Origin of the sequence: Actinokineospora baliensis (genome assembly GCF_016907695.1) — a bacterium.
Lineage (GTDB): Bacteria > Actinomycetota > Actinomycetes > Mycobacteriales > Pseudonocardiaceae > Actinokineospora > Actinokineospora baliensis.
In genome coordinates, this window is record NZ_JAFBCK010000001.1 from 6326547 (window position 1) to 6441889 (window position 115343).

Sequence of the window (115343 nt, forward strand, 5' to 3'; positions counted from 1 at the left end):
GGGCGGCGGGTTCCGGCGCGGCGAGCACGACCGGGCTGCTGGCGACGGGTTCCGGCGCCGCGGCGAGCAACGCGTCGTCGGTCGCGGCCAACCGGTCGGTCCACAGCGAGGACTCCGGCAGCCACGCGTCCGGGCGGTCGCCGAGTTCGCGGGTGTTCCACTCCCCCACCAGACCGGCGAGGGCGACCGGGGATTCGGCCGAGCTCACGTTGACCCGCACGCAGTGCTCGTCGACCACGGTCGGTCCCGCGTTCCACCGCTTGGCGGCCTCCCGGACCGGCCGCTCGGCCGACGGGGTCACCGCGACCCGCAGCACCTCCGGTCCGGCCGGGCAGCCCTGTTCCCGCGCGGCCGCCTGGTCGATCTTGGCGCTGACCCACCCCCAGCCCGCCCACCCCAGCACCAGCAGGGAGACCAGACCGAGGGCGGCCAGCCCCAGACTCACTCTCTTGCGCCCCCGATGTCGTGACATCACGTCCTTTCCGCGCGACGGATATGCCGGTCCGTGTCCGCGCCAGGCGCAATGCACTCTATTAGGGGAACTGAATGCGTCAACCCGAGTGACTCGGGATGTTTTTCACCGTTACCCGTTGAACTGCTCGGGGTCCGGCCCGGTGCGCTGCCCGTTCTCCAGGCCCGCCAACGAGATCAGGTCGTCGCCGTCGAGCGCGAAGTCGAAGACGTCGACGTTGGCGCGGATCCGCTCCGGGGTGACCGACTTGGGGATCACCACGTTGCCCAGCTGCACGTGCCAGCGCAGGATCACCTGCGCCGGGGTCTTGCCGTGCTTGTCGGCGAGACCGGCGATCACCGGGTCCGACAGCAGCTGGCCGGAGGCGAGCGGGCTCCACGCCTCGGTCGCGATGCCGTGCTCGGCGTGGAAGGCGCGCAGCTCGGTCTGCGGCAGGTTCGGGTGCAGCTCGATCTGGTTGAGCACCGGCACCACGTCGGTCTCGTCGAAGAGCCTGCGCAGGTGCGGGACGTGGAAGTTGGACACGCCGATCGAGCGGGCCCGGCCGTCGGCGCGGATCTTCTCGAACGCCCGCCAGGTGTCGACGTAGGTGTCGCGCGAGGGCGTCGGCCAGTGGATCAGGTACAGGTCGACCTGGTCGAGGCCGAGCCGCTCGAGGCTGGCGTCGAAGGCGCGCAGCGTCGCGTCGTAGCCCTGGTCGGTGTTCCAGAGCTTCGTGGTGACGTGGATCTCCTCGCGCGGCAGACCGGACTCGGCGATCGCCCGGCCGGTGCCGGTCTCGTTGCGGTACGCGGCCGCGGTGTCGATGGCGCGGTAGCCGGCTTCCAGGGCCGTGCTGACCGCGGCGCCGACGACGTCGTCGGGCACCTGCCACACCCCGAAGCCGACCTGCGGGATGGTGGTGCCGTCGTGGAGCGCGACGGCTGGGACGTTCGGCATGGAGTTCCTACCGTTCTGGGGTTGCGGGGTGACACTTCGCCCAACACCGCGGGCGCCCGCCATCTTCCCAGGCCGCAACGGGGGTGGCCCACCGAGAAACCACTCGGCGGGCCACCCTCGACAAACCGCGCTCAGCTGCTGTAGGCGTCCAGCGGCGGGCAGGAGCAGACCAGGTTCCGGTCGCCCTTGGCGCCGTCGATGCGGCGCACCGGCGGCCAGATCTTGGGCGCGCCGTGCCCGGCCGGGAACACCGCGACCTCCCGGCTGTACGGGTGGTCCCACTCACCGGTGATCGACGCCGCGGTGTGCGGGGCGTTGGACAGCGGGTTGTCCGCCAGCGGCCACTCGCCCGCGGCGACCCGGTCGACCTCGTGCTTGATGGCGATCATCGCGGCGCAGAACCGGTCGATCTCGGCGAGGTCCTCGCTCTCGGTCGGCTCGACCATGAGCGTGCCCGCGACCGGGAAGGACATCGTCGGGGCGTGCAGGCCGTAGTCGGCGAGGCGCTTGGCCACGTCGTCGACGGTGATGCCGGTGGCCTTGGTCATCGGCCGCAGGTCCAGGATGCACTCGTGGGCGACGAAGCCGCCCGCGCCGGTGTAGAGGACCGGGAAGTGCTCGTCGAGGCGGCGGGCGATGTAGTTGGCCGAGGCGACCGCGGTCAGCGTCGCCCGGCGCAGGCCGTCGGCGCCCATCATCCGCACGTACGCCCACGAGATCGGCAGGATCGACGCGCTGCCCCACGGCGCGGCGCTGATCGGGCCGACACCGGTCGCGGGGCCCGCGGTGGGCTGCAGCGGGTGGTTGGGCAGGAACGGCGCCAGGTGCGCGCGCACGCCGATCGGGCCGACACCGGGGCCGCCGCCGCCGTGCGGGATGCAGAACGTCTTGTGCAGGTTGAGGTGCGAGACGTCCGAGCCGAACTTGCCGTAGCGGGCCAGGCCGATGAGCGCGTTGAGGTTCGCGCCGTCGACGTAGACCTGACCGCCCGCGTCGTGCACCAGGCCGCAGACCTCGCGCACGGTGTCCTCGTACACGCCGTGCGTGGACGGGTAGGTGATCATGATCGCGGCGAGGTCGGCGCTGTGCTCGGCGACCTTCTTGCGCAGGTCACCCAGGTCGATGTTGCCGTTGTCGTCGCAGGCGACGACGACCACGCGCATACCGGCCATGACGGCGCTGGCGGCGTTGGTGCCGTGCGCGCTGGACGGGATCAGGCAGATGTCGCGCTCACCGTGGCCCTGGGACCGGTGGTAGGCGCGGATCGCCAGCAGACCGGCGAACTCGCCCTGGCTGCCCGCGTTGGGCTGGAGGCTGACCGCGTCGTAGCCGGTCAGCTTCGCCAGCCAGTCCTCCAGGTCGGAGATGATGGTCAGGATGCCCTTGGCGTCCTCGACCGGCGCGAACGGGTGCAGGTCGGCGAAGGCGGGCCAGGTGATCGGCTCCATCTCCGCGGTCGCGTTGAGCTTCATCGTGCACGAGCCCAGCGGGATCATGCTGCGGTCGAGCGCGACGTCCTTGTCCGACAGGGCGCGCAGGTAGCGCAGCAGCGCGGTCTCGGAGCGGTGCGTGGAGAACACCAGGTGGGTCATGAACTCGCTGGTGCGGACCAGGTCGGCGGGCAGCGCGTCCGGGGTGTCGGCGTCGAGCGCGTCGACGTCGGCGCTGACCCCGAACGCCTTCCACACCAGGTCCAGGTGCGCGCGGGTGGTGGTCTCGTCGGCGGCGATGCCGACGGTGTCGGCGTCGGCCAGGCGCAGGTTGACCCCCAGGCCCCTGGCGGCGGAGACGATCTCGGCGGCGCGGCCGGGCACGCGGGCGGACACGGTGTCGAAGAACGCCGTCTCGACGACCTCGACGCCGCCGCGGCGCAGGCCCTCGGCCAGCACCGCGGCCAGCCGGTGGGTGCGGGTCGCGATGGCGCGCAGGCCGTCGGGGCCGTGGTAGACCCCGTACATCGAGGCGACCACGGCCAGCAGCACCTGGGCGGTGCAGATGTTGGAGGTCGCCTTCTCGCGGCGGATGTGCTGCTCGCGGGTCTGCAGCGCGAGCCGGTAGGCGGGCTGCCCGTCGGCGTCGGTGCTGACCCCGACCAGGCGGCCGGGCAGCTGGCGCTCGAGGCCCTTGCCGACGGCCATGTAGCCCGCGTGCGGCCCGCCGAAGCCCATCGGCACGCCGAACCGCTGCGTGGTGCCCACGACGACGTCGGCACCGATCTCGCCGGGCGCCTGCAGCAGGGTCAGCGCGAGCAGGTCGGCGGTGACGGCGACCTTGGCGTCGCGGCCGTGCGCGGTGCGGATGAGCTCGGCGAAGTCGCGCACCGAGCCGGAGGCGCCCGGGTAGGACAGCAGGACGCCGAAGAAGTCGTCGACCGGCAGGCCCTCGGCCAGGTCGTGCACGACGACCTCGATGCCCAGCGGCTCGGCGCGGGTCTCGATCACCGCGATGGTCTGCGGGAAGGTGTCGGCGTCGACGACGAACCGGTTGGACTTGGAGCGGCCCGCGCGGCGCAGCAGCGTCATCGCCTCGGCGGCCGCGGTGGACTCGTCGAGCATGGAGGCGTTGGCGGTGGGCAGGCCCGCCAGGTCGGCGACCATGGTCTGGAAGTTGAGCAGCGCCTCCAGGCGGCCCTGGCTGATCTCCGGCTGGTACGGGGTGTAGGCGGTGTACCAGGCGGGGCTCTCCAGCACGTTGCGCCGGATCACCGGCGGGGTGTGCGTGCCGTAGTAGCCCAGGCCGATCATCTGGGTCAGCGTCCGGTTGCTCGCGGCCAGCTCGCGCAGCTCGGCCAGCGCCTGCACCTCGGTGGCCGGTGCGGGCAGGTCAATGGCCAGGTCGCCCTCGCGGATGGACTCCGGCACGGCGTGCTCGGCGAGCTCCTCCAGCGACCCCACGCCGACGACGTCGAGGATCCTGGACAGCTCGGCGGGGCGGGGACCGACGTGGCGGTCGGCGAACGGGGTGCCGTGCTCGAGCGCGGCGAGCGGGATCCGGTCGGTCGTCAAAGTGGCTCCTCGGGCGTGCAGGGGGGTCGGGCCTGGCACGGGCGGTCCGCCCGTGTGGCCCTCCCCCTCTGTCCGTGCCCGAAGGCGCCTGAGAGCTTCACCGCGCCCCTGCCCGGGACGCGACTTGCACCTTCGGCGGGGCTCCCCGGTCGTGCCGGCTCGCCCGCTTTCCAGAGGCGTCTCACCCGCACGGTCCGTTTGCCTGAGAGGTTCCGGGGAGGATTTGCTCCTTCGGCGCCGTGCCGGTCTGGTGGACCGGACGGACTCTCCCGCACGGGTTCAGCGACGCGTTGACGAGTCTAACCCGTCCAGGGTGCGTTTCTCGTCCGGCAGGGTGCAATTCGATTGCGGACCGGGTGCGGCTACCGGTCGACTGCCCGGTATGGGCTCCACCTTGGACACCGCGGCCGTTCGCGCGGCCTACGACGCGCAGCTGCGCCGTGACCTGCCCCCTTCAGGCGGCGCGGCCACCGCCGAGCGCACCGACCAGCTGACCAGGCACCTCGGGGTGGGGCCGGACGGGTGGTCTGGCGTCGTCTGGTCCTCACTCGACGAGGCGACGGCCGACCAGGTGATCGCGGACACCGTCGCGTGGCTGCGCACGGTCGAGGGCCACGCCGAGTGGAAGCTGCACCACCACGACACCCCCGCTGACCTGGGTGCCCGGCTGACCGCGGCCGGGCTGGTCGCGGACGGGGTCGAGTCGGTGATGGTCGCCGAGGCCGCGGCGGTACCGCACTTCGAACCGCCTGCGGGGGTGCGGCTGGTCGAGGTGGCCGACGACGCGGACATCGACCGCGCGGTGCTGGTGCACGACCTCGCCTTCGGCGGCGACCACAGCGGGCTCGGCAGGCGGATGCGCGTCGGGCTGGCGGCGGGGCTCATGGACGTCGTCCTCGCCGTGGCGGGTGACGAACCGGTCAGCGCCGCCCGCACGGACTACTACCCGGGCACCGAGTTCGCGGGCCTCTGGGGCGGCGGGACCGTCGAGGCGTGGCGCGGCCGCGGGATCTACCGGGCGCTGGTGAGCCACCGGGCACGCCGCGCTGAGCAGCGAGGGGTGCGCTACCTGCAGGTGGACGCGCTGCCGACGAGCCGCCCCATCCTGGAGCGGGTCGGCTTCACCGCGATCGCGCTGACAACCCCGTACACAGTGCCCCGGGGCTAGCCCGCGTTGCGGGCCTTCCTGCGCTGGGTGAGCTCGTCGTCCACCGGCACCTCGACGCCGTCCGCGCGCTCGGCCGGGAACTCGTGGATGGTGCCGCTGATCTCCCGGATGGCGCCGCTGACGGCGATGCCGAACACGCCCTGGCCGCCCTGCAGCAGGTCGACGACCTCCTCCGGCGAGGTGCACTCGTAGACCGTGGTGCCATCGCTGAAGAGGGTGATCCTGGCCAGGTCGCGCACGCCGCGCCTGCGCAGGTGGTCGACCGCGACCCGGATGTTCTGCAGGGACACACCGGTGTCGAGCAGCCGCTTGACGACCTTGAGGACGAGCACGTCCTTGAACGAGTAGAGCCGCTGCGACCCCGAGCCCTGCGCGCTGCGCACGGTCGGCACGACCAGGCCGGTGCGGGCCCAGTAGTCGAGCTGCCGGTAGGTGATGCCCGCGATCTGGCACGCGGCGGGACCGCGGTAGCCGACGAGCTCGTCGGGCAGCGAGGCGTCCGGGAACAGTTCGCCCTGCTCGCCGCCGAAGACGGAGTCAGCCCCAGCGGGACCTTCCTCGAACACGCCTGCCTCCCCTCGTCCGGCCACCGATGTGGCCGGCGAACGAGACCGCCCGTTCCACCCTGCGGAACGCCTCGGTCGAGCGGCGCACACCCGGTCCGGCGGTGGTCGGTGCGGTGGTGCTCGCGCCCCGGCCCGGAGTGTTTCGCTCGTCTGTGACGGTAAGACGGGGGCGCGGGGAGGTCAACGCGACGCGCGGGGAGGGGATGGGAGTCGCTGGTGGGGAGGGTCTTCGCCGGGGAATCAGGCAGCGGTAAGTCGGGGATCAGGAGCAGGTTGTGCGGCGGCTCAGGTGTCGGCGCCGCGGAAGTCCTCGGGCGAGACCGAGTCGAGGAACTCGCGGAACTTCTCCACCTCGTCCTCCTGCTCGTCCGGGATGATCAACCCGGCTTCCTGCAGCACCGAGTCCTCGGCGTGGATCGGCACCCCGACGCGCAGCGCCAGCGCGACCGAGTCGCTCGGCCGCGCGGAGACCCGCACGTCGCCGTCGAAGACCAGTTCGGCGAAGAAGGTGCCCTCGCGCAGATCGGTGATCCGCACCTGTTCCAGTTCGCGGCCGAGCGCGCCGATCACGTCCTTGAGCAGGTCGTGGGTCAGCGGTCTCGCGGGCCGCACCCCCTGCTGCTCCAGGGCGATCGCCGTGGCCTCCACCGATCCGATCCAGATCGGCAGGTACCGCTCTCCCTCGGTCTCGCGCAGCAACAAGATCGGCTGGTTCGCGGGCAACTCCACCCGCACCCCCACGACGCGCATCTCGCTCATCGGGCTCGCCTCCCTCCGCTCGCTGGGGCATCGGCGTCCCGTTCCATCGAGGATCGCTCATCGCCTACTTCGACGCTACCCGCCATCTGGTCCCCACGCCCGCCTATCTCACGTCTCCCGCACAGTGATCGGTTCACCCCGCGCGCCGCCGTGCGCACCCGGCTACCGGCCGGTGACTCTGCGCAGACCGGCCCTCACCAGCAGCGAGTGCAGCGTCACCGTGAGCGCCGCGAGGTCGTCGGCCGCCTCGTCCGCGCGCGCCCGAGCCGCCGGATCACGTTGCCGGAACAGAGGAGTGAGCACCTGCTCGATCAAACCGACCTCGCGGTCGGCCGCGGCGCGGAACGCGCGCAGGTGCCGGGGTTCGATTCCGTACTCCGCCAGCGCGGCCGCGGTCGCGGCGACGGTGAGCGCGTCGCTGTCGAACGACCCGTCGGCGTTGGCGCCCAACAACCCGTACTGCTCCAGTTCGAGCAGGGTCTGCGCCGTGATCCCGCCGCGCTCGACCACTTCGTCGCGGGTGAGCGTGCCGGTCACGGCCAGGGGCAGCGTGATCGCCGGTGTCGAGCCGTCGAACGCGGGGGCGTCGAGCACCGGGACGTCGGGTACCGGGGCCAGACCGCGCGCCGGGCGGGCCACCGTCCCCGGTGGCCCGCCCGAGCGGTCGAGCTGTTGCTTGATGACCTTCAGCGGCAGGTAGTGGTCGCGCTGCGCGGCGAGCACGAAGCGCAGCCTGGCCACGTCCGCCTCGGTGAACCGCCGGTACCCCGACGGCGAGCGCTGCGGGCTGACCAGCCCCTCCGACTCGAGGAAGCGGATCTTGGAGATGGTCACGTCCGGGAAGTCCGGCCGCAGCCGCGCCAGTACGGCGCCGATGCTGGACCCGCCCCTGGGCTGCCGACCCGCGGCCGTCACGCCTCCCTAGGCCCCCGCGCCGGGGCCGGTGAGGAACACCAGGCGGAACTTGCCGATCTGCACCTCGTCGCCACCGGCGAGCACGGCCTGGTCGACCGGCTCGCGGTTGACGTAGGTGCCGTTGAGGCTGCCGACGTCGATCACCACGAACTCGCCGCCCTCGCGGCGGAACTCCGCGTGCCGCCGGGAGACGGTGACGTCGTCGAGGAAGATGTCGCTGTCGGGGTGCCTGCCCGCGCTGGTGGTGTCGCGGTCGAGCAGGAACCGCGACCCCGCGTTGGGGCCGCGCTTGACCACCAGCAGCGCCGAGCCCGCGGGCAGGGCGTCGACACCCGCGACCGCGGGTTCGGGCGCCCGGGCCGCCTGGGCCTCGGGGTCGGTGAGGAAGTCGGCCCGGAAGACCGAAGTCCGCTCCGGAGACTGCTCCGGCGGGACGCCGGGCCCGTCGTTGGTGCTCACCTGAGCTCCTCCTGCTGGTCAGTTGCGCTGAACAGTTGCCAACGTACCGTGCGCGATCAGGCGCCGGGGCAGTGGTACCCCTTCGCGGTCGGCTGGGTGCCGACCGCGGCCCGACCCGCTGGTCAAGATCGTCTCACGCCCGCTCAGGCTTCGGTGAGGGCCTGGTAGGCATCGGCGTCGAGCAGCGCCTCGAGCGCCTCGGGGTCGTCGACCCTGATCTCGATGAGCCACCCCTCGCCGTAGGGGTCGGAGTTGAGCAGGTCGGACTGCTCGGCCACCGCGTCGTTGACCGCCACGACCTCCCCGCTGAGCGGGGCGTAGAGGTCGGAGACGCTCTTGGTCGACTCGACCTCGCCGATCGAGGCGCCCGCCTCGACCCGGTCGCCGAGCTCGGGCAGCTGCACGAACACGACGTCGCCGAGCTGCTGCTGGGCGTACTCGGTGATGCCGACGCGGACCAGGTCGTCGGCCTTGGTCGCCACCCACTCGTGCTCGTCGGTGTAGCGGAGTTCTTCGGGAATCACTCGAGCCCTCTTTCGGACCTTGACCCTGATGGTGGCGCAGAGCTTAAACGGCGGCGCTCCCGGCCAACCGCAGCGCCGCTCGTGTCTGCACGAGGTACAGCAAGCCGGACCAGATGAACAAGAGCCCGCCCCAGATGACGAACGCGTAGGCGACCGGCCGGACCACCGAGGCGAGGGTGGAACCGCCTTGGGCCAACAAGAGCAACGGGAACGCGTACATCAGGTTGAACGTCGCTGCCTTACCGACGTAGGTGACCTCGGGCGGGGCGAACCCGCCCCGGCGCAGCACGAGGATGCACCCGCCGACGAGCACGTCGCGGGCGACCAGCAGCGCCGCGACCCACCACGGCACGATGTCGCGCGCGACGAAGGCGACGATCGTGACCAGCGTGTAGAGCCGGTCGGCCGCCGGGTCCAGCAGGGCGCCGAGCCTGCTGGTCTGGTCGAGCCAGCGCGCGATCTTGCCGTCCAGCCAGTCGCTGAGCCCGCTGAACAGCAGCACGACCAGCGCCCAGCCATCGGCCTTGGGCACCAGCAGCAGGTACAGGAACAGCGGCACCCCGGCCAGCCGCAGCATGCTCAGGATGTTCGGGATCGTCCACACGCGATCCGCCGAAGCGCTTTCTCCCCGCTCCGCCCTCTCTTCCCGCAGCTCAGCCATGCGGGAAGAGTAGGGCAGGCGGGAGACGACTACGCCCGGTGGTTCATCCCCTCGAAAAGACCATTCCCAGTCCCCCCAGTTTCCCCAGTCCCCAGTTGACCCCCGGCTCCGTGCCGGGCCCCGGACTAGTCCTCGCGGCGGTGCGTCCAGCCCTGCCGCTCGAGAGCGGTGGGGCTGAGCGCGGTCGGCCTGCCGAACGCGTCGAGACCGACCCAACGGGCCGCTCCCCCGGTGTACTCCAGCACGTAAGCGTGCCCCTGGCTCCAGACCACGCTGCACGGCGCGGTCGGCAGGGTCGGCCCGGATCCGGATCCGGCCTGGTGAGAGATCGTTTCGGTACTCATCGGCTTACCTCCGCTCCGGACGTCGGCAACCGAGGAGTGTGTGTTAGCTCTCTCGGCGGCCGAATCGAACTGAATCGATGCGATCCCACCCCGTGACCGCGCTAAGCCAACGGCTTGCGCTCGGGATGGGAAGGCGTCAGGTGCGGACGGTCGCGACGGTGTCGACCAGCGCGGCGCAGAAGGCGGGCAGGTCGTCGGGGTTGCGGCTGGTGATCAGCGGGGCGTTGCCGGAGTGGTCGACCACCACCTGTTCGTCGACCCAGTCCGCGCCCGCGTTGCGCAGGTCGGTGCGCAGGCTCGGCCACGACGTCAGGGTCCTGCCGCGCACGACATCGGCCTCGACCAGCGTCCACGGGCCGTGGCAGATGGCCGCGACGGGCTTGCCGGAGTCGACAAAGGACTTGGCGAACGCCACGGCCCTCGGGTCGGTCCGCAGGAAATCGGGGTTGGCGACCCCACCTGGCAGCACCAGGCCGTCGAACTCGGCGGCCTCGACCTGGTCGACGGTCTTGTCCACCGGGAAGGTGTCGGCCTTGTCCAGGTGGTGGTAGGCCTGCACCTCGCCGGACTCGGTGGAGACCAGCACGGGCTTGCCGCCCGCCTTCGCCACCGCCTGCCACGGTTCGGTGAGCTCCACCTGTTCGATGCCCTCCGGCGCCACGAGGAACGCGATCGTGCGGTCGGTGAGGGCTGCCATGGCTGATTCCTTCCGGTCGGGTGCACAGCAGGGGTGCCCATCGGGGACGATCCCAATCATGGGGACAGTGGACAGCGAGCTGGTCGACGCTCTGGTCGGGGTGGTCGGGGCTGGGCACGTGCTGACGGATCCGGAGGTGGTGGCGGGGTTCGCCACCGACTGGACGGGGCGGTTCACCGGTTCGGCGGGGGCGGTGGCGCGGCCCGCGGATCGGGACGAGGTCGCCGGGGTCTTGCGGGTGTGCCGCGAGCTGGGTGTGCCGGTTGTGCCGCAAGGGGGCAACACCGGACTCGTGGGGGGCGGGATCCCTTACGGGGGCGGGGTTGTGCTGAGCCTGACGCGGTTGGACCACCTCGGGCCCGTGGATCCGGTGACCCGCCAGGTGACCGCCGGGGCTGGGGTGACCCTTGCCGCGCTGACCGCGCACGCGGCGGCTGCCGGGCTGGACTTCGCGATCGACATCGCCTCCCGCGACAGCGCCACCGTGGGTGGGCTCCTCGCGACGAACGCGGGCGGGTTGCGGGTTCTGCGCTGGGGGTCCACACGCGACCAAGTGGCCGATGTCGAAGCGGTGTTGGCCGACGGTCAGGTGGTCGGCGGTGTTACCGGGCTGCCCAAGGACAGCACCGGGTACGACCTCGCCGGGGCTCTGGTCGGCAGCGAGGGCACGCTCGCGGTGATCACAGCGGCACGACTGCGTCTGATTCCCGCGTTCACCGAACGCGCTACGGCGACACTTGCCTTCGACCGAACTGAAGACGCGGTGGCAGCCATTGCGGCCCTTCGTGTTCTGCCGTCCCTGACTTCCGCCGAGGTCTACTACGACGACGGCCTGCGCCTGGTCTGCGCGCACAGGCGGATACCCCCGCCCTTCGCGACGACCTACCCGACGTATCTGCTCGTGGAGTGCGCCGACAACGAGGACCCCACCGAAGCCCTCGGCGCGGTCGTCGAAACGCTTGTGGGACTGAGAGATTCGGCGCTCGCGGTCGACGAGCCAGCCCGCCGTGCACTGTGGACACATCGCGAAGCGCACGCTGAAGCGATCAACGCCCTGGGGCCGCCGCTGAAGCTCGACGTCGGTGTGCCACCAGCCCAAGCGGCGGAGTTCGAACGCGAGATCCGTGCGATGGCGGCGGAAGTCGCGCCCGCGGCAACAACAGTCCTCTTCGGACACCTCGCCGAGGGCAACTTCCACGTCAACGTGGTCGGCGCGGATGAACGGGCGGACGCGCTGACCGACCGGGTGCTGCGCGCGGCGGCGGCCAGGGGCGGCACGATCTCGGCCGAGCACGGGGTCGGGGTCGCCAAGGCGGCCTGGCTGGGGTTGACCCGGTCCCCCGCCGAGCGCGCCCTCTACCGGGCCATCAAGCACGCCTGGGACCCGGACCGCGTGCTCAACCCGGACGTTCTTGTTGCCGATCCGGCAACATAGTTTGCGAGTTCGCGGTTCACCCCCGCATCATCGGAGCCATGACTCACCACCACGGGACCCACCAGCACGGGCACCAGCAGACCGAGCCGCGCGACCCCGCCGAGTTCTGGGAGGGCTTCTACGCCGAGAAGGACCAGATCTGGTCGGGCAACCCCAACGACCTGCTCGTCCGCGAGGTCACCGACCTGCCACCGGGCACCGCGCTCGACCTGGGCTGCGCCGAGGGCGGCGACGCGGTCTGGCTCGCCGAGCGGGGGTGGGCGGTGACCGGGGTGGACGTGTCGGCGACCGCGCTCGGCCGGGCACTGGAACTGGCCACGGCCCGGGGCGTCGCAGGCTCGATCACCTTCGAGCGGCACGACCTGAACGCGACCTTCCCCGAAGGCCGGTTCGACCTGGTGTGCGCCCAGTTCTTCCACTCCCCCGTCGAGCAGGAGGGCGAGCGGCAGCGGACGCTGCGCCGGGCGTCGGAGGCCGTGGCGCCCGGTGGCGTGCTGCTGATCGTCAGCCACTACGGGTGGCCCACCTGGATGACCGAGCCGCGCCACGACGTGCACTTCCCCGGCACCGACGAGGTGCTGGCGTTCCTGGAGCTCGACGACCGGTGGACCGTGGAGCTCGCCGAGGTCGTGACCCGGCCCTCGACCAGCCCGGACGGTGTCGAGGGCACGCGCTCGGACCACGTGGTCCGGGCCCGGCTAGCGGCCTAGGTCGGGGAAATCCTCCTCGGTGAACTCGCCCGCCGCGGTGGCGCCGCCGCCGTGGATCTGCTGTTCGCGACCGCGCAGTTCCACCCGGCGGATCTTGCCGGAGATCGTCTTGGGCAGTTCGGCGAACTCCAGGCGGCGGATCCGCTTGTACGGCGAGAGGTGCTCGCGCGCGAAGGCGAGGATCGAGCGGGCGGTGTCCGCGTCCGGTTCGTGCCCCGCGGCGAGCACCACGTACGCCTTGGGGACCGCGAGCCGGATCGGGTCCGGCGACGGGACCACCGCGGCTTCGGCGACCGCCGGGTGCTCGATGAGGACGCTCTCCAACTCGAAGGGGGAGATCCGGTAGTCCGAGGCCTTGAAGACGTCGTCGGCGCGGCCGACGTAGGTGATGTAGCCGTCCTCGTCGCGCGACCCGACGTCGCCGGTGTGGTAGCGGCCGTCGCGCATCGCGTCGGAGGTGCGGTCGTCGTCATCGGCATAGCCGGTCATCAGACCCACGGGCCGGTCGGCGAGCACGACGCAGATCTCGCCCTCGTCGGCGGGTTCGCCGGTGGCCGGGTCGACGAGGTCGATGGTGAAGCCGGGCAGCGGTCTGCCCATGGAGCCCGGTTTCACCCGCTGCCCGGGGGTGTTGGCGACCTGGACGCTGGTCTCGGTCTGCCCGAAGCCGTCGCGGATCGTGACACCCCAGGCGCGGGAGACCTGGTCGATCACTTCGGGGTTCAACGGCTCCCCCGCGCCGACGACCTTGGTCGGTGGGGTGGCCAGCAGGCCGAGATCGGATTGGATCAGCATCCGCCACACAGTCGGCGGGGCGCAGAAACTGGTGACACCGCAGCGGTCCATCTGCGCCATCAAGCCGACGGGGTCGAACCGCGTGTAGTTGTGGATGAACACCGTCGCCTCGGCGTTCCACGGCGCGAAGACGTTGCTCCAGGCGTGCTTGGCCCAGCCGGGCGACGAGATGTTGAGGTGGACGTCCCCCGGCTCCAGGCCGATCCAGTACATCGTCGACAGGTGCCCCACCGGGTACGACACGTGGGTGTGCTCGACGAGCTTCGGTCGCGCGGTCGTGCCGGAGGTGAAGTACAGCAACAGGGTGTCGTCGGCCTTGGTGGGGCCATCAGGGCTGTAGTCGGCGGACGCTTGGGCTGAATCCGCGTAGTTGAGCCAACCTTCGACCGGGTCCCCGACCGCGATGCGGGTGTACTCGCCTGGCACGTCGTCGAACTTGGCCGTGTCCGCGGAGCGGGCCACGACGTGTCGCGCCCGGCCGCGGTCGACGCGGTCCCGCAGATCGGCGGGGGCCAACAGGGTGGTGGCGGGGATGATCACGGCGCCGAGCTTGATCGCGGCCAGGATCGTCTCCCAGAGCTCACCCTGGTTGCCGAGCATCAGGACGAGCCGGTCGCCCCGCGCGACGCCCCGCTCGCGCAGCCAGACCGCGACCTGGCTGGACCGCCTGGACAGCTCAGCGAAGGTCCACTTCCGCTCGGACCCGTCCTCCTCCACGATCCACAACGCCAACCGGTCGGCAGTGGGCCCCTCGGCGGCGACCACGTCGAACCAGTCCAGCGCCCAGTTGAACCCGGCAGGCCTAGGCCAGGCGAACCCGTCCCGCGCGGCGTCGTAGTCCTCGCGGTGGTGCAGCAGGAAGTCCCTGGCGGCGCGGAAGTCCTGGGTCGGATCAGCCACTGCTGCTCCCCTTCTGGTCGGCGGCTCTTGGTCGGTGGCTGCCGGTCGGTGGCTGCCAGTCGGTTGCTCCTGGTCGGTGGCTCCCGGGCGGTGGCTCCCGGGCGGCGGCTCCCGGGCGGCGGCTCCCGGGCGGCGGCTCCCGGGCGGCGGCTGCCAGTCGGCGGCTCCCGGGCGGCGGCTCCCGGGCGGCGGCTCCCGGGCGGCGGCTGCCAGTCGGCGGCTCCCGGGCGGCGGCTCCCGGGCGGCGGCTCCCGGGCGGCGGCTCCCGGGCGGCGGCTGCCAGTCGGCGGCTCCTGGTCGGCGGGGGGAGCTCGATGCGGTGAACTTGTTTGCGCGGGGCCCCTGCGCCACCCGTGGCAGGACCGCAAAAGCCGGGGCCGAAAAGCATGGCCCTGCAGCGAGGCAAGGCTACGGATACCGCCACCCCACGCAAAACAAGTCCACCGCATCGAGCGCTTGGCACCGTCGTCGGCTACGGCTGCGGCCTGCGCGAGCCTGCAGCGATCCGGACGAGCCTGCACCAGGCAGCCCGGGTTGGGGCTATTGGCCGGTGAACTTCGGTGGCCTGCGCTCCAGGAACGCCTGGACGGCCTCGCCGAGGTCCTTGCTGGGCAGGAACGCCGCGTTCCAGGCCGCGACGTACCTCAGGCCGTCGGCGACCCGGCGTTCGCGCTCGTGGCCCAGTACGTCCTTGGTGCCCTGGACGACCAGCGGCGGGTTGGCGGCGATGTCCGCGGCCAACTGCCTCGCCGCGGCCAGCACGGCGGCCTGGTCGGGGTGCACGTCGTTGACGAGCCCGATGCGCAGCGCCCGTTCGGCGTCGATGTCCTTGCCGGTGAGGGCGAGCTCGCGCAGGTGCCCTTCGCCGATGACGCCGCCCAGCCGCTGCAGGCTGCCCAGGTCGGCGACGATGGCGACCTTGACCTCCCGGAGGCTGAACTTGGCGTCGGCGCTGGCGACCCTGATGTCGGCCGCGGCGATCACGTCCAGCCCGGCGCCGATGCACCACCCGCTGACTGCGGCGACCACCGGCTTGCGGCACGCGGCCACGGCGGTGACGGCGTCCTGCAGCGCCCGGATCTCGCCGAGGAACCGGGTGCGCGGCGCGGCGAGGGCTCCGTCGCCGAGCAGGTCACCCCAGGTGGGCATCATCGCGGGCAGGTCGAGCCCGTAGGAGAAGTTGGCGCCGCTACCAGTAAGGACAACGGCCCGCACCTCCGGATCCGCGTCCAAGCCGCCGAACACGACCGGCAGCTCCCGCCAGAGGTCCGGCCCCAAGGCGTTGCCCTTACCGGGCCCGAGCAGGGTTACCTCGGCCACGTGGTCGGCCACCTCGACCGCGACCGACACCAGGTTCTCCGTCATACCGGCGACATTACTAGTCGGTAACCAGATCGGACACTTCCCCCGATCGTGTGGCGTCGTGATCACCTGGGCGCGCCGGGTGCCGGGGTAGGTTCCTGGCGCAAGCCGGGTAGCGAGGAGAACTGCGGATGGCGAACCAGAGCGTGATGTCCACGCCGATCTTCGACCAGCTGTTGCGCGAGATGACCGAGGGCGCGGCGGCGGCGGAGCAGCAGCAGGACGGCGCGCAGCCGGTCGGCACCCCCGCGCCGAAGCCGAGCCAGGGCGGCAGGCGGCGGGCCCGCACCAGCTGAGCAGTGGGAACGCTCCCCCGGATGGCGCTCGGCATAGTCATTTGACACGGTCGGTCCGCATTCAGAGACTCGCTGTATGGACATGGGGGATACTCGCTCGACCCTGCACGGGATGCGCGCGCTCGCGCACCCGTTGCGGATGCGCATCCTGTCGCTGGTGACCGACCGCGCGATGAGCGCGGCCGAGGTCGCCAGGGAGCTCGGCGACAGCCAGCCCAACATCAGCTACCACCTGCGCAAGCTCGCCGACGCCGGTCTGGTGGAGATCGTGGAGGAGGTGCCGATCCGCGGCGGCATCGCCAAGCGGTACCGGCACATCCCGCCCGCGGTGGCCGCGCCGCGCGACCCGGGAGACGACCACCTGATCACCTCGGCCCTGGTGGCCGGGCTGGGTGCGCGCACCGCGCGGCGCGCACCGGGCGCCGAGACCGCCACCGACGCCGAGCTGTGGGTGGACCCGCAGGTGTGGCGCGATACGGTGGCGCACGTGCGGGAGATGAGCCTGCGGCTGCGCGACGCGGCGCAGCCGCCGAGGACACCGGGCACGGTCCGGGTCAGCACCACGATCTCGATGTTCGAGATGGACCGCTGTTGACCTCGTCGGCCGGGATGCTCGCCCCGCTGCGCGTGCCGATGTTCCGCAGGCTGGCCATCGGCCGGATCACCACCTACATCGGCAACGCCATCGCGCCGGTCGCGCTGGCGTTCGCCGTGCTCGACCTGACCGGGTCGGTGGTGGCGCTCGGCGTGGTGGTCGGCGCGCGGTCCATCGCGAACGTGCTGCTGCTGCTCATGGGCGGCGTCCTGGCCGACCGGTTGCCCCGCGGGGTCATCCTGCAGGGCGCGAGCCTGGCCGCCGCCGCCTCGCAGGCGGCGACGGCGCTGGCCGTGCTCCTCGACTTCGCCTCGATCCCGCTGCTGGTGGTGCTCAGCGTGGTCAACGGCGCGGTCGCCGCGGCGTCGCTGCCCGCCGCGTCCGCGCTGACCCCGCAGACGGTGCCGCCCGGCATGATCCGCCAGGCCAACGCCGTGGTCAGGATGGGGATCAACTCGGCGCTGATCACCGGCGCCTCCCTCGGCGGAATGTTGGCCGCGTTGACCAGCCCCGGCTGGGCGATGGCCGCGACCGCGGCGGTGTTCCTGGTGGCGTCGTTCTGCTACGCGCGGGTGCGAGCACCGGAGATCGCCGAGAGCGAGCCGACCCGGCCGCTGGCCGACCTGCGCGCGGGCTGGGCCGAGTTCACCGCCCGCACCTGGGTCTGGTCGATCGTGCTGGCGTTCATGGTGGTCAACGCGGCGATCACCGGCGGCATGCAGGTGCTGGGCCCGTCCATCGCCGACTCCACCTTCGGCCGACTGGCCTGGGGTTTCATCCTCGGCGCGCAGACCGTCGGCGCCCTGGTCGGCGGCATCGTCGCCAGCCGTTGGCAGCCGCGCCGAGCACTGCTGTTCGGCACCGCCCTGATCGCGGTCGAGGCCGTGCCGCTGCTGGTCCTGGCGCACGCGCCCGCCGTGATCCCGATGCTCGTGGCCATGTTCGTCGGCGGCATCGCGATCGAGCAGTTCGGCATCGCCTGGGACGTGTCCCTGCAGGAGAACGTCCCCCAAGACCGCCTGGCCCGCGTCTACTCCTACGACGCCGTCGGCTCCTTCATCGCCCTCCCGCTCGGCGAGATCGCCGTCGGCCCGCTGGCCATCCACTTCGGCACGGCCGCCACGCTGACCGGTCTCGCCGTGCTCGTCCTGCTGGCCATCCTGGCCGCTTCACTCACGCCCAGCGTCCGCGGTCTGATCCGCCAACCGAGCCCCGCCTAGCACTGGATTTCGTCCACCGCCGCGCACGGGTTCGAGCCGTCGTCCTGGCGGGTGGCGAGCTTGCGCAGCAGGTCGCGCAGCAGGTCCCGTTCCTGGGCGGCCAGCGGGGCCAAGACGTGTTCCTCGACGCGGCGCAGCGCTTCGGCGGTCTCCGCGAAGCGCGCTAATCCGGTCTCTGTGGCGGAAAGCAGGCGAGCGCGGCGATCGGCGGGGTCGGGGCGGCGCTCGACGAGGCCGGAGCGCTCGAGGTCGTCGATGAGGTAGGTCATCACGGTCTTGTCCAGCCCGAGGCGGTGCGCCAGGACCTGCTGGCTGCACGACTCGCCAGTGGTGGCGCTGGCGAGGACCTGGTAACCGCGGGGTCCGCCGGGCAGGTCGGCGAGCACCTCCTCGGCCGCGCGCACGTAGCCGCGGAACACCACGCCCAGCGCCCACCCCAGATCGGACTCGACGGCGGGTGTGGTCACCGTCGCATCCTACCGAGGGGACGTGGACAGCGAATCCCTCCGCGTGCAAGATAGTCTGCAGTACAGACGATCTGCCCAACGGAGGACTTCCCGTGAACCTGTTCCGCCTCGACAGCAGCATCCGCCACACCGGCTCGGTCAGCCGCGCCGTCGCCGACACGGTCACCGACAACTGGCTGGCCGCGCACCCGAACGGCACCATCACCCGCCGAGACCTGGTGACCGACGGATTACCCCCCACCGCCTGGACCGACGCCCTGGCCGCAGCCGCCGTCCCCGCCGACGAGCGCACCCCCGCCCACCTCGCGGCCCTCACCCTGGCCACCGCGATCGCGGATGAGGTAGCCGCCGCCGACTCCCTGGTCATCGCGACCCCGCTCTACAACTTCGGCATCTCCCACCACCTCAAGGTCTGGATCGACCTGCTGCTCACCGACCCCCGCTTCGCCCCCGGAACCCAGCCCCTAGTCGGCAAGCAAGCCGCCCTAGTCATCGCCCGAGGCGGCGGCTACTCCCCCGGCACCCCCCGAGAGGGCTGGGACCACGCCACCCCCTGGCTAACCCGAATCCTCCAAGACGTCCTGGGCGCACAGGTGTCGGTCATCCCCGCCGAACTGACCCTGGCCACCACGGTTCCGTCGATGGCAGAGCTGATCCCGTTGGCGGAGCAGTCGGTGAGCGCCGCACACGAACTGGCGGCTAGCACTGGTCGGGCGTTCGCGGAGCGGGTTGCCGTGTAGGTGCTGTTCCATGGCGACAGCGCCACCCACCAAGTCCACAAAGGACCAGTTCGCGCCATGTCACGACTCGGACACGCCGGTAACACAACGGGACCGCACCCCGACTCTTCGCACAGTGAAATAGGGCAACCGTCCGTGTCCGGACAGTCCCCGAACGCACACGAGCGGAAGGCGTCTCGACCATGGACATCGCGGAGCGGGCCCAGGCCCTGGCATTGAAGATCCGCAAGCACAAGGCGACGATCGAGACCGAGGAAGCGACGAAGAACGCCTTCGTGATGCCGTTCATCAGCCTGGTGCTCGGCTACGACGTGTTCAACCCGGCCGAGGTCATCCCCGAGTTCACCGCCGACGTCGGGACCAAGAAGGGCGAGAAGATCGACTACGCGCTGGTCCACAACGGACAGGTGCAGATCCTGGTCGAGGCCAAGAAGGTCAACGACCCGCTGCGGGTGGAGCACGCCTCCCAGCTCTTCCGCTACTTCTCGGTGACCAACGCCAGGATCGCGATCCTCACCAACGGCGAGGTGTACCAGTTCTACACCGACCTCGACGCGCCGAACCGGATGGACTCGAAGCCCTTCCTGGTCCTGGACTTCAGCGACGTCGACACCACCCTGCTGCCGGAACTGGCGAAGCTGAGCAAGGACTCGTTCGACCTCGACTCCGTGATCAGCGCGGCGGGCGAGCTCAAGTACATCGGCCAGATCAAGCGCGTCCTGGCGGCGGAGTTCAAGGAGCCCTCCGAGGCCTGGGTCCGCTACTTCACCACCAAGGTCTACGACGGCTCGTTCACCCAACGGGTGCGGGAGCAGTTCACCACCCTCGTCGACAAGGCGATGCGCCAGTTCCTCAACGAGCAGGTCAACGACCGGCTCAAGAGCGCCCTCGGCGGGCCGGACTCGTTCGTCAGCGTGTCGAACGCGGCGGAACCCGCGCCCGCCGAGGCGGAGGTCGAGGCACAGGCACCCGCACCGGGCGAGACTGATCTCGTCACGACGGAGGAGGAACTCGAGGGCTACCGGGTGGTCCGCGCGATCGTCTGCAGCGAGGTCGCCAGCAACCGCGTAGTCGGCCGGGACACGAAGACCTACTTCGGCGTCCTGCTCGACGACAACAACCGCAAGCCGATCGCCCGGTTGTGGTTCAACCGGACGAAGAAGTACCTCGGCGTGTTCGACGAGAACAAGGTGGAGACGAGGTTCGCGTTGGAGCGGGTGGAGGACATCTACCAGTACGCAGACCGGCTGCGGGCGACTGTGGCGCGGTATGGCGCGGGAGTGGTGATTCCGAGTCCCGCTGGGGAGGCGTTGGTGCCTGCGGTGGCGGAGTGAGGATCATGCTCGTGCTTCGCCGTTGACTTGTCCACAACGGGCTTGGTTGTGCACAGGGGTTCTCTGTTGCTCGGGTTTGTCGGTGTGTCTCGGTAAGCTGTGTATCGGGGGGTCTTGTGGCGGGTGATCTTCGTTGGACGCCTCGCCTTCGGCATCGCGCGCCGATCCGCGATTTGAGTGCGGGCTCGATGTGGTGGACCTGTTTTGCGTGGGGCCCCTACGACAGCCGTGGCAGGACCGCAAAGCAGGGGCCGAAAAGCGTGGCCCTGTCCGCGCAGGAACGCTACGACTGCCGCTCCCCCACACAAAACAGGTCCACCCCATCGAGCAGTTGGCACCAGCGACTTCCGGGAGCGGTGGCTGGGTTCGGTGGGCTGACTCGGTGGGTTGGGTTTGGGTGGCTGACTCGGTGGGTTGAGGTGGCACCGGCGCTTCCGGGAGCGGTGGCTGGGTTCGGTGGGCTGGCTCGGTGGGTTGAGGTGGCACCGGCGGCTTCTGGGAGCGGTTATGGGGCTGGCGGGGTTGGCTCGGTGGGTTGGGTTGGGCGGGCTGGCTCGGTGGGTTGAGGTGGCACCGGCGGCTTCTGGGAGCGGTTATGGGGCTGGCGGGGCTGGCCCGGTGGGCTGGGGTGGCACCAGCGACTTCTGGGAGCGGTGGCGGGGTTGGCTCGGAGAGCGAACGGGCTGGCTCGGGAAGTGTTCTGCCCCAAGGGTCTAGGGCGTGGTGAGGAGCCGCGCGGTTTCCGGACAGGGGATTAACTGTCTATTCAAGCGGCGATTTGTTGGTTCTTGTGTTCGATGTATACCTCGTGCGGTGGGCGGTAGCCTATCGCTGAGTGAAGTCGTCGGCGATTATACCAGAACTCGATGTAGCGAGTGATGTGCTGCCGGGCTTCGTCTCGGGTGGAGTAAGCCGTCCGGTTGACGCATTCGTTTTTGAGTGTGCCGAAGAACGATTCGGCCATCGCGTTGTCGAAACAGATTCCGGTTCGCCCTGCTGATTGCTTCAACCGGAGGCTGGTGAGGACGTTGTGGTACTCGGTGGACATGTAATTGCTGCCGCGGTCGCTGTGGAATATCGCACCGTCGGCGAGTGGGCGGTTTCGGGCCGCGTTGCGGATAGCGCGGCTGATGAGCGGTGTCTGGTAGTTGTCGTCCATCGCGTAGCCGATCACTTCTTTCGTGCAGCAATCCAGCACGGTGGCCAGGTAAAGCCAGCCTTCCATCGTGGGAACGTAGGTGATGTCGCCGACCAGCTTGCGTCCCGGCGCGGGCGCGGTGAAGTCACGGCCGACCAGGTCGCCCACCGGCGCGGCCGCCGCGGTGGTCAGCCCGAACCGCCGGGGTCTTGGCTGGCAGGGAACCAGCCCCAGTTCACGCATGAGGTGCCGGACCAGTTCAACACCCACGCACACGCCTGCCCGCCGCAACTGGGCATGGACCCGCCGGTGGCCGTAAGTCGAGTCCGAGGCCTCGAACGCGTCCCGGATAAACGCTTTCAGCTCCTCTCGCCGTCGCGCGGTGGCCGATTCCGCCCGGCCGCGCCATTCGTAGTAGCCGGACCTGGAAACGTCGAGCAGTCGGCACATGAACAGGACTGGATACGCGTACTTCGCAGGTTCAAGTCGCATCGTTTCGATGAACTCGTACTTGCTGACTACTCGGCATCCTTCGCGAAGTACGCTGCGGCTTTTTTCAGGAAAGACACTTCCATCTCGAGTTCGCGGTTACGGCGTTCCAACTCTCGTAGTCGCGCTCGTTCGTCCGTTGCCAACGGCTCCGACACGGCGACGGCCGAGTCCGCGCCTTGTTCCCGCTCATAGCTCCGCACCCATACACGCAGTGTCTCCGAGTTCATATTCAACTCGCGCGCCGTCTCGGCGATCGGCCGTTTCGACCGCAACGCCATCTGAACTGCTTCCTCACGAAACTCCGGCGAGTACGGACTCCGATGGGCCACGTGCACTCCCTCAACTTCCCGACAGGACAATCTTACTGGGTTCCTGTCCGGAAACCTCGAGGCCCCTCATGGGGCTGGTGGTGCGTTGGCGTGGGAGGAGGAAGGGGGTGGCGAGGAGTAGGAGTCCGGCTAGGGCGATCGCCGTTCGGGGGGTGGTGTGGTGGGCTAGGTAGCCCCACAGGAGGGTGGTTGCGGCGATGGTGAGGCTGCTGCTGATGGACCACGCCGTAAGCAGGCGGGTGTGGTGGGTGGGGGTGGTGTGGGTCAGGCGGTAGGCGGCGAGGGTGGGGGTGTGGATGCTGATGGAGATGATCAGGGCGAACTGGGTCAATAGGACGGTGACCAGGCCGGGGAGGCCGGGTTGGGTGAAGGCCAGGCCCAGGGGGCATAGGGCGCGCAGGGTTCCGGTCGTGTTCAAGACGATCGCCGGGGTGTAGTGGGAAGCTAGGCGAGGGGCTAGGCGGGAGCCGAGTAGGCCTGCTGTGCAGGGGAGGGCGAAAGCCAGGGTGTACTGCCAGGCGGGGAAGTTCAGGTGGGTGAGCATGAGGACGGCCACTTGGGGTTCCGCGGCCATGATGAGGGCGTTGACCGCGAGGGTGTTGGTGAAGTGGCGGCGCAGGGGGCGGTTGGCGAAGATGTGGCGCCAGCCTTCGATGAGGTCGGACCAGCGGCGAGACACCTTGCTGGGCCGCGGTGGTTCTGGGGTGCGGATCGCGGAGATTCCCAAGGCGGACAACAGGTAGCTCACCGCGTCCAGGGTGGTTGTGGCCACTGGGCCCAAGAATGACACTGCGGCCGCGCCGACGGGTGGGCCGATCACGGTGGCGGACCAGGTGGTGGATTCGAGGCGGCTGGTGGCCAGGAGGAGCCGGTCGGCGGGGATGAGGGTTCGCAGGTACGCGCCGCTGGCTGCGGCGGAGGCGATCTTGGCAGTGGCGGTGGTCGTGGCGACGATCAGCAGGTGGGGGAAGGTGAGGGCGCCTAGGGCGTAAGCCACGGGGATGGTGAGGAGGGCGGCGAAGCGGGTGAGGTCCATTGTGATCATCACGGGTCGTTTGGCGCGGCCCTCCATCCACGGGCCCAGGGGGACGGCCAGCAGGGCACCGATCACGAGGCCGGACGACGCCAGCGCGGCCACCTCGGTCGAGGTGGCGTGGAGCACCGTGATGGCGATGATCGAGAACGCACCGAAGGCGAGGCCGGTGCCGTACGCGCTCACGGCGTAGGCGGCCCACAGCCAGCGGAAGGACCGGCCGAGCGCGGAAGTCATGCGGGCCAGCCAAACCGATGACCGGGGGCAGGCACCAACAACGGGTCGAGCGGCGTGCCACAACCGGGCGTTGTGGGGGTACGGTCGGGCCGTGGACCTCGATGCCGTGCGGACCTTCGTCGCCGTCGCCGGGAGTGGGCAGTTCCAGGCGGCCGCGGACGACCTGGAGATCACGCAGCAGGCGGCGTCGAAGCGGGTGGCCGCGCTGGAGCGGGAACTCGGGGTGCGGCTGTTCGCGCGGATCGCCAGGGGTGTCCGGCTCACCGTCGACGGGCAAGCGCTGCTGCCCCACGCGCGCGAACTCCTGCGCGCCGCCGAACGCGTCACCGCCGCCGTGACACCCGGGCGCCGGGCACTGCGCGTCGACGTGGTCAGCCGCAGGATCGCGCCGTCGCACGCGCTGCGCGCCTTCTACCAACAACGCCCCGGCATCGAACTCGACGTGGTGGCGCTGACCAACGCCGACGCCCGCGCCGCGCTCGCGGAGGTCAGCGCGGGCACCCTCGACGCCACCTTCCGGTCGCTGCGGACCACAACCGTCCCAACAGGACTGAGCGCCGCACGGGTCATCGACGACCGGCACGAGCTGCTGGTCGGACCCCGGCACCCGTTGGCGGACAACGAGACCGTGACCCCAGCCGAGCTCACCGACCACCCGATCTGGATGCCGGGCATGTCCGACCCCGAGCCGCTGGGTTACTACGACGACCTGGCGGCGGCGTTCGGGCTGACCATCGACACCGTGGGACCGATGTTCGGCATCGAGGCGCTGCTCGCCGAGATCGCCGACTCCCCCCGGCTGGCCATGCTCGTCGGCGAGGGCTCGCGCTACCTCTGGCCCGAGAGCTACGACCTGCGCCGCGTCCCGGTCACCGACCCCACCCCGGTGTACCCGCTGTCGGTCGTCTGGCGGACCGACAACCCGCACCCGGTGCTGGCCGACCTGCTCGACCACCTCCGCACCGGGTACCGGCCGTCCGGGGACACTTGGGCGCCGGACTGGGCGCGCTGACCCTCAGCGGATGCCCGCGGCGTCCATGCCGCGCAGTTCCCGCTTGAGGTCGTGGATCTCGTCGCGCAGCCGGGCGGCCAGCTCGAACTGCAGGTCGCGGGCGGCGTTCATCATCTGGTCGGTGAGCTGCTGGACCAGGTCGGCCAGCTCCGCCCTCGGCATCGACTTGACGTCGCGGTCGGACACCAGGCCCGCCGACTTGGTTGACCCCGCCTCTCCGGTGGCCCGCTTGCCCCGGGAGGTGTTGCGGCCGGACCCGCCGATCGGCACCGGGTCCGCCTCCTCGGCCTCGGTGAACACGCGGTCGAGGATGTCGGCGATCTTCTTGCGCAGCGGCTGCGGGTCGATGCCGCGCTCGGTGTTGTAGGCGACCTGCTTCTCGCGCCTGCGGTTGGTCTCGTCGATGGCGTGCCGCATCGAGTCGGTGATCTTGTCGGCGTACATGTGGACCTCGCCGGAGACGTTGCGCGCCGCGCGGCCGATGGTCTGGATCAGCGAGGTGCCGCTGCGCAGGAAACCCTCCTTGTCCGCGTCGAGGATGGCGACCAGCGAGACCTCCGGCAGGTCGAGGCCCTCGCGCAGCAGGTTGATGCCGATGAGCACGTCGTAGTCACCGGAGCGCAGTTGCCGCAGCAGTTCGATGCGGCGCAGGGTGTCGACCTCGGAGTGCAGGTAGCGCACCCGGATGCCCAGCTCCAGCAGGTAGTCGGTGAGGTCCTCGGCCATCTTCTTGGTCAGCGTGGTGACCAGCACCCGCTCGTCGCGCTCGGCCCGCACCCGGATCTCGTGCACCAGGTCGTCGATCTGGCCCTCGGTCGGCTTGACCACGACCTCGGGGTCGATCAGCCCGGTCGGGCGGATGACCTGCTCGACGAACTCGCCTGCCGCCTGGCCCATCTCGTACGGGCCGGGCGTGGCGGACAGGTACACCGTCTGGCCGATCCGCTGGGTGAACTCCTCCCAGGTCAGCGGCCGGTTGTCCACCGCGCTCGGCAGCCGGAAGCCGTGCTCGACCAGGTTGCGCTTGCGGGACATGTCGCCCTCGTACATGCCGCCGATCTGCGGCACCGTCACGTGCGACTCGTCGATGACCAGCAGGAAGTCGTCCGGGAAGTAGTCGATCAGGGTGGCGGGCGCGGTCCCGGCGGCGCGGCCGTCGATGTGCCGGGAGTAGTTCTCGATGCCCGAGCAGAACCCGACCTGGCGCATCATCTCGATGTCGTAGGCGGTGCGCATCCGCAGCCGCTGCGCCTCCAGCAGCTTGCCCTGGCGCTCGAGCTCGGCGAGCCGCTCCTCGAGCTCCGACTCGATGCCGCCGATCGCGCGCTCCATCCGCTCCGGACCGGCCACGTAGTGCGTCGCCGGGAAGATCCGCAGCTCGTCGCACTCGCGGACGATGTCGCCGGTGAGCGGGTGCAGGTAGTACAGCTTGTCGATCTCGTCGCCGAAGAACTCGACCCGGATGGCCAGCTCCTCGTACGCCGGGATGATCTCCACCGTGTCGCCGCGGACCCGGAAGGTGCCCCTGGCGAAGGCGATGTCGTTGCGGTTGTACTGCACGTCCACCAGCGCGCGCAGGAACGTGTCGCGCTCGACGGCGCCGCCGACGGCCAGCCCGATCGAGCGGTCCAGGTAGGACTGCGGGGTGCCGAGGCCGTAGATGCACGACACGGAGGCGACCACGATCACGTCGCGGCGCGAGAGCAGGCTCATCGTCGCCGAGTGCCGCAGCCGCTCGACGTCGTCGTTGATCGACGAGTCCTTCTCGATGTAGGTGTCGGTCTGCGGGATGTAGGCCTCGGGCTGGTAGTAGTCGTAGTAGCTGACGAAGTACTCGACCGCGTTGTCCGGGAAGAACTCCCGCAGCTCGTTGGCCAGCTGCGCGGCCAGCGTCTTGTTCGGCGCCATCACCAGCGTGGGCCGCTGCACCCGCTCGACCAGCCACGCCGTGGTGGCCGACTTGCCGGTACCGGTGGCGCCCAGCAGCACCACGTCCTGCTCGCCCGAGGTGATCCGGCGCTCCAGCTCGTCGATGGCGGCGGGCTGGTCACCGGCGGGCTGGTAGGGCGCGGCCATCCGGAACTTCCCGCCCGCGCGCGGGATGTCGCTGACTGGCCGGTGCTCGGAGTGGGCGAGCACAGGTGCGTTCTGCTGGGATTTCTCGGTCGCGAAAGCCACAGAACGAGACTACGCCCGCCCACCGACAATCCCGGATGGGCGGCGGTCAGCTGCAGTCGCAGCAGCACCCGTCGCAGCAGCAGCCGTCTCCGCAGCAGTTGCAGCACGAACAGTCGCAGCTACCGCAGTCGCAGCCGGTGCACCAACCCGACTTGGGTTCGCCGGTCCAGGGGTCGTGGTACGGGTCGGCGCAGCAGTACTGGCAGGTGCAGCACAGCACCAGCGCCACCCCGCAGCCCGGCACCGTAGACCGCCTCTTACCCCACTTCGGGCCTTGGCCGTGACCGTGTTGGGGCGGGGTGGGCGTCAACGGCACGTGCCCGGGTTGGTGGCTGGCTTCGAGGTGGCCGAAGGTGCGGTGCACGGCCGCGTCGAGTTCGTGCACTAGAAGGGCGTGCACCAGCTTCTGGTCGTCGAACTCCGCTTCGCGTAGAGCCAGCCGGACCCCGAGCACGGCGTCGTCGCACAGCCGCCGCGCCTCGGCCAGGTCCGTGCCGGTGGCCGTCAGCGGGTTCCACGCACCGGTCTCGGCGTCGGCGTCGCGGTCCTCGACCGCGTCGAGCAGGTGCGCGACCCGCCCGAACATCCGCCCGGCCTCGGCCAGCGGCGCGGCGTTGTCCGGACGACCGGTGAGTACCGCGGTGTGCGCGAACGCGGCGGCCGTCGCCGTCTCGGTCGGCTCGGTCGCCAACAGCACCGAGGACCCGGTGGCCAGGCCGGACTCCAGCTCGCCCTGCCTGCCGACGGCGTCGAGCAGCACGGCGGTGGAGAACCCGATCCGCTCCCCCGTCGCCGCGCCCTGCCTGGCCCAGCGGGTGGCGACCCGGCGGGCGACCCCGGCGACCGGGGCCTTGCGGAACGCGCCGTCACCGTCGTCGACGTGGTCGCGCACCTTCGCCGAGGCGAGCACCAGCGACACCGCGGCGGCCAGCCGGGCACCCGCTCCCTCGGCGACCGGCGCCGGGCGCATCCCGCGCAACGGGCACGGCCCCGCTACGCGGCGCCCGCCCACGCTGGGTGACTGCGCCTCGACCAAGGCGGACACGACGAGCCCGTCGTAGTTGGTGACCGTCCGCGCGAGGTGCCCGTGGTCGTCGCGCAGCGCGAGGCACAGTCCACAAAGGTGGGCCATCCACGAAGTGCGCAAGGTCGGCGACAACCGGTGCCGACAGGGCCGAAGGATCCCGAACACGCTGACTGACCTCCACGAACTCCCACGACCGATCGGGGCGGGAGCCTAGCGCGCATTCACCCGTACGGGGGGCAAAAACCCTCCGAAAGGTCTGGGCTTTGCCCGGGGCGCTGGGCACGATGGCGACATGCGCGCATCAACCGAACCGGTCCTCGGTGATCTGCCCATCCCACCGTCCCGTCAGGACGAACACGCCCACGAGATCCACCCGCCGAAGGTGGAGCTGTTCGACCCGGCGGCGATGACCAACACCGACCCCAAGGGGTTCGCCCGTGCGGTGGAGGTCTACCGCGAGACCCCGGACGGCCTCTACATGTCGCGCCCGGTGGACGGTCACCACCGGATCGCGCACTTCGAGTCGCTGCTGCTGCCCGAGGCGGGCCTGCGGGTGTCGAAGTGGCGCCCGCGCCCGGGGGTGGACCTCGGGCACGACTTCTACATCGACGTCGTGGACATCACCCGCGACGGCCGGGTCTGGCGCACGGTCGACCTCTACCTCGACGTGCTCGTGCGCACCGGCCGCGACACCCGGGTGGAGGACTGCGACGAACTGCTGGCGGCGTTCCGCGCCGGGCTGGTCGACCTGGCCACCGCCGAACGGGCGATGGCCCGCGGCTACGCCCTGGTCGCCGAGGTCGCCGAGACCGGGCACGACGTGGACCGCTGGCTGGCCACCACCGGCGTCCCCGCGCCCTGGCGGTCGCAGACCCGGCCGTGGCAGACCTGATAGTGGCCAGGGCGACGCTGGGTCAACGGTCCGGGACCGCGCGCGTCGAAATATCGCCCAACCGATAGCTGAGCGCACACGATCTGTGACATAACGAATCGACCCCGGTAGTCACAGAACGCACGTTCCCGACTACGCTCTGGCCGCGTGGGCACGGCCATCACCCCGCAACTGGTCGACGTCGTCGACACGGTCACCGCGGTTCGCAGCTACTCCTCCGGGATGACCCGGACCCTCCGCACCTGCCAGGTCGAGCGCTGGGGCCTGCGCATGGAGTGCCCGACCCCGGAGGACCCGTTCTCCGACGCCGAGGTGACCTGGCTGCTGCCGCACCTGAACCTGCGGCTCACCCAGAGCAAACCGCGCTCGCGGCACGCCAAGGGCAGCCCCAGCGTGCTCACCGCGGTCCGCGTGCACCGCGACGGCCGGACCTGGCGGACCACCGACCTGCTGCTCGGGCTGGCCGCGCCGGGCGGGACGACGGCGCGGATCGTGCGCTCGGAGGAGTTCGCGGCCGCGGTCGCCGGGCGGGTGCTGCGCGTCGGCGACGCCGACCTCGCGCTGTGCACCGTGCACCAGACCCTCGAGGAGCTCAGCCGGTTCCGGCACGACCTGTCGTCCTGGCTGGCCTACAAGCACGTGTTCGAGGTCTGGCCCCCGTATTAGTCGGCCGTCCAGCCGGTCGCCGCCGCCCACTGCTCGGCCCGCTGGATCGCCTGGTCGAACCACCGTTCCTTCGCGTCGCCGTAGGCGGGGATGGTCGCGTGCTCACCCGCGACCGACCGCTTGAGCCGCTCGTAGTCGGCGCGCGCGGCCTCGTCGGCGCGCAGCCAGGCCGGGAACAGCAGGCTGAGCCGGGCGAACGGCGAGTCCACCGCCCGCACGTGCACGTTCGCCCACCGCCCCGGGTCGACGCCGACGTGCACGTGCTTCGGGGTCTCCGGCGAGCCGGGCGGGTGCCCGATGTCGCTGTCGAAGCCGTGCGCGCGGGGGAACCCGGCGTTCGAGAGCGCCTCGGCCAGGGAGTCGTCGAGCACCGGTACGGTGATCTGGAAGTCCAGGATGTCCTTGGCGGCCAGGCCGGGTACCGACGTGGAGCCGATGTGGTCGACGCGTAGGGCGGCGTCACCGACGGCGAGGCGGAGCCGGGCCAGCAGCCGCTCGGCCTGCGCGGGCCAGGTCAGGTCGTAGTCGACGATGCGCGGCGCGCCGCGGCTGAACGGGCGGCGGAGCCGGATGTTGGCCTCGTACGGGGCGAGCCGGTCGGTCCACAGCGCGTCCACCACCGCCCGGGTCTCCTCCGGGGTTCCCGCGTTGGACAGCCAGATGTCAGCGGCCGCGCGCCGGGCGTCGTCGTCGGCCTGCGCGGCGATGCGGGCACGGGCGTCGGACTCGGCGAGCCCGCGGTGGTCGACCAACCTGCGCACCCGCTCCTCGACCGGGGTGTCCACGACGATCACCAGGTGGTAGAGCGCACCCATGCCGTTCTCCACCAGCAACGGCACGTCCTGCACGACCACGGCGTCCGGCGGCACGGCGGCGACCAGTTCGGCCGTCCGCTCGCGCACCAGCGGGTGCACGATCGCGTTGAGCCGCAGGCGAGCGGCCTCGTCGGTGAACACGATGCCCGCCAGCTTCGGCCGGTCCAAAGCACCGTCGGCGGTCAGCACCTCCGGGCCGAACTCAGCGGCGACCGCAGCGAGGCCGGGCGTGCCGGGGGCGACGACCTCCCTGGCGACCCGGTCGGAGTCGACGACGACAGCTCCGTGGTCGGCCAGCCTGGCCGCCACGGTGGATTTCCCGGACCCGATCCCCCCGGTGAGGCCGACGCGCAGCATGGGGTCGCATTCTTCCACCACCGAGTGGTTCGCGGGTGAACTGTTGACAGGACCCGCCCAGGACACGCCGACCGGTTGCCCCGATTTGCCACATCCGCCGGCTACGGTGTGGCAAGGGCGATCACCCAAGCGGAGGAACGACATGCGCGACACGAGGCGCCGCGGACGGCACCGGCTCGGCACGCCGGGCCTGGTGCACTGCACCGAGTACGTCAGCGTGCCCGTGCACGCCTCGTGGTGGTCGATGCTCCTGGCCCCCGCCCGCCACAGCCTCGCCGGTCTCCGCCGCAGGGCAGCCGCGGCCGCCGCCGAACGCGCCTGGGCACCCCAGGTCCGCACCGCCTAGCGTTCGGTCAACGCCAGGTCGGCCAGCTTGGCGACCTGTTCCGCTGTGGCCAGGCTCGGCTGGGCGCTCACCGACACCGTGATCTTGCCGTGCGCTACGACGACCGTGCGGGTTGTGCCGTCGAGTAGGAAGCCCTTGTCCAGGCCGACCTGGATCTCCTCGGGGGCGATGCCGTTGTCGCGTTCGGTGTCGACGGTTTCCTGGATGCGTTGGGCGGCCGCCGTGCTGTCGGTGTAGGCGGCCATGCCGACGGTCAGGACGGCGGCGGTGGCGGGTTGGTTCTGGGGGATGCCGTAGTAGCAGTCGAGGCGGCCGGTGCGGCCGATCTTGGGGAGGGCGACCCCGGCCACGACCTCCGTGCGCCCGGTGATGACGGTGTCCACTGTGGCGTCGAGGTCGGCGCGGGTGAGGACCTTGGCGCAGGTGGTCGGGAGGGTGCGTTGGGTGCGCGGCTTGGGGGTGGTCGTGGCGAACGTGGGGATCTCCGGTGCCTTGGGGGCCGCCGGGGGCGCGGAGGTGCACGCCGCCAGCGCCAAGAGCAGGGGCAGCAGCAGGGTCCGCATCCGCAGACGGTAAGCCCCGCCGCGGCGTCGCGAAAGTGCACGATGGGCGCATGCGCTTGGGCATGGTGACGCTGGTGGTGCGCGACTACGACGAGGCGGTGGCCTTCTACGCCGGTGTCCTCGGGTTCCGGTTGGAGCAGGACACCGACCTCGGCGGGCGGAAGCGGTGGGTGGTCCTCGACGCCGGGCCGGTGCGGCTGCTGCTGGCGGAGGCGGCCGCGCCGGAGCAGGCGAAAGCGATCGGCGCACAGGCCGGGGGCCGGGTGGGCTGGTTCCTGGAGTCCGAGGACTTCGCGGCCGATCACGCGCGGCTCGTCGCGGCGGGGGTCGAGTTCGAGGAGGAGCCCCGGCAGGAGGCGTACGGCACCGTCGCGGTGTTCCGCGACCTCTACGGCAACCGGTGGGACCTGCTCCAAAGCCGAAGGCCCCGCACCGGTGCCGGTGCGGGGCCTTCGGAGGACTTCAGCTAGCTCACACGCCGCCGGAGAGCTTCTCGCGCAGTGCCGCGAGCTGCTCGTCGGAGGCGAGGGTGCCGCCGCTCTGGGCGGGCTTCTCGCCGCCGCCGGTGGAGGAGTAGTTCTGCTCCCCGCCGCCGGTCGCCGCGGCGATGACGCCCTCGGCCTCGGCGGCCGCGTCGGCCTCCGCCGCCTTGGCGATCTGCTTCATGTGCTGCTCGTAGCGGGCGTGCGCGTCGGCGTACTGGCGCTCCCACTCCTCGCGCTGCTTCTCGAAGCCTTCCTGCCACTCCTGGGTGTCCGGGTCGAAGCCCTCGGGGTAGATGTAGTTCCCCTCGGCGTCGTACTCGGCGGCCATGCCGTACTGGGTCGGGTCGAACTCGGTCTCGGTGGTGAAGCCCTCGTTCGCCTGCTTGAGCGACAGCGAGATGCGGCGCCGCTCCAGGTCGATGTCGATGACCTTGACCATGACGTCGTTGCCGACCTGCACGACCTGCTCCGGGATCTCCACGTGGCGCTCGGCCAGCTCGGAGATGTGGACCAGGCCCTCGATGCCCTCGTCCACCCGGACGAACGCGCCGAACGGAACCAGCTTGGTGACCTTGCCCGGCACGATCTGGCCGATCGCGTGGGTGCGGGCGAACTGGCGCCACGGGTCTTCCTGGGTCGCCTTCAGCGACAGGGACACGCGCTCGCGCTCCATGTCCACGTCGAGCACCTCGACGGTGACCTCCTGGCCGACCTCGACGACCTCGGAGGGGTGGTCGATGTGCTTCCAGGACAGCTCCGAGACGTGCACCAAGCCGTCGACGCCGCCGAGGTCCACGAACGCACCGAAGTTGACGATCGAGGACACGACGCCCTTGCGGACCTGGCCCTTCTGCAGCTGGTTGAGGAACTCGCTGCGCACCTCGGACTGGGTCTGCTCCAGCCACGCGCGGCGCGAGAGCACCACGTTGTTGCGGTTCTTGTCCAGCTCTATGATCTTCGCCTCGAGCTCGCGGCCCACGTACGGCTGCAGGTCGCGCACCCGGCGCATCTCCACCAGCGAGGCGGGGAGGAAGCCGCGAAGACCGATGTCGAGGATGAGACCACCCTTGACGACCTCGATGACCGTGCCCTTGACCGGCTCGTCCGACTCCTTGAGCGCCTCGATCGTGCCCCACGCCCGCTCGTACTGAGCGCGCTTCTTGGACAGGATCAGGCGGCCCTCCTTGTCCTCCTTCTGGAGAACGAGGGCCTCGACCTCGTCACCGACGCTGACCACGTCGGCTGGGTCGACATCGTGCTTGATCGACAGCTCGCGCGAGGGGATGACGCCCTCGGTCTTGTAGCCGATGTCGAGCAGGACCTCGTCCCGGTCGACCTTGACGATCGTGCCCTCAACGATGTCGCCGTCGTTGAAGTACTTGATCGTCGCGTCGATCGCGGCGAGGAACTCCTCCTCGGACGCGAAGTCGTTGATGGCGACCTGCGGCTTCGGCGCGGCCGCAGCCGGGACAATGGTGGTGTCGGTGGACATTAGGTAGGTGGCTCCGGTACGGATTGGGGTCGCTGGGTTCAGTTCTGGGGCGCCGCGGGATCGGGCCGCCGACGGACACCCGGAGAACAGGAACCAACACCGCCAACGCCACGCCACCCCGGACCATTCCCGCCAGGGCTTCCCAGCGGTCGGAAAACCCGGGGCAGCGCGGTACCACCGCGCGGATGTATCCTACGCGGCCCCAGGAGAGCCGGGCAAACCCGGGGTACCCTCCTGCCGCCCGCGCCCCCGCACGGCAGGATGGCCCGGTGGCGAGCGAGACCAGCGCGGAGCGGGCACTGGGGACCACCGGCGTGGCGCGGATGAGCGTGGGGTCGGCCGAGTCCGTGGCGGCGAACATCGCCTGGTGGGACGCCGACGCCGACGACTACCACCGCGAGCACGGCGAGTTCCTCGGCGTCAGCGACTTCATGTGGTGCCCGGAGCGGCTGCGCGAGGCGGAGGCGGGCCTGCTGGGGCCGGTCGCGGGCAAGGACGTGCTGGAGGTCGGCTGCGGGTCGGCGCCGTGCGCGCGCTGGCTGGCCGACCAGGGCGCCCGCGTGGTGGGGCTGGACCTGTCGAGCGGGATGCTGCGCTACGCCGCCGCCGCCAACACCGCGACCGGGACGCGGGTGCCGCTGGTGCGGGCCAACGCGGAGCGGCTGCCGTTCGCCTCGGGGTCGTTCGACCTGGCCTGCTCGGCCTTCGGCGCGGTGCCGTTCGTCGCCGACGTGCGGGCGGTGTTCAGCGAGGTCGCCAGGGTGCTGCGGCCGGGCGGCACGTGGACGTTCGCGGTGACCCACCCGATGCGGTGGATCTTCGCCGACGACCCGGGGCCGGACGGGCTGCGGGTCAGCGGGTCCTACTTCGACCGGACCCCGTACGTGGAGGTCGACGCCGAGGGGGTGCCGACCTACGTCGAGCACCACCGCACGCTCGGCGACTACGTGCGGGCGCTGGCCGCGGCCGGGTTCGACCTGTTCGACCTGGTGGAGCCGGAGTGGCCGGAGGGGCACACGCAGCAGTGGGGCCAGTGGAGCCCGCTGCGCGGCGAGCTGTTCCCGGGGACCGCGATCTTCCGCTGCCGCCGGTGACCGCCCCGCTGGTGCGCGCGCAGTCGGCCCGGTTCGCCGCGCTCGACCCGCTGCTGCCCGCGGTCGTCGACCCGCCGCCGGGTGAGGTGATCACGGCGGCCCTGGCCGACGGCGAGCGGGTGGCAGGCGTGATCACGAAGACCTCGGCGGACCCGGGGACGCCGCAGACGCTGTGGTCGGCCGCGCAGGTGTGGGAACTGCACCCGCTGGTCGGTTCGGCGGGGCGGGCGGGCATCGACGGCCTGCTGCGCCGGTGGCCCTCGATCGTGGCCAGGGTCGCCCCCGGCCGGGACTCGGCGTGCGTGGTGACCTGGCCCAGCCGCGACGTCGAGGCGACGGCGGCGTTCCTGGCGCACGGGTTCATCCCGCTGGCCGTGCTCGCGGTCCGGACGGGCCGCGCGCGACCGGGCGGCGAGCAGACCGGGGCCGCGATCCGGCGGGCGACGGCGAGCGACCTGGACGCGCTGGTGGCGTCGGCGATGGCCGAGGTCGAGTACTCCTCACTGGTGGGCGGCGCGGTGTTGCGGGCGGGCGCGGCGAGCATCAAGCGGGACACCCTGCGCCGCCACCTCGCCCAGGGCGACCCGGTGTGGATCGCCGAGGTCGACGGCGTCCCGGTCGGCCACGTCGAGGGGTGGCACACGAACTCGACGGCGGGCTCCTGGGCGGAGACGCGGGTGCGGCACGGCCGCTGGGGTTACGTGAACTGCCTGTCGGTGCTGCCGTCCGCGCGCGGCACCGGGGTGGGCCGGGCGCTGATGGACGTCGCCCACGCCGCGCTGCTGGGGCCTGGCACGGCCGGGTCGTTCCTCTACTACAACCCGCCCAACCCGGTGTCGCCGGTGTTCTGGGCACGGCAGGGCTACCGGCCGCTGTGGACCGTCTGGGAGACCCGGCCCGCGGGCGCGGTGCGATAGAGGGGTCAGCCGAGAAGGTCGAGGCTGACCACGACCTGCAGCGCGCCGAGCAGCGCGATCACGGCGGCGGCGACCCGCCAGTGCGGCGCCTTGTCGGCCTCGGTCTCCCACTTCATCGCCATCGCCCAGGCGATGGCGATGGCGCCGATGCCCGCGATGACCCCGCCGATGTTGAGCGACTCGTCGACGACCACCTGGCCGTTGACCTTCCGCGTCTCGGTGATGCCGACGAAGAACAGGTACGGGACGAGCGCACAGGCCAGGCCCGCGATGAGCAGTTTGAGCTGTCTTGTCACGCGAGCTCGGATGGTCCGATTCGTCCGGTGGTTCCCCCGATCGGGTCACCGGGATCACCCCCGGCCCGGTTGCGGTCCGGTCGACCGCGGCGCAGTATTTGAACTGACCGGTCAGTTCAAAGGAGGCGGCATGGAGGTCTACGCGGACCAGGTCGTGGTCACCGGCGCGCACGGGCGGCTCTTGGAGCCGACCTCGCTGCGGGTGCGCCCGGGCGAGGTGGCGGTGGTCGCGGGCGAACCCAATGCCGGGCATACCGCGTTCGGCCTCGCGCTGACCGGTCGGATCACCCCGTCGGGCGGATCTGTCACCCCGTCGGCGGACGAGCTGCGGGCGCACGCGGTGCTGGTGGACGCCCCGGAGGTGACCGCGCCGGAGCCGAACCTGCGGGTCGCCGACGTGATCGCCGAGGAGTTGGCGCTGGCCGGTGCCCGCAGCGGCCGGAGCACCGTCGCCGAGTTGCTCACCGAGCACGGCCTCGAGGCGGGGACCCGGTTCGAGGACGTCCCCGGCGGCGCGCGGGTCGCGTTGCTGACCGAGCTCGCCGCCCGCAGGCCGGGCGCCGAACTGCTGGTGCTCGACACCCCCGACCGGCACTCCAGCAACCCCGCCGACTGGCTGCCAACCGCGATGGCACAGGCACGAGACGGACGCGCCGTCGTCGTGCTCTGCGGCACCTCCACCGCGCTGCGCCTGCCCGTCACCCCAGCCCGACTCGGCGAGTCGGACCAGCCCGCGCCCCTGGAGCCGACCCTGTGAGTGTCTTCCGCCTCGCCCGCAACGAACTCCGCCGGGTCAGCTCGGGCACCCTGCCCAAGTTGGCCGTCTTGGCCCTAGTGCTCGTGCCGCTCCTCTATGGCTCGCTGTACCTCTATGCCAATGCTGACCCTTACAACCGGCTGGACAAGATCCCGGCGGCACTGGTGGTGACCGACAAGGGGTTGGTGCGCGCGGATGGCACCCGGGTCGACGCGGGCCGCAAGGTGGCCGACGAGCTGAAGGCGTCCGGCAAGTTCGACTGGCGGGAGGTGGACGCCAAAGCGGCCGAGGACGGCGTGCGCACCGGCGAGTACACCTTCTCGATCACCCTCCCGGACGACTTCTCCGCGTCGCTGGCGTCCTCGTCGGACTTCGCCCCGCGCCAGGGGATGATCACGGTGACCACCAACGACGCCAACAACTACCTGGTCGGCACGATCGCCGACCGGGTGGTCAGCGCGGTGCGCGAGTCGGTGGCGGCGTCGGTCGGTACGGAGGCGGCGGAGAAGTTCCTGGTCGGGTTCGGCACCGTCTACGAGCGGACCCAGCAGGCGGCCGACGGTGCCGCGCGGCTGGCCGACGGCGCCGCCCAGGCCAACTCCGGCGCGACCCAGTTGGCGACCGGCCAGCGCGAGCTCGCCGACGGCGCCACCCGCCTCGCCGACGGCGCGACCACGGCCGCGACCGGCGCGAAGAAGCTGTCGACCGGCCTGGACACCCTGCAGACCAAGACGAAAGACCTACCCGCGCAGGCGACGGAGCTGGCGACCGGGGCGCGCAAGGTCGCGACCGGCAACGACCAGGTCGCCCGCACCGCGGAGACCATGTCCGCCGCGGCTCAGAAGGCCGTCGACCACCTCGGCGAGCTCGACTCGGCGATCGCGGCGAAGCTGCGCGACGCCGGGCTGTCCTCCGGCGACGTCGACCAGGTGTTGGCGCAGCTGCGGACCCTGCGCACCCCGGTCGAGCAGGCGAACACACAGGTCAAGTCCGCGAGCGGGCAGCTTCGGGCGCTGGCGACCGGCGCGGACCAGGTCGCGGGCGGAGCCGAAGCGCTGGCGACGGCGGCACCCGCGCTCGCGGGCGGCATCTCGGACGCCGCGGCGGGCGGCCGTGAGCTGGCGGCGGGCACGACCAAGCTCCGCGACGGCGCTGTGACGTTGCGCGACGGCGAGAACGCCGCGGTGACCGGCGTCGACCAACTGGTAGCGGGAACCAAGTCGCTGTCGGACGGCTCGGTGCAGCTGCGCGACGGTCTCACCGCCGGGCTGGGCCAGATCCCGCACCCCGACGACGCGACCCGCGACGCCACCGCCAAGACCATCGGCGACCCGGTGTCGGTGCACACCGTCGGCGAGAACAGCGCGGGCAGCTACGGCGCGGGCCTCGCCCCGTTCTTCCTCGGCCTGGCGCTGTGGATCGGCGCGTTCGTGCTGTTCCTGCTGATCCGGCCGCTGTCGGCGCGGGCGCTGGCCGCCGGTCACTCGGCGGCGCGCACGGCGCTGGCGGGCTGGCTGACGCCCGCGGCGCTCGGGGTGGCGCAGGTCGTGCTGATGTTCGCCGTGGTCACCACCGTGATCGGCATCCACCCGGCGCGGCCGCTGGCCACGCTCGGGTTCCTGGTGCTGACCTCGCTGACGTTCGTGTCGGTGGTGCACGCGCTCAACGCCGCGCTCGGCCCGGTCGGCAAGTTCGTCGCCCTGGTGGTGCTGATCTTGCAGCTGATCAGCGCTGGCGGGACCTTCCCCTGGCAGACGCTGCCGGACGCGCTGATCCCGCTGCACCGGGTGCTGCCGATGGGGTACGTCGTCGACGGGCTGCGGCACCTGCTCTACGGTGGCGCCGCCGGCGGCATCGGTGCGGACGTGGGCGTGCTGCTGGCGTACCTGATCGGAGGGCTCGTGGTGTCGACCTTCGCCGCGCGCAGGCAGCGGGTGTGGACCGCGGCGCGGCTGAAACCGGAACTGGTCTTGTGAGCGGGCCCGCGCGGACCGGCGCCACGAAGCGCAAGCTGTTCGACGCGACGCTGCGGCTGGCCGGTACCCGGGGCATGGTCGGGTTGACCGTGGACGAGATCGCCGCCGAGGCTGGCGTCGCGAAGGGGACGGTCTACTACAACTTCGGCAGCAAGGACGGGCTGATCGACGCCCTCCTGCGCTATGGGGTCGACCTGCTCGCGGCCCGGCTGCGCGCGGCGGACGGGTCTGCGGCGGACACGCTGACCGCGCTGATCGACGGCATGGTCGGCTTCTTCGCCGAGTACCCGGCGTTCGCGCAGCTGCTGGTCAGCGAGCTGTGGCGGACACCGGGGCAGTGGCGGGAGACGTTGACGCTGCTGCGCGCGGAGGTCACCTCGATCATCCGCGGCCACCTGGAGCGGCTGGCCGACTCGGGGGAACTGCCCGCCGGGGTCGAGGTGCCGACGGCGTCGGCGGCGCTGTTCGGGACGGTGCTGGTGGTGACCCTGGACTGGCAGGTGTTCACCCCGGACCGCACGGCGGTGCAGGTGCGGGACTCGGTGCTGGCGCTGGTGCGCGGCCTGCGCGCCGGGTGAGCGGCCCGCCCACCCGGCGGGCGCGGGTCAGTGCGCGATCAGGGCGCGGCGGGTGGCGCGCAGGATGCCCTCGGTGATCTCGGCGCTCGAGGGCCTGCGGGTGCGCCCCGCGTAGCCGACGGGGCTCAGCACGACGTGCTGGGTGGGGTGGTCCGGCAGGGCCGTTGTGGAGGGGCGGTCGTGGGCCTCGACGACAGGGGCACCCGGGGCCAGCAGCGGCTCCACCGCGCGGAGGGCGGGGGCGAGGGTGTCGTCGGGCAGCCAGGTGATGAGCAGCTCGGCGGGGTTGTCGATGATGCGGGCGGTCCGGCTCGCCAGCAGCTGGGGCTTGGACCAGTCGACCTCCACCCAGGTTGCCCTGCCGCAGCCGCTGTGGTGATCGGCCGCCAGCGGCGCGTAGTGCCTGCACGGCAGCACCACGTGCCACCCGTTGGCCACCAACCGCTCCGCGCACCCGGTGAGCATCCCGGTCCCGCCCATGACCAATGCCGTTCTCATCGCCACGCCGCCTCTCCGTGTCAGGCGGTGCCGTCCCCGCGGGTGTAGCGCTCGAAATGGGTCACCTGCTCCACCGGGATCCGGCTCCGCCAACCGTGTCGTTCCAGGTCCGGCACCTCCTGCCGCCGCTCGACCGGACCCAGGCACAGCCAGGCGACCGGGCGCACCGACGCGGGGATGTCCAGGAGGGACCGGAGGTGGTCCTCCTGGTAAAAACTAACCCAACCCACCCCCAAGTTCTCCGCCGTCGCGGCCAGCCAGAGGTTCTGGATCGCCAAGCAGACGGAGTAGAGCCCGGCGTCGGCGATCGCGTGCCTGCCCAGCACCGCGGGCCCACCCCTGGCCGGGTCGTAGGTGACCACGATGGACAGGGTCGACTCGAGGACGCCGTCGACCTTGACCCGCTCGAAGGTCGCCGCCCGCTCCCCCGTGAGCCCCGCGGCGAACCGCGCCCGCTCCTGCTGCACGTGCTCGTAAAACCCAGCCCTCGTCGCGGCGTCCCGAACCACCACGAAGTCCCACGGCTGCGACATCCCCACACTCGGCGCCGCGTGCGCCGCCCCCAACACCCGCCCCAACACCTCGTCGTCGACCGCCGCACCGGTGAACTCGGCCCGCACATCCCGCCGCATCGCAATGGCCTCGTAGACATCCACCCAGCCACCCTATGTCACCCGAACGAGCGGACTCGGTTCCCGAGTGGACAGTCTCCCCGCAGGCCCACATCCCGCCTGGCGCTTTCCCCGGCCACCTCGCTTGCGCCTTCGTGGCCGCCTTACGGGGCAGCCAGTCCGCCTCCCCCATCTAGCCGCGCGGCCCCGACTCAACCGCGCGTCCCGGTCTCCACTCGCCCCTGAGGCGCCACGCCGCCACGCCGCCACGCCGCCACGCCGCCACGCCGCCACGCCGCCACGCCGCCACGCCGCCACGCCGCCACGCCGCCACGCCGCCACGCCGCCACGCCGCCACGCCGCCACGCCGCCACGCCGCCACGCCGCCACGCCGCCACGCCGCCACGCCGCCACGCCGCCACGCCGCCACGCCGCCACGCCGCCACGCCGCCACGCCGCCACGCCGCCACGCCGCCACGAGTGTCCAACCGGCACGCCCAGCCCCGTCAACGCCCTCAACCAGGTGAACTTCCTGCCGAGCTCCGTCCACTCCCCAGGTCGCTCTCCGTCCACAACGCCCCGAGTTGTCCACAGCTCTTCGCGCCGCCTTCCCGCGCCCCCAGACCCCGATAGACTGGCACCGGGGTCGGCCCCCGGAGAGGGTGGGGACTGGGACCCGCTCACCGCGCGGGCGCGCGAAGAGGGGGCGTGCGCGTAAGAGGGCCGTGCGTGCAAGGGGGGCGTGCGTGTAAGAGAGGCGCGTGCGCAAGAGGGATCAGTTGGGGGTGGAGAGTTCTCGGCCGGGGATGGGGCGGCGGTTGGGGTAGACGAGGACGGCGCCGCCTGCGGCGCCGCCGAGGAGGACTCGGCCGGGGTGGGGGCGGGAGCGGCCGGTGTCGATGATGACCTCGGTGTGCGGGGCCACGTCCAGGCAGACGCGGACCAGGGGGGCGTCGGCGGTGGCGGTGCCGGGGCGCCAGCCGTGGCGGCGGGTGGCGATTAGGCGGCGGGACCAGCGGGCGATGAGGATGGTGCCCGCGGCGGTGAGGCCGACGGCGGCCATGGTGGTGGCGAGTTCGACCGCGGTGAGGGCGAAGGGCGGGTCGGTCCCGGCTTGGGCGGTGGCGAGGCGCTCGGGGTCGGCGGGGTCGTAGGTGAGGGTGATCGGGTCGCCTGCCCGGATCGGCGGGTCGGGGACCAGCAGGGTCAGGGTGCGCACCCGCTCCTGGCCGTCCACGGCGAACCGGACGTCGATCGAGCCGGACGTGTGCCGGGTGCGGTCCACGACGGCGACAACCACGCCCGGCACGCGGACGCCGTCGGTGAGCAGGGTGGCGCGCTGGTCGTCTATGGCCGCGTCGGTCAGGCAGGCTGCGACGAACAGCAGCACCCCGGCGGCGAACAGCGCCACCGACCTCAGGAGCGCTCGGCGCACCGCGGCGGTCGCCGTCGCCGCGCCGAGCGAGCGTTGCCCTTCCATGCGCCCCCTCCCCGATCTGGGAGGATCATGGACTAGTGGGCGGCCTGGTTCCAGGACCGGCCGAACCCGACCGACACGTCCAGCGGCACCCGCAGGTGGAACGCGGCCGCCATCTGCGCCCGGACCAGGGTCTCGGCCCGCTCCCGCTCCCCCTCGGCGACCTCGAGCACGAGTTCGTCGTGGACCTGCAGCAGCATCCGGGTGCGCAGGTCGGCGGCGCCGAGCTCGCGGTGCACGTTGAGCATGGCGACCTTGATGATGTCGGCCGCGCTGCCCTGGATCGGGGCGTTGAGCGCCATCCGCTCGGCCATCTCCCGGCGCTGGCGGTTGTCGCTGGTCAGGTCGGGCAGGTAGCGGCGGCGACCGAAGATCGTCTCGGTGTAGCCGTCCTTGCGCGCCTTGGCCACCACCTCGTGCAGGTAGTCGCGGACCCCGCCGAAGCCCTGGAAGTAGTCGTCCATCAGGCCGCGGGCCTCCTCGGTGGAGATCCGCAGCTGCTGCGAGAGCCCGTAGGCCGAGAGCCCGTACGCCAGGCCGTAGTTCATCGCCTTGATCTTGGCGCGCTGCTCCTGCGACACCGAGGTCGGCTCGACGCCGAACACGCGGGCGGCGGTGGCGGCGTGGAAGTCGAACCCGGAGTTGAACGCCTCGATCAGCGCCGCGTCCTCCGACAGGTGCGCCATGATCCGCATCTCGATCTGGCTGTAGTCCGCGGTGAGCAGCTCGGCGAAGTCGCCGCCGACCACGAACGCATCGCGGATGGTGCGGCCCGCCTCGGTGCGGATCGGGATGTTCTGCAGGTTCGGCTCGGTGGAGGACAACCGGCCGGTGGCGGCGATGGTCTGGTTGAACGTGGTGTGGATGCGCCCGTCCTCGGACACCGACTTGATCAGGCCCTCGACGGTGACCCGGAGCCTGGTCGCGTCCCGGTGCTCGAGCATGTGCGCCAGGAACGGGTGCTCGGTCTGCTCGTAGAGCGTGGTCAGCGCCTCGGCGTCGGTGGTGTAGCCGGTCTTGGTGCGCTTGGTCTTGGGCATCTGCAGCTCGTCGAACAGCACGACCTGCAGCTGCTTGGGCGACCCGAGGTTGATCTCCTTGCCGATCACGTCGAACGCGGCCCGCTCGGCGTCGCGCACCCTGGCGGCGAACTCCGACTCCAGGACCGACAGCCGCTCGGTGTCGACCGCGATGCCGACCGCCTCCAGCTCGGCGAGCACCCGCAGCAGCGGCAGCTCCATGTCCGCCAGCAGCGGCGCCTGCCCGGTCTCGGCGAGCGCCGCGTCCAGCGCGTCGGCGAGCTCGGCGATGGCCCTGGCGCGCAGGATCTCCCCCGCGGCCAGCTTGCGCTCGTCCTCGCCCTCGTCGTCGAGCAGGGACAGCTGCTGCTCGCCGTCGGCGTCCTCGACGCGCAGCTCGCGCTGCAGGTAGCGCAGGACGAGGTCGTCGAGGTTGAAGGTGCGCTGACCGGGGCGGACCAGGTACGCGGCCAGCGCGGTGTCGGTGATCAGACCACCGACCGCCCAGCCGCGGTGGCGCACGGCGTGCAGCGAGCGCTTGACGTCGTGGGCCAGCTTGGGCGCGGCCGGGTCGGCCAGCCAGTCCCGGAAGGCCTTCTCGTCGTCCTCGGTCAGGGTGGTGACGTCGACGTAGAGGCCCTCGCCGACCGCGGTGGCCAGCGCGACCGACTTCAGCTCGACGGCCTGGCCGGACACGCCGGTGGCGGTCTCGCGGAAGGACAGTCCGATCCTGGTGCCCCTCGGCGCGTGCGTGGCCAACCAGCCGGGCAGCTCCCCCGCCGCGACGGCGCCGCCGCTGACCTCGAAACCCTCCTCGGCCTCGGGTTCGGCGGTCGACAGGGTCGCGAAGAGCCGGTCGCGCAGCACCCGGAACTCCAGCTCGTCGAACAGCCGGTGCACGGCGTCGCGGTCCCAGTCGCGCACCGCGAGGTCCTCGGGCACGACCTCCAGCGGCACGTCGCGGACCAGCTCGGTGAGCTGCCGGTTGAGCAGCACGTTGGCCAGGTTCGCCCGCAGCAGCTCCCCCGCCTTGCCCTTGACCTCGTCGACCCGGTCCACCAGGTCGCCGAGCGAGCCGAACTGCTGGATCCACTTGGTGATGGTCTTCTCGCCGACGCCCTTGATGTTGGGCAGGTTGTCGCTGGGGTCCCCGCGCAGCGCCGCGAAGTCCGGGTACTGCGCCGGGGTCAGGCCGTACTTGTCCTGCACCAGCGCCGGGGTGTAGCGGGCCAGCTCGGAGACGCCCTTCACCGGGTAGAGCACGGTGACCTCGTCGGTGACCAACTGCAGCGCGTCGCGGTCGCCGGTGCAGATGGCCACGTGGTACCCGGCGGCGGTCGCCTGCGTGGTGAGCGTGGCGATGAGGTCGTCAGCCTCGAAGTTGTCCTTGGCCAGCTTGGGGATGTTCAGCGTCTCGAGGACGTCCTCGATCAGGCTGACCTGCCCCTTGAACTCGTCCGGGCTGGCGCTGCGGTTGGCCTTGTACTCGGGGTAGTGCTCGGTGCGGAAGGTCTTGCGGGAGACGTCGAAGCAGACCGCGAGGTGGGTGGGCGCCTCGTCGCGCAGCAGGTTGATCAGCATCGAGGTGAAGCCGTAGACGGCGTTGGTGTGCTGACCGGTGCCGGTCTGGAAGTTCTCCTTGGGCAGCGCGAAGAACGCCCGGTACGCCATGGAGTGGCCGTCGATGAGCAGCAGCCGGGGGGTGGTACGGGTCTCAGTCTTCGCAGGCACGGTGCGAGTCTAGGGTGGGGCACCGACACCCATCGGAGGACCCATGAGCGGGATCGACCGCGACAAGCTGCCCGGGGTACGCCCGGACTTCGCCGACCAGTTCCTGCCGGACAAGCTGGGCATCGATGTCACCGACTGGACCCCGACCCGGCTGGTGGGGACCATGCCGGTGAAGGGCAACCTGCAGCCCTACGGCCTGCTGCACGGCGGCGCGAACGCGGTCCTGGCCGAGACGCTCGGGTCGATCGCCGCCGTCCTCAACTCCCCCTCCGGCAAACTCGCCGTCGGCCTGGAACTGTCCTGCACGCACCACCGGGCGGTCCGCTCCGGGGTCGTCACCGCGGTCTGCACACCGCTGCACATCGGCCGCACCACATCCACCTTCGAGATCGTCATCACCGACGACGAGGACCGGCGGACCTGTACGGCGCGCCTCACGTGCGTGTCCATCGCCAAGGCGCCGGGAGATCCTGGTCCTGCCTGACGCGGGTCGTTTCGGCTTCGCCGTTGGATCTTCGGCTCGTCGCTTCGCGCCTTGCATCGGATCCGCGATTTACGTGCAGGCTCGATGCGGTGGACCTGTTTTGCGTGGGGCCCCTACGACAGCCGTGGCAGGACCGCAAAGCAGGGGCCGAAAAGCATGGCCCTGCAGCGAGGCGACGCTACGGCTGCCGTCCCCCCACACAAAACAGGTCCACCCCATCGAGCAGATGGCACCAGCGACTTCCGAGTGTCCAGTGGTTGGCAATGCGGCCGGGGCGGGCGGGACGGCGGTGGGCTGGGGTGGCACCAGCGGCTTCCGAGTGTCCAGTGGTTGGCAATGCGGCCGGGGCGGGCGGGAAGGCGGTGGGCTGGGGTGGCACCAGGGCTCCGAGTGTCCAGTGGCTGGGTTCAGTGGTCGGAGTCGGGTGGTTGGGCTGGCGGGGTTAGCTCGGTGGGCTGGGTTGGCACACCCGCTTCTGGGAGCGGTGGTCGGGCTGGCGGGGCTGACTCGGCGGGCTGGTTGGGTGGGCTGACTCGGCGGGATGAGCTGGCACCAGCAACTTCTGCGAGCGACGGCCGGGTTCGGCGGTCGGGGTAGGGGTGACACCAACGACCTCTGCGAGCGGCGGCTGCCTTGGGTTGCTCGGAGTCGGTGGTTGGGCGGAACGCCTGCTTCTAGTAGCGACAGCCGACTCCCCACGCCCCGCGCCTGCCCGGGCTCACCACCCCCGCGGGGAACCCCGCCCCGGGCCCAAGACAGCCCCCACCCTCCCTGGGGGGCGTCCCTGTTCCAGTCTACCGGGCCCCACCGACAGTTGATCTTGGAAGCGGGGCTGCGAAGATCTACATGTGGACAACTTCTGTCGCTGAACCGGGTGAAGGTGGCGGGCGACCGGGGAACAGTCCACACGGGACGAAAGGCGAAGGGGCCGCACCCAGCGGGTGCGGCCCCTCCACATCAGACCGGTCAGCCTTCGCCGAGGTAGGCGGCGCGGACCCGCTCGTCGGCGAGCAGGTCGTGGCCGGGGCCTTCCAGGGTGGTGCGGCCGAGGTCGACCACGTAGCCGCGGTCGGACAGGGCCAGGGCGGCGAGGGCGTTCTGCTCGACCAGCAGGATGGTGGTGCCTTGGGCCTGCAGGTCCTTGATGGTGTCGAAGATCCGCTGGGTCATGATCGGCGAGAGGCCCATGGAGGGCTCGTCGAGCATGAGCAGGCGGGGGCGCGACATCATGGCTCGGCCGATGGCGAGCATCTGCTGCTCGCCGCCGGAGAACAGGCCCGCTTTCTGGGACTTGCGCTGACCCAGCACCGGGAACAGCTCGTACACCCGCTGCATGTCCGCGGCCACGCCCGAGTCCTTGCGGACGTAGGCGCCCAGTTGCAGGTTCTCCTCGACCGTCATCCGGCCGAACAGCCTGCGGCCCTCGGGGCAGTGCGCGACACCGCGCTCGAGGATGGTGTGGGCGGCCAGGGCGTCGATCGGCTTGCCCTCGAGCAGGATCTGGCCCGACTTGGGCCGCAGGAGGCCCGAGATCGTGCGCAGCGTGGTCGTCTTGCCCGCGCCGTTGCTGCCGATGAGGCTGACGATCTGGCCCTCGCCGACGGAGAAGGACACGTCCCGGACCGCCTCGATGGCGCCGTAGGCGACGCTGAGGTTGCGCACCTCTAGCAGTGCGGTCACCGGTTGCCTCCCTCGCTGCCGCCGTCCACGTCGCGGATCGGCTCCATCACCTGCGTCGCCTCGGGGCCGCTGTGGCCGACCTCCTCGGCGTACCCGCGGACCTCGGCCTCGACCTCGTCCGGCGGCTTGCCCAGGTACGCCTCGATGACCCGGGGGTCGGCGCGCACCACGTCCGGCGTGCCCTCGACCAGCAGCTGGCCCTGGACCAGCACGGAGACGTGGTCGCACAACGAGAAGATGAACTTCGTGTCGTGCTCGATGACCACCACCGCCACGCCGGTCTCGCGGATCGCGAAGATCAGCTGCCGGGTCGCCTCGGTCTCCTGCGGGTTCATGCCCGCGGTCGGCTCGTCGAGCAGCAGGACCGCCGGGTCGGTGGCCAGCGCCCTGGCGATCTCGAGCCTGCGCTGGTCGCCGTAGGGCAGGTTGCGCGCCAGCTCGTCGTGCACGCTGGTCAGGCCGACGAACTCCAGCAGTTCCATCGACCGGTCCCGCGCGTCCTGCTCGCCCTTGCGGTAGGCCGGACCGTGGAACAGCGAGGCGATCGGGCCCTGCTTCATCCGCGCGTGCCGACCGACCAGGACGTTCTCCAGCGAGGTCATGCTGGGGAACAGCCGGATGTTCTGGAACGTGCGGGCCACCCCGGCCACGGTCACCGCGGCCGGGTCGGTGGGCAGCACCCGGCCGCGCAGCTGCACGTTGCCCGTGGTGGGCGTGTACAGGCCGGTGAGGCAGTTGAAGAACGTGGTCTTGCCCGCGCCGTTGGGCCCGATCAGCCCGAGGATCTGGCCCTCCTGCAGCCGCAGGCTGACGTTGGACAGCGCGGTGAGACCACCGAACACCATCGACACGCTGTTCGCCGCGAGCACCGGCGGTTGGCTGGTGGTCATCGGGTCACCGCCTTCGAGTCGCCTGGGGTGTCGTCGTGCACGTTGAGCTCCTCGATGGGCACGCCTTCGGCGCCCTCGTTGGCCAGTTCGGCCCTGCGGTGCCGGTCGGGGACCAGGCCCTGCGGGCGGAACCGCATGATCAGCACCAGCGCCAGGCCGAAGAGCATGAGCCGCCAGTCGGAGAACTCGCGCAGCTTCTCCGGCAGCACCAGCAGCAGCGCGGCACCGAGCACGGCGCCGGGGATGGACCCCATGCCGCCGAGGATGACCGCCGCGAGCAGCGTCACCGACTCGATGAACTGGAAGCTGTCGTAGGCCACGGTGGAGGTCTTGTGCGCGAAGACCGCACCCGCCAGACCGGCCAGCATCGCGCCGATGAGGAAGGCGAGGATCTTGGCCTGCCCGGTCTTGATGCCCATGGCCCGCGCGGCGTCCTCGTCCTCGCGGATGGCGATCCAGGCCCGGCCGATGCGCGCGTTCTTCAGGTTCGCGAACACGACCATGACCAGGGCGACGAGCACGATGATGAGCACGTAGTACAGGACGCCGGAGGGCAGTTCGATCGAGCCGATGGTCAGCGGCTTGTCGAAGGACGCGCCGAACCAGTTGATCGGCGGCACGTTGGGGATCGCGTTGGCGCCACCGGTGACACCGCCGATGTTGTTCTGCGCGGCCTTCTTGAAGATCTCACCGAAGGCCAGGGTCACGATGGCCAGGTAGTCACCGCGCACCCGCAGCGTCGGGGAACCGACGACGGCGCCGAAGATGCCCGCCACGACCGCGGCGATGAGCGCGGCGACCACGAAGGGCAACTCGATGCCGATAGCGGAAGCCGCGGCACCCGAGAAGTTCGCCGCGACGAACGCGCCGATGCCCAGGAACGCCACGTACCCCAGGTCGAGCAGACCGGCGAGGCCGACGACGATGTTGAGGCCGATGGCGGTCGCGGCGTAGACGCCGATGTTGGCCGCCGTGGTCATCCAGTAGTCGGTGCCCGCCTCGGTGAACGGCAGCCCGAGGGCCACCACCAGCAGCACGACCACGCTGAACCACTTGTGGTTGTCCGACAGCGCCGAGATCCACCCGGTGAGGCCGACGGCGTGCAGGGCGCCGAACACACCGGCGAGGAACGCCAGCAGGGACAGGAAGACCGGGCCGGCGTACGGGTTGCCGACGCCGCCCTGGCCGCCGGAGTTGAGCATCATCGCGACCACGAGCAGCAGCACGACGAAGGCCACGACCAGCACGGCGTAGGCGACGAGCGTGGGGATCGCGCGCTTCCAGTGCGGGATCGGCTCCAGCACCCCGCCCGCCTTGGCGGCGAACACCAGCAGCACACCGGCGATCAGGGTGATGATGCCGCCGAAGGCGAAGGTCTCGCCGTCGGAGGTGATGGCGCCGAAGCCACCACCGTCGATGATCGGGAAGAGCATGTTGACCAGCGCGATGCCGATCGTGCTCGCGCCGAGGGCGCGCAGGACCCGGCGCTTGGGCAGTGGCAGGAACACCACCACGACGGCCAGGACGCCGATGATCAGCGTGTGCAGGCGGAACCCGCTCAGCGCCCACGGGGAGTCGAAGAACTGCAGGGTCGCCTTGTCCGGGTACGGACCGTCGTTGAGGACGAAGGTCACCCAGGGCAGCAGCGCGCCGATGACGGCGACCACACCACCGGCGATGCCCAGCGGGCGGTCGAAGGTCGGGCGCTTGGCGAGGTAGGGGGTCGCCACCCGCCACAGCAGGCGCACCAGCAGGACGACGGCCGCGATGGCCGCGCCAATAAGCAGGATCTGGCCGAGCCAGATCCAGCCGTCCGGGTACTCGATCCAGTCGTTCACGCGCGCACCCTTTCCGGCTCACCGAACAGGCCCTGCGGCCGGAAGACGAGCACCACGATCAGCAGGACGAAGATCCACACCAGGTCGTACTGCGTCCCGCCGGGGAGGTACTGCCCGGACAGGTTCTTGATCAGGCCGATCGCGAAGCCGCCGATGACAGCGCCCTTGATGCTGCCGACACCGCCGAGCACGGCCGCGGTGAAGGCGAAGATGCCGTAGAGGAAGCCGACCTCGGTGTCGACGTTGGTGATCTGGATGCCGTAGAGCACCCCGGCCAGGCCCGCCAGCGCGCCACCGATGGTGAAGGTGAGCACGATGGTCCGGTTGGGGTTGACCCCCATCAGCCTGGCGGTGTCCGGGTCCTGGGCGGTCGCGCGCATCGCGCGGCCCATCCGGGACCGGGTGATGTAGGTCTGCAGGACGATGGCGCCGACGATCGACACCACGATCATCAGGATCGCGGTCGAGCCGATGCTGACGGTGCCACCGAAGAAGTCGAACCGGAACTGCCGGTCGATGAAGACTCGGGGGAAGGGAACCGGGGCGGTCGCGCCGGGGTAGCAGAGGCGCACGACCTCCTTGAGGATGACCGAGACGCCGAGCGCGGTGATCAACGGCGCCAGGCGGGGTGCGTTGCGCAGGGGCCGGTAGGCGAAGCGCTCCATGGTCACCGCGAGCACGACGGCGACCACAGCACCCCCGATGGCCATCAACGGCAGTGCCAGCCACCAGTCGCTGCGCCAGCTCGGCGGGAGGAAGTACCGGTAGGTGGCCAGCGAGGCGAAGCCGCCGACCATGAAGACCTCGCCGTGCGCGAAGTTGATCAACTGGATGATGCCGTACACCATCGTGTAGCCGAGTGCGATGAGCGCGATCAAGCCGCCCAGCACCAGGCCGTTAATGAGCTGCTGTAGCAGCGTGGCCACGTCTACCTCCAAGAGCGGCGGGGGCGGGCAGTTGCGCCCGCCCCCGCCGCGTGCGGTTGGACAAGAAGTTCCGGCTCAGCCGCCGAAGGTGCCGGTCTCGTCGGCAACCCACTTGCCGCCGGAGACCTTGTAGACGGTCAGCAGCTTGTTGGTGCTGTCGCCGTACTCGTCGAACTTGACCTCGCCGGTCGCGCCCTCCGCGGAGTACGACTGGACGTTCTTGATGAGGTCGGCCCGCTTGGCGTCGCTCCAGTCACCGCCGGAGACGGTCTTGGTCAGCGCGCCGATGATGGCGTTGGTGGCGTCGTAGGAGAAGGCGCCGTACGCGCTGAAGTCGTCCTTGTAGGCCTTGGCCTTGTAGGCCGAGACGAACGCCTTCGCGGTCTCGAGGGTGTCGGTGGGGGCGCCGACCGAGGTGGCCAGGTCACCCTCCTTGCCGCCGAGCTCGATGTACTTGCCGTCGTAGATGCCGTCGCCGCCCATCACCGGGATGTCCAGACCGGCGTCCTTGAGCTGCTTGGACAGCGGGCCCGCCTGCGGGTACTCGCCGCCGTAGTAGACCGCGTCCGGCTTCGAGCCGCTGATCGTGCCGATGACACCGCTGAAGTCGGTGTCCTTCTCGCCGACCTTGGCGGTGGCGACGATCTTGGCGCCGTCCTTCTCCGCCTGCTTCTTGAACTCCGCGGCCAGGCCCTCACCGTAGGTCTTGCCGTCGGTGATGATGGCGATGGACTTCTTGCCCGCCTTGCCGACCAGGTACTTGGCCGCGAACGGGCCCTGCAGGTCGTCGGTGGCGCAGACGCGGAAGTAGTTCTCGAACTGCCGCTTGGGGGCGGTGCCGTACTCGGCGCCCCTGGTCAGCGACGGGTTGGTGTTGGCTGGCGACACCTGAACGATGTTCTTGCCCTTGAGGATCGGCTGCACGCTCTGCGCGACCGACGAGTTCAGCGTGCCGACCACGCCGACCACGTTGGCGTTGGAGGACAGGCGGGTGGCCGCCTGGGCGCCGACCTGCGCGGTCGCCTGGTCGTCCTCGGTCTGCACCGCGAGCTTGTAGCCCGGCACGGCGCACTTCTCGTTGGCCTGGTCGGCCGCGAGCTGTGCGGAGTTCCGGATGCCGAGGCCCAGCGCCGACAGACCACCGGACTGCGGCGCGATGACGCCGATGACCAGGGTGCCCTTGCTCTGGTCGCAGCTCTGGTTGTTCCCCCCGCCCGAGCCCGACTCGGTCTTGTTCGTGCCACAGGCTGCGAGCAACAACGCGCCAGCGACCAGCACCGCGGCCTTCACCGTCTGGTTTCGCACGTGATGTCCCTTCTCCGCTTTCGTCCGGACAATGCGTGTAAGCATGCCGAACCTCGCCCTCATACCTGTTGGAGGGTTGCGCCGGAAAGTAGTGACCGAATGCGACGTAGTCACGCACCTGGGCTCCTCGTGACCAGACTGCAACGAAAGTCCACCACCGTGTCCGCAGTCCGGACATCCGGGCATGAACACCGCGACCACGGCCCGGTCTCAACTTCACAACAACGTGTCACACACGGTGACCGACGGGCCTAGGGTTCGGGTCGTGCGCACGCGAAACCGGGTTCTGGCCTGGGGTTCCGCCGTCGTGTTCATCGGTGCCGCGGTGCTCGTGCTGCGCGCCCCGCAACCGCCGCCAGAGCCGGGACCAGCGCCGATCGGGCCACCGGAACGGGTGAGCCGCTACGCCGCCGATGACGTGGTGCTCCCGGATCCCGGCGCGCCCCCGGACACTCCGCGTGACGTCCAGGTGCGGCCGTCCCCCGGTCGACTGGTCGTGTCCTGGGCGGCGGCGGAACGGGCCACCGGCTACCGGGTGCACTGGAGCGGACCGGACCAACCGGACGGGATCCGGCTGGTGGCAACCCGTGACACGCAGCTGGACGGGCTGCGCGATGGCCGGGAATACCGGATCGAGGTACGCGCGGTCGACGGGTTCGGGCGGCTTTCGGCGCCACAAGTGGCAATGGGGAATCCCGGACCGGGTGAAACGTCGTGGCGGAGCGGGTTGAGCGGGCTGCTCGACGATTTTCCCGACGATTCCAGCCTGCGCGCCGACACGGTCGGGTCACTGTGGCACCTGTCCGGTTACCGCGGGTGCGTGGACCTGGGCGCGCGGGCGGTCGGCGAGGTGGGGCTGCCGATCGACCTGGGGTGCGGCGCGGACGAGGCGGTGCTGCGGGCGCGGCGCCCCTTGGTGCTGGACGAGGTGGTGCTCGGCGAGTCCACAGCGGACGGTGTGCTGGGGCGGGTCGCGGTGGTGACCGACGCGGCGGGGCCGGGTGGGCGGCTCACGGTGGACCTGGTGCCTGGGCCCGCGGACCGGGTGGGCGCGCTGGACGGGGCGGGGGTGGTGCCGCCGGGCACGGTGCGGGCGGTGGTCGACGACTCCGGGGCTTACGTGGGTGAGCGCGGCGCTTTCGTGGCGGCGCCCGGTCCGCGTGGTGCCGGGGCGTTGCACCTGTTCGAGGTGCGGGTGACCGGTGCCGGGGTGGAACTGTCGCAGGACGGCAGGGTCGTCGCGTCGTCGCCGGTGGTGCCGTCGTGGCGGTCGGCGTGGGTGCTGATCGGGGTGCGTGGGCCCGAAGGGCGGCGTGCCCGCGTGCACCTCGCGTCGGCGGGGTTCACCGGAACCGCCGCGCCGGTGCCGCAGGTGGTGGAGACACCGGTGAACTTGGCCACACGCCAGGTCTTGGACCCGTCGGTGTCGGCCCCATCCGCGGGCATCTTGCGCCGCCCGCTGGTGAACGCGTTGTCGGCGCGGATGGTCGTGACGATGGCGGTGTCCGCGGGGATGGATGTCAACCGTGTTCAAGTGCAGTTGGGTACAGCTCTATTGCCCGCGCCGCCCGTGGTACCAACTCCGCCTATAGAGCCCGGTTCCGTGCTGACCGTGGCTGCGGAGATACCGCAGTCGTTGTTGGGCGGTAACGCGTCTGACTCGTTGAGCCCGTTGGTGGTCCGCGCACCTGGGGCTGGACCGGGGGCCTTAGTGCAAGAGAGCTACTTGGAGCTGGTACCCGGTCCTGTCGCGACCGTGCGGACGACGACGCAACCCGCGCGGACCGACCGCCAACGCCCAACGGTCGACGCACTTCCCGCGGCCCGACTCACCTTCGGCGACTCCGCGGGACGCCCACTCCCGTCCCCCGTGGTGCCCGCCCAAGGGCGGCTCGTGTTGACGGTGGCGCTCAGCGGGGCGGCGGCGCAGTGGGACACGGGCGGCCTCGAAGGCGTCGCCGGGTTCCAGGTGTGGGTGGACGGGCGGATGACGGCGAGCCTGCCCACCGGCGGGGCGCCGGGCGGGCAGTACGCGATCCCGGTCGGGCTGACCGGGCGGGCCGTCGGCGAGCACACCGTGGAGGTGCGGGTGATCGGGATGAGCGGCACCCGGGGGTCCGTGCTCAGCCAGTTCACCGTGGCCTAGTTGATCGTGTCCACCACGGCTTCGGCGACGGCCTTCATGGTGGTGCGCCGGTCCATCGCGGTCCGCTGGATCCACCGGAAGGCCTCGGGCTCCGACAAGCCCTGCGCGGACATCAGCAGCCCCTTGGCCCGCTCGATGACCTTGCGCGTCTCCAACCGCTCGGTCAGCCCCGCGACCTCGTTCTCCAACGCCTGCAACTCGGCGAACCGGCTCACCGCCAGTTCGATCGCAGGCACCAGGTCGTGCTTGGCGAACGGCTTGACCAGGTAGGCCATCGCCCCCGCGTCACGCGCCCGCTCCACCAACTCCCGCTGCGAGAACGCCGTCAACATGACAACCGGCGCGATCCGCTCCCCCGCGATCATGGTCGCCGCATCGATCCCGTCCATCCGCGGCATCTTGACGTCCAGGATGACCAGGTCCGGCCGCAACTCCCCGGCCAACCGGACAGCCTCCTCCCCGTCCCCGGCCTCCCCCGCGACCTCGTACCCTTCCTCCCGCAACATCTCGACCAGGTCGAGCCGGATCAAGGCCTCGTCCTCGGCCACCAGCACCCTGCGCGGGGTCGACCGGGCCTCGGTAGCCACATCGGTCACCGGGGTCCTCCTCAGGTAGGCGCGAACCAGAACCCCCAGGGTACCGCCCGGTACCCCGCCCACCCGCCCCCACCACGCGTGATCGCCCCGACACCCCACCAACCCCCCACCCCACCCCCATCCCGTAGAGTCACCCCGCAACGCCCCCGTAGCCCAACCGGCAGAGGCAGCGGACTCAAAATCCGTCCAGTGTGCGTTCGAATCGCACCGGGGGCACTGGCTCTGGGTGGAGTGTGTTCGCGGAACGCGCGAACCTGGTCGCTCGTCATTTCCTCTGGGGTGCAACCCCAGACCCGCCCGGGAGGCTTCGCCCCGGACCCCATTCGGTGGCCGTGTGGATGCTGTACGAGCCTGGCCGGGGGCACTCAACTGTTCAACGGCATCCGGGGCCAGCCGTCCCAGCCTGAACTCGGTGGGACGCAGCGCACGTTCGCGACGGGTAGTCGCGGCTACGGCGCAGGCGCTAAAGCGCACGAGGTCTTCTGCCACTCGCGGGGGATCGATCCCCAAACGTTCAACCTCATCCAGTCGCTGTGGTGCCGTGTTGTGCTCAACGAGGCAACCCCGCCCAACACCTGCAACGCCAAGGACGTCGCATAAGTGCGTAGTCGGTTGGTGTTGACACCGAAGTCGGCGATGCGGACAGGTGAAACAACCACTGGCATCGTGGTAGGCAGGCCCTGTAGCTGGAACGTCGATCTCACCAACCGACGTGCTGGAGGCACGACCGCGCCTCCAGCACGTCGTCTCGAAGAGAGGAGCCACACCGGTGGAACCCGGATCGGGGCCAACGCTCAACAACTCCTCGGGATCTGTCCACGGCTCACTGGTGCAGGCCGGAACGGTGGGTCAGGTCGTCCTCAACTCCGCCACCGAACTGCCCACGCCGTTCCAGCTACCCCCTCCGCCTCGTTCGTTTGTCGGACGAGATCAAGAAGAGTCCCTCCTGCGGAGTCAGATTGAGCCAGACTGGCACGGCGCACCTCAGGTTGCGGTGATCAGCGGAGCTGGCGGAATAGGCAAAACCGCAATGGCGCTCCACCACCTGCACGGAGCTCGAGATCAATTTCCGGACGGTATTCTTTATGCCGAACTTGGCGCGTTTAGCCCAACAGGACCATTGCGGTCGGAGCAAGTGCTGGAATGGTTCCTCCTGGCACTCGGGGTGCCGACAGTGCGAATGCCGTCCGACCTGCCTTCGCTTCAAGGGCTTTATCGTTCCATTACCGCAAACCGGGCGATCGCAGTGCTGCTCGACGACGCGCACTCCGCAGCCCAAATCCGTCCTTTGATACCATCTTCTGGCGCCAGTTCAGTAGTTGTCACGAGTCGGCGGAGACTGGTCGAACTCACCCTCGATGGAGCACTATTCATCGACTTGCAACAACTTTCAGAGCACGGATCCATCACCCTGCTGGGGGGCGTGGTGGGCGCAGGGCGATTGGCTTCCGAGCCGGAACCGACACAGGAACTGGTTGCGCTATGCGGAGGAATGCCGATTGCCCTGTCGCTCATCTCAGCGCGACTGCTAGCGTACCCACATCGCTCCATAGCCAGGGAAGTCGAAGGCCTGCGAGACGACCCCGAGTGGAGTCAATCCACCCTCGGCGAGGTATCTCTTGAAGCAGTTCTGAGCACATCCTACGAAGATCTTCCTCCCCCTCTCGCGCGGGTTTACCGCGCGTGTTCGCTTCACCCCGGTGCGATCTTCGGTGTCGAGGCCGCTGCTGCCGCGCTCGGCGCGCCAGTGTGCGACACCACGACACTGCTGGTCGCGCTACTGGACCGAAATCTTGTCTCGCAGGTCGGAGATCACCGGTTCCGATATCACGATCTACTACTCACCCATGCCCGCCAGCGAGCTACGCTTGAAGATTCGGATCACACCATGAACGCTGCGATTCGGCGGATGATTGAATGGTACCTCGACAACTCGATAGAAGCCGATCTTGCACTACTCCCCCACAGGCGGCGCCTGGGAAAGCGGTTTCGCAGGCCCACTCAATCTCGGTTCACTTCTCCCAGGGAGGCCATGAACTGGCTGACCGAGGAGCATCACAACATCACCCTCGCAGCACAATCCGCATTCGAGCACAAGTGGTACGACCTGGCGTGGCAGTTTTGCGAAGCACAGTGGGGGTACTATCTGCACGCCCGGCGATACAGCGACTGGCTGACCCTGCACGCCATCGGAATAGAGTCCGCACAAAAAATTGGCGACTTCGTGGCTGAAGCTCGACTGCGACTACAACTGGCGTCGGCGTTGACAAATCTCCGGCGCTACGAAGAAGCTGCTGAAGAATGTCGCGCCGCGCTCCGCTTGACTGAACATTCGGGCCATGAGTTCATTACGGCGTCCGCATTCACCGAACTGGCTGGAATCGCTCAGGGCAAAGGTCAACTTCTCAGCGCGCTCGAGCATCTGGAGAATGCCAAAGAGATCCGGGATGCGATCGGCTCCGAGCGATCAATTGCCCTCTGTCAACGACGAATCGGCGAAGTTCTGACTGAACTCGGCCGCTACGAGGAAGCCATCGTGGCGTTGACCGAGTCCGCTTCCGCTTTGCAGCGAGTAGACAGAGGCCAGCAGGCCCGCGCCCTCACGTGCCTTGGCCGCGCCTATGTTGCGGTTGGCCAGCACAGTGCCGGGGTCGAGCCCCTGCGCGAGGCGCTTCTCATCGCGAAGGAGTTGGACTCAACACACTACCAGGCGGAAGCGTACGCGATACTTGGCGATATCTCATGGAATCAAGATGACGCCGCCAGTGCGCACGAGTATTGGAGTGCCGCGCACCGCGTCTATTCCATCAGTGGCGACCCGAAGGCACTAATGGTCACGGCGAAACTTCAGAGCGTGACGAGGGCGTCTGAACCCGACTAACACGCCTTTGACCACCCTGTTGTCGCACAACATCAACCTCTTGTTGGACCACTTAGGGCGCGACGGCGCCACCCTGCAACCGAGGGTAACAGAACCGATGAATCCGGTGGCAGAGCTACTAGATACCGCACGCTTGCACAAAGAAGCCATCGTGGCGACAATTGACAGAATCGGCTCGAATACCGTTGCCGCCATTGTTCTTGACGAACTTGCCTTTCGCGCACGCCTTCATGAGGTCGCAAATCTCGATAGAGTTCACGTAGCACTGAGTTTCATACACGACGACCACGAGATGAAATTCGACCTAGCCACCGGAGGTGGAGACTCCGATCTTCCCCTGGTTGTGGTAGCTCAAGAGCTGTGGGAAAGCGTTCAAGCACTCTACGGGCCACGCGAGATGATCTCAGCCGCTACCCGGACTGTGAGGTGGCCGAGTCAAGATGCTGTTCGATTGGAGTACCGTAGAGACCCGGCCCTCGTTGGCTGGTACGCCCCCGTGCAGCGGATCCTAGACGTTCTAGATCGTCGCCACACAGCCGGACTCGACAGACTTGCGGTACTCTGCGGGACAGACAAGTGGAGCGCACTGCATCACTACACCCAGCATTACGAGCACCACCTCTCCCCGCAGCGTGATCAGATGCTGAGGATCCTGGAGATCGGTGTTGGAGGGAACCGCGAGGCTCACACCGGCGGGAATTCTTTGAGGATGTGGAAGCACTACTTTCCTCGAGCGATCATTTACGGCATCGATATCTTCGACAAGAGAGGAGTTGATGAAGCTCGTTTGGCCACTTTCCGAGCCGACCAGTCACATCAGGACGAGTTGATAGAAGTTGCCCAGGCAATCGGCCAGGTTGACGTGATCATTGATGATGGAAGTCACTTGAGCTCGCACGTCATCGCATCGTTCACAACATTGTTCCCCTACCTGCGCGATGGCGGGCTCTACTTCATAGAAGATCTACATGCGTCGCTGTGGGCACCCCGCTTCAACGGAAGCGGTAAAGACACCGACAACCCTGCCCATAGTATGGGCTTCTTGAAACGCCTCGTGGACGGACTTCACCACCAGGAGTTCTTGCCCGGCGATGGTCGATCTCCCGCCCCAACGGACCGAGCCGTGCGGGCAATACATTTCTATCGCAACCTCGCAGTAATCGAGAAAGGGGCCAATACAGACGACAGTCCGATTGCGGAGGCGATCCGAAGGGGTGACCCACCGGCAATCTACCAAGATTGAGCATCCCGATTCTGTTTGACCAGCGCGGAGCGACTCGACAAGCGATGCTACATCGACACCGAGATGATATGAATACTCACTTCGCGCGATCCAACCAGCACGACGATCGTACCCCGCAACAAGATACCGGTTCTCCACTCCAGGTTCCAGGTGTGGACAAATGACGCGGCAATCATTGGTTCCTCGCAGTTGAGCTCCGCCTCGATACCATCCACCGTGCGGACCAGGCAGAATGTGCCGGATACCACGGCGATCAACGCCGCCTGAGGATAGAGGGGAATAGCGCTGAGCATCCGCTCGTTCGGATCGTCAACGTTGGAACAATTGATGACCACGACATCCGCCTGTTGAAGGAGGGACGGATTCGCGCAATCCTCATGTACGGCCAGATGTGTCCTACCTGGCTGTTGGGAAGTCAGAAGATTGACTGAAGCATATGCCGGATAGCGGGCGATCCTGACACGGCTAGGCCCCGCCTCATTCAATGTGCAGTTCACATAGTCCGCGCGACCCGACGTGTGCACGGGGTCATCAATACGGCTCACAGGAACCACGGGAACGGTTGCAGATCCGCGCGGCTCGGGGAGGCGGAGATAGCCATAGAACAATTGCCGCAGACGGCTCGCAGCCTCACCGGGGTAGGACGAGATCAGGTCTCGTACTTCTCCGAACCGTTCAGCGTCGTGTGTATTGATGGCCGCATGTATCTGACTCGACAGATCATTCCGCCGGTCCATCCTGGGTGCTACGCGGCCGAGGAGATCGACAGCGGAGCCCGAAGCCACGTCTTCGTCGGGGAACGCCGCCAAGAGAACCGGAACACCCAACGCAGCACCATAGCAAGTGACCACACCATGATCGCCGACTATCAAATCAGACGCTATTAGCATCGCTTTCCAACCATCAAGTTCAGGCGCCAGTACCATACCTGAACGAACGCTGTCAGCGAGCCAAGCGCGCACCTGCCACGAACCGTGACCGTGCAGGATGTTGGGGTGAATCAAGGCCGCGAACCGGATATCATCCGAAGGCGCGCAGGCCAGTAGTTCCTGAAAAACCGATGGCCAACTGCCCATCAACGACTTACCGCACCAGGTCGTCGACACTGAGATCAACTTCTGATTCGACCGCATGCCGAGCTTCTCACGGTACTGATTCCGGAGATGAAGACTTCGCAGAATCTGATCGTAGCACGGATCGCCGACCACGACTGCGGTTGGAAGCGCTGCCGGAGTAATCGAACCGAGGCGGTGGAGTTGTTCCTCGTGCGACAGGATGAGTGAGGATGCGATGGGAAGACCGTCGTAGATGAGCCGCTCGGGAGAAAGGCCGTACACTGATCGCTTGCCTGACCCGTCCAGAACTTCACTCACCGGGGAGTTCTTCGCGAAACCGCCTCCGTGGGACAACACCACAACAGGTGTTGTCAGATCCGTCAACCCGCTGTAACTGGCCGCTATCGCGAGGTCGAACGGAGTGTTGATCGCCTGCGACCATGGAATTGCGATCATCCCGAGGTCACGCAACAGATCATCGACACCGCCCTGGAATGGCGACGAACCAGCTTTGCTGAACACCAACTGGACCCGCGTATCGGCCTCGAACACGGTGACGACATCCAGCAACCTGAAGAGCGCTGTCACGTGGTGCACCACAACAAGGACAAGACGCTGCGGATGGATTGTGTTCCAGCGTTGCGCTTGTAGACCGATGGGCACGTTGACGAACTGTTGGGATAGTATCGTTCCTCCCGAGAAATTTGTCTGCGGAACCGCCGTGGCCGTACGCAAGGCAGCAATCGCGGTGCTGGCTGGTCGACAATGGTGGCACGCGGCCCGGCAACTCTGACTACCCCAGGTGCCCGCATCCACACGATCCGTGCATGATGGGGGCGTGTGCACCGAGGATGGACGACGGGGTCGGGGGTTGTTCGGGGATGGGGACTTCCGGCGGTTCTGGCTGGCTGATGCGCTGAGCCAGATGGGCACCAGGGTCAGCGCACTGGCCGTGCCGCTGTTGGCGGTGTTGACCCTCGATGCGTCGGCGCTGGAGGTCTCGCTGCTCAAGACGCTGCAGACGGTGGCGTTCCTGTTGTTGGGGTTGCAGGTCGGGGCGTGGTGCGACCGGCGGCGGTGCCGTCCGATCATGGTGGTGGCCGACCTCGGGCGGGCTTTGGCCCTCGGCTCGATCCCGATCGCGGCGCTGTTCGGCGTGTTGACGATGGCCCAACTGTTCGTGGCGATCTTCGTGGTCGGCGTCTTCACCGTGTTCTTCGACGTGGCGCACCAGTCGTACTTGCCGCGGCTGGTGGACAAGGGGCGGTTGGTCGAGGGCAACGCGAAGCTCCGGGCCAACAAGTCGGTCGCGGCGCTGGCGGCGCCGAGCCTGGCGGGAGCGATGGTGCAGTGGCTGACCGCTCCGGTGGCTGTGCTGCTCGACGCACTGTCCTACCTGTGGTCGGCGATCTGGATCCGCTCGATCAAGGCTGTCGAACCGGAGCCGGAACCCCGGTCGGGCCGCACCATGCTGCGCGAGATCGGCGAGGGCACCCGGTTCGTGCTCACCCACCCGATCCTGCGCGCGACCAGCGTGTCGAACGCGATGCTCGGCCTGTTCCAGGCCGGGCACCTGGCGCTGGTCGTGGTGTTCCTGGTGCGCGAGGTCGGCTTGTCTGCTGGGGTGATCGGCTTGGTGAGCAGCTTAGGCGTGGCCGGGGCGATCCTGGCGTCGCTGGTGGCTCGCCGGGCCGCCGACCGGGTAGGCACCGCCCGGCTGCTGTGGGTGGCCGCGGTCCTCAACGGCGGGTTCCAGATGCTGTTCCCGCTGACCGGCCCCGGCTGGGGGATGACGTTCTACCTCGTCGCGCTGTTCGGCACTTCGGTCGGCGTGACCCTCTACACGATCATGCAGGCCAGCGTGCAGCAAGCCCTGTGCCCTGACGAACTGCTCGGTCGGATGAACGCCACGGTGAACTTCCTGTTCTGGGGTGCCGCGGCGATCGGCAGTGCGCTGGCGGGGACCGTCGCGACTTTCATCGGGCTGAGACCCACGCTGTGGATCGCCGCCGCAGGGGTGCTGCTGTCGTCGGTGTGGCTGGTCGCCTCGCCGCTGCGCACGATGCGCGATCTGCCCATCGCCGAGCCCACGCGGTCCACCGAAGCGCGCAACGGCTGATTCCCGCTGGCGTTGTCCCGCTGGCGGGACAACGCACCCGGCGCCCGTTGACACAATCCGCCCGCGCCGTGTCACACTCGATGAGTGCTACTCGCGACAAGTGCCACGGCCATTGTCACCGGTACCAACTCGGATTCCCACACGTGGAATTTGGTTTACCTCCAACTCGTATTGGAGGAGGCGGGTTTCACCGTGCGAAACCTAGGCCCATGTGTGCCGAGTTCGTTACTGGTAGCCGAATGCGAGCGAGTCAGGCCCGGACTGGTAGTGATCAGCAGCGTGAACGGGCACGGTGTTCAGGACGCCCTATCGCTCGTTGTCCCCTTTCGCGAGCATCCGATCACGCGGACCATTCCGCTGGTGATCGGAGGTAAACTGGGGATCAACGGCAGAATTCCGGACGACCAGCGAATGGCGCTGCTGACCGCGGGGTTCGACCACGTGTTCGACCACGACGAGGTGCCCGCCTTCCGCGCCCTGCTCACCGGGCTCGGCACGCGGGTTGTGTCCTGATCGTGCCCGCCACCGGCTCGTTCGACGAGTTCGTGGCCAGGGCGCGGGCCGCGGGCGCGCTCGTGGTGCAGCCGAGGATGGGGATGGCCGACCCGGTCGCGATGCGCCGGGGGCTGGCGCGCACGAAGGGCGCGGCGGCGACCGCCGTCGGCACCATCACTCTGGACAGCTACACGAGGCTCGGTGAGCACGCGAGGGCGTCGGCCGCGCTCACCGACGGGGTTGCGCTCAACGGTTACCCGATCACCTCCCACAGCAGCGAGGTCACCATGGCCGTGCTCTCCGGTGTCGAGGACGAGGGTTTCCCGGTGCAGGTCAGGCACGGTTCGGCGGACCCGAGGGCCATCGTCGAAGCCCTGGTGGCCGCCGGGTTGCGTGCGACCGAAGGTGGGCCGGTCTCCTACTGCCTGCCCTACGGGCGCACACCGCTGCGCACATCGGTGGCCAATTGGGCCGCGGCGTGCGACTCGCTGCTGAACGCGCGAGACCCGCACGTCGAGACCTTCGGCGGGTGCTTGCTCGGGCAACTGTGCCCGCCGAGCTTGCTCGTTGCCGTCAGCCTGCTCGAGGCGGTGTTCCTCGCCCAGCACGGCATTCGCGGCATCTCGCTGAGCTACGCCCAGCAGACCAACGCCGACCAAGACGCGGCGGCGATTCGCGCCCTGCGCGCACTCGCGTCGGAATTGCTCCCAGGGGTCGATTGGCACGTGGTGCTGTACGCGTACATGGGGGTGTACCCGCGTACCGCGGTGGGCGCGGACCGCCTGCTCGCCGATGCCGCCCGGCTCGCGGTTCGCACGGGCACCGAGCGGCTCATCGTGAAGACGGCGGCCGAGGCGCACCGCATCCCGACGGTCGAGGAGAACGTGGCCGCCTTGGAGCGGGCCGCCGAGGTCGCAGCACGCTCCACAGCCGAACCGGAACCCGACGACGACGGCGTGCACGCCGAAGCACGCGCGATCACCTACGCCGTGCTCGCCTTGGACAGCTCGCTCGACCGAGCACTCCCGCTCGCCTTCGAGCGGGGCTACCTGGACGTCCCGTTCTGCGTCCACCCCGACAACGTCGGGCGAGCACGTGGGTTCATCGACGCCACCGGCAGGCTCCGCTGGTCCGACCCCGGTGCGCTACCGATCCGCCCACCCCGACCACTTCGCCGGGAGTCCGGGCTCACCGCCGACTCACTCATGACCGCGCTGACCTACGTGCAGCGGAAGTACGACGGGGAGGGAAATCGACCATGAACCCGCTACCGCCTCCAGCAGCCGAACACCTGTCCTCGCCGGTTACCCGGGCCGCGCTGCGAGTGGCCCACCGGGCCATGGCCGCGGCCCGCGCTCTGCTCGACGGCGAAGGGTTCACCGAACTGCCGCTTCCGGTGATCGGCCCGGTCACCGATCCGGGTGCTCGCGGCGCCAAGCAGGTGGACGTCGACTACTACGGCCACCGCTACAAGCTGATGACCAGCGGGATCCTCTACAAGCAGGCCGCGCTCCTCGGCTTCGACCGGCTCTACTCGATCGCCGCGAACGTGCGGGCCGAGCCACCGGAAACCGCCGCCACCAACCGACACCTGGTCGAGTTCCACCAGATCGACGTGGAGATCGCCCAGGGCGACCGCGACACCGCGTGTGGGATCGTGGAGCGGCTGCTGACCCACGTGGTGCAGCACGTCGTGGAAACCGCCGCGGACGAACTGGCTGAACTCGGACGCGAAGTCTCGGTCCTGGAGAAGTGGGTGCGCGGCCCGATGGACGCGATCACCCATCGCGAGGCGGTCGACCGGCTGCGGGCACTGGGATACCAGCAGAACTCGGGCACCGAGATCGAGTGGGCCGGTGAACGCCTGCTGTCCGACGCCGCGTCCCGCCCCTTCTTCATCGTCGACTACCCCAAGGGCTCCCGCGGCTTCTACGACCGGGAGAGCGCGACAGCACCCGGCTCGCTGCGCAACTTCGACCTGATCGCCCCGGGTGGCTTCGGGGAGTTGGTGAGCGGCAGCGAACGGGAGTCCGACTACGGGCGGATCATCGCCCGAATGCGCGAAACCGGGGAGAACCCGGCGAAGTACGGGTGGTACCTGGACGTGCTCCGCGGTGGGGTACCCGTCAGCGCCGGGTTCGGGATGGGGTTGCAGCGGCTGGTGCGGGCGTTGACCGGGCTCGGCGCCGTCTGGCAGGTCACGGCATTCCCGAAGCTGCCCGGGGTGGCAGCGCCGTGAGCGACGGGGTGCTGGCACGAGGATTCCCGGCTGCGGCGATCCGCGCACGGGCGAGACTCGGCGCCCAAGCCGCCTTTCCACCCGACTCGTCCTATGGCCGCGAGGTGTTCGGGGGCGCACAGGTCGACAGCGCGGACGTCATCGAGTCGGCCCGGTTGGTGCCGCCCGTGTTCATGCCGCAGCGGCTGGCCAGGCTGGTCGAGCTCGGCGCGGAACCGACGTTCGAGGACGTCGAGTTGGCCACCGAGATCGGGGGGTTCCGCTCGGCGCTGCCGGTCTACCTGTCGGCGTTCGGGTCCACGGAGTTGGGTAGCGCGGGGTTGGGCACGGCAGCCGGGGTGCAGGCGGCCAGACTCGGGATCCCGATGGTCATCGGGGAGAACGTGGTGCCGATGAACGGCCGCGGCGGCGGACACGCGGCTCTGCTCGAGCGCATCCAGTCCTACGCGGCCGCTGTGCCCCCGGGTACAGGTGGGGTGGTGGTGCAGCAGAGCACCGAGGATGCCGATGCCGAGGTGTGGAACCTGGTCTACAGCGATCCCACCGTGGAGCCGCTGCTGGCGACCGGGCGACTGGGGTTCGAGCTGAAGGTGGGGCAGGGCGCGAAGCCGGGGTTGGGCGGTATGACCTTGCTGCCCGCAGTGGTCGCCGAACGGGTCCGCGACCGGTTCGGTGTGCGCGACGTCTCGGCGGGCGGCGAGCCGGTGCTGGTGCGCTCGAGCACGCCGGGGACCTTCATCGAGGAGATCCTGCGGCAGCAGGTTCGGTTGATGCGCAACAACTTCCCCCGGGCCAGGACGTGGGTGAAGCTGCCGCCCGCGCGGGATGTCGCCGTGGCGGCGCGGACCGCTTGGGCGGCGGGGGCCGACGCGGTGACGGTGGACGGCGCGGAAGGCGGCACGGGCTGGGCACCCACCGCCTTCCTCAACCACGTGGGTCTGCCGCTGGGGGAATGCCTGTTGCGGATTGGCGGGACCGCGGACTGCCTGCTGGCCAGCGGTGGCGTCTGGGAGGGGAGTCGGGTGGTCAAGTGCCTGGCGCTGGGTGCCCGTGCGGTCGGCTTGGGGCGGGCCGCACTGCTGGCGGTGGCTGAGGACCGCGAGCACGGGTTGGTCCGGTTGGCCGAGGCGCTGGCCCTGGAGACCAGGATGTTGATCAGCGCGCTCGGCAAGTACACCACCGGGGCACCGGACCGGGCCGACCTGTGGTTCCCCGCCGACGTGTCCCGCCGGCGGGACGCCCTCAGGCCGTGCGCTCAGCCACCGACCGGCGGACGCTCAGCGGAGTGATGTCGGTCCAGACCTGTTCGATGTGCGACAGGCAGTCCGCTTTGCTGCCCGCCACGCCCACATCGCGCCAGCCAGCCGGGTTGTCCCACTGAGCAGGCCAAATCGAGTATTGCTCCTCATCGTTGATGACAACCTTGCAGGTTTGAGTGGTGTTATCGTCATCGAGAAACATAAACCAATCGTCTCACACTCGACGGGAGACCGAAAGGTATGGCGAACCCCCTGTCCTCCGACGCGGCGGAATTGCTGAAACTTCGACTGTCTGGGAAAGCCGCGAATACAGAATCGCCGGTTCAGCGCGGCACCCGACCGCGACTGTCGTTCGCGCAGGAACGGCTCTGGTTCATCGGCAGACTGATGCCGGAGGTCACCGCCTACAACGTCCCGGTGGCCTACCGGTTGCGCGGCGACCTCGACACCACCGCGCTGGAGCGCTCGCTGGAGTGGGTCGTCGCGCGGCACGAGGCGCTGCGGACGAGGTACACCGAGGACGAAAGCGGTCCCTACCAAGTGATCGACCCACCGGGGTCCTTCCACGTGGGCATCCTCGACGTGTCTGAACTCGACGATCCGCCCGCCCACGCCCGCGAGGTGGTCGCCCAGGACGCGAACACACCCTTCGACCTGGCCCGGGGTCCGGTCTTCCGCGCCAGGTTGCTCTCGCTGTCGGCTGACGACCACGTGCTCGCGATCGTCGTTCACCACACCGTGTTCGACCGGCAGTCCCTCGACATCCTGACGAACGAATTGGCAGCGTGCTATTCGGCGTTCACCTCCGGCGAAGAGCCCGATCTGCCTGCCCTGCCGACGCAGTTCCCCGATTTTGGCGAATGGCAAAGGCGGCGACTGGCCGGCACCGTGGTGGAAGGGCACCTCGACTATTGGCGAGAACGGCTCGATGGCGCACCGTTCGCGGTGGAGTTGCCTTCTGATTTCGACCGGCCGCCGCTGCCGTCGTTCCGGGCGGGGACCATCGACGTCCGGGTGCCGCCCGAGGTGGCCAGGGGGCTGCGGGAGCTCGCGGGCGAGCAGGACGCGACGTTGTTCATGGTGGCCCTCGCCTCGTACCAGGTGGTGGTCGCCCGGCACGCCGCGACGGAGGACGTCGTGGTCGGGTGCCCGGTCAACGGTAGGTCCCGCCCCGAGTTCGAGGGGCTGATCGGGTTCTTCGCCAACTCGGTCCCGATCCGGTCGAGGATCGGGACCGACCCGCTGTTCCGGGCCTTGGTCGACGACGTCAAAGCCGCGATGCTGCAGGCCTACGCGCACCACGACCTGCCGTTCGCCCGACTGGTGGACGGGCTGGCCATCCCGCGCGACGTGGGTCGCAACCCGGTCTTCCAGCTGTGGTTCGACCTGATCACCGTCCGCTCGACGAAGGACGACGGGATCATCGGCCTCGACGGGGTCGCGGCGGAGCTGTTCGAGACCGATCGCGCCTTCACCCGCTTCGACGCGGAGATCTACCTCACCGAGTCACCCGGGGGCGAGGTGACCGGGCGGTTGTACTACGCCACCGACCTGTTCGAGCACGCCACGATGGCCCGTTTCATCGAGCACTACGTGACCTTCCTCGGCGAGGTGGCGCGCGATCCCGACCGAACGCTCTCGCGGATTCCCACGCTGGGTGTCGCCGAGCGGGAGCAGCTCACCGGAGGCTGGGGAGCGGCCAGCTGAACTCGCCCGCGTAGACGACCGCGCCCGGCCCGCTGACCCGACTCGGGACGGCGCCGCCGGGGCACCGCACCCGCAACCGCGTTCCGTCGGGGGTGCACACCGCCCCGGCGGCGCGGTCCAGCCTGCCGAGGTACCCGGCCACGGCAACGGCGGTGACGGCGTCCTCGCTGCGGGTGGGCACCGGCCCGGCCTGTTCGAAGGTGCGCACCAGCACCGTGTCGGCGTCGAGGGGTTGGGCCAGCGTGAACCGGGCCAGGCCGACACCGCGCACCCGGTCCGGGACAGCGGCGAGGTCGTCGACGTAGGCCACCAGGTGCTCGGTACCGACCCGCAACCCGTAGAAGTCGAGCGGGCCGGGCACCCCCTCGACCGCAGTCCGGCTCGGCCCGGTGGGAACGTCCTGGTGGTGAACCAGGACGTCCACGGCGTCGTCGGTCACCTCGACGTCGTACCGGTATCGGGACAAGCCGATCCGCATGTGCCGCACACCGTACTCGTGGTGGATCGCCCGCGCGGCGCAGCGGATCGCGCTGTCGCCGAGCCGGTCCCGACCGCCTTGCGCGTCGTAGGCGGAGATCCGGAAGTCGCGGCCGCGGTGTCCGGTGATCACCAGTAGTCCGCTCGCGCCGATGCCGCGCGTCGCCGAACACACCGCCGGGGCGACCCGGCCCCACCGGACGCCGGGGCGCAGTCCCCTGGCCACCACGAAGTCCCGACCGGAGTCGTAGACCTTGGTGAACGGCACCGTCACTCGCACGTCCGAAGTGGACGCCGTGCCCGCGGCGGGGTTCATCGCCGCGGTCCCGTCTCCCCGAGCCGGGCCAGCGGGTCCAGACCCCGTTCGCCCGCGGCGACCGACCGCACGGCCTCGGTGAGGCCGTCGACGAGCCGGTGGGCCAGGGTGTCCGGAACCGACCGGTCGAAACGGACGGTGACCACCGCCCGCCCGCCCGGCGCATCGATGATGACCTCGACCAGCACCCGCCTGGTCGTCTTGTCGGCGTACCAAACCCCGTCAACGGCGCGGACCGCCGCCAGGTCGTCCGCCTCGGCCATGACGTGGAAGTGGGTGAAGTTGAACGACACGTCGAACGGTGGGCGACCCAGCGCCCGCTCGATCTCCGACAACGGGTAGAACCGGTGCGGTACGAGGGCCTGCTCGGCGGCGTGGCAGGCGCGAGCCAGTTCGCCCCAGCCGTCGACCACGGTCGGCACGCGCAACGGGACGGTGTTGAGGAACAGCCCGACGAGCCGATCGGCGCCGTGGCCGTCGGGCCTGCCGTTGACGACTACTCCGGTGACCACGTCCTCAACGCGGTCGGCGCACCGGGCCAACGCCCACACGTGGCAGGCCAGCACCACGCTCTTCAACGAGACCCCGGCGGCGGCGGCCGCGTCGCGCAGGCGGGTCAGCTCGGCGGCCTCGATGGCGAAATCGACTGACCGGTCGGTCATCACCACCTTGGGCCAACTCCCCGGATCGAACAGGACCGGCGGTACGTCCGCCTGCTCCCGCCAGAACGCCGCCGCCGTGGCCGACTCCAGTGCGGCCCGCTCCGCCGCGACGAACTCCTGCGGCTGCGCCGTGGGCACCGGCAGCCGCACCGGTCGCCCGGTCAACGCCCGGTCGTAGCAGCCGAGCAGGTCGACCATGAGCCGGGCGAGGCTCCACCCATCGACGAGGGCGTGGTGCACGGCGAGGGTCAGGTGGAACGGTCCGTCCGGCTCGGTGAGCACGTGGCAGTTCCACATCGGTGCGCGGTCGTAGGCGATCGCCGCGCCCAGTTCGCGATCCCGCCACCGCTGGATCGGCCCGCTGGGGTCCTCGCCCGCGCCTGCCGACTCGACCAGCAACACCGGTTCGACGCCCGCCTCGACCAGTTGCAGCGGTTGGGAGAAACCCCCCAGGTCGAACCGGCTGCGCAGCACCTGGTGCTGGGCGGTGACCTCGGCCAGCGCGCGCTCCATCGCCGACGCGTCGAAGGCCGCGTGCACGCGAACCCCCATGAGGTCGTGGTAGAGCGACGGGTCGTCCGACAGCTCGCACAGGTAGATCATGCCCTGCTGCAGGTTCGACGCGGGGTAGGCGTCGGCCAGGTCGAGTTCGGTCAACGCGGACCGGTCGGCCCGCGTGACCAGGGCGAACGGCTCGATGCGCGCGGCAGCCGGTGACCCGGTCGTGGTGGCGAGCCCGATCAGGTCGCGCAGCGTCGGGCGGGTCAGCAGGTCTTCCACCCGGATCGAGACCCCGAGCTCGCGGGCGTCGGCGACCACCCCCAGCGCGATGATCGAGTCGCCGCCGAGGGCGAAGAAGCTGCGGTCGCGGTCGATCTCGGCCAGCCCGAGCCTGCGCCGCCAGACCCGGGTGAGGACGCGCTCGACAAGGGTGCCCTGGGTACCGCTGCCCCCGACCTCGGCGTGCACCGGGTCGGCAGGCGGTCGCGCCGGACGCGGCAGGGCGGACTCGTCGAGCTTGCCGTTGATGGTCCTGGGGATGGCCGGAATCGCCTGGTACACGGCAGGAACCAGGTAGTCGGGCAGCACGGCGGCCAACCGTTGCCTGATCAGCTCACCGCCATCCCAGTCCTGGTCGCCCTGGACCACGTAGGCGACCAGGCGCGGCCCGCTGGGGCCGTCCTGGACGATCACCGCCGCGTCCAGCACGCCTGCCCGGGTGCGCAGCGCGTGCTCGATCTCACCCGGCTCGACGCGGAACCCGCGCACCTTGACCTGCCTGTCGCCACGGCCCAGGTAGCGCAGGTCGCCGCCGCAGTACGCGGCCCGGTCACCACTGCGGTAGACCCGAGAACCCGGCGGCCCCCACGGGTCGGGCAGGAACCGCAGCGCGGTGAGCCCCGGCTGGTTCAGGTACCCCCACGCCACTCCAGCGCCCCCGACGACGAGTTCGCCCGCCGCGCCGTCGGCGACCGGCTCCAGGTCGGCGGTGACCGGGTGGGCTCGCAGGTCCGAGAGCGGTCGACCGATCGGGCTGCCCTCCACCGCGGCCTCGACATCGGCCCGGCGCACGTGGTGGTGGGTCACGTGCACGGTGGTTTCCGTGATGCCGTACATGTTCACCAGCCTTGGTGCGGCCTCGCCGTAGGCGTCGAACCACGGGGCCAGCGGCCGCACGTCGAGCGCCTCGCCGCCGAACACGACCAACCTGCACGGCAGCGGTGGGTACCGCAGGGCGGCCAGCTCCGCGTGCAGGGAGCGGAACGCCGTCGGCGTCTGGCTCACCACGGTGACCCCTTGGTCCAGGATCAACCCGGCGAACCGCGCGGGCGATCGGCTCACCGCGTGCGGCACGACCACGAGGCGACCGCCGTGCAGCAGCGCGCCCCAGATCTCCCACACCGAGAAGTCGAACGCGGGCGAGTGGAACAGCGTCCACACGTCCTGTTCGGACGCCCCGAGCCCGGCGGCGGCGAAAAGCCGCACCACGCTGCTGTGGTCGACCATGACGCCCTTGGGCGCGCCGGTCGACCCGGACGTGTAGATCACGTGCGCCAGGTCGCCGGGACGCACCTCGGGCAGCGCGACCGGCGCGGGGGGGTCGGCGACCAGCACCTCGTCGAGGTCGACCACGGGGCAGGTCACCGCCAGGTCGCGGGCGCCGACGTCGTCGGCGAGCACGACCGCGCAACCGCTGTCGGCGAACACCAGGTCAGCACGCGCCGCGACGGTGCGGACGTCGACGGGCACGTAGCCCGCGCCCGCTCGCAACACCCCGAGCACCGCCACGACCAAGGCGGTGGAGCGATCGACTCGGACGCCGACCCTCGCCCCGGGACGCACACCGCGAGCCACCAACCACCGCGCGACCCCGGTGGCCAACCGGTCGAGCTCGGCGTAGGTGAGACTGCGGGAGCCCGCCGTCACCGCCACCCGGTCCGGGTGCCGACGCACCTGCTCGGCGAAAACGGCGCACAACGTCGCGGGCTCCATCTGGTTCCTCCCCATCGGGTTGGCTACTTCACCTGGGTCGCCGGGAGCAGCCTGCGCACCGCGTCGGCGAACCCGGCCACGGTCGGCTGGTCGAACAACTCCCGCACGGAGACCCGGACGCCGAACTGGGCGCGGGTTCGAGCCACGATCCGCATCGCCGCCAGCGAATGGCCGCCGAGATCGGCGAAAGAGTCGGCGAAACCGATACGGTCGAGCTTGAGCGCGTCTTCCCAGATCGCGCGGATGCTATTGCTGAGATCGTCTTCCATGTTCCACCTTACTGTGTCAGCTACCGTGTCCCGCCGGCGAGACGAGAGGTCCGAATGACGAGCACGCGATTGGCCATCGTATTCGACGCACGCAGTGCCGCCACCCCAACAGAAATCTGCACAGGACTCGCGGGGTTGGCTCGCCCGCTGTTCGTGGTACCGTCCGCCGGCCCTGTTCGAGAATTGCGCGGCCTCCTCGAACAACTCGGCGATGTTGTCGAGATCTCCGATTCTTCCGCCGCCACCGCACGGGAGGTGAGGCCATTCTTCCCCGATGGCATCCTGACATTCAATGAAACGCTTCTGCCGTTCACCGCCGCGCTGGCCGAAGAACTGGATCTGCCGTTCCACAGCCGGGAAACCACCTCGCTCGCGGTGGACAAGTTCCGCCAGCGCGAGCGGCTGCGCGCCGCGGGCGTCGACGCGGTGCGCAGCGCCGTGATCACCGGGCCCGGGGACGTTCCCGCCGCGCTCGAGCGGGTCGGCGCGCCCGCCATCGTCAAACCCGCGAGCGGCGGAGGGAGCAGGGACGTGCACCTGGTGCACAGCGTGGCGGAGGCGGTCGAGCTGGTCGGGCGACTGCCAGCGAGCCCGGCGGAACCGTTCGTCGTCGAGGAATACCTGGTGGGCCGCGACCTGGCTCCGTTCGGCGACTACCTCTCGGTGGAGACCGCGGTGTCCTACGGCCACGCCTCGCACATCGCGATCACCGGAAAGGGTCCGCTGGTGCCGCCGTTCCGCGAAACGGCGCAGTTCTGGCCCGCCCTGCTCGACCCGGACGAGCAGACCGAGGTGCTGCGGCTGACAACCGACATCGTCGCGGCGCTCGGGGTGCGGACAGGCATGGTGCACACGGAGTTCAAGCGGACCGCCACCGGTCCGCGCCTGATCGAGTTCAACGGCCGCATGGGCGGGTTCATGCAGGACATGAGCGCGCACACCGGCGGCCCGGACCTCATCGCCACCGCGGCCCGCATCGCGCTGGGCGAGCGGGTCTCACTCCCCCTGCTCGACACCGATCGCGTCGCCTTCCAGGCCTGGAACCTCGCCCCGATCGCACCGAGCAGGCTGGAGCGGGTGGACGGCGCCGCCGAGGTCCGCGGGCAGTCGGACGTGGTGTCCTACCACACCTACGTCCGACCCGGGACAGACCTCGGCGGCGGCGTCATGGTTCACCGGCTCGACCTGCTCAGCGGGGTGTCGGCACACCACGAGCGCATGTTCACGGCGATGGACGAGGCGCTCAGCGCGTTGTCCTTCACGTTCGCCTTCGCGCACGGCCGGTCAACGGTGACCGGCCGACAACTGGTGGACATGCCGGAGAACCGGATGGCGCCGCTCACGCGCGGCGGCGCATCCACTCCCCGACCTCCTCAGCCGCGCTGAGCACTGCGGCCCGCAGGCCCGCCTTCTCCAGGACCGCCAAGCCGCTGGCGGTCACGCCCCCCGGGGATGTGACCGCCCGGCGCAGCGCAACCGGGTCGTCGTCGAACCGTTCCAGCAGCGCTGCGGTGCCCGCCATGGCGCGGATGGCAAGCGTGGTCGCGCGAGCGCGGTCGAGACCGTGCCGGACAGCGGAGTCGATCTGCGCCTCCAGCCACAGCGACAGGTACGCCGGGCCCACGCCGGACACCATCGACGCCACCGGGAACAGCCGCTCCTCGAGGTGGATGAGCGTGCCCAACTCGGCGAAGCGGCCGATCACCTCCTCGACGATGTCGTCGGGTGCGGGCTGGACCGGCGGTGTGCTGAGCATGCCCTGCCGGACTTCGACCGGGAGGTTGAAGTTGACCCGCAGCACCGGCGTGTTGGGGTAGGCCGCGCGCATCGCGCTGATGGTCACCCCGGCAAGTGCCGAGACAACGGCTCGGGCGTGCCCGTCGATCTCCGCGGCGACCTCGTCCAACTGCTCGGGTTTGTGGCACAGGACCACGAACGCCGCCCGCTCGGCCAACTCCCGGTTGCTGCCGGGCACCTCGCCGCCGACCTCGGCGACCAACCGCCTGGCGCGCCCGGAGCCCGCATCGGTGCTCAGCACCGGTTCACCCCAGCCGCGGGCCAGGGCGCGGGCCGAGTTGCCCGCGCCGATCAGACCGATGCGTCCCGCCATCGCTTGTTCCCTTCCTCGTGGGCCACCACGGCGGCGACCTCGCGGACCGTCTGGTTCTCGAACAGCGCGCGCGGCGCCACGCGGGCGCCGAACCGCTCGAGCAGGGCGTGGCAGACCCGGGGCACCAGCAGCGAGTGGCCACCCAGTTCGAAGAAGTTGTCGTCGGGGCCGATGCGCGGGGTACCCAGCAGGTGCCGCCAGATGTCGGCGACCGCCGCCTGGGCCCGAGTGAGCGGGCCACCAGCCGCTCCCGCCTCGTCCGGCGCGGGCAGCCGCGAGCGGTCGACCTTGCCCCGGCTGGTCATCGGCAACTCCGGCAACAGCATCACGTGCGCGGGCTGCAGGGCCGATGGGAGCGTGGCCCGCAGGTGTGCCCGGATCGCGGCCGCCCCGGTCCCGCCGCCCGGTGGTACCTCGTCGGCCGGTACGACGTAGGCCGCCAAGCGCACGTCGTCGTCTCGATCGACCGGGACGACCAGCGCCGCTCGCGGTGTGGGGTGGAACGCCATCAGTGCCGCCTCGACCTCGGCCGGTTCGATGCGGTGCCCGCGCACCTTCACCTGGTGGTCGGCCCGGCCGAGGAACTCCAGCGCACCGTCCTGCCCGCGCCGGGCCAGGTCGCCGGAGCGGTACAGCCGCGCGCCCGGCGCGTCGGCGAACGGGTCGGGCAGGAAGCGCCGCGCGGTGGCCGCGGGTCGGCCGAGGTAGCCCCAGGACACCCCCGCGCCGCCGACGAAGATCTCGCCGACCGCCCCGACCGGCACCGGCCGCATCGCGTGGTCGAGCAGGTAGACCCGGACGTTGGACAACGGGGCCCCGACCGGCGGGTGCTCCGGCCAACCGGTGACGTCTCCGGTCAACCGGGCGGCGGTGACCAAGTGGGTCTCGGTGAGCCCGTAGCCGTTGGTCAGCGACAACCCGGGCAGCTGCTCCAACCACTTCTTGGTGGTGGCGGTCAGGCGCAGCCGGTCGCCGCCGGTCGTGATCTCGCGCAGCGGTGGCTGCTCGTCGAGCGGCACCGCCGAAAGCGCGAGGACGTCGAGCACCATCGGCGGGCAGAACAGCATCCGGCGCACCCCGGCCGAGCGCAGCAGCGTGAGCAACTCGTCCGGGTCAGTGCGCTGCACGTCGTCGACCAGCACCGCGGTCTCGCCCGCGACAAGGGTGCCGAACAGCTCCTTGAACGAGGGGTCGAAGCTGAGCGCGGCGAACTGCCAGGTCGGTCCTGGAGCGGCCGACCAGCGGACCTGCCAGGCGATCAAGTTGAGCAGCGGCCGGTGCGGCATCGCGACGCCCTTGGGCGCGCCGGTCGAGCCGGAGGTGTAGACCACGTACGCGAGGTCGTTCTCGGTCGCGTGTGGACCTGGGTTGTGCGCGGGCGCGGCAGCCAGCTCGTCGGCGATGTCCTCGACGACAACTGTTCTCGGTCGCTCAGCGGGTAGCCGGTTGAGCACGTTCGACTTGGTGAGCACCAGGTTCGCGCCCGCGTCGCCCAGGTAGTACGCGATCCGGGCGGCGGGCTGGCCCGGGTCGACGGGCAGGTACGCCGCGCCCGCCTTGAAGACCGCCAGCACGGCGACCACCATGTCCGCCTCGCGCGGCAGGCACAGCGCGACGAGCGATCCGACCCCGATGCCCTGACCGCGCAGGTGGTGCGCGAGCCGGTTGGCGCGGGCGTTGAGCTCGGCGTAGCTGAAGGACCGCTGGCCCGCCACGAGCGCGGTGGCCCCGGGGGTGCGCGCGACCTGGTCCTCGAACCAGGCGGCGACGGTGGGGTGCGGTGGCAGCGGTGCGTCCGTGCGGTTGGCCGCGTGGATCTGCTCGTCCCACTCGCCCGCGAAGAAGATCTGCACCGAGCTCAGCGGCCGACCTGGGTGCTCGGCCGCGGCGAACAGGAAGTTCAGGTAGTGGTCGGCGAAGCGGGTGATGGTGGCGCGGTCGAACAGATCGGTCGCGTAGCCGAAGGTGCCGGACACCGCGCCGGATGGCAGGAGTTCCCAACGCAGCGCCAGGTCCACCAACTGCCGGTCGGTGCCGAGCGCGAACCGGGTGGCCTCCACCCCGGCCAGGCGCAGCGGGTCGACCTCGTCGCACAACTCGAACCACGCCTGGAACACGGGGTGCTTGCTCAGGTCCCGCGGGGCGCGCAGGTGCGCGACGACCTGGTCGAACGGGACGGCCGCCGCGGCGGCGGCGGCGACCTCGGCGCGGACCGCTTCGACCAGGCGGTGCAGCGGCGGGTCACCGGTGATCTCGGTGCGGATGGCCACCGGGTTGTCCAGCGGGCCGATCGCCCGCTGGCCGCCCAGCAGCGGGCGGTCACCAGCGGGAACCCCCACGACCACGTCCGTCGTCGCGCAGTACCGGGCCAGCAGCGCCTGGTAGCACGCCAACCCGACCTCGAACAGGGACGCGCCCTGCCCGCGGGCGAGCCCGTCGAGCCGGGCGACGACCTCGGGGGCGATCTCGAACCCGACCTCGCCCGCACGCAACCCGCGCGTGGGCGAGCGGGGTCGGTCGAAGGGGAGCGCGAGGTGGTCCGGGGAACCGTCGAGCCGGTCGCGCCAGTACGCCAGCGCGGCGGGATCGGGTTCGGCCGCCTCCCCCGCCGCGATGTCGGCGAACCGCAGAACCTTCCCGGCGGGCTCCCGGCCTGCCGCGTACTCGGCATAGCTCTGGGACAGCTCGCGGTGCAGGGCCGCCCGGGACCCGGTGTCCCACGCGATGTGGTGGACGACCACCGCCAACAGGTCCCTGCGGTCGTCCACGCGCACCAACAGCGCACGCAGGACCGGGCCACCGAGCGCGGGGGTGACCTGTCGCTCGGCGAAGTCGACCACCAGCGCCCTGGCCCGCGCGACGGGGTCCGGATCAGCGCGCAGGTCCACCACGACGAGCCGGAACGACCCGGCGGGTTCGACGGACCTGGTGGGTTCGCCGTCCTCGACCACGACCCAGGTGCGCAGAACATCGTGGCGGTCCACGACGTCGCGGAGCGCGCGTTCGAGCACCTGGGCGTCCACCTCGGCCGGGATGTCGTAGCACAGCGCCGACGCGTGCGCGGCGGGGTCGGCGACCACCTGCTGCACCGCCCACGCCCGCAGTTGGCCGCGGGTCAGCGGCTCCTGGGCCACGGCCATCGTCAGCTGCCCGCGACGTCGTGCAGCACCTGGGCGAGGTCGTCAGCGCCACCCACGGCGGTCTCGGCGCCCAGCGGCAACGACGGTAGGGACTGCTCGGAGTAGGAGCCCGTACCGTGCACGACGATCTCCGCGTCCGGTGGCAGCAGGTCGCGCTCGATGGCGTTGAACACCCCGGTCAGCACCATGACCAGCGACCACTCGTGCAGGTCAGCGGGGTCCGCAGGGATGTCGACGGCCAGCGGGGTGACCAGGTCCCGGATCCGCTGGTAGTGCCGCAAGCACTCCAGTTTGGACACCACGACGCCACCGCCGCCCCGGCTGTGGATGATCCGGTCGGTCGTCGGGATGGTCGGCGGGTTCGAGGTGTAGAAGGTGGTGTCCAGCACCTCCCGCGGGTCGACGGTGACCGCGGGGAACAGCGGGTCGCCGTCCTGGGTCCACACCCCGTGCGCCTGGTCGTACCGGTACTCGGGCGCCAGCGCGGCATCCGTGCCGCCCCGCGCCTGGCTGAGGATCATTTCCGGTGTCGCCAGGTGCTGGACCAGGAAGAACCCCGGGCGAAGCGCCAACGGCGCCACACCGGGCACACCGCCCGCCTCCAGGGTGTCCAGGCCCGCTTCGTACCCGAGCAGGCCCCACGCGCCGGAGACCGCGTGCGCGTGCACCCGGGGCCGCCCGCTACCGCCGGGCAGGAACTCGGCCTCCACGAACGCGCGCGCCGAGTCGGCGATCCGGTAGTTGTCCAGCCCGAGGGTGTACCACAGCTGCCACCCCCGCGCGGCGAGGTCCGCACCGTGCCGGGTGGCCACCTCCCTGGCCAGGTCCTTGACCCCGACCGGCACGTCGACGTCGGCGAGGGTCACCGGGTTGAGCCGAGCCAGCGCCGGGTCCGCCGACAGCGCTCCGGAGCGGAGCTTGCCCCTGGACTGGGCCGGGGTGACCGTGACGACCCGCAACTGGTCGCGGTCGACCAGGCCCGCCGCGATGGCCCTGCCGACCGCGTCGCGCAGCGCGGTGCCCTTGTTGCCCGAGGTCGGGGTGAGCAGCATGATCCGCTCGCCGGTGCGCCGGACGTGCGCGGCGGCGCGCAGCACGATGCCGAGCGAACCGAACGTCTTGGTAGTGCGGGTGCGCGGGTTGCGCATCAGGTTCAGCAGGACGAGCTGCCTGCCGCCGTGGTCACCCAGGTCGTGCAGCGACACCTCCGAGGCGGACAGGAACTCGACCAGGTCGTCGTCGAGCGCAGGCAGCTCCATGGCGCCGAGGACGTCGCCGAAGCCGAGGTCCGTGCCGTCGGTGTGGAGCAGGCGCGCGCCCGCGGTCAGGCCCGCGTAGTACCGGGTGAGCACGTTGGGGACGAGCTGGTCGACCTTGCCCGCCCAGGTGTGCGATAGCGTCATGAGACTGGGTTCCCCTCGCGATTCAACTCGTCGGTCCGTTGTCGGCATGTCGGGCCGAGGTCAGCGCCCCGGCGATCTCGTTGGGGCTCATGGCGGAGATCTCGGCGATGACGCGATCTCGAACCCAGCCCGCCATCCTGGCCGCGGTGCGGTGCTCGAAGACCTCGCGCAGCGTCGCGTCGACCGCGAACGTCGAGCTCAGCCGGTTCGCCAGGCGCAACGCCGTGATCGAGTGGCCGCCGCGGCCGAAGAAGTCGTCGTCGACGCCGATCCCCGGAATCTCCAGCACCTCCGCGAGCAGACCGGCGACGGCGTGCTCCAGGTCGTCGCCGGGGGCGCGCGAGCGCGGCGGCTCGGGCGCGGGCAACCGAGTCCGGTCGAGCTTGCCGTTGCTGGTCAGCGGCAGCGCGGCGAGCATGACGAACTCCGAGGGCACGAAGTACTCCGGCAACGCGGCACGCACGTGTGCGCGCAGGTCCGCGGCCGTCGGCTCCTGCGCGTGCGCGACGACGTAGGCGGTCAGCACCCGCCGGGCGACCGGCTCAACGACCACCTGGGCCACCGCCGGGTGGCGCAGCAGCACGGCCTCCACCTCGGCGGGCTCGATCCGGTACCCGCTGATCTTGACCTGCCGGTCCACCCGCCCGACGAAGGCGAGCGTCCCGTCGGGACGCCGGTAGACGAGGTCGCCGGAGCGGTACAGCCGGGCGCCCGGCTCCGCGGCGAACGGGTCGGGCAGGAACCGGTCCGCCGTCGACCGGGGGTTGCGGTGGTAGCCGCGGGCGACACCGGGCCCGCCGATCACCAACTCCCCCACGACGCCGCGGGGAACCAGGCGCAGCCACCGGTCGACCACGTAGCAGCGTGCTCCCGCGATGGGCAGGCCGATCGAGTTGTCTGTCCACGGTGGACCGATCGGACCGGTCGCGGTCACCACGACGCTCGTCTCCGTCGGGCCGTAGAAGTTGACGACCGGCACACCGGGGTCGTCGGTCGGACGGGGCCGGAACGCGTCGCCGCCGGTGAACAGGGACCGCAGCGATCCGCTCGCGCCGAGTGGTTCGCGGATCAGCGCCTCGCCCAGCGGGGTCGGGACGAACGCCGTCGTGATCTCCCGCTCGGCGAACAACCGGACCAGGCGGGGCGGGTCACGCAGCACCTCGGCGTCGACCACGTCCAGTCGGGCGCCCGCGAGCAGCGTCGGCCACACGTCCCAGGCGGTCGCGTCAAAGGCGTGCGACGCGATCTGGGCGACGCGGTCGCCCGGCGCGATCTCGAACCGGTGTTGGTGCCAGCGGACCACGTTGGCCACCATCCGGTGGGTGACCACGACGCCCTTCGGCGTGCCGGTCGACCCCGAGGTGTAGACGACGTAGAGGGCGTCGTCGAGCGCGGGGCGCGCGAACTCGGCGTGGTCAGCGGCTGGTACCGCGGCGACGTCGACTCGGATCGCTCCCCCCGGCGAGAGTTCCCGGTGGGTGACCGCGGCCACCGCGCCGCTGTCGCGCAGCACCTCCGCCAACCGTGCGTCCGGGGCCGTCGGCTCCACCGGCAGGTAGGCGGCACCCGCCAACGCCGCGGCCAGCATGGCCACGATGGCGGACCGGTCGCGGGGCAGGCAGACCACGACCACGTGCTCCGGCCCCGCCCCGTGCTCGCGCAACACCCGTGCCAGACGCCGGGCCTCGGCCAGCAGTTCGCCGTAGGTCAGCTGACCGCGCGAGTCCGTGAGCGCCAGGGCGGCAGGCGTGTGCTCGGCCTGCTGGGTGAACCACTCCCCCATGGTGCGGCCGGTGTCCGGGCCCTCGGTCCGCGGTGCCACGGCCGCGGCCAGTTCGCGGTCCCACTGGGCGGCAGGCAGCACGCGCGCGGTGGACAGCGGCCTTGTCGGATCGGCGGCGACGGCGGCGAGCAACTCCTGGTAGCAGTCGACGAACCGTTCCATCGTGGACCGGTCGAACAACTCCGTCGCGTAGACGAGCTTGCCGATCAGCGAACCGCCCCGGTGGACCACGTGCAGTTCGACGTCGAAGTGGGTGCTGGTCTCGCGGTGGTCGCGCAACCTGCACCGCACCCCGGGGAGAACCAACCTGGTTCGCTCACCGGCGGGCTCGTCGGCGAAGTCGAACCAGTTCTGGAACAGCGGGGTGTGGGTGGTGTCCCGCGCGGGCGCCACCGCCGCGACGACCTGGTCGAACGGCGTCTCCTGGTACTCGATGGCGTCCAGCAGGTCGCCGCGGACCCGCTCGAGCAGGTCGGTGAACCGCGGATCGCCGGACAGGTCCGCGCGCAGGACACCGGTGTTGACGAACAACCCGATGGTGTTCTCGGCGTCGACGTCGACGCGGCCGGAGAACGGGAAGCCGGTGGCGATGTCGGTGCTGCCGCTGTAGCAGCCCAACAGGTACTGGTAGGCGGCGAGGGTGACGGCGAACAAGGTGGTCCGGCTGTCACGGGCGATCGAGCGGAGCCCGTCGGCGACCTCGTCGGTCACGGTGAACGCCACCTCATCGCCGGCCAGGGTCCGGACCTTCGGGCGGGGCCGGTCAGTGGGGAACTCCAGCACCGGCGGTACACCGGTCAGCCGGTCGCGCCAGTGGGCCAGGCCCTCGGCGCCGGATCGACCCCACTCGTCGTGTTGCCGGACGGCGAACTCGGCGTACCGCGGCGCGGGCGGTGCGAGCGGTGTCCGCCCGGCGGCGAAAGCCCGGTAGGCGTACGACAGGTCGTCTTCGAAGACGCGGCGGGACAACCCGTCGAAGACGACGTGGTGCACGTCGAACTGCAGGATGCTCCGGTCGGTGCCGAACTTGATCAGGGTGGCACGCACCAGCGGACCAGCCGACAGGTCGAACCCGCGCTCGGCGTACTCGGTCGCGATCGCCGCCGCCCGCCCCTCGGGGTCGGCGGCGCCACGCACGTCGAGAACCCCGACCACGAGGCGGTCAACCGGGTCGATGACGATCTCCGGATCGCCGTCGACCACCGCGATGTGCGAGCGGAGGACCTCGTGGCGGTCGGCGACGTGTGCGAACGCCCGCCACAGCGCGGTCTCGTCGACCGACCCGGTGAGGTCGTAGGACAGCGCCATGGTGTATACGGCGCGGGCCGAGCTGTCAGCGACCTGGTCCAGCAGCCACAGTCGTCGTTGCGCGAACGAGAGGGGCACCGCCATCCGATTCTCCCAACCAGGTCCAGTAGGTGTCCGCCCGGCGGTCCGGGCGGCGGTGCAACGGGTCCGACAGCAGCCTGCCGACCACGCCGATCGGGGTGACCACGACGAAGTAGACGAACGCGAGCAGCACCCAGCGCGCCAGGTCCTTCACCCTGCCTCCAGCCAGTCGAAACGGTCAGGACAGTCCGATGTGCTCTGCCAGCAGATCGGCGAACACGGCGTACCCGTTGTCGGTGAGGTGCGCCCGGTCGACGAAGAGCCAGTCGTCGCGGCCCACAGCGGCGGCCAGCACCGGGTTCATGTCGAGGAAGCCCACGCCGACCCGCGCGCAGCCGACCCTCAGCAGGTCCGCGTACGCCCGACCGACCTCGACCGGGATGAGGTCGCTGTACTGCTGCCCGAAGCTGTAGACCTGGTCCAGTTCGGTGAACAGCACCCGTTCCTGGGGAGCGGGCGCCTCCCTGACCCAGGGCGCGAACGGTTGCAGGACGAAGGACAACCTGGCGCCGAGCCCGTCGGCGAGCAGCCGCCAGGTCCGCAGGTGCCGGATGGTCAGATCGGCGGCCTCACCAAGCCTGGTTTGCAGATCCCGCGGGGGTTCGGTGCTCTTGCCCGCCCCGCGCTTGCGCTTGCCGAGCTCGTTGAGCTTCTCGAAGTACTGCGCGCAGAGGAAGAAGGCCCCGTGGTCACCGCGCATGGACTCCGGCTGACGGGCCAGCACGAGGTTGTTCAACCCGGACACGAGGACGATCTCGTCGACTGCGGGCAGCAGGTGGTGGTAGAGCGTGAACAGCAGCAACTCCTGGACGGAGTTGTGGCTGCGGCCGCCGAAGGCCACCCACGGCGCGGTGCCCCGGCTCCGCGACCACAGCCTCGACGCGGGAGCCGCCGCGTCGGAGGTGGCCCCCACGCCGAAGGCCACCGAGTTCCCGGCGAGGACCCGGACCGGACCGTCGCCGGGCAGGTCGGCGGGCGACGCGGTCCGATCACCGCGACGGGAGTACCGGAACCCGACCCGATCGGTGGTGACCACATCAGACCGGTGGTCGGCTGGCTGGAAGTACATCAGGTACGGCAACCAGCGCAGGTCACCGTCGATGTAGAGCTTCTCGGTGTACTCCGCCATCTGCGGCGTCAACCGCGCGCGTTGGGACAGGGCCACGGCGCTAGACCTGCTTGGCCAGGTGTTCGCGGGCGGTGCCCGCCAACCCCTCGACGGTCGGGCGCTGGAACAGCGACAGCAACGGCAGGTCGACGCCGAGCCGCCCGCGCAACTGGAAGATCACCCGCGTGACCAGCAGCGAGTGCCCGCCCAACCGGAAGAAGTTGTGCCGCACCCCCACTTCGGCCAGCCCCAGTGCCTCACCCCACACCGCCGCGATGGTGGCCTCGACCTCGTCCCGCGGCGCCACGAACGCCGGTTCGGCCACCGTCGGAGCCGGGAGCCGCTTGCGGTCCAGCTTGCCGTTGCCGTTCAACGGCAAGGTGTCCAGAACCACGAACGAGTCGGGGATCATGTACGCGGGCAACCGGTCGGCGAGGTAGTCGCGCAACCGCTCGACCGACGGCGGTTGCCCGCTCGGCACCACGTAGCCGACCAGCACCGCGTCCGCCGAACCATCCACATCGGACACGGCGACCACCGCTGCGCTATCCACCTCGTCGTCGAGGGTCAGCACCGCCTCGACCTCACCCGGCTCGATGCGGTAGCCGCGGATCTTGACTTGGAAGTCGGCCCTGCCGAGGAACTCCAGCTCGCCGTCGGCCCGCCACCGGCCGAGGTCGCCGGTGCGGTACATCCGCGCGCCCGGCTCGGCGGCGAACGGGTCGGGCAGGAACGCCGCCGCCGTGACCGCGCCTCGCCCGACGTACCCCCAGGCGACCGGCGGTCCGCCGACCACGATCTCACCGATGGCGTTCGCAGGCGCGGGTTGTAGGTGCGCGTCCAGGACGTACACCCGGGCACCGGGGGTTGGCCTGCCGATCGGCGGGCTGTCGAGCCACTGCTCGCTGGGGGCGGTGAACGTCGCCGCGGTCACCACGTCGGTCTCGGCGGGGCCGTACTGGTCGTCGAGCCGCGCTCCGGGGAGCCGGGCGAACATCCGCCGGATCTCCGGGGTGATCGCCAACCGGTCGCCGGTCGAGATGACCTCGCGCAGGCTCGCCACGTCGTCCGGGTGCGCGTCGGCGTGCTTGGCCAGCCGCTTGAGCGCGACAACGGGCAGGTGGGCCTTGGAGACCCCGTGTTCGCGGATGACCGAGGCCACCTCGGCGATGTCGTGGCGCTGCGCCTCGGTGGTCAGCACCAGCCGACCACCGGTCCACAGCGCCGACAACAGCTCCATCATCGCGACGTCGGCGGTGACCGGGAAGTAGTGCAGGGCCACCGGGCGCTGCGCGTACTGCTCGCGACTCCAGTCCAGCAGGGTGACCTGTGGACCGTGCTGCATGGCGATGCCCTTTGGCCGCCCGGTCGAGCCAGAGGTGTAGATGACGTACAGCAGGTCGTCGGTGCCCGCCCGCCCCGGCGGCGCGTACGAGGGGAACCGGGCCACCTCGTCGGCGCTCACCCGCACAGCGGGAACGCCGAGGTCATCACCCGCCCCCGCGTCGGTGATGACCGCGACGGCCCCGGCGTCGTTGAGGACCTCCCGCCGTCGCACCAGCGGGAACCCCGGTTCGAGGGGCAAGTACCCCGCGCCGCTCTTGAGCACCGCGAGTACCGCCACCGCCAGGTCGACACCGCGCGAAACGCAGATGCCCACCACACTGGAGCGACCCGCGCCGCGCTCGCGCAACGCCCACGCCGCGCGGTTGGCCCGCTGGTCGAGCTCGCGGTAGGTCAGCGCGACGCCCGCCGAGACCACCGCGATGTCGTCAGGAGCCTTGGCCACCCACTCGTCGAACCCCTCCAGCACGTTCCGCTGTGTCACGGCGCGACCGTCCTCCCTGTCGTCGATTGGCTCAGGCATCGAAGGCGATCCGCAGCTCGAGTGGTCCGCGCAGCATCGGGCCGTACCCCCAGGCGATCTCCTCGACCGGTGTGCTCATCCGGATCCCGCGCAACCTGCGGAACAGGATGTCCAGCGCTATCTCGCCCTCCAGCCGGGCGAGGTGCACACCGAGGCACAGGTGCGCGCCGTAGCCGAAGGCCAGGTTGAGCCCGACCGGGCGGTCGGCGTGGAACTCGTCGGCGTTGTCGAAGGCGGCCAGGTCCCGGTTCGCCGCACCGAGCGAGATCAGCACGGCGTCGCCCTTGGCGACCTGGACACCGCCGATCTCCATGTCCGCCAAGGCGTACCGGTACACCGATGCCTGTACCGGCGGGTCGTAGCGCAGCATCTCGTGCACCGCGTCCTTCCAGCGCACGGCACCCGAGGTCAACCGGGCGAGCTGGTCGGGGTGCTGCAGCAGGCGCAGCACCGAGCTGCCTAGGAACTGGACCGTGCTGATGTGCCCCGCGCCCAGCAGGGAGAGCATCATGCTGCGCAGCTCGCGCACATCGGTGAGCTCGCCCGCGTCGAGGTTGCGCAGCAGTGACGTCGTCACGTCGTCCCCGGGGTTGGCCCGCTTGTAGGCGACCAGCCGATCGACGTACTCGATCAGCTCCAGGTACGCGTCCTGATCGAACGGCCTGTCCAGACCGGCGCGGACGAACAGGTCCAGGCAGTGCGCCGGGTCGTCGCGCTGGCTGTCGGGGACGCCCAGCACCTCGTGGATGACCGCGACCGGTACCGGCAGACCGTACTCGGCGATCACGTCGGCCTCGCCCCGCTCGGCGAACCGGTCGATCGCGGCGTGGCACACGCTCTCCACCATGGACCGCGCCCGCTCGGCGGCACCGGGGCTGAACATCGACGACACCATCCGGCGCAGCTTGGTGTGGTCGGGGCGGTCCAGGCGCAGCAGACCGCGGGCGATGTGGTCATCGCCGTCGTCGACGACCTCGTGGTCACCACCGTTGCGGTCGTCGTTGCTCAACCGGACGTCGGCCAGGCACTGCTTGGCCAACTCGAAGGAGGCGACGAACCAGGTCGGTCGGGTCGCGTTCGGGCTGACCAGCGGACTGACCGGCGCTTGGTCGCGCAGCCAGGCGTAGTTCGGGTACGGATCGGGATCACCCTGACGCGCGGGCGCCGAGGTCGCACCATTCCCGGAAGCCAATTCATCTCTCCCCTCAACCGTGCCGCACTGCGGGCGTGGCGGTGTACCGGCTTCTTGCCGATCACCACAATGGCGGAATTCTCACCGCGCGCCGGGGACCGATGTCCCGCTGGCGGGACGCACCACTAGCGACCCTTTGTCGCCTATTACCTTATCGGCCTTGCCCGCCAATTCGGCGAGAATGACCTCAGCCATTGGAGCGCCTTGCTCGTAGAGGTAGAAATGACCGCCCGGCAACAGGCACAGGCGAAACCCCCGCTCGGCCCACTGGCGCCACATACGGAGCTTGTCGATCGGCACGCTGTCGTCCTCGGTGCCGCCGAAGGCGAGCACGGGCAGTGGCAGACCGTGGAACGACGGCCGGTACGTGCCCGCCATCCGCATGTCGTCGCGCAGGGCGCGCAGCACGTAAGCGCGCAGTTCGGGGTGCTCGAGCAACTCAGCGGCAGTCCCGCCGAGCCGGGTCAGGCCGCCGACGAGCGCGTCGTCGTCGAGTCGGGCACCGTCGTGGTCACGCGCGCTGACCTCGCCGGCGCGGAAGTCCCCCGTCCTCGCCGAGATGACGAGCAGCTCCGGCTGGGGTGTCGAGTCGGCGCGGGCGGCCAACCAAGCCACCAACTCCGCGGCCAGGGCGGCACCCAAGCTGTGCCCGAACAACCCGTATGGCCGCCGCAGCCTGGGCAGCAGCGCGGTGCCGAGCGCGGCCACCAACGTCGCCGCGTCCTCGGCGGGCGACAGGTGCCCCAGGTCTTCCCGGCCGGGCAGCTGCACCGGCTGCAGGTCGATCGCGGGCCGCCACTGCGCGGCGAGCCTCCGGTAGGCCGAGGCACCGCCTCCCGCGTGCGGCAGGCAGAAAAGCGTGATCTCAGCCGATTCGCAGCGGCTCCCCCATAAGGGCAGCACCGAATCGGCGTCCAACGAATACGACATCACCACACCCCCAGGCAGCGCACGTTCCAGTCAGTCCAGCGGGATCTCGGCTCGCCAATCCCCGGCTTCCCGCCACGGCGGCTGAGCCGCTTTGTCCAGCAGGTTGTTCCCCAGCACCAAACCGTCGATCTCGGTGCGCATGAAGCACGCGTACGCCTCCTGCGGGGTGTTCACGATGGGTTCACCCCGGACGTTGAACGACGTGTTCACCAGTATCGGGCAGCCGGTGGCTTCCTTGAACGCGGTGAGCAGGCGGTGGAAGTCCGGGTTCGTCGCCGAGGTGACGGTCTGCACGCGCGCGGACATGTCGACGTGCGTCACAGCCGGGATCGTGGATCGCCGCAGCCGCAACAGGTCGAGGCCGCTCGCGCCGTCTGCGTCCACGGCTATCCGCTGCTGCGGCGCCACCTCGGCGACGACGAGCATGTACGGGCTGTCCTGGCGCAGCGCGAAGTAGTCGTCGGCGTCCTCCGCGAGCACAGCGGGCGCGAACGGCCGGAACGACTCGCGGAACTTGATCTTGAGGTTCATCGTGGACTGCGTGTCGGCGGCGCGCGGGTCGCCCAGGATGGACCTGGATCCCAGCGCGCGCGGACCGAACTCCATCCGCCCCTGGAACCACCCGATGATCTGCCCGGCCGCCAGCCGCCGCGCGACCACCCGGGCCAGTTCGTCGTTGGCCAGCCCGCGGTAGGGCAGACCGCTGCCGTCGAGGAACGCGCGGATCTCCGCGTCGGAGTAGGCCGGTCCGAGCAGCGCGCCCCCCATCCCGTCGGTGCCCGCGTCCAGGTGCGGTCGTGGCGCCCCGCGTTCGATGCCGACAGCCAGCGCGGCACCCAGTGCCCCGCCCGCGTCACCGGCCGCGGGTTGAACCCACAACCGGTCCACCACACCGCGGTCGAGCAGCTTGCCGTTGCCGACGCAGTTCAGCGCGACCCCGCCCGCCAGGCACAGCGCCGACTCGCCGGTCAGTTCCAGCGCGGTGCGCGCGAGACGGGCCAGCACCTCCTCGGTCACCACCTGCACCGAAGCGGCCAGGTCGAACTCGCGCTCGGTGAGCGGGCCCTCCGGGGTCCGGCGCGGCCCGCCGATGAGCCGCTCGAACGCCCTGCCGACCATGACCTCGCCGCTGAGGAACTCGAAGTACCGCATGTCCAACCGGAACGAACCGTCCGGCTTCAGGTCGATGAGGTGCTCGCGGATCAGGTCCGCGTACCGGGGATCGCCGTAGGGCGCCAACCCCATGACCTTGTACTCGCCCGAGTCGACTTTGAACCCGCAGAAGTAGGTGAAGGCCGAGTACAGCATCCCCAACGAGTGCGGGAAGCGCAGTTCCGCGACGGGCCGCAACCCGCGGTCGCGGCCGTGCCAGATCGTTGTGGTCGCCCACTCGCCGACGCCGTCGACGCACAGCACGGCGGCCGACTCGAACGGGCTGGGGTAGAACGCCGACGCCGCGTGCGACTCGTGGTGCTCGCGGCACACCACCGGGGGAACCGCGCCCAGGCCTAGGTCGCCGAGTTCTCGTCGAACGGTCTTGTCGGCGCGCCGCTTCCACGACAACCACCGGGGGATCGCGGCGCGGAACGGGCCGAAGCCCGACGGCGCCGCCCCCAGGAACGTCTTGACCACCCGGTCGAACTTGAGCGCGGGGTCCTCGAAGTAGGCCACCGACGCCACGTCGGAGAGGCTCGCACCCGCCTGCTCCAGGCAGTAGCGCACGGCCCCGGCGGGAAACGCCGGATCGTGCCTGCGCCTGCTGAACCTCTCCTCCTGCGCGGCGGCTACCACGCTGCCACCGTCGACCAGCGCGGCCGCGCTGTCGTGGAAGTACGCCGAAACACCCAGGATCAGGTCGGACACAGTCCCCCCTCTACCGTTCACGAACCCATTCCGGTCAACCGCTTGACCCACCGCGGCCGCGCCTTGGCGGGCGGGGTCAGCGAGCGGAACCCGACCACCACCCGCTCCCACACCCGGTCCCCGGTACCCCGGTCCAGCTCGGGCCTGGCGGCCATGAACGAGTCGATCGCGTCGGCCGCCCAGGCGGAGTGACCGGTGGCGACGTTGTCGATGGTGTTGTGGATGTCGACGAACCGGGTGCTGAAGCCGTGGTGGCGCAACGCCAGGTGCGCACGCCGGTACGACCCGCCAACGCCGGACAGCTCCATGGCGAGGTTGAGCCCCAGCACTTCTGGCAGGAACGTCGTGGGGAAGCGCCCGATGCCCAGCCAGAAGACCGGGAGCTCGAACGATTCGTCCCGGAACCCCGCCCAGTCGGCGAACTCGGCCGACGCGGTGGGCGGCAACTCGACCCCCATGCTCGCGAGCAGCTCCCGGTAGATCCGGGGGTGGTTGAGAGCGGGGTCGCCGTTGCCCAACTCGTCCCAGTACGTGTCGAACAGGCGGTACCCGATGTCACTCGAGGCGAGCTCGTAGTCGGTGAAGCCGAGCAGCCAGGAGCCGTCGATCAGCGTGAGCGGGGCGAGCTGAAGCGAAGAATCGACCAGCTCGTCGCGCGTGGGGGCGTCGGCGGGGTCGTCCGCCTCGAACTCCTGGGCGTGCTTGTCGTGTTGGTCGAGCAACCAGGGCCGCAGTCCCGCGGCGGGCCACACCTGCGGAAGCGGCGAGCCGTCGGCTTTGACACCGCGCCGGGCGCGGTCGAGCCACTGCCGGACGTAGTCGAGGGCGTAATCGCGCAGTGGGGCGGTCAGGGCCCGGCGCTGCAAGCCGTGGTACGCCTGCCGGAGGCCGATGTGGGTCCTGCCCACCCGCACAGGGCGGTCGCTGCCCTCCGGTAGGTGGATGGCCGACGGCGGTTGTTCCGCACCCAGCTCCAAATCCGGCTCAGGGCCGCCGAGCGAGTCGATCCACCGGCGGATCACCGCGACGTCCTCGGCCGAGAAGACCCTGAACATCGGGCCGCGCGGACCGATCATCCCGGTGACCAGCGGACTGCGGGTCGCGTCACCCGGTCGCACCAGGCGGCTGCGGGCCAGTACCCGCATCAACGGCCCGGGGTCGTGCCTGGCCAAGCTCAGCCACTCGGCCAGAGAACGGCCCTCCATCTCGAAGCCCCGGTGGTAGACAGCGCCTTCCCTGGCCCTGGCCCTGAGCAACTCGGCCATCGCGTGCGCGGGCTCGCGGACCGCTTCGAGCCGCTGGTGCAACCCGGCACTCCACCGCCGCACCGCGTCCCACGCCCAGCCGAAGCCGAGCAGCACCCGATCGACGGGCAGGGCGGCGGCGACAGCCCGACTGCGGTCGACCGAGGTCCCGGGGTCGAGCAGCGCCCAGTCGACGGCGTCCGGCAGCGCATCGCGCACGGGCACCAGCGCGGGCAACGTGCCGATCTCCCGCAAGCACAGGTCGGCACCGACCAGTTCCGGCGCGAAGTCCTCCGGACGGCGGGCCATCGCCATCAGCACGGCGGGCACCGAGAACGCCGCACCGGACAACTCCTGGCGCAGCGGCAGCCTGGCCGCCGGACCCGCGTATTCGGACAACCGGAGCCTGCGCAACAGGACCCGGTACTCGCTGCCGCGCGAAGACCGCGGGTGTCCGACACCGATGTCGTCGGCGTAGAGGGCGAGCAGGTCCAAAGCCACCGGGTCGTCGGCGTTGCCCGGACTCGTCAGGCCGTGCAGCCACGCCCCGGACAGCAGGGCGAGCGGCGCGCACGACGCCGCCGCCCGGCGCAGTACCAGGTCCCGGGTTTCCGCCGTGGCGGCCGGGGCGAGCAGCGCGCGGAACCCGCGGGTCTCGTGGGTCGCCCATTCGGCCACCGCGGCCCGCGCGGCGGTCAAGGAGTCAGGGGTGCGGCCTCGCGCGCAGCGCAGCGCGGCGCGCAGGTCATCGACGACCCGGCCGTCGGGTAGCCAGCACTCCGGGTCGACCACTCGCGTGTAGAGGTTTCGGTCCAGCATGTCGACACCACTTCAGAACATCGGGTAGATGGTGTTGTCCCGCTTGCGCTTCCGCCGGAACAGCGTCATCCAGATCCTCCGCAGAAACCGTGGCTTCATGGTCGCTCCCGCTGTAGCCGTCTGTTGTCCTCGGCCGCGATGACCGCGAACCGCGCGGACGTCGACGCCGCCCGCGCCTGGAAATACGCTTCCCGGATCCAGCTCAGATGTGACACATCTCCGGAACGGAGTCTGCCCAGTGCCATATCGAGGCAGCGCGCCGTTTCGACATTGGCCCGCAGCGCGTCCTCGATCAAGAACTCGAGGGTGGACGCACCTGGCTGGGATTCATCGTACTCGGTGTTCGAGGCCATCCCGGCCCCTTTCGATATCGTGTCCCGCCGGCGGGACGCACACCCGCGACCCGGGAAAGGCACTGACACCACTGTAGGTCAGTCGACCACTTCGGCCAAGGCTTCACCGGCCGCGCTGTTGAGCGCGGCGATCACCCAGCTCTCGAATTCCGTTCCGGAACGTTCGGCGGCCGCGCGCCACCGGGTGACGTGGTTGACCGGTACCCGCATCCTGGGCAGCACGAGCGCCTCGACCGGCCGCGCCCCCTCGGGATCGCCGCCGTCTCGGATGTGCCTGCGGAGCTGGTTGCGCGACCACCCCCTCGACTCGGCGAGCTCGAGCCACCTGTCCTGCTCGGCCTCCGCCATCGCGGCCACTTCCGCGTGGTGCTGGAAGCTCAACGCGGGCCGCCTGCGCGCCCACTCGAACTTCCGCGCCACCCAGGCGTAGTTGCGCAGCGTCTGGTAGTCCAACCCGGCGAGCTCGATGGCTCGTTGGTACCGGTCGGAGTACTCGACCTGGCCGAACGCCAGCCAGTCGCCCAGGCACCAGGTCGACGAATCCGTGATCCGGGCCAACTGCGCCCCCGCGCGTTCCCAGTCGCCGTATTCCAGGGTCGCCGGGAAACGCAGTCCGACGCGCGTCGCGAAGATCTGTCCGTTCTGGCCGAGTCGATTCCACCTGTCCGATTCCCGCACAGCAGATTCATCGCTGCGAACATCAACCATAACGCGTCTCCAGGTCGTCCAGGGCTTGGCGGATCGCTACGAAGGTAACGCGGGAAGCACCAACAAAGGACTGCCAAACTCCAATACTGCCGACTTGACATACGAAAGAAGGGTGGTCAAGCCGACGACCGAGTGTCACCGGTGTCACATCCAGGAATTCGCAGGTGCGGACCGCCCCAGCAGAGCGCACACCTGCTCGGTCACAGCGCGCGCCATGGCGTTGCGCGGCTTGATGTAGGTGGAGAGGCGGATCATGCGGCAACCGCGCGTGGCTTTCGCGTGCTCGGCCTCGACCGAGTAGTCGATCGCACCGCAGGCGCGGTCCATCGCATACTGGATGGTCTGATAGTAAACGAGCTCAAAATACAGCGGTAGTTCCGCCCGGAATGTGTAGTCGAACCCCACCGATCTGGGGTGGATGATGTGGTCTTTCCGGATGAGTTGGACGAAACCGATGGTCTTGCCCACCTTGTCGTGCGCCAGCAGGTAGTCGACCGCCCCTGGGAACCTCTTCGCGACCTCGACGTGCATCGCCGACATGGCCCCGACGTCCGGCTCGTGGCCGTACTTGCCCAGCAGTTGGGCCTCCAGCGACAGCAGGGTGTCGAGGTCGGCCCGCTCGGCGGGGACGACCGAGAAGCCCACCCCGGCGTCGGCCACCTTGCGCTTCTCCTTCCGGACGGCCGCGCGCCGGTTCTTGGTCAACTCGGCGAGGTAGGCGTCGAACCCGCCGGTCGGCACCGGCAAGACCGCCTGGGTGTCACCGGGGAACGACAGGTACCCGCGGTGCTGGAGAACGTCGTGCAGGTCGACGTCGTCGGCGCCGACGAACAGGAAGGCGACCGCCGACATCCCCTCTTCGGCGGCCAAGTCCTCCGCGGTCCGCACAGCGAGGTCCGCGGCGTCGCAGCGATCAGCACCGGTCAGCCGATCGGAGAGCAGCAGCCTGCTCTCGGCCCCGCGCCGCTGCCCGCAGACCAGACTTGGCAGCAGCGCGCCGAGGTCGAGGTCCGCCGCGAGCCCGCGGTTGCCCGCGATCCGCTCGATGTGGGCGTCAGGGCGCAGGAACGGGAACGGCGTCGAATCCGCGGCCAGCGGGTAGCAGGCGAGGCCCGCTCGAGCCGCACCGCCAGGGGAGTCGCGGACGACGGCGTAGCGCGGTGGCGCGTCCGCTGTCTCGGCGTTGAGGGCCAGCCACGGCAGGCAGTGCAGCAAATCTCCTGGGCTGACCAGGTCCGCCCAGCCCGCGGCGCGGACCTCGGCCAGGTCGGTCAGCAGTTCACCGTGCATCAGACGAACTCCCTGTCCCTCAACGCGCGGATGGTCAGTGCCACCAGTGAAGCGACGCCGAGCACGGCGGCGGCCGCGGTGAAAGCGCCCACCGCGCCCGCGGGTGAGACGAGTCGGCCTGCCAGCGCGCTGCCCAGTGCGTATCCCACCCACATCAGGCTGTTCAGCCAGGAGAAGGTCTCGGCGCGCCAGTGGTCCGGGGCCCGGTCGGAAATCATGACCTGCTGAAGTCCGGTGCGCATGCCGTCCACCAAGCCGATGACCGCGACGAGTCCGGCGACCAGGTACACACTCGACACTTGACCGGTGATCAGGTACAGCACGCCGCCGGTGAGGCACAGGGCGAACAGCAGCCGCTGATCGTTGATCCGCCATTGGCGCGAGCCGAAGAGGAACGCCCCGGCCAACGCGCCGACCGACATCAGCCCGAGCACGTACCCGGAAGCGTCCGGGTACGCGAACGCGGCGCAGGCGGCCACCACCGACAAGCGGAGAGCGCCGAAGGCGGCTGAGGTGAGGACCGTGACGGCGAGTACGGCCGCGGTGGGACCGTGCGACAGCGGACCGGCCACGGCGGCCCACCCCTTCGGCGGTGGCAGAGCGGCATCCGGTCGCCGGAACATGTGCCCGCGCGCGGGATCGGGGCTGCGCAGCAGGATGAGACAACCGAGTACTTGAGCCGTGCCCGCGACCCCGATCGCCAGGGTCGCGGACACCACTTCCAGCGAGAGCGCCACCAGCGGCGGACCCGCCACGTACATCAACTCGTTGGTCATGTTGTCGGCCGCGTACGCGGTGCGCAGGTCGCCTTCGGCGACCAAGCGCGGCCAGGCGGACCGGAGCACCGCCGAAACAGGCGGGGTGGTCAACCCCATGGCAGCGGCACCCGCGATCACCGCGGATGGCGGCACCGGGGTCGAGAGCAGGACGAGCAGGGCCGCATAGGCGCAGGTCTGCGCCAAGAGGAAACCGGTGAGCACCCGACCCGAGTGCCCGCGGTCGACGAGTCTGCCCGCCACCGCCGCGCACAGCGCTTGTGCGATTCCGTGGGTCGCGATCACCCCGCCCGCGGTCGCGTAGGACCCGTACTTGTCCGCGGCCGCCAGCAGCAGTGCCAGGCTGAGGACGGGGGTCGCGAGGCGGGTGAACACCAGTCCGAGGAGAATCCGCAGGGTACTCGGGTTTCGCATCAAGCGCATGTACGAGGCGAACATGATCCATTCACTCTAGTGGGGGAATCCCCGTCAGGCATCCGCGTCTAACTCGGTGCGGAACGCGCGGAAATGCGCCGTCAACGCGGCGGTGTCGGCGAGGTAGGCGATGAAGGTGAACCCGCTCTCCCGCAACAGGCGGGCATAGGCGGCGTCGCGCGCGAACGAGCCCGCGCTGCGGCCCGCCGCGCGGATCTCCCGCGCCGCTGTGCGCAAGGCCTCCCGCACAGCGGGGTGATCCAGGTCGCCTGGGTGCCCGACCGCCTGGGAGAGGTCGTAGATGCCCACGTAGACGATGTCCACACCGGCGACCCGACTGATCTCCGCCAGGTTGGCCACGCCGGTCGGCCCCTCGACCAGAACCCCGACCACCATGCGGTCGTTGGCGGTGGCGAGGCTGCTCGCCAGGTCTTCGTGGCTGAAGCCGTGGTTGCGGGTGTACGGGGCCAGCCCTCGGGTCCCCGCTGGGTGGTAGCGGGCGGCGGCGGCCACCGCACGGGCCTGTTCCGCCGATTCGATCTGCGGCACGAGCAGGCCCGCTGCGCCGGTTTCCAGGCAGCGCAGGATGTTCGCGGGATCGGCGGTCGACGAGCGCACCAAGGCGGTGACCCCTGCGGACTCGGCGGCCCGCACCATGTGCTCGACCGTCTCCGGTGACGCGACACCGTGCTCCATGTCGATGATCACGTAGTCCAAGCCGGAAGCCGCGGTGGCCTCCACCGCGCTCGCTGAGGGCAGCAGGCACCACGTGCCGTAGGCCGCTTCCCCAGCGTTCAGGGTCTCCTTGAGCCTGTTATCTGGCAGGGGCATCGCCGGTCTCCTCCGGGGTGTGGGCGGGTGAGCCGTGGAAGGGGTTCACCAGGTCCAGTTCAAATCCTTCGACGCGGGCCCGGTAGACGTCGCCAGGACCCATCACGGGCAGGGACCCGACCAGGGGTGGGTGACCGGTGAGGATGACATCGAACGGCTCAAGGGTGAACCAGTGGGAGAGCCTGCTGATCAGGACGTAGGGGTCCCAGAAGAAGTCGCTCGTCAAGCCGGTTGTCACGAGGCGGTCATTGAGGTGGCCACTGATTCTGCGGCCCTCGATCCGGTAGTCGGTATCGATGTAGGGACCGAGGGGGCAGAAGGTGTCCGCGCTCTTGGACCGCGCCAAGTGGTGGTCGCGGCCGTCAACGTTGTCCGCCGTCACGTCGTTGCCGATGGTCCAGCCGAACACGGCTTCGGTGGCCTGCTCGGGGGTGATCCCGCTGATCCGCCGTCCGATGACCGCGGCGAGCTCCGCCTCACCCCACACGACCGTCTCCGACTGGTACGGGGACACGATCGGGTCGCCCGGCCCGATCACACTCGTGGCGGCTTTGAGGAACACCATCGGCTCGCTGATCCCGGCGTACCGGTCGGTGGAACCGAGGTAGTTGGTCGCCGCGCCGACGACCTTGCCGGGCGGGCACGGGGCGATGAGGGGGAACTCGGCCGTGGTGCCCAGGCGCTCTCCGACCGTACCGCCCAGTGGCCGGTCGAGTTCGAACACCGAACCGTCCCGGTAGGCGACCCAACGGGGGCCGGTACCCGTTCTGATCCTGCCGACCTTCATCCGGTCGTTCCCCCCTCGGCCCCGGCATCCCCCAGGTCGGTGAAGTGGACGTAGGGCAGGCCCGCCGCGACTTCCCTGGCCTCCGCCGGGGTCACGTCCGTGAGCTTCTCCATCCGGCCGAAACCGTGCGCGACCACCACGGTCAGGTCCTTGCCGACCCGCTTCTTGTCCCTGGCGAGGTGGTGCAGCAAGGCCGCCCAGCGCAGCCGTGGCACCCGCTCGTCGGTGACGAGAGCGCGCGTCACGACCGCGACCTTCGCGACGAAATCCGAGGTGGCTCGACCGCGACCAGCCGAGAGCCGGTTGGCGAAGTCGACACCGATCGCCACGGCCAAACCGTGCGGTACCTCGAAGTTCGTCGCCGCTTCCAGCGCGTGTCCGAACTCGTGCCCGTAGTTGAGCAGCTGCCGCCGACCGCGGTCGAACTCGTCGTCCTCGATGTACGTGATCTTCGTGGCCAGACCCGCCTCGATCTGCCTGGCACAGGCGTCGGGGTCGGCCGCGAGCACAGCCTCGAGATCCGCGGCGTGGGCGGTGAACGCTTCTGGTCCGCTCATCACCGACACCTTGAGCAGTTCACCGCAGCCGCTGGCTCGTTCGACCCGCGTGAGGGTCGCCAGGACCTCGGGATCGACGAGCACCCGCCCCGGCCTGGCGAACACGCCGAGGATGTTCTTGCTGGTGAAGTGGTTCAGCGAGGTCTTGGCGCCGATGCAGCTGTCGCCCTGGGCGAGCAGGGTGGTCGGCAGGTACCACCAGTTGACCCCGCGGAGGAAGGTGTGGCAGGCGAAGCCCGCCGCGTCCTGGACGATGCCACCGCCGACCACGACGACCGTGGTGCTCCGGCGCACCCGGCGGTCGATGAACGCCTGGTAGAGCGCTTGCACCCCGTCGAGCGTCTTGGCGGTCTCGTGCGCGGTGAAAGGGATCACCCGACTCTCGTCGAGGAACCAGGGACTCCCGGGGTAGAGCCGCAGGACCCGACTGTCGGCCACGACGACGTGGTCGGGGCCGAGCTCGTCGAGGTACGACCGACTGGCCGCGGCCGAGGTGAGGACGCCCGCGTGCACGGTGACCGGGTAGTCGCCCAACGCCGACGACACGGTCAGGGTCGAAGGCGTCATAGGGTGACCACCGACTTCGCGCCCTCGTGCTGTGCGGCCAACTCGCGGAGGCGTTCCATCAACGCGTGGCCCAGCGCGAGGTGGATGTCCTCGGCTGGTCCGTAGTCGCCGATGCTGCCGGGGGTGTGCACGGTGAGCTGGGCGACCTTCGCCGCCTTGCCGCCGTCGAAGCCCGTCACCGCGACGGTGTGCGCGCCGTGTTCGTCGGCGTGCTTGAGCAGGTGCAGGATGTTGGGTGAATTGCCGCTGGCGGAGATCACGATGACGACATCGCCCGGGTTGAGCGTTTCCTGGGCCTCCTCGGTGAAGGCACCCTCGTAGCCGCGGTCGTTGGCGGCGGCCGTGGTGAAGGCGACGTTCTGGCCGAGGGCGAACACCCTGAGGCCTCGAGCGCGCGGGAACGCGTGGCGCAGGTCGGTGGCCCAGTGCGCGGCGGTGGCGGCGCTGCCGCCGTTACCCGCGACGTAGATGTCTCGACCTTCCCGGTGCGCGGCCAGGCACAGCCTGCTCAGCTCTTCCAACTTGTCCCACGACGCGGTCGTGACCAGCCGTCCGAGCCGGGCGCGGTAGCTGGTGATGGCGTCGGCGTGCCAGGCGCGACCGACCGCGGCGTCACCGCTCGCGAGAGCCGCGTCGTACACCCGTCCGACGAGCCGCATCACCGCGAGCGCGTCATCGGTGTCACACAGGTCCTGCTCGGCGCCGCCGCGCAAGACCGCGGCGAACGCGGCCAGTTCGCGCTCCCAGGAGTCGTCCCGGTCGTACTCGTACCGGGAGACCTCGGCGCCCGTGCTCCCGTTCCGACGCACGGTCAGGGTCTCCGCGGAGCCGTCGGCGGCGCGGTAGGACCGCGATCCGGTCACCAACCCGTCCAGGACCAACGAGCCTTCGCTGAAGGCGAGTTCGAGGCGGAACGTGTGCTGCCACTGGGTCGCCGAGGAGTGCAGCGACGCGACCACCCCGTCATCGGTGCGCAGCAGGGCGAAGACGTTGTCGTCAGCACCCGCCGACCAGTGCGGGGCACCCACCATGGCTTGGACCTCGGAGAAGTCGCCGCAGAACCGGGAGATCAGGTCCAGCAGGTGGATGCCCTGGTCGAGGAGGATGCCGCCACCGGAGATCGCGGGGTCGGCGCGCCAGCCGGAGAGCTCCGACTTGCCGTACACCCCCCGTGCGAAGATCAGTCTTCCCAGCTCACCGCCGTGGGCGAGAGCCAGCGCGGCGCGCACAGACCCGTGCTGGCGGTGGTTGAAGCCGAAGGCGAGTCGGCCTGGCGCGCCGCGCGCGGCGCGGGCCAGCGCCTCGGTCTCCAGGGTGGACCGCCCTGCGGGCTTCTCGCAGAAGACGTGCTTTCCCGCGGCCAGCGCATCTTCGACCACCACCCGGGTGACCTCGTTGGAGGTGCACACGAGCACGACATCGAGGGCGGGACCGCCCGCGAGCAACTGGCGGTGATCGGTGAACGCGGGTACGTCGGGTGGGTCCACAACGTCGCGGACGTCGCAGACGGCGACGAGTTCGTAGAGATCGGGCAGGGCACGCAGGGCGTCGGCTCGGCGGCGACCCGCCGAGCCCATCCCGACGATGGCAACGCGCAGTGGTGTGTTCATCGGTATCCGAGTCCGTCGATCAAGTGGTTCACGGCCTGGAGTTCCATGGCCGTCCGGGTTTCCGCGGTGAACGAGCCGATGTGCGGGGTGAGCACGATGTTGTCCACATCGGACAACGGGCCGCGGTAGGGTTCCTCGGCGAAGACGTCCAGGGCCGCACCACCGAGGTGGCCCGTGCGGCAGGCGCGCAGCAGCGCCGCCTCATCGACGAGGGAGCCGCGCGCGGTGTTGACGAGCAACGCGCCTCGCGGCATGAGAGCCAGTTCTCGTGCCCCCAACAACGGGCGGACCCCCGGGGCGGCGTGCAGCGACACGATGTCCGCGCGGGCCAGCAGGTCGTCGAGGGCGACCAGGGGCACGTCGTGCCCCCGAGCCCACACGGCGCTGCCCGCGTCGAGATCGGACGCCAGGAGGTCGCACCCGAAGGGGGCGAGCAAGCGGGCGACCGCCTGTCCGATGCGCCCCAGCCCCACGATGCCGACGGTCCGCTCGGCCAGCAGTCCGCCCCGAAGGCGTGGCCAGTCCCCGTTGTGGACGGCGGGGTTCACCAGGTGGATGCCGCGCAGGAGGGTGAGCAGCAGTCCGACTGTCAGTTCGGCCACGGCCTTGACGGGGGCATCCGGCGTGCGCAGCACCTGGATGCCGCGCGCCCGCGCGGCATCCAGGTCCACGTTGTCGGTGCCCGAACCGCACCGGGAGATGCAGCGCAGGCGCGGCAGTCTGGCCAGGACGTCAGCAGTCAACGGCTCGTTCCCGGCCAGGATCCCGTCGCAGTCGCGCGCCAAGTCGACCACCTCGGCGGCGGTAAGGGGACGACCGTGCGGGTTGACCCGCACCTCGATGCCGCGCTCGCCGAACGCGCCTGTGCCGTCGGGACCGAGGGAGAGGAAGCTGGACGGGGCGATGAGAACGCGGGCGGTCCTGCCGTTCGAGTGGTGGAGCGGTTCGCTCATGGCGGCTCCCATCAGTATCCTGCGGACTTGTCGACCCTGTTGAGCAGGGGTTCGCCGGTGAGATAGCGGGTGAAGTTCGCCACCAGCAAAGCCAGTTGCCTAGCCCAGTACCGCGGCGTGGTCGCCGAGACGTGCGGGGTCAGCAGCACGTTGGGTGCCGTCCACAGCGGGGAGTTCGGGTCGAGCGGCTCCTTGGCGACGACATCGAGTGCGGCACCGCGAAGTCGCGGGAGCGCTTCGAGCAACGCCACCTCGTCCAGGACCGCCCCGCGCGAGAGGTTCACCAGGACGGTCCCCGGCTGGAGCAGGGCGAGCTCGCGCCCGCCGATGAAACCCGTCGTGCGCGGGGTGTCCGGCAGGCAGATCACCACCGCCGTGCACGTGCTGAGCAATTCCCGCAGCCCATCCGGCCCGGTGACGACCCGCACGTGCGGGTGTGGGTCTTGCCCTTGATGCCTGCGCAGCGCGGTGACCCGCATGCCCAGGGCAGTGGCGCGGTTGGCCACCTGCTGTCCCAGCGCGCCGAACCCGACGACACCGAGGTGCGTGCCCTCCACCTCACCAATGCCGCGCAATTCGTCGAAAGGCGTGGGGTCCCAGCGAACCGCGGCCTGTCCCGCGACCGCGTAGTCCAGACCACGGGCGAAGTGGAACAACATCGCCATCGCCGTCTCCGCCATCGCCTGGGACTGCACCGTTCGTGAGTTGGTGAGGACCACCTGTGAGGTGATCATCTCCGGGAAGAGGCTGGCGCGGACACCAACCCCGGCCGAGTGGACCCAGCGCAACCTGGAGCCCGGCTCCGCCGTCGCCGCGAGGAAGGTCTCGCGGGCGATGCCGTACCCGATGTAGACCTCGGCACCGCGCACGGCGTCTACGGTCGCCGCACTGGCCCGGCCCCCGTCCCCCACGCCATTGGTGTCACCCCTGACGCACCGGACCGACCAGGGGGCGGGCAGCAGGTCCTCCAACGCCCGGACGGTGGCTTCCGGAACCCGCCACGCCGGACGGCGGTCCCACAGGTCCAAGACCGCAGTTCTGCCTACCGCGCTCACCCGAGTGCCGCGGACGTCACGGTGTCGATCGCCTTGCCGAGCGCGCCCACCATCTCCGTGAGCTCGTCGTCGGTGGCGGTCAGCGGCGGCATCAGGGGCGCGGTGTTGGACCCGACAGGTCGGATCACCAGCCCTTGCTCGCGGGCCTCGCGCACGACGCGGCGGACGATGTCGGCCTCGGGCGGGAAGGGTCGCCGCGTGGCCCGGTCCTCGACAAGCTCGAAGCCGATCATCAGCCCGGCCTGCCGGACGTCGCCGACCGTGGCGAGCTCGCCGACGGGTCCGGCGAGCCGCGACAGCTGTGCCGTGGTGGCGCTCACCCGCTCGCCGAACCCGGGAGCGAGGTACTGCCGCATCGCGGCCACACCGGCGGCGCAGGCCAGCGGCGAGCCGCCGAAGGTGAAGCCATGCGGCAGCGAGCTGCCGCCGAAGAACTCCCCGAGCGCGTCGAAGACGTCGTCACCGACCACCACGCCACCCAGCGGCAGGTAGCCGCCGCTGGAGGCCTTCCCGAAGGTGAGCAGGTCAGGAACCACCCCCTCGTGCTCGATGGCGAACAGCTTGCCGGTGCGCCAGAATCCGGTCGCCACCTCGTCGACGATGAGCGGTACACCCCGGGCGTCGCAGATCTCGCGGACGAGCCGCAGGTAGCCCTCGGGCGGGGTGATGATCCCCCCTGCGCCCTGCACCGGTTCGACGAGAACGGCCGCCACGCGGGCGGCGGGCGAGGACGCGAGGACGCGGGTGATCACCCTGTCGATGTCCTCGGCACACGCTTTCGCGACCCGTGCCGCGTCCGGTGCCTCCGGGTGGCGGTAGAGGTAGGGGGACGCGGCGGCGTGGAAGTTGGACAGCAGCGGTTCGAACAACGCGCGGTTGTCCGCCATGCCCATCGCGCTCAGCGCACCGAGCGAGACCCCGTGGTAGGCCTTCTCCAAGTGGACGATGTGCGGCACCGTCTCGCGGCCGTGGCGCGCGCGGGAGAGCGCCATGGCCAGCTTGAGCGCGGTTTCCACCGCTTCCGATCCGCCGCTGACCAGGTGGACCCGGTTGAGGCTCGCGGGCAACGCCGAGGTCAACAGCTGCGCGTAGTCCACGGCGGGTTCGTGGGCGAGCCCGAAGAGGGTGGTGTAGTCGACGTGGTCGAGCTGGTCGCGGATGGCGTTCTTGATGTCCTGGTTGTCGTGGCCGAGGTTGATGTTCCACAGCGAGGCCACGCCGTCGAGGTAGGACTTTCCGTCCGCATCGGTCAGGCGGGCGCCCATCGCCTTGACGATCAGCGGCGGCGGGGCCGCAGCCATGGCGGTGAACGGGTGTATCAGGGGATAAGTGGTCACGCCGCTACTCCGCATCGTCGAGGATGTCCTGTCGCGCCAGTCGCCACCGTGGTCGGGCTCCACCGCGAGGTGGACCGGGAGTGCACTCCCGTGTTGTGGCAACGCGATGAGGTTGGCAGGCGCCGCTACCCGGACACACCTTGTCCGCTACTCCCCGTCAGACCGCACCGCGTGGGGTCCACCAACCACGGCACGTTCCCGAGTTCACCCAGCGCGGGCGCGGACTCCGGCCGCAGCGGGGTCCCCGCGCTCGCGGAACACGGCGGCGAGGGCGTGCGCGCACGCCGCTTGGCGCGCGGTCTCCCCCACCGCCGCCGCCGCGGCGCCTTCGAGAACCTCCACCGCGCCGGAGCCGAAGTTGTGGATCTTGAACACCGGGTGCAGCACACAGGCGAACTGCCAGGCGTGTGCGTTCGAGCCGCGATCGATGGCTGCCCGCGCCGCGGCCAGCAGGTTCCGGTACTCCAGCCGCAGCCGGTCCATCCGCGACTCCTCGGATGGGGCGGCGGGCAATTCCGCGGGCGGGCGGACGAGCGGCGCTCCCTCGAAGATCGGATTCCGCAGGTCAGCCGACCAGGTGTGTGCGGCCCACAGGTAGTAGTCGAGCAAGCGGGCCTCCGCCTCGCGGATCGCCTCCGCGGGCTCCAGGCGGTCCAGTTGGTGACGCGCGCAGTCGCGGACGAGGTCGTGCAGGTAGAACCGACCAGCGGTGTCCTGTTTCACCAGGTTGTCGTCGAGCAGGCGTTCCATGTGCGCGTCAACGGCGGGCGCGGCCAGCCCGGCGAGCGCGGCCACCGCGTGCAGGTCGAAGTCGGTCCCGGGGTGCAGGCCGAGTAGGCGGAACAGCCTGGACTGTTCCGCGGTCAAGTAGCGGCAGGACATCTCCAGCACGGCCAGCACGCTTCGGTCGTCGACCGCGAGCAGCCTGGCTCGTCGAGTGTGGTCGCTGAGCCGTTCGACCAGGTCGGCGATCCGCCACCCCGCTCGATCCCGCAACCGGGCAGCGGCGATGCGGATGGCGAGCGGTAGTCGACCGCACAAGTCCACCACCTCAGCCAACGCCGCCTCCTGCCCGGCCACCCGGCCGGGCCCGACGACGGCGGTGAACAGCGCGATCGCGTCGACCGCGGGGAGCACGTCCAGTGGCACTGGACTAGCACCCTCCAGCGCGGTCAGCTTGCGCCTGCTGGTCACCAACACCAGTGGCCCCGCGGTACCCGGCAGCAGCGGCCGGACGTGCGCGGCGTCCACGGCGTTGTCCAGCACGAGCAGCACCCGTTTGCCCGCGAGTCTCGACCGCCAGAGCGCGCTGCGCCGCTCCAACGACGCCGGGACCATTTCCGGTGGAACCCCGCTGTCGCGCAACAAGGTGTCCAACACCTGTTCGGGGGTAGCGGGGTCCATGCCCCTGGTGAAGCCGTGCAGGTCGATGAAGTACTGACCGTCCGGGTAGTCGTCGATCAGCCCGTGGGCCAAGTGGATCGCCAGGGCCGTCTTCCCGACGCCGCCCATGCCCGCGATCACCGAGATGGCCACCGCGGTGGTGCGCCCGGATTTCGCCTGATCAAGCAGATCGCGCATTTCCACCGAGCGCCCGGCAAAGTCACTGGCGTCGCGGGGGAGGTAAGAGCGGGCCCGTTGCGCGGCGTCCACCTCGACCGAGAGCACCGGGGCCGGAATATCCGACGAAGCGTCATCGGCGAGAATCGCCGCATGTGTCTCGCGCAATAGGGGGCCCGGGTCCAATCCGAGTTCGTCGGCCAACGAGCGTCGTGCGTCTTCGTAGACCGCCAACGCCTCAATCTGTCGCCCGGAACGGTGCAACGCGAGCATTAGTGCCGAACGCAGCGCTTCGCGCAGCGGGTACTCACCAACCCATTGTCGCAGTTCACCGACGATTGTGGCCGACTCGCCCAACCGCAGCCTCCAACCGGCGAGTTCTTCTACGGCGACGAGCCGCTGCTCATGCAGTTGAGCCGCGACATTGCCGATCACATCACCGCCCAACCCCGGGAGCACATCGCCGCGCCACAGCACCACAGCACCGCCGAGCAAATCAATGGCGGCGGCCAATCGACCCACCTTGGCGGCTTCCCTGGCTTCGGCCAACGCGGTCTGGAACCGGAACGCGTCCACGTCCGACTCATCGATCTCTATGCGGTAGCCCACGTCGTTCCACGTGATCGCCGTCGGCCCCAGTGCGCGGCGGAGGGCCCCCACGGCATTGTGCAGTTGCTGCCGAGCCGAACGCGGCGGCCTGTCCCACAACAGGTCGACCAACCTGTCGACGGGAACCACCTGCCTGGGACTGAGCAGTAGTATCGCGAGTAAGCGTTGCTGCCGGATCCCACCCACGTGGACAGGAACTCCGTCGCGGTCCACTTCCAATGAACCGAGTATGCGAAAGAACATGCTGTACCCCCCAGGGTCACGATACCGACGACAGTTCTCGATCGAGCCGTTGAGAGCACGGCCGGACCACTGCCGGTATTAGCCACTGGATCGTAGCAATGGGCGACCGAGCCCACCGAACGGGTAACGGCATTCGCCGAGGTAGGCGTATCGCACCTACAGCCAAGTTGCCGATTCGCACCAACAAACGGACATGCATCTAGCAGAGATGAACACCGAGGTCAAGACCCGATCGTGTAGTGATCAACTCGACAGCGCGCGGTAAACTTAATGCGAACCACACGCGAGGGAGTCATCGGCACTACGAAACGCCAGAAAGCGGAGCCGTAGCACGTTCGTTTGCGCCATTGACACCGAAAAGGTGGTCAGCGCGGGTAGAGCTTGAGGACCTTGCCTTCGAGGTTGGCCAGGAGGTAGGCGCCGCTGTATTCGTCGGCTAGGTAGAGCTTGAAGGCGGGCACGTGGTCGATGAGGCCGGTGTCGATGATGATGTAGCGCATGGTGGGTTTGGGCACGCCGAGGTCTTTGGCGGCTCGGTCCCAGAGGGCGGGCAGGGCGTCCCAGTTGACCTTGTTCAGGTCCACCACCGCGCGGTCGGCGTCCACTGTGTCCGCTCCCCTGCGGCTGGCTTTGCCGTTGCGGTACTCGAAGTCGTCGAAGCCGTTCTTCACGGCTGTGGTGGGGGCGGTGGCCATGGCGTACGTGGCATAGATGGTCATGTCGGAGACCTTGGTGCCGCCCATGACTTCGCTCATCGCGGTGACCACCGAGCGCGCGCCCGCCGGGGTGAGCAGGTCCTCGACCGCTGGTGCCGTCGTGGTCTTGGGGGGCGCTGCGGTGGCCTTGGTCGTGGCCTTGATCGGCGGGGTGGCGGTCTGCTGGCCACTGGTCGCGGGGACGTCGGTGCCCGGGCTGTCGGCGGCGGTGTTGCCGGGGTCTTCGCTGGAGGTCAGGTAGCTGGTGAGCAGGACGGCGAGGGTGACGACCAGCGCGACCGCGACCAGGGACACCGCGATGGCCCCCGTGCGCTTGCGCGTCGGCGGCACCTGGTTCGGCCTGGACGAGGGGTCGCCCTGCCAGTACGGGGGGTACTGCTGCTTCCACGGCCCGGTGGACACGGCGGGGCCGGTCGGGCTGGGGAGCGCGGCGAAGGCGGGACCGGCGGGGGTCGGCGGGGCGGCGAACGCCGGGCCCGCGGGCGTGGGTGGGCCGAAGGGCAGTTGGCCGCCGTGTTCGGCGGCGGCGAGCATCCGGTCGAGGACCTCGGGCGTCGGGCGGTTGCCGGGGTCCGACACGAGGACCGCGCTCAGCGCGGCGCCGAGCGGACCCGCGCGCCGCGGCGGGGGCACCGGCTCGGTCATGACCGCGGCGAGGGTGGCCATCGTGGTGGCGCGGCGCAGCGGGTGGTAGCCCTCGACGGCGACGTAGAGCAGCATCGCCAGCGACCACAGGTCCGAGGCGGTCTTGGTCTCGTCGCCGAGCAGCCGCTCCGGGGCGATGTACTCGGGGGAGCCGATCACCTCGCCGGTCGCGGTGAGCTGGCCGGAGTCGTGCAGGGCGGCGATGCCGAAGTCGGTGAGCACGGCGCTGCCGTCCTGGCGCAGCAGCACGTTGCCCGGTTTGACGTCGCGGTGCAGGATGCCCGCGCCGTGGGCGGCGCGCAGCGCCCGCAGCACGTCGCGGCCGATCCGGGCCGCCTCGGCCGGGGCGAGGGTGCCCTGCCGCAGCCTCGAGTCCAGCGACACGCCCTGGACCAGCTCCATGACGATCCACGGGTACGGCGTGTTGTCCTCGATGATCTGGTAGATCGACACGACGTTCGGGTGCTGCAGCCGCGCCAGCGCGCGGGACTCGCGCAGCACCCGCTCCCGCTGCTGGGCCGCCAGCGCCGGGTTGTGCTCGAAGAGCGCGGCGTCGGCCGGGCGCACCTCCTTGATGGCGACCTCGCGCTGCAGGCCCACGTCGCGGGCCCGCCACACCGTCCCCATGCCGCCGCTACCCAGCGGCTCCAGCAGTTCGAACCGGCCGCCCACCACACGCCCGGTTTGCTCTCCCTCAGACACCGCGCAACGCTAGCAACCGCGCCCGCACCCGCAGCAGGCCGACCTGCGGTCATTCGCACTGGCGAACGAGCTGAATCGATTGCGTGGCCGCGGAACAGGCCGGGGGCACCGGCCTGTTCCGCCGCGGTTGACTTAGGACTCGCCGCTGATCTTGGCCGAGCCGATGGAGGCCGCGGTGATGGCCCTGGCCGCGGTCTGGGTGGACGAGCTCGAGGTGAGGGTGGTCAGGGACGCCTTGTTGAGGGCGTGGACGACGAACTCGTAGGTGTTCACCGTCGAGGGCGAACACGGCCCCTGGTAGCCGTAGAGGCTGGCGCTGCCCCGGTAGTAGATCTGCCGGGATCCCGACGGGACCGGGGGCTGGTAGGAGTGCTGGACGTTCTGCGGCAGGGACGTCGCGCTCACCGGGATGTCGTAGATGACCCAGTGGATGAGGTTGGCGTTGTCGAGGTCGCGCATGACGATCGCGTAGCTCTTGGCCGCAGTGGGGGCACCGGACCAGGCCAGGGGCGGCGACTCGTTCTTCTTGGCGGGGTCGTTGCCGCCGCCGCTGGTGCACTCGTGGACCTTGGGGATGAGCCCGCCGTTGGTGAAGGCGGAACTGGACAGGGCGAACGCCGCGGGTGCGGCCGCGGCGGGTGACAGCCCCACGGCCCAGATGGCGAGCGCGGCGCACAGCACGATACGTGTGGTTCTCACTAGAGCTCCCGAGGAGACTTGTGGTTCATCGGTACACGTGCCGGGGCCTCCAGCGTAAGCCCCTCGGCCACACCCCACACCACACGGGAAATGCGCATCGCGGTCGAACTTCTCGATCCCAGAACAAAACGCGAGTGCCCGCCGGGGGTGAACCCGGCGGGCACTCGGGGAGAGCGGACTAGAACTGGGCCGTGGGCGGGAAAGTCGAGGCGGCTGCGGCGATCGCGGCCGCGACGACGGTGTAGTAGGTGTCGTTGGGTTGGCCCCCGGTGAGGTATCCGGAGCTGATCAGGTTGGGGTTGCCGGAATCGGCGACCGTGCCTGCGATGTCGATGACCTCGTCGGCGCCCTGGTCGGTGAAGTTGTTCAGCAGATCGGTGTTGACCTGCTGGCGGATGACCTCGCGCGGGTCGTTCGCGGCCAGGCCCAGTGCCGGGATGGTGGCCACGATGACGTGGTTGAGGCTGCCGTCGGTGCGCCGGACGTTGCGCAGCGCCTCGGCGTTGGCCTGGTGCATCACCTGGCGGAACCCGGCCAGGATGTCGTTCTTGCTCCGCCCCGCCAGCACGTCGTTGGCGCCCAGGGCGACGACGACGGTGCGCAGGTTGGGCTCACCGTAGACGTGCCGGTTGAGGCTCGTGGCCGCCTCGGTGAGCGACTGCGACGAGATGCCCGCGCGGGGACCGGTCACGGCGTTGCCCAGGTACAGGATGCCGACGTCGGTCGCGGTCGCGGCGCCCTGGAACAGCGACACCTCGCTGATGGACCCGTTGAAGTACCCGGACACCGCGCCACCGGCGGACTTCCCGGCGCCGATCACGAACGGCCCGGCACCGTCGACGACCACCCTGGGCCCGAACGCGACCTGGGCGCCGTTGACGTAGAGCCTCATCTCCCTGGTGGCGGCGTCGTAGGTGCCGACGAGGTGGGTCCAGGTGTTGAGCGCCGGGGCCGGTCCGACGACGAGCGCGGAAGCCCCGCCCGCCGGGTTGGTCAGCGCCCATGCGTTGTGCGGCTTGGAGTACAGCAGCTGCAGCGACCCGGTCGTGCTGTCGCCGCGGCTGAAGATCGTGGCCGACACCGCGGTCGACTCCAGCTTGGCCCACGCCGAGATGGTGTAGCTCTCGGTGGTCTTGATCGGGGTGCCGGAGATCGTGGCGTGACCGGTGCTGCCGTCGAAGTCCACCGCGCCACCGCGTTCGGTGGTGCGGGCGCTGGTCCCGACCAGCGTCCCGGTGAAGGAGCCGCTCGGGTCGTTGAGCGCGGTGCCGCTCGGCTCGTTCATCTGCCAGGTCGCCGTGGCGGCCAGACCGGCCCGGGAGGCGTTGACGATGCTGCCGGGCAACGGCATCCCGGCCGTGTCCAGCGCCCCGGGCAGCCGGTCCACCCAGGTCTTGTTGTGACCCGCGCTGATGTCGGTGCCCGCCGCGGCGGACTGCTGGTCGCCGAGGACGACGACGGTGCCGAGCGAGTTGTCCGATGTGGACACCTGGAGGCCGGACACCAGGTAGCTGCCGGTGGCCGCCGTCGCGAACCCGGTGCCGGACGCGGTGGCCGTGAGGTCACCGGAGCCGATGCGCACCGGCGCGGAAGGCCGCGAGTGCACCGGAACCCGGGTCAGCGCCGCCGAGTGGTACGCGCTGAAGACGAGGTTCCCGGTTCCGCCGGAGGGGAAGGCGACCGCGTCGCTGGTCACCTCACCGCCCGCGGGGATGGTCACCGACGCGCTCCCTCCGAAGAGGACAGCGGCGGGGGTGGCGACCGAGTCGACCCCGGTCCCCTGCTGGGCGCCAACGGACACCTTGTTCACGGTGACCGCACTGGTGTTGAGCGAGTTCGACAGGGTGACACGGACCTGCGACCCGGTCAGGCTCGGGTGCACGACGGTGCGCACCGTCTGGTTGGCGAAGCCGACGCCGCCCGGCGGGACGGACGTGGTGTCCGGCTGCGCCGACCAGGCACCCAGCCACCCGGCCTGCACCGGGCGCGGCGCCATGGCCAGCACGTGCAGCGCCGGGCCGCCGGTGCACCCCGGCACGAACGGCGTGCCGTAGTTGGGCAGGGTGACCGACTTCAGCGTCTTGGTCGGGTCGGTCGGGACGAAGATCGTGTACAGCCTCGGCTGCCCGCTGGTGGCGACCGCGGTGCCCAGGTTGAAGTGCGGCAGCACGACGTGCGCCGACTCCTTGGGGCCGAGGAACCAGTCCGGCACGGTCGGGAACTGCGGCCGGTCGACGGTGTTGTCCAGGTAGGTCACCGCACCGGAGCGCTGCGGGACCGAGTAGCAGGTGTCGACCACGAGCAGGCCGACCGCGCTGGCCTTGACCTGCTGCGCGACCGGCAGCGGGATCGTCTGGCCGTGGGCGATGACGTTGTCGTTGCCGTCGGCGCGGTGCGCTGGCATGACGAACGTCGCGCCGTCCACGGTGAACAAGGAACCGGGGGCCAAGCCCGCGGCGGCCATCGTCTGCGCGGAGATCGAAGCGGCGCCGTTGGTGTCGAGGTCGGCGGCGGTGCCCTCGGGGGCGATGCCGTTGTTGTTCATCGCCGAGGTGAAGTCCACCGCGGTCGCGGCGGCGAAGGCCACCGCGCCGAAGTAGTCGACGCCGACCTTGTAGCCGGTGGACGAGGCGTGCTTGCCAGCCACGGTGATCTTGAGCTTGTGCGTGCCAGCGGCCAGGTGCGCGCCGCCGAGCGGCACGTACGCGGTGCCCGCGGTGGCCTGGTAGCCGTCCCACGGCGTGTCATCGGTCTTGCCGAGCACGACGTCGTCGAGCTTGATGGTCACCTTGCCCTGCTGCGGGCCCTTGGCGAGGTTGATGCCCACTGCGTAGTCGGCCTCGACCGGGATCTTGAACGCCAGGTCGACCGACGCGCCGTTGGCGGTCGCGTCGAAGCCGAGCTGCGCGCCCTCGGACCAGTAGGCGCCGCCGCCCGCCTGGTTCTGCCTGGCCACGGTCATCGACTGGCCGGGGGGCTGGGTCGGGGTGACCTGGCTGGGCTGCTCGGCCTCGAACCGGCCGGTCGGGGTGAGCAGCAGGTAGTCGACGCCCGCGTGGTAGCGCTGACCGGTGGTGAAGCCGTTGGTCCCGGTGACGGTCACCGTCAGCGTGTGCGCGCCCGCGGTCAGCCGTCTGCTGCCCAGCGGGACGTGGCGGGTCCGCACGACCCACTCGAACAGCTCGAACGAGCCGACCGGGCCGTTGAGCGAGGGCTGTCCGACGGCTTGCCCGTCGATCGCGTACGACACCTGCCCGTAGTCCATGGACCGGGTGACACCGAGGCCGAGGTCGTAGTCCTGCTCGGCGCCGACGGTGAAGCCCAGGGTGAACGACTGGTTGGCCGCGGTGCCGTAGAAGTGCACCTGGGCGCCGTTGGACCAGGTCACGCCGCAGCAGCTGGACTGGTTGACGATGGTCACGCCCTGCCCGCCTGGCTGCGAGACGGTCATCGACTCGGCCTCGAGCTTGGTCGGCGAGAGCAGCGTCGACGGCGCGACGTAGAACTCGTACGCCTGGGTCTCCGCCGAGAGCTTGTGCGAGCGGTCGAAGCTGCGCACGTGCAGGGTGTGGTAGCCGGGCGAGAGGCCCACGGGGATGCGGATGGTCGCCGACGACCCGGAGACCCAGCCGCCGGTGAGGCCGAAGACCTTGTCGAAGTCGCAGTCGGTCGGGCCGGGCAGGACCTCGGTGCCCGGGCCGTTGAAGGTGTAGGTGAAGCCCTCGACCTCGCCGCCGGCGCTACCGGGGTCGCTCACCGAGATCGACCCGGGGGCGTTGGTCGGGGCACCCCAGGCACCCTTGGGGTAGTCGGGGCTCGGCTTGACCACCGGGGTCAGCAGCGGTGTCGACCGGACGTTGAAGTCCAAGACCGGCGAGTAGTCCGGTCCCCACAGGTTGCGGCCGGGGTCGCCGGGGTACTGGCTGAGCGCACCGACCCGGTAGCGGTAGTCGCCGTCGGGCAGGGTGGGGGTGGTCCAGGTCCCCGTCGTCCCCGAGGCGATCACCACGGCGTTGTTGGAGTTCGCCACCAGTGCGTTGGTGATGCGGTTGAAGATCTCGTAGCGCAGGATCACCGGCAGCGTCGGGTTGTTGTTGTCGGTCGCCGTGGCCTGCAGGGTCGGGGTCTGGGTGGCCACCGTCGCGCTGTAGGGCCAGCACTGACCGGCAGCGGGGATGACCAGGCCGCCCGGCTGGTTGGGGCGGTAGCTGAACTCGGCGACCAGCTTCGGCGCCGCGGCACCGGCAGTGGCGAACTTCTTCCACTGCAGCTGCTGGTTCTCGTCCTGGGCGGCGAGGGCCACGGTGATGTCGTTCCAGCCGCCGTTGGCCGCGGTCTGCACGAAGTCCTTGACCGGGGCCGCGTCGAACACGACGCCACCGGCACCGCCGCACTGGTCGCCCGCGCCGGAGGACTTGGTGTCCAGCAGGGCGGTCAGACCGGGGTTGTTCCAGGTCATGCCGGAGAAGATCGGACCGGTGCTCCACAAGCGAACCGGCTCGGCGGTGCACAGGTGCGCGCCGTGGGTCTGGGTGGTGTACACCCCAGCGGTCCAGACCACCGCGGCCCAGCCGGAGCGGGGCTTGATGGGCTCGGTGTTCAAGCGGAAGTACGACCGCGCGGTGGTCAGCGCGCCGCACGCGCCGCCGCCGTTGTAGCAGCGGCCGACCTGGGCGTCCATGTTGGCGTTGAAGTAGCTGTAGCCGTTCGCGGTCGTCTCGCCCCACGCGAGCTGGTTGCCGGTCAGCGAGGGGTCCACGTAGACCGGGTACTTCACGCCCGCGCGGGTCAGCGCCGCGGTGTCGGGGACCACGGTGACCTCGGCGCCACGCACGGCTTTCTTGCCCGCCGCGGCGGGCTGCTCGACGGCGATCTCGCGGGCGGTGACGGCGACCTTGTCCACCCGGGCTGCCTTGGGGTCCGCCGCGGTCGGGGCCGGGTCGGTCGCCTTGGGACGCGCGGAGTCCCACATGGTCGGCGTGGAGCCGGAGAACACGGCCTTGCCGTCGGCGTCGACGGCCGATAGCGCACCGTCCACACCGGTGCGCACGGACAGGCCGGTGGACCTGGCGGTGACCTTCACCTGGCGCAGCGCCGGGTTGGCGGCGGCCTCGGCGTTGTGCACCACGAGGACCTGCTGGTAGCTCAGCGGGGAGGCGGTCAGGACGAGGTCGACCCCGGGCAGCACCTCCGGGTAGGTCGCGGTGGAACCCTCGACCCTCGGCGCGGGCAGCGGGGTCGACCAGTGCAGCGCGACCTGGCCCTGGGGGGACTTCAGGGTGACGTACGGCGCGGTGCCGCCACCGGAGAACGAGACGTCGAGCGGGGCGGCCGCGGGGGTCAGGGTCCCGTCGGCGGCCGCGCGCAGCGCGGCGTCCACGGGCTGCCACTTGCCGCCGCGCTTGACCCGCTGCGGGGCGGCGCTGGACTCGTAGACGAACCGGCCGTCCGGTTTCACCAGGACCTGGCTGGTCTCGGTGGTCGCGTCGGCCACCGCGACGGGCTGGCCGGTGGCTTTGGCCTTGGCGAAGGCGTCCTGCTCCGCGCCGGTCAACGCGCTCTTCTCGGCGGGCGCGGGCTTCGCGGACGGCGCCGCGGTGGCGGTCGTGGTGAGACCGGTCACCGCGAGGGCGGCGACCAGCAGGACCTGCCCGGTCCGCGCGGCGGCGCGGACGAACAGATCTCGAGTGGGCGTGCGAGAACTTCGGCGCATGTGAAACCCCCAGGAATCGGCGCGGACAACGGGACCATAGCTGCCGGATCCGCGCCGGGGAAGTGCCTGGCGAAGTTTTGGCCGTCGAGGGTTCTCCGGCTGTTGACGATCGTCTGGAGACCATGTTTCCCCTGCTCATGGCCTACATCGCCGAACGCGCACCCGCACCGCTACGCCGAACGTCCTACACGGCGGACGCCTGAATGCCGCCTTTATCACAATGTTCATCGCACCCACAGCGGCAATTCCGACTCGCCGATCACCAGCCGTTCTCGGGTCTGCCAATTCGCAACACGGTATTCCGGGATATCGCTTGTCGGCAACACGCGAGCGGGCGGACACCAAGGTCCCCGGTGCGCGGGACCTAGCTCCCTGGTCGGCGGGGCGGCGCGGGCGAACCCTGGGGTGACTGGCGAAAGAGGACGGTGCGATGGCCGCGGTGTTCCCGGACGACGAGACGATGATGACCGCCCTGCGGTTGGCGTGCTGCGCGCCGTCGGTGCACAACACCCAGCCGTGGCGGTGGCGGGTGGGGCCGTCGTCGGTCCACCTGCACGCCGACCCGACCCGGCGGTTGCCCGCGACCGACCCGGACGGCCGGGACCTGGTGATCAGCTGCGGCGCGGCGCTGCACCACCTGGTCACCGCGTTGGCCGCGTTCGGGTGGCGGTCGCGGGTGCACCGCGCGCCCGACCCCGCTGATCCCACGCGACTGGCCACAGTGGAACTCGCGTACGCGGCACCGGTCCACGCGGATGTCCTTGCCGCATCGGCCATCACGCGCAGGCGCAGCGACCGGCGCGCCTACGCGGACTGGCCGGTGGGCGACGCGCAGTTGCGCGAGCTGATCCGCGCGGCGGCGGAATCGGGCGTGCGGGCGCGGGTGGTGACAGGCCCCGCGCTGTCGCGGCTCGCCGAGTTGACCAAGCTGGCGGATTCGCCCGCTCGACGCGATGAGTTGGCGCGGTGGTCGGGCAGGCGCGCTGGGTCCCCCGACGGCGTCCCGGCGGCGAACGCGACTCGCGAGGTCCGGTACGGCGACCTGATCATGCGGCGGTTCTCCTCCCCCGGGCTGCCGTCGCCGCCCGGGGGCCCGGGGACACTTCTGTTGCTGGGGACGGAATCCGACGATGTCGGGTCGAGGTTGCGCGCGGGTGAGGCCACCAGCGCGTTGTCGTTGGCGGCGACGGCGCTACGGCTCGCGTCGTGCCCGATCACGCGGTCGCTGGAGACAGCCGAGTCGCGGGAACGGGTGCGCGTCGAGGTGCTGGGGGAAGAACTGGTGCCGCAGGTGGTGTTCCGGGTCGGCAGGCCCGCGGCGGGGGCGGGTGCGGTGCCGCGGACGCCGCGCCGACCACTGGCCGAGGTGCTCGACCCGAGCTGAAGTGCCCGGCCGGGGTCAGCGGACCACGGCGACCGGGCACGGACTGTGCCGGATCAGGGCCTGGCTGGTCGACCCGAGGAGCAGTCCGGCGAAACCGCCCCTGCCCCGGGACCCGACCACCACCAGTTCGGCGTCCGCCGCCTGCTCGATCAGCAGCCGGGTGGGGCGGGACCGGGCGACGACCAGGTCGACCGGGACGTCGGGGAACTTGGTGCGCCAGGGGTGCACGCGGTCGGCGAGCAGGTCACTGGCCTGTGTGGACAGTTGACCCCAGTCGAGTGCCGCGTACCCGGCAGTGTGCGCGGCGTCGAGGACGGTGTCGCTCCACGCGTGGGTGGCGACGACGGTGCGGTCCCCGCCCGCCGCGTACTCGAAGGCGAACGTGAGGACGGCGTCATCGGTCGGTCCACCGTCGATGCCGACGACGATGCGCGGCGCCCGAGTTTCGCCGCGCACCACCACGACCGGGCAGGCGCCGTGGGCCGACAGCGCCACGGCGGTTGAACCGAGCAGCATGCCGGAGAAGCCACCGAGCCCGCGTGAGCCGAGCACCAGCAGCGCGGCTTCCTCGCTCGCCACGCGCAGTTCGGCCACTACATCGCCCTCGATCGCGGCGGTGCGCACAACCAGGTCCGGCACGACCGCGGCGCGGGCGTCGGCGAGGGTGGTGTGGGCTTGGTCCCGCAACCCCGCCAGCAACTGGGGGCCGGTGGCCGCCGACTCCGGGAAACCGGTGATGGGCCACGGGTAGACGGTGACGATCCGCAGCCAGGTGTTCCTGCGCCGGGCCTCGGCCGCCGCCCAGACCACCGCTTCCCGCGCGGACTCGGATCCGTCGACGGCGACCAAGACGGGGTGGTTCATACCGCACTCCTGTTCACTGTGGACGATGACGTGCGTCAACCCGACGCTAGCGGCGCGGGTGCGGTGGGCGCCGCCGTCCGAGGTCCCAGTCCGACCGGGACCTTGGGCCGGTCTACTCGCGGACGCGGTGCAGGAAGCCCGCCAGGTTGGCGGTGGTGCGGTCGACCTTCTCGGCCAGGGTGAGGGATTCGTGCAGGCGGCCGCCGGGTTCGGTCTGCTTCTTGCCGCGCAGGTAGAGGGAGCAGGCGAGGTCGGTGCAGATGTAGGTGCCGACGGAACTGGCGGATTGGGGGGACTTGCGGGCGGTCATGAGGGAGACGCCCGCGCCGGGGTGGGTGGTCAGGCACAGCGAGCACATGCTCCGCCGGACCGCGTTCGCCTGCGGCGCCACGCGCAGGGCCACGCCGACGAGCTCACCGCCGGACTCGGCGACGAGGTAGGCGCGCTCACGGGAGGCGGGGTCGCGCCAACCCAGGAAGTCGAGGTCCGGCCAGGGCCGTTCGGCCAGGTCGCGCGGGACGGCCAGGCGCTTGGCCTCGCCCTTGGTGCAGTTGACGAAGCAGCCGCGGAGGGCGTTCTCGGTTATCGGCAGCATAGGTAGTATCCTAATACTCCTAGGCAACTGATTAACCGACTTAGGTGGAGAGCGCATGGCGCGAGCCG

General features: G+C 70.3%; 97 protein-coding genes, 1 tRNA gene and 1 riboswitch (2 of these 99 cut by a window edge). Of the genes, 32 read left to right on the forward strand and 66 right to left on the reverse strand.

Features of this window, described 5'->3' with window-relative positions:
• The 3 genes from JOD54_RS28110 to gcvP form a co-directional block, all read right to left on the reverse strand.
• Nucleotides 1–445 carry the 5' end (the start) of a substrate-binding domain-containing protein gene (locus JOD54_RS28110; protein WP_204454918.1) on the reverse strand. Its footprint begins 1289 nt before the window's first position, so the window shows 445 of its 1734 coding nt (coding positions 1–445); the start codon lies at nt 443–445; its stop codon lies off the left edge, out of view.
• 138 nt (nt 446–583) lie between these two features.
• Nucleotides 584–1411 carry an aldo/keto reductase gene (locus JOD54_RS28115; RefSeq protein WP_204454920.1) on the reverse strand — a complete coding sequence of 276 codons (828 nt, stop codon included), beginning with the start codon at nt 1409–1411 and terminating at the stop codon, nt 584–586.
• A 131-nt stretch (nt 1412–1542) separates the two neighbouring features.
• On the reverse strand, nt 1543–4416 hold the full coding sequence (gcvP, locus tag JOD54_RS28120; RefSeq protein WP_204454923.1) for an aminomethyl-transferring glycine dehydrogenase: 2874 nt from the start codon (nt 4414–4416) through the stop codon (nt 1543–1545).
• A 180-nt stretch (nt 4417–4596) separates the two neighbouring features.
• A riboswitch (glycine riboswitch) is annotated at nt 4597–4698 on the reverse strand.
• Nucleotides 4699–4798: 100 nt separating this feature from the next.
• Here gcvP and JOD54_RS28125 point away from each other — a divergent pair.
• Entirely contained in the window at nt 4799–5584 is a 786-nt protein-coding gene (locus tag JOD54_RS28125) for a GNAT family N-acetyltransferase (RefSeq protein WP_204454925.1), read from the forward strand.
• Here the strand turns inward: JOD54_RS28125 and JOD54_RS28130 are convergent.
• The 8 genes from JOD54_RS28130 to JOD54_RS28165 form a co-directional block, all read right to left on the reverse strand.
• A complete protein-coding gene (locus JOD54_RS28130) occupies nt 5581–6150 on the reverse strand; it encodes a MerR family transcriptional regulator (RefSeq protein ID WP_204454928.1) in 570 nt (189 codons plus the stop codon). The two genes, JOD54_RS28125 and JOD54_RS28130, sit on opposite strands and share 4 nt — an antisense overlap.
• A gap of 285 nt (nt 6151–6435) precedes the next feature.
• Nucleotides 6436–6909 carry a bifunctional nuclease family protein gene (locus JOD54_RS28135; RefSeq protein WP_054046144.1) on the reverse strand — a complete coding sequence of 158 codons (474 nt, stop codon included), beginning with the start codon at nt 6907–6909 and terminating at the stop codon, nt 6436–6438.
• 162 nt (nt 6910–7071) lie between these two features.
• The gene (gene ftsR, locus JOD54_RS28140; protein ID WP_204454930.1) at nt 7072–7824 is read right to left on the reverse strand and encodes a transcriptional regulator FtsR; all 753 of its coding nucleotides are present in this window, start codon (nt 7822–7824) and stop codon (nt 7072–7074) included.
• A 6-nt stretch (nt 7825–7830) separates the two neighbouring features.
• A complete protein-coding gene (garA, locus tag JOD54_RS28145; protein ID WP_204454932.1) occupies nt 7831–8283 on the reverse strand; it encodes a glycogen accumulation regulator GarA in 453 nt (150 codons plus the stop codon).
• Nucleotides 8284–8426: 143 nt separating this feature from the next.
• Nucleotides 8427–8807: a glycine cleavage system protein GcvH gene (gcvH, locus tag JOD54_RS28150; protein ID WP_204454934.1), complete on the reverse strand. Its 381-nt coding sequence runs from the start codon at nt 8805–8807 to the stop codon at nt 8427–8429.
• A gap of 43 nt (nt 8808–8850) precedes the next feature.
• On the reverse strand, nt 8851–9468 hold the full coding sequence (gene clsA, locus JOD54_RS28155; protein WP_204454937.1) for a cardiolipin synthase ClsA: 618 nt from the start codon (nt 9466–9468) through the stop codon (nt 8851–8853).
• 125 nt (nt 9469–9593) lie between these two features.
• A complete protein-coding gene (locus tag JOD54_RS28160) occupies nt 9594–9812 on the reverse strand; it encodes a hypothetical protein (RefSeq protein WP_204454939.1) in 219 nt (72 codons plus the stop codon).
• Between the two features lie 136 nt (nt 9813–9948).
• Nucleotides 9949–10509 (reverse strand): type 1 glutamine amidotransferase domain-containing protein, encoded by a 561-nt coding sequence (locus JOD54_RS28165; protein ID WP_204454941.1) that lies wholly within the window; start codon nt 10507–10509, stop codon nt 9949–9951.
• A 58-nt stretch (nt 10510–10567) separates the two neighbouring features.
• Here JOD54_RS28165 and JOD54_RS28170 point away from each other — a divergent pair, with 58 nt between their 5' ends.
• Both JOD54_RS28170 and JOD54_RS28175 read left to right on the forward strand, forming a co-directional pair.
• A complete protein-coding gene (locus tag JOD54_RS28170) occupies nt 10568–11944 on the forward strand; it encodes an FAD-binding oxidoreductase (RefSeq protein WP_204454943.1) in 1377 nt (458 codons plus the stop codon).
• 38 nt (nt 11945–11982) lie between these two features.
• Nucleotides 11983–12654 carry an SAM-dependent methyltransferase gene (locus JOD54_RS28175; protein WP_204454945.1) on the forward strand — a complete coding sequence of 224 codons (672 nt, stop codon included), beginning with the start codon at nt 11983–11985 and terminating at the stop codon, nt 12652–12654.
• On the opposite strand, the gene JOD54_RS28180 is transcribed toward JOD54_RS28175, so the two are convergent.
• Entirely contained in the window at nt 12643–14349 is a 1707-nt protein-coding gene (locus JOD54_RS28180; protein ID WP_204454947.1) for an AMP-binding protein, read from the reverse strand. The two genes, JOD54_RS28175 and JOD54_RS28180, sit on opposite strands and share 12 nt — an antisense overlap.
• A 540-nt stretch (nt 14350–14889) precedes the next feature.
• Nucleotides 14890–15714, reverse strand: coding sequence for a crotonase/enoyl-CoA hydratase family protein (locus JOD54_RS28185; protein WP_204454950.1), 825 nt, complete (start codon nt 15712–15714; stop codon nt 14890–14892).
• A 128-nt stretch (nt 15715–15842) separates the two neighbouring features.
• On the opposite strand from JOD54_RS28185, the gene JOD54_RS28190 reads away from it, so the two are divergent.
• From JOD54_RS28190 to JOD54_RS28200, 3 genes are all read left to right on the forward strand, one after another.
• Nucleotides 15843–16007 carry a hypothetical protein gene (locus JOD54_RS28190; RefSeq protein ID WP_204454952.1) on the forward strand — a complete coding sequence of 55 codons (165 nt, stop codon included), beginning with the start codon at nt 15843–15845 and terminating at the stop codon, nt 16005–16007.
• 76 nt (nt 16008–16083) lie between these two features.
• Nucleotides 16084–16602, forward strand: a complete 519-nt coding sequence (locus JOD54_RS28195) for an ArsR/SmtB family transcription factor (protein WP_239573534.1) — start codon at nt 16084–16086, stop codon at nt 16600–16602.
• Nucleotides 16603–16616: 14 nt separating this feature from the next.
• Nucleotides 16617–17822: an MFS transporter gene (locus tag JOD54_RS28200; RefSeq protein ID WP_204456751.1), complete on the forward strand. Its 1206-nt coding sequence runs from the start codon at nt 16617–16619 to the stop codon at nt 17820–17822.
• Here JOD54_RS28200 and JOD54_RS28205 read toward each other — a convergent pair.
• Nucleotides 17819–18289: a MarR family winged helix-turn-helix transcriptional regulator gene (locus tag JOD54_RS28205; protein WP_204454953.1), complete on the reverse strand. Its 471-nt coding sequence runs from the start codon at nt 18287–18289 to the stop codon at nt 17819–17821. The two genes, JOD54_RS28200 and JOD54_RS28205, sit on opposite strands and share 4 nt — an antisense overlap.
• Nucleotides 18290–18381: 92 nt before the next feature.
• Between JOD54_RS28205 and JOD54_RS28210 the strand changes: the two genes are divergently transcribed.
• Together JOD54_RS28210 and JOD54_RS28215 are read left to right on the forward strand one after the other, a co-directional pair.
• On the forward strand, nt 18382–19029 hold the full coding sequence (locus JOD54_RS28210) for an FMN-dependent NADH-azoreductase (RefSeq protein ID WP_204454955.1): 648 nt from the start codon (nt 18382–18384) through the stop codon (nt 19027–19029).
• 182 nt (nt 19030–19211) lie between these two features.
• Nucleotides 19212–20363 (forward strand): type I restriction endonuclease, encoded by a 1152-nt coding sequence (locus JOD54_RS28215; RefSeq protein WP_204454957.1) that lies wholly within the window; start codon nt 19212–19214, stop codon nt 20361–20363.
• A gap of 766 nt (nt 20364–21129) precedes the next feature.
• Here the strand turns inward: JOD54_RS28215 and JOD54_RS28220 are convergent.
• The 3 genes from JOD54_RS28220 to JOD54_RS28225 are packed head-to-tail and all read right to left on the reverse strand — an operon-like array spanning nt 21130 to nt 23592.
• A complete protein-coding gene (locus tag JOD54_RS28220; RefSeq protein WP_372440355.1) occupies nt 21130–21993 on the reverse strand; it encodes an IS3 family transposase in 864 nt (287 codons plus the stop codon).
• A gap of 26 nt (nt 21994–22019) precedes the next feature.
• A complete protein-coding gene (locus tag JOD54_RS36095) occupies nt 22020–22328 on the reverse strand; it encodes a transposase (RefSeq protein ID WP_372440261.1) in 309 nt (102 codons plus the stop codon).
• Between the two features lie 4 nt (nt 22329–22332).
• On the reverse strand, nt 22333–23592 hold the full coding sequence (locus tag JOD54_RS28225) for an MFS transporter (protein WP_204454961.1): 1260 nt from the start codon (nt 23590–23592) through the stop codon (nt 22333–22335).
• Between the two features lie 91 nt (nt 23593–23683).
• Between JOD54_RS28225 and JOD54_RS28230 the strand changes: the two genes are divergently transcribed.
• On the forward strand, nt 23684–24604 hold the full coding sequence (locus JOD54_RS28230) for a LysR family transcriptional regulator (protein ID WP_204454963.1): 921 nt from the start codon (nt 23684–23686) through the stop codon (nt 24602–24604).
• Between the two features lie 3 nt (nt 24605–24607).
• Here the strand turns inward: JOD54_RS28230 and uvrB are convergent, their stop codons facing one another.
• Entirely contained in the window at nt 24608–26782 is a 2175-nt protein-coding gene (uvrB, locus tag JOD54_RS28235; protein WP_204454965.1) for an excinuclease ABC subunit UvrB, read from the reverse strand.
• 46 nt (nt 26783–26828) lie between these two features.
• The gene (locus tag JOD54_RS28240; protein WP_204454967.1) at nt 26829–27974 is read right to left on the reverse strand and encodes a DUF5685 family protein; all 1146 of its coding nucleotides are present in this window, start codon (nt 27972–27974) and stop codon (nt 26829–26831) included.
• 127 nt (nt 27975–28101) lie between these two features.
• On the opposite strand from JOD54_RS28240, the gene JOD54_RS28245 reads away from it, so the two are divergent.
• Entirely contained in the window at nt 28102–28701 is a 600-nt protein-coding gene (locus JOD54_RS28245; RefSeq protein ID WP_204454969.1) for a ribonuclease FAU-1 family protein, read from the forward strand.
• 147 nt (nt 28702–28848) lie between these two features.
• A complete protein-coding gene (locus tag JOD54_RS28250) occupies nt 28849–29367 on the forward strand; it encodes a ribonuclease FAU-1 family protein (protein WP_204454972.1) in 519 nt (172 codons plus the stop codon).
• On the opposite strand, the gene coaE is transcribed toward JOD54_RS28250, so the two are convergent.
• Nucleotides 29364–30539, reverse strand: a complete 1176-nt coding sequence (gene coaE / locus JOD54_RS28255) for a dephospho-CoA kinase (RefSeq protein ID WP_204454974.1) — start codon at nt 30537–30539, stop codon at nt 29364–29366. The two genes, JOD54_RS28250 and coaE, sit on opposite strands and share 4 nt — an antisense overlap.
• A gap of 142 nt (nt 30540–30681) precedes the next feature.
• Here coaE and JOD54_RS28260 point away from each other — a divergent pair, with 142 nt between their 5' ends.
• The gene (locus JOD54_RS28260; protein ID WP_204454976.1) at nt 30682–30885 is read left to right on the forward strand and encodes a hypothetical protein; all 204 of its coding nucleotides are present in this window, start codon (nt 30682–30684) and stop codon (nt 30883–30885) included.
• On the opposite strand, the gene JOD54_RS28265 is transcribed toward JOD54_RS28260, so the two are convergent.
• Complete coding sequence (locus tag JOD54_RS28265) at nt 30882–31448, reverse strand: hypothetical protein (protein WP_204454978.1); 567 nt, start codon at nt 31446–31448, stop codon at nt 30882–30884. The genes JOD54_RS28260 and JOD54_RS28265 overlap by 4 nt on opposite strands.
• A 50-nt stretch (nt 31449–31498) precedes the next feature.
• On the opposite strand from JOD54_RS28265, the gene JOD54_RS28270 reads away from it, so the two are divergent.
• On the forward strand, nt 31499–31918 hold the full coding sequence (locus JOD54_RS28270; RefSeq protein WP_204454980.1) for a VOC family protein: 420 nt from the start codon (nt 31499–31501) through the stop codon (nt 31916–31918).
• 1 nt (nt 31919) lies between these two features.
• On the opposite strand, the gene rpsA is transcribed toward JOD54_RS28270, so the two are convergent.
• The gene (gene rpsA, locus JOD54_RS28275; RefSeq protein ID WP_204454981.1) at nt 31920–33425 is read right to left on the reverse strand and encodes a 30S ribosomal protein S1; all 1506 of its coding nucleotides are present in this window, start codon (nt 33423–33425) and stop codon (nt 31920–31922) included.
• A 323-nt stretch (nt 33426–33748) separates the two neighbouring features.
• Here rpsA and JOD54_RS28280 point away from each other — a divergent pair, with 323 nt between their 5' ends.
• Nucleotides 33749–34519 (forward strand): class I SAM-dependent methyltransferase, encoded by a 771-nt coding sequence (locus tag JOD54_RS28280; protein ID WP_239575549.1) that lies wholly within the window; start codon nt 33749–33751, stop codon nt 34517–34519.
• Nucleotides 34516–35436 (forward strand): GNAT family N-acetyltransferase, encoded by a 921-nt coding sequence (locus tag JOD54_RS28285; RefSeq protein ID WP_204454985.1) that lies wholly within the window; start codon nt 34516–34518, stop codon nt 35434–35436. Before JOD54_RS28280 ends, JOD54_RS28285 begins: the two co-directional genes overlap by 4 nt.
• A gap of 5 nt (nt 35437–35441) precedes the next feature.
• On the opposite strand, the gene JOD54_RS28290 is transcribed toward JOD54_RS28285, so the two are convergent.
• Nucleotides 35442–35732, reverse strand: a complete 291-nt coding sequence (locus JOD54_RS28290; RefSeq protein ID WP_204454987.1) for a hypothetical protein — start codon at nt 35730–35732, stop codon at nt 35442–35444.
• A 130-nt stretch (nt 35733–35862) separates the two neighbouring features.
• Here JOD54_RS28290 and JOD54_RS28295 point away from each other — a divergent pair, with 130 nt between their 5' ends.
• The 3 genes from JOD54_RS28295 to JOD54_RS28305 are packed head-to-tail and all read left to right on the forward strand — an operon-like array spanning nt 35863 to nt 39043.
• A complete protein-coding gene (locus JOD54_RS28295) occupies nt 35863–36489 on the forward strand; it encodes an ATP-binding cassette domain-containing protein (protein WP_204454989.1) in 627 nt (208 codons plus the stop codon).
• Nucleotides 36486–38465: a YhgE/Pip family protein gene (locus JOD54_RS28300; protein ID WP_204454990.1), complete on the forward strand. Its 1980-nt coding sequence runs from the start codon at nt 36486–36488 to the stop codon at nt 38463–38465. The genes JOD54_RS28295 and JOD54_RS28300 overlap by 4 nt, the downstream gene beginning before the upstream one ends.
• Entirely contained in the window at nt 38462–39043 is a 582-nt protein-coding gene (locus JOD54_RS28305) for a TetR/AcrR family transcriptional regulator (RefSeq protein WP_307860353.1), read from the forward strand. Before JOD54_RS28300 ends, JOD54_RS28305 begins: the two co-directional genes overlap by 4 nt.
• Before the next feature lie 27 nt (nt 39044–39070).
• Here the strand turns inward: JOD54_RS28305 and JOD54_RS28310 are convergent, their stop codons facing one another.
• The 4 genes from JOD54_RS28310 to polA form a co-directional block, all read right to left on the reverse strand.
• Nucleotides 39071–39547, reverse strand: coding sequence for a Rossmann-fold NAD(P)-binding domain-containing protein (locus tag JOD54_RS28310; RefSeq protein WP_204454992.1), 477 nt, complete (start codon nt 39545–39547; stop codon nt 39071–39073).
• A gap of 14 nt (nt 39548–39561) precedes the next feature.
• Nucleotides 39562–40197 carry a 5,6-dimethylbenzimidazole synthase gene (gene bluB, locus JOD54_RS28315; protein WP_204454994.1) on the reverse strand — a complete coding sequence of 212 codons (636 nt, stop codon included), beginning with the start codon at nt 40195–40197 and terminating at the stop codon, nt 39562–39564.
• Nucleotides 40198–40927: 730 nt separating this feature from the next.
• A complete protein-coding gene (locus JOD54_RS28320; RefSeq protein ID WP_204454996.1) occupies nt 40928–41632 on the reverse strand; it encodes a DUF3592 domain-containing protein in 705 nt (234 codons plus the stop codon).
• Between the two features lie 32 nt (nt 41633–41664).
• A complete protein-coding gene (gene polA / locus JOD54_RS28325) occupies nt 41665–44379 on the reverse strand; it encodes a DNA polymerase I (RefSeq protein WP_204454998.1) in 2715 nt (904 codons plus the stop codon).
• A gap of 43 nt (nt 44380–44422) precedes the next feature.
• Between polA and JOD54_RS28330 the strand changes: the two genes are divergently transcribed.
• The gene (locus JOD54_RS28330) at nt 44423–44863 is read left to right on the forward strand and encodes a hotdog fold thioesterase (RefSeq protein WP_204454999.1); all 441 of its coding nucleotides are present in this window, start codon (nt 44423–44425) and stop codon (nt 44861–44863) included.
• Nucleotides 44864–45829: 966 nt separating this feature from the next.
• On the opposite strand, the gene JOD54_RS28335 is transcribed toward JOD54_RS28330, so the two are convergent.
• The 5 genes from JOD54_RS28335 to JOD54_RS28355 all read right to left on the reverse strand — a co-directional run bounded on the left by JOD54_RS28335 (nt 45830) and on the right by JOD54_RS28355 (nt 51502).
• Nucleotides 45830–46543 carry an ABC transporter ATP-binding protein gene (locus JOD54_RS28335; RefSeq protein WP_204455002.1) on the reverse strand — a complete coding sequence of 238 codons (714 nt, stop codon included), beginning with the start codon at nt 46541–46543 and terminating at the stop codon, nt 45830–45832.
• Entirely contained in the window at nt 46540–47433 is an 894-nt protein-coding gene (locus tag JOD54_RS28340) for an ABC transporter ATP-binding protein (RefSeq protein ID WP_204455004.1), read from the reverse strand. Before JOD54_RS28340 ends, JOD54_RS28335 begins: the two co-directional genes overlap by 4 nt.
• Nucleotides 47430–49271, reverse strand: coding sequence for a branched-chain amino acid ABC transporter permease (locus JOD54_RS35820; protein WP_204455006.1), 1842 nt, complete (start codon nt 49269–49271; stop codon nt 47430–47432). Before JOD54_RS35820 ends, JOD54_RS28340 begins: the two co-directional genes overlap by 4 nt.
• Entirely contained in the window at nt 49268–50197 is a 930-nt protein-coding gene (locus JOD54_RS28350) for a branched-chain amino acid ABC transporter permease (protein WP_204455008.1), read from the reverse strand. The genes JOD54_RS35820 and JOD54_RS28350 overlap by 4 nt, the downstream gene beginning before the upstream one ends.
• A gap of 75 nt (nt 50198–50272) precedes the next feature.
• Nucleotides 50273–51502, reverse strand: coding sequence for a branched-chain amino acid ABC transporter substrate-binding protein (locus JOD54_RS28355; RefSeq protein ID WP_307860354.1), 1230 nt, complete (start codon nt 51500–51502; stop codon nt 50273–50275).
• Between the two features lie 265 nt (nt 51503–51767).
• On the opposite strand from JOD54_RS28355, the gene JOD54_RS28360 reads away from it, so the two are divergent.
• The gene (locus JOD54_RS28360) at nt 51768–53648 is read left to right on the forward strand and encodes a fibronectin type III domain-containing protein (RefSeq protein WP_204455010.1); all 1881 of its coding nucleotides are present in this window, start codon (nt 51768–51770) and stop codon (nt 53646–53648) included.
• Here JOD54_RS28360 and JOD54_RS28365 read toward each other — a convergent pair.
• Nucleotides 53645–54244 carry an ANTAR domain-containing response regulator gene (locus tag JOD54_RS28365; RefSeq protein ID WP_204455012.1) on the reverse strand — a complete coding sequence of 200 codons (600 nt, stop codon included), beginning with the start codon at nt 54242–54244 and terminating at the stop codon, nt 53645–53647. The two genes, JOD54_RS28360 and JOD54_RS28365, sit on opposite strands and share 4 nt — an antisense overlap.
• Before the next feature lie 142 nt (nt 54245–54386).
• Between JOD54_RS28365 and JOD54_RS28370 the strand changes: the two genes are divergently transcribed.
• The 3 genes from JOD54_RS28370 (at nt 54387) to JOD54_RS28380 (ending at nt 58368) form a co-directional block, all read left to right on the forward strand.
• Nucleotides 54387–54460: transfer RNA gene (locus tag JOD54_RS28370), tRNA-Leu, on the forward strand.
• A gap of 553 nt (nt 54461–55013) precedes the next feature.
• Nucleotides 55014–57125, forward strand: a complete 2112-nt coding sequence (locus JOD54_RS28375) for an ATP-binding protein (protein ID WP_204455014.1) — start codon at nt 55014–55016, stop codon at nt 57123–57125.
• Between the two features lie 7 nt (nt 57126–57132).
• On the forward strand, nt 57133–58368 hold the full coding sequence (locus JOD54_RS28380; RefSeq protein WP_204455016.1) for a class I SAM-dependent methyltransferase: 1236 nt from the start codon (nt 57133–57135) through the stop codon (nt 58366–58368).
• Between the two features lie 47 nt (nt 58369–58415).
• Here the strand turns inward: JOD54_RS28380 and JOD54_RS28385 are convergent, their stop codons facing one another.
• Nucleotides 58416–60011: a hypothetical protein gene (locus JOD54_RS28385; protein ID WP_204455018.1), complete on the reverse strand. Its 1596-nt coding sequence runs from the start codon at nt 60009–60011 to the stop codon at nt 58416–58418.
• A gap of 283 nt (nt 60012–60294) precedes the next feature.
• On the opposite strand from JOD54_RS28385, the gene JOD54_RS28390 reads away from it, so the two are divergent.
• The 5 genes from JOD54_RS28390 to JOD54_RS28410 all read left to right on the forward strand — a co-directional run bounded on the left by JOD54_RS28390 (nt 60295) and on the right by JOD54_RS28410 (nt 65565).
• Nucleotides 60295–61542: an MFS transporter gene (locus tag JOD54_RS28390; RefSeq protein WP_239573539.1), complete on the forward strand. Its 1248-nt coding sequence runs from the start codon at nt 60295–60297 to the stop codon at nt 61540–61542.
• A gap of 84 nt (nt 61543–61626) precedes the next feature.
• Entirely contained in the window at nt 61627–62055 is a 429-nt protein-coding gene (locus JOD54_RS28395; RefSeq protein ID WP_204455020.1) for a cobalamin B12-binding domain-containing protein, read from the forward strand.
• Between the two features lie 2 nt (nt 62056–62057).
• On the forward strand, nt 62058–63299 hold the full coding sequence (locus JOD54_RS28400; protein ID WP_307860355.1) for a methylaspartate mutase: 1242 nt from the start codon (nt 62058–62060) through the stop codon (nt 63297–63299).
• Nucleotides 63296–64276: an asparagine synthetase A gene (locus JOD54_RS28405; protein WP_204455022.1), complete on the forward strand. Its 981-nt coding sequence runs from the start codon at nt 63296–63298 to the stop codon at nt 64274–64276. Before JOD54_RS28400 ends, JOD54_RS28405 begins: the two co-directional genes overlap by 4 nt.
• The gene (locus JOD54_RS28410; RefSeq protein WP_307860356.1) at nt 64273–65565 is read left to right on the forward strand and encodes a glutamate synthase-related protein; all 1293 of its coding nucleotides are present in this window, start codon (nt 64273–64275) and stop codon (nt 65563–65565) included. The genes JOD54_RS28405 and JOD54_RS28410 overlap by 4 nt, the downstream gene beginning before the upstream one ends.
• Here the strand turns inward: JOD54_RS28410 and JOD54_RS28415 are convergent.
• The gene (locus tag JOD54_RS28415) at nt 65519–65737 is read right to left on the reverse strand and encodes an MbtH family protein (RefSeq protein WP_204455024.1); all 219 of its coding nucleotides are present in this window, start codon (nt 65735–65737) and stop codon (nt 65519–65521) included. The two genes, JOD54_RS28410 and JOD54_RS28415, sit on opposite strands and share 47 nt — an antisense overlap.
• Nucleotides 65738–65775: 38 nt before the next feature.
• On the opposite strand from JOD54_RS28415, the gene JOD54_RS28420 reads away from it, so the two are divergent.
• Nucleotides 65776–67242: a condensation domain-containing protein gene (locus tag JOD54_RS28420; protein ID WP_204455025.1), complete on the forward strand. Its 1467-nt coding sequence runs from the start codon at nt 65776–65778 to the stop codon at nt 67240–67242.
• Here JOD54_RS28420 and JOD54_RS28425 read toward each other — a convergent pair.
• From JOD54_RS28425 to JOD54_RS28435, 3 genes are read right to left on the reverse strand one after another with little or no spacing between them, the layout of a single operon-like run.
• Nucleotides 67214–68035, reverse strand: a complete 822-nt coding sequence (locus JOD54_RS28425) for a diaminopimelate epimerase (protein ID WP_204455026.1) — start codon at nt 68033–68035, stop codon at nt 67214–67216. The genes JOD54_RS28420 and JOD54_RS28425 overlap by 29 nt on opposite strands.
• On the reverse strand, nt 68032–71190 hold the full coding sequence (locus tag JOD54_RS28430) for a non-ribosomal peptide synthetase (RefSeq protein WP_204455027.1): 3159 nt from the start codon (nt 71188–71190) through the stop codon (nt 68032–68034). Before JOD54_RS28430 ends, JOD54_RS28425 begins: the two co-directional genes overlap by 4 nt.
• Nucleotides 71191–71213: 23 nt before the next feature.
• Nucleotides 71214–71459 carry a phosphopantetheine-binding protein gene (locus JOD54_RS28435; protein ID WP_204455028.1) on the reverse strand — a complete coding sequence of 82 codons (246 nt, stop codon included), beginning with the start codon at nt 71457–71459 and terminating at the stop codon, nt 71214–71216.
• Nucleotides 71460–71714: 255 nt separating this feature from the next.
• On the opposite strand from JOD54_RS28435, the gene JOD54_RS28440 reads away from it, so the two are divergent.
• Nucleotides 71715–72845 carry an ATP-grasp domain-containing protein gene (locus JOD54_RS28440; RefSeq protein ID WP_204455029.1) on the forward strand — a complete coding sequence of 377 codons (1131 nt, stop codon included), beginning with the start codon at nt 71715–71717 and terminating at the stop codon, nt 72843–72845.
• Here the strand turns inward: JOD54_RS28440 and JOD54_RS28445 are convergent.
• The 26 genes from JOD54_RS28445 to JOD54_RS28570 all read right to left on the reverse strand — a co-directional run bounded on the left by JOD54_RS28445 (nt 72799) and on the right by JOD54_RS28570 (nt 112432).
• Nucleotides 72799–73569 (reverse strand): pyrroline-5-carboxylate reductase family protein, encoded by a 771-nt coding sequence (locus JOD54_RS28445; protein ID WP_204455030.1) that lies wholly within the window; start codon nt 73567–73569, stop codon nt 72799–72801. The two genes, JOD54_RS28440 and JOD54_RS28445, sit on opposite strands and share 47 nt — an antisense overlap.
• Nucleotides 73548–76709: a non-ribosomal peptide synthetase gene (locus tag JOD54_RS28450; RefSeq protein WP_204455031.1), complete on the reverse strand. Its 3162-nt coding sequence runs from the start codon at nt 76707–76709 to the stop codon at nt 73548–73550. Before JOD54_RS28450 ends, JOD54_RS28445 begins: the two co-directional genes overlap by 22 nt.
• A gap of 2 nt (nt 76710–76711) precedes the next feature.
• Complete coding sequence (locus tag JOD54_RS28455) at nt 76712–78112, reverse strand: DUF6002 family protein (RefSeq protein ID WP_204455032.1); 1401 nt, start codon at nt 78110–78112, stop codon at nt 76712–76714.
• 22 nt (nt 78113–78134) lie between these two features.
• Nucleotides 78135–81287, reverse strand: a complete 3153-nt coding sequence (locus JOD54_RS28460; protein ID WP_204455033.1) for a non-ribosomal peptide synthetase — start codon at nt 81285–81287, stop codon at nt 78135–78137.
• Complete coding sequence (locus tag JOD54_RS28465; RefSeq protein WP_204455034.1) at nt 81229–81438, reverse strand: hypothetical protein; 210 nt, start codon at nt 81436–81438, stop codon at nt 81229–81231. The genes JOD54_RS28460 and JOD54_RS28465 overlap by 59 nt, the downstream gene beginning before the upstream one ends.
• A 24-nt stretch (nt 81439–81462) precedes the next feature.
• On the reverse strand, nt 81463–82449 hold the full coding sequence (locus JOD54_RS28470; protein ID WP_204455035.1) for an SGNH/GDSL hydrolase family protein: 987 nt from the start codon (nt 82447–82449) through the stop codon (nt 81463–81465).
• A 4-nt stretch (nt 82450–82453) separates the two neighbouring features.
• Entirely contained in the window at nt 82454–84220 is a 1767-nt protein-coding gene (locus JOD54_RS28475; protein ID WP_204455036.1) for a non-ribosomal peptide synthetase, read from the reverse strand.
• 31 nt (nt 84221–84251) lie between these two features.
• Entirely contained in the window at nt 84252–85451 is a 1200-nt protein-coding gene (locus JOD54_RS28480) for a cytochrome P450 (RefSeq protein ID WP_204455037.1), read from the reverse strand.
• Nucleotides 85452–85532: 81 nt separating this feature from the next.
• Nucleotides 85533–86381 carry a thioesterase II family protein gene (locus JOD54_RS28485; RefSeq protein WP_204455038.1) on the reverse strand — a complete coding sequence of 283 codons (849 nt, stop codon included), beginning with the start codon at nt 86379–86381 and terminating at the stop codon, nt 85533–85535.
• 30 nt (nt 86382–86411) lie between these two features.
• Nucleotides 86412–88244 (reverse strand): carbamoyltransferase family protein, encoded by a 1833-nt coding sequence (locus JOD54_RS28490; protein ID WP_204455039.1) that lies wholly within the window; start codon nt 88242–88244, stop codon nt 86412–86414.
• A 17-nt stretch (nt 88245–88261) separates the two neighbouring features.
• A complete protein-coding gene (locus JOD54_RS28495) occupies nt 88262–90307 on the reverse strand; it encodes an iron-containing redox enzyme family protein (RefSeq protein WP_204455040.1) in 2046 nt (681 codons plus the stop codon).
• A 95-nt stretch (nt 90308–90402) separates the two neighbouring features.
• Nucleotides 90403–90660 carry a hypothetical protein gene (locus tag JOD54_RS28500; protein WP_204455041.1) on the reverse strand — a complete coding sequence of 86 codons (258 nt, stop codon included), beginning with the start codon at nt 90658–90660 and terminating at the stop codon, nt 90403–90405.
• 78 nt (nt 90661–90738) lie between these two features.
• Nucleotides 90739–91338, reverse strand: coding sequence for an LmbU family transcriptional regulator (locus tag JOD54_RS28505; protein WP_307860357.1), 600 nt, complete (start codon nt 91336–91338; stop codon nt 90739–90741).
• Between the two features lie 174 nt (nt 91339–91512).
• The gene (locus JOD54_RS28510; protein ID WP_204455043.1) at nt 91513–92658 is read right to left on the reverse strand and encodes a GNAT family N-acetyltransferase; all 1146 of its coding nucleotides are present in this window, start codon (nt 92656–92658) and stop codon (nt 91513–91515) included.
• A complete protein-coding gene (locus JOD54_RS28515) occupies nt 92658–93848 on the reverse strand; it encodes an MFS transporter (RefSeq protein WP_204455044.1) in 1191 nt (396 codons plus the stop codon). The genes JOD54_RS28510 and JOD54_RS28515 overlap by 1 nt, the downstream gene beginning before the upstream one ends.
• A gap of 54 nt (nt 93849–93902) precedes the next feature.
• Nucleotides 93903–94679, reverse strand: coding sequence for an HpcH/HpaI aldolase family protein (locus JOD54_RS28520; RefSeq protein ID WP_204455045.1), 777 nt, complete (start codon nt 94677–94679; stop codon nt 93903–93905).
• Entirely contained in the window at nt 94663–95466 is an 804-nt protein-coding gene (locus JOD54_RS28525) for a fumarylacetoacetate hydrolase family protein (RefSeq protein WP_204455046.1), read from the reverse strand. The genes JOD54_RS28520 and JOD54_RS28525 overlap by 17 nt, the downstream gene beginning before the upstream one ends.
• Nucleotides 95463–96590 (reverse strand): 3-dehydroquinate synthase family protein, encoded by a 1128-nt coding sequence (locus tag JOD54_RS28530; protein ID WP_204455047.1) that lies wholly within the window; start codon nt 96588–96590, stop codon nt 95463–95465. The genes JOD54_RS28525 and JOD54_RS28530 overlap by 4 nt, the downstream gene beginning before the upstream one ends.
• Nucleotides 96587–98200, reverse strand: a complete 1614-nt coding sequence (locus JOD54_RS28535) for a Gfo/Idh/MocA family protein (protein WP_204455048.1) — start codon at nt 98198–98200, stop codon at nt 96587–96589. The genes JOD54_RS28530 and JOD54_RS28535 overlap by 4 nt, the downstream gene beginning before the upstream one ends.
• On the reverse strand, nt 98197–99153 hold the full coding sequence (locus JOD54_RS28540; protein WP_204455049.1) for a phosphoglycerate dehydrogenase: 957 nt from the start codon (nt 99151–99153) through the stop codon (nt 98197–98199). The genes JOD54_RS28535 and JOD54_RS28540 overlap by 4 nt, the downstream gene beginning before the upstream one ends.
• 11 nt (nt 99154–99164) lie before the next feature.
• The gene (locus JOD54_RS28545; protein WP_204455050.1) at nt 99165–100181 is read right to left on the reverse strand and encodes a D-2-hydroxyacid dehydrogenase; all 1017 of its coding nucleotides are present in this window, start codon (nt 100179–100181) and stop codon (nt 99165–99167) included.
• A gap of 23 nt (nt 100182–100204) precedes the next feature.
• Nucleotides 100205–101545 (reverse strand): aminotransferase family protein, encoded by a 1341-nt coding sequence (locus tag JOD54_RS28550; RefSeq protein WP_204455051.1) that lies wholly within the window; start codon nt 101543–101545, stop codon nt 100205–100207.
• Nucleotides 101546–101749: 204 nt separating this feature from the next.
• Nucleotides 101750–103957 carry an AfsR/SARP family transcriptional regulator gene (locus tag JOD54_RS28555; protein ID WP_204455052.1) on the reverse strand — a complete coding sequence of 736 codons (2208 nt, stop codon included), beginning with the start codon at nt 103955–103957 and terminating at the stop codon, nt 101750–101752.
• Between the two features lie 365 nt (nt 103958–104322).
• Nucleotides 104323–106020, reverse strand: coding sequence for a serine/threonine-protein kinase (locus JOD54_RS28560; protein ID WP_204455053.1), 1698 nt, complete (start codon nt 106018–106020; stop codon nt 104323–104325).
• A 132-nt stretch (nt 106021–106152) separates the two neighbouring features.
• A complete protein-coding gene (locus tag JOD54_RS28565; protein ID WP_307860360.1) occupies nt 106153–106719 on the reverse strand; it encodes a YbhB/YbcL family Raf kinase inhibitor-like protein in 567 nt (188 codons plus the stop codon).
• 178 nt (nt 106720–106897) lie between these two features.
• Complete coding sequence (locus tag JOD54_RS28570; protein WP_204455054.1) at nt 106898–112432, reverse strand: LamG-like jellyroll fold domain-containing protein; 5535 nt, start codon at nt 112430–112432, stop codon at nt 106898–106900.
• Nucleotides 112433–112862: 430 nt separating this feature from the next.
• Here JOD54_RS28570 and JOD54_RS28575 point away from each other — a divergent pair, with 430 nt between their 5' ends.
• A complete protein-coding gene (locus JOD54_RS28575; protein ID WP_204455055.1) occupies nt 112863–113816 on the forward strand; it encodes an Acg family FMN-binding oxidoreductase in 954 nt (317 codons plus the stop codon).
• A 15-nt stretch (nt 113817–113831) separates the two neighbouring features.
• On the opposite strand, the gene JOD54_RS28580 is transcribed toward JOD54_RS28575, so the two are convergent.
• Nucleotides 113832–114680 (reverse strand): universal stress protein, encoded by an 849-nt coding sequence (locus JOD54_RS28580; protein ID WP_204455056.1) that lies wholly within the window; start codon nt 114678–114680, stop codon nt 113832–113834.
• Between the two features lie 112 nt (nt 114681–114792).
• Complete coding sequence (locus JOD54_RS28585) at nt 114793–115275, reverse strand: FBP domain-containing protein (protein WP_204455057.1); 483 nt, start codon at nt 115273–115275, stop codon at nt 114793–114795.
• Between the two features lie 55 nt (nt 115276–115330).
• Between JOD54_RS28585 and JOD54_RS28590 the strand changes: the two genes are divergently transcribed.
• Nucleotides 115331–115343 carry the beginning of a TetR/AcrR family transcriptional regulator gene (locus tag JOD54_RS28590; protein ID WP_204455058.1) on the forward strand. It continues 560 nt past the right edge of the window, so the window shows 13 of its 573 coding nt (coding positions 1–13); its start codon is at nt 115331–115333; its stop codon lies beyond the right edge, outside the window.

Excerpts from the sequence above, each read along its gene's own strand:
- JOD54_RS28115 (WP_204454920.1), bottom strand. The coding sequence starts at position 1,411 with ATGCCGAACGTCCCAGCCGTCGCGCTCCACGACGGCACCACCATCCCG.
- JOD54_RS28125 (WP_204454925.1), top strand. The coding sequence starts at position 4,799 with ATGGGCTCCACCTTGGACACCGCGGCCGTTCGCGCGGCCTACGACGCG.
- JOD54_RS28135 (WP_054046144.1), bottom strand. The coding sequence starts at position 6,909 with ATGAGCGAGATGCGCGTCGTGGGGGTGCGGGTGGAGTTGCCCGCGAAC.
- clsA (WP_204454937.1), bottom strand. The coding sequence starts at position 9,468 with ATGGCTGAGCTGCGGGAAGAGAGGGCGGAGCGGGGAGAAAGCGCTTCG.
- JOD54_RS28160 (WP_204454939.1), bottom strand. The coding sequence starts at position 9,812 with ATGAGTACCGAAACGATCTCTCACCAGGCCGGATCCGGATCCGGGCCG.
- JOD54_RS28165 (WP_204454941.1), bottom strand. The coding sequence starts at position 10,509 with ATGGCAGCCCTCACCGACCGCACGATCGCGTTCCTCGTGGCGCCGGAG.
- JOD54_RS28170 (WP_204454943.1), top strand. The coding sequence starts at position 10,568 with ATGGGGACAGTGGACAGCGAGCTGGTCGACGCTCTGGTCGGGGTGGTC.
- JOD54_RS28175 (WP_204454945.1), top strand. The coding sequence starts at position 11,983 with ATGACTCACCACCACGGGACCCACCAGCACGGGCACCAGCAGACCGAG.
- JOD54_RS28185 (WP_204454950.1), bottom strand. The coding sequence starts at position 15,714 with ATGACGGAGAACCTGGTGTCGGTCGCGGTCGAGGTGGCCGACCACGTG.
- JOD54_RS28190 (WP_204454952.1), top strand. The coding sequence starts at position 15,843 with ATGGCGAACCAGAGCGTGATGTCCACGCCGATCTTCGACCAGCTGTTG.
- JOD54_RS28195 (WP_239573534.1), top strand. The coding sequence starts at position 16,084 with ATGGACATGGGGGATACTCGCTCGACCCTGCACGGGATGCGCGCGCTC.
- JOD54_RS28200 (WP_204456751.1), top strand. The coding sequence starts at position 16,617 with ATGCTCGCCCCGCTGCGCGTGCCGATGTTCCGCAGGCTGGCCATCGGC.
- JOD54_RS28215 (WP_204454957.1), top strand. The coding sequence starts at position 19,212 with ATGGACATCGCGGAGCGGGCCCAGGCCCTGGCATTGAAGATCCGCAAG.
- JOD54_RS28220 (WP_372440355.1), bottom strand. The coding sequence starts at position 21,993 with ATGCGACTTGAACCTGCGAAGTACGCGTATCCAGTCCTGTTCATGTGC.
- JOD54_RS28225 (WP_204454961.1), bottom strand. The coding sequence starts at position 23,592 with ATGACTTCCGCGCTCGGCCGGTCCTTCCGCTGGCTGTGGGCCGCCTAC.
- JOD54_RS28245 (WP_204454969.1), top strand. The coding sequence starts at position 28,102 with ATGCGCGCATCAACCGAACCGGTCCTCGGTGATCTGCCCATCCCACCG.
- coaE (WP_204454974.1), bottom strand. The coding sequence starts at position 30,539 with ATGCTGCGCGTCGGCCTCACCGGGGGGATCGGGTCCGGGAAATCCACC.
- JOD54_RS28260 (WP_204454976.1), top strand. The coding sequence starts at position 30,682 with ATGCGCGACACGAGGCGCCGCGGACGGCACCGGCTCGGCACGCCGGGC.
- JOD54_RS28265 (WP_204454978.1), bottom strand. The coding sequence starts at position 31,448 with ATGCGGACCCTGCTGCTGCCCCTGCTCTTGGCGCTGGCGGCGTGCACC.
- JOD54_RS28270 (WP_204454980.1), top strand. The coding sequence starts at position 31,499 with ATGCGCTTGGGCATGGTGACGCTGGTGGTGCGCGACTACGACGAGGCG.
- rpsA (WP_204454981.1), bottom strand. The coding sequence starts at position 33,425 with ATGTCCACCGACACCACCATTGTCCCGGCTGCGGCCGCGCCGAAGCCG.
- JOD54_RS28280 (WP_239575549.1), top strand. The coding sequence starts at position 33,749 with ATGAGCGTGGGGTCGGCCGAGTCCGTGGCGGCGAACATCGCCTGGTGG.
- JOD54_RS28295 (WP_204454989.1), top strand. The coding sequence starts at position 35,863 with ATGGAGGTCTACGCGGACCAGGTCGTGGTCACCGGCGCGCACGGGCGG.
- JOD54_RS28320 (WP_204454996.1), bottom strand. The coding sequence starts at position 41,632 with ATGGAAGGGCAACGCTCGCTCGGCGCGGCGACGGCGACCGCCGCGGTG.
- JOD54_RS28330 (WP_204454999.1), top strand. The coding sequence starts at position 44,423 with ATGAGCGGGATCGACCGCGACAAGCTGCCCGGGGTACGCCCGGACTTC.
- JOD54_RS28340 (WP_204455004.1), bottom strand. The coding sequence starts at position 47,433 with ATGACCACCAGCCAACCGCCGGTGCTCGCGGCGAACAGCGTGTCGATG.
- JOD54_RS28405 (WP_204455022.1), top strand. The coding sequence starts at position 63,296 with ATGAACCCGCTACCGCCTCCAGCAGCCGAACACCTGTCCTCGCCGGTT.
- JOD54_RS28415 (WP_204455024.1), bottom strand. The coding sequence starts at position 65,737 with ATGTTTCTCGATGACGATAACACCACTCAAACCTGCAAGGTTGTCATC.
- JOD54_RS28420 (WP_204455025.1), top strand. The coding sequence starts at position 65,776 with ATGGCGAACCCCCTGTCCTCCGACGCGGCGGAATTGCTGAAACTTCGA.
- JOD54_RS28425 (WP_204455026.1), bottom strand. The coding sequence starts at position 68,035 with ATGAACCCCGCCGCGGGCACGGCGTCCACTTCGGACGTGCGAGTGACG.
- JOD54_RS28430 (WP_204455027.1), bottom strand. The coding sequence starts at position 71,190 with ATGGAGCCCGCGACGTTGTGCGCCGTTTTCGCCGAGCAGGTGCGTCGG.
- JOD54_RS28435 (WP_204455028.1), bottom strand. The coding sequence starts at position 71,459 with ATGGAAGACGATCTCAGCAATAGCATCCGCGCGATCTGGGAAGACGCG.
- JOD54_RS28445 (WP_204455030.1), bottom strand. The coding sequence starts at position 73,569 with ATGGCGGGACGCATCGGTCTGATCGGCGCGGGCAACTCGGCCCGCGCC.
- JOD54_RS28450 (WP_204455031.1), bottom strand. The coding sequence starts at position 76,709 with ATGGCCGTGGCCCAGGAGCCGCTGACCCGCGGCCAACTGCGGGCGTGG.
- JOD54_RS28455 (WP_204455032.1), bottom strand. The coding sequence starts at position 78,112 with ATGACGCTATCGCACACCTGGGCGGGCAAGGTCGACCAGCTCGTCCCC.
- JOD54_RS28460 (WP_204455033.1), bottom strand. The coding sequence starts at position 81,287 with ATGGCGGTGCCCCTCTCGTTCGCGCAACGACGACTGTGGCTGCTGGAC.
- JOD54_RS28485 (WP_204455038.1), bottom strand. The coding sequence starts at position 86,381 with ATGTCGTATTCGTTGGACGCCGATTCGGTGCTGCCCTTATGGGGGAGC.
- JOD54_RS28495 (WP_204455040.1), bottom strand. The coding sequence starts at position 90,307 with ATGCTGGACCGAAACCTCTACACGCGAGTGGTCGACCCGGAGTGCTGG.
- JOD54_RS28500 (WP_204455041.1), bottom strand. The coding sequence starts at position 90,660 with ATGGCCTCGAACACCGAGTACGATGAATCCCAGCCAGGTGCGTCCACC.
- JOD54_RS28510 (WP_204455043.1), bottom strand. The coding sequence starts at position 92,658 with ATGCACGGTGAACTGCTGACCGACCTGGCCGAGGTCCGCGCCGCGGGC.
- JOD54_RS28515 (WP_204455044.1), bottom strand. The coding sequence starts at position 93,848 with ATGCGAAACCCGAGTACCCTGCGGATTCTCCTCGGACTGGTGTTCACC.
- JOD54_RS28520 (WP_204455045.1), bottom strand. The coding sequence starts at position 94,679 with ATGCCCCTGCCAGATAACAGGCTCAAGGAGACCCTGAACGCTGGGGAA.
- JOD54_RS28525 (WP_204455046.1), bottom strand. The coding sequence starts at position 95,466 with ATGAAGGTCGGCAGGATCAGAACGGGTACCGGCCCCCGTTGGGTCGCC.
- JOD54_RS28530 (WP_204455047.1), bottom strand. The coding sequence starts at position 96,590 with ATGACGCCTTCGACCCTGACCGTGTCGTCGGCGTTGGGCGACTACCCG.
- JOD54_RS28535 (WP_204455048.1), bottom strand. The coding sequence starts at position 98,200 with ATGAACACACCACTGCGCGTTGCCATCGTCGGGATGGGCTCGGCGGGT.
- JOD54_RS28540 (WP_204455049.1), bottom strand. The coding sequence starts at position 99,153 with ATGAGCGAACCGCTCCACCACTCGAACGGCAGGACCGCCCGCGTTCTC.
- JOD54_RS28555 (WP_204455052.1), bottom strand. The coding sequence starts at position 103,957 with ATGTTCTTTCGCATACTCGGTTCATTGGAAGTGGACCGCGACGGAGTT.
- JOD54_RS28570 (WP_204455054.1), bottom strand. The coding sequence starts at position 112,432 with ATGCGCCGAAGTTCTCGCACGCCCACTCGAGATCTGTTCGTCCGCGCC.
- JOD54_RS28575 (WP_204455055.1), top strand. The coding sequence starts at position 112,863 with ATGGCCGCGGTGTTCCCGGACGACGAGACGATGATGACCGCCCTGCGG.
- JOD54_RS28580 (WP_204455056.1), bottom strand. The coding sequence starts at position 114,680 with ATGAACCACCCCGTCTTGGTCGCCGTCGACGGATCCGAGTCCGCGCGG.
- JOD54_RS28585 (WP_204455057.1), bottom strand. The coding sequence starts at position 115,275 with ATGCTGCCGATAACCGAGAACGCCCTCCGCGGCTGCTTCGTCAACTGC.